We start from the raw sequence: 85,712 nt of genomic DNA, 5'->3' as shown, positions 1-85,712 counted from the left end.
GCTCCCACAGGTACCGCAGCGACGTTGGACATTGTGGGAGCCGGCTTGCCGGCGATAGGGCCACTACAGGCACCACAAAAGACAAAAGGGCGCCGAGGCGCCCTTTGTTGGTGCAAATGGGTGTCAGAGGAACACGAACTTGGCAATGAAGATCGCGCACAGTACCCACAGGCTGGCCGAGATTTCCTTGTACTTGCCGGTACCCGCCTTCAATGCCACATAACTGATAAAGCCCAGGGCAATACCATCGGCCACCGAGAAGGTCAGCGGCATCATGATCACCGTGACGATCGCCGGAATGCTGTCGGTGGCTTCGTCCCAGTGGATGTGCGCCATGCTGCCCATCATCAGCATGGCCACGTAGATCAATGCACCCGCAGTGGCATAGGCCGGAATCATCCCGGCCAGCGGGGCGAAGAACATCGCTGCGACAAACAGCAAGCCGACCACTACTGCCGTAAGGCCGGTACGCCCGCCAGCGGCCACACCCGCGGCGCTCTCTACATAGCTGGTAACCGGCGGCACGCCAACCACTGCGCCGAATACGCTGGAAGCACTGTCAGCCTTCAACGCGCGCGACAAGCCTTCGATACGCCCATCCGGCGCCACCAGGTTGGCTCGCTGCGCCACACCCATCAGGGTGCCGGCGGTGTCGAACATGTGCACGAAGAGGAACGCCAACACCACACTGATCATGCTGACATTGAACACGCCTGCCACGTCCATCGCCATCCAGGTCGGCGCCAGGCTCGGCGGCATCGACATCACCCCGCCAAACTTCACCAGGCCCAGGCCCCAGCCCGCCAGAGTGACGCCGATGATGCTGATCAGGATCGCGCCAAACACGCGCTTGTAGCTGAGGATGGCGATCAGCAGGAAGCACACTGCCGCCAGCAACGGGCCGGGCTCATGCAGCGAGCCCAGCTTGATCAGCGTGGCCGGGCTGTCGACGATGATGCCAGCAGTCTTCAGGCCGATCAGCCCGAGAAACAATCCGACGCCAGCCCCCATTGCATGGCGCAGGCTGACTGGAATGCTGTTGAGCAGCCATTCGCGCACTTTCGACAAGGTCAGGAACATGAACAGCACGCCCGAGACGAACACCGCGCCCAGGGCTGTTTCCCAGTTGTAGCCCATGGTGCCGACCACGGTATAGGTGAAGAAGGCGTTCAGCCCCATGCCCGGCGCCAGGCCCACCGGCCAGTTGGCGTACAGGCCCATCAGCAGGCAGCCGAGCGCGGCGGCGATGCAGGTGGCGACGAACGCCGCACCGTGATCGATGCCGGCGTCGGCCATGATGTTGGGGTTGACGAAGATGATGTAGGCCATGGTGATGAAGGTGGTCACCCCGGCAATCAGTTCGGTTTTGACCGTGCTGCCGTGTTGCTTGAGTTTGAAAATCCGTTCCAGCCAACTCGTTTCGAGCGGTGGAGCGAGATCCAGCGTAGGTGCGTCGGATTTGCGGCTTTCCACAGCGATACTCCTCAAGTCTTTCTTGTTGTTCTTGGAGCCAGTGACCTGCGCAATGCACTTGGTGGCTCCGCGAGGGATGGCAGACGTCTGACGCGTTTGTTGACTCACGGGTCAAGATGTTGCCCGATGGATTATGCTTTTGTGTACAAAGAAAGCAAATAATGTTTTATCTTTTGTGCGCACAATCCGCCGCGCATCGGCTATATAGGTAAAAGCCCACCTGCAGAAACGGCTCAGCCTGTGTACAATGGCGCCATACTTTCCTTCGTGCTTCGAGAGCTCATGAACGAACAGCTGCAACCTCTGAAGAAACCTGCACGCGTCGGCAAGGCTGGCCGCAGTGGTACCCAGGACGACATCGTCTATGCGCATATCTTCGAGGCGATACTCGAGCAGCGCCTCGCGCCGGGCACCAAGTTGAGCGAGGAAGCGCTGGGCGAGATCTTTGGCGTCAGTCGCACCATCATTCGTCGTGCCTTGTCGCGCCTGGCCCATGAAAGCGTGGTGCTGCTGCGGCCCAATCGCGGTGCGGTGGTGGCAAGCCCAACGGTCGAAGAGGCGCGCCAGGTGTTCTTCTCGCGGCGTATGGTCGAGCGCGCCATTACCGAGCTGGCCGTGCAGCACGCCACCTTGGAGCAGCTCAACGAACTGCGGCAGATGGTGCGTGAAGAGCGCGACAGCTTCTCGCGTGGCGACCGCGGCGCTGGCATCCGGCTTTCCGGCGAGTTCCACCTGAAGCTCGCCGAGGCGGCTGGCAATGCACCGCTGGTCAGCTTCCAGCGCAGCCTGGTCTCGCAAACGTCACTGATCATTGCCCAGTACGAAAGCGGCAACCGCTCGCACTGCTCTTACGACGAGCACATGCAATTGATTGATGCCATCGAGGCGCGTGACGCCGAGCAGGCGGTGAGCCTGATGATGCACCACATGGACCACATCGACAGCAAGCTGAACCTGGACGAGGAGAGCGCCTCGGACGACCTGCATGCGGTGTTCTCGCACCTGCTGAAAAAGCCGAAGGTGTCGGCCAAGGGTTGATCGTTTGCCTGGCTGAACAAGGGGCCGCTTCGCGCCCCATCGCCGGCAAGCCGGCTCCCACAAGTACCGCGCCGCCCATGAGGCTGGCGCTGTCCCTGTGGAAGCCGGCTTGCCGGCGATGGGGCGCGAAGCGGCCCTTCTTTATTACTGGCCATTGTTCCCGGGTCTGCTAAATTCTTGTGGGCAAACCTTCATCAAGTAGTTGGGCTTGCGCAGTCCCCTGCGTTCAACTACATGAGGAAAGGTTCATGTCGACGTCTTTGGGTGTGCGCATGGGTGCCGAACTGGTCGGCACCTTCTGGTTGGTACTTGGCGGCTGTGGCAGTGCGGTAATCGCAGCCAGTTCTCCGCTCGGCATCGGCGTTCTCGGTGTCGCTTTCGCTTTCGGCCTCACTGTCCTGACCATGGCATTCGCCATCGGCCATATCTCCGGCTGCCATCTCAACCCTGCGGTTTCCTTCGGGTTGGTGGTGGGTGGGCGGTTCCCCGCCAAAGAACTACTCCCTTATGTCATCGCTCAACTGATCGGCGCGGTCATTGCCGCAGCGGTGATTTACTTCATCGCCAGCGGCAAGGCGGGTTTCGAGTTGTCGGCAGGGTTGGCGTCCAACGGCTATGCCGACCATTCCCCCGGGGGCTATTCGCTGGGCGCCGGCTTTGTCAGCGAAGTGGTGATGACGGCGATGTTCCTGGTAGTGATCATGGGCGCCACCGACGCCCGTGCCCCGGCAGGCTTCGCGCCAATCGCCATTGGCCTGGCGCTGACGCTGATCCACCTGATCTCGATCCCGGTGACCAACACCTCGGTCAACCCCGCGCGCAGCACGGGGCCGGCAGTGTTTGTCGGTGGCTGGGCGTTGCAGCAGCTGTGGCTATTCTGGCTGGCGCCGCTGATCGGGGCGGCGATCGGCGGCGCGCTGTACCGCGGTCTGGCGAAACAGCCTTAGCGCTGGTGCACGCAACGCCCGGCAGCGTAGGTTTCACGCACCGTGCGGTCGTCGCCCAGGGTGGTCAGCACGAACAGGGTCTCTTCGATGCTACTGGACTGCTGGATGCGGTAGTCCAGCAGCGGCGTCGCCTTGTAGTCGAGGACCACGAAGTCGGCATCGTTACCAGGGCGCAGGCTGCCGATGCGGTCGTCCAGGCGCAGCGCACGGGCGCCACCGAGGGTGGCCAGGTACAGTGACTTGTACGGATGCAGGCGTGCGCCCTGCAATTGCATCACCTTGTACGCTTCGTTCAGGGTGTTGAGCAGCGAGAAGCTGGTGCCGGCCCCCACGTCGGTGCCAAGACCCACGTTGACCTTGAATTTCTCGGCTTGCGGCAGGTTGAACAGGCCGCTGCCGAGGAACAGGTTGGAGGTAGGGCAGAAGGCAATGGCCGAGCCGGTTTCCGACAGGCGCTGGCATTCGTCGTCACACAGGTGCACGCCGTGGGCGAACACCGAGCGCTCACCGAGCAGCTCGAAGTGGTCGTACACGTCCAGGTAACCCTTCTGCTCGGGGAACAGCTCCTTGACCCAGTCGATCTCCTTGAGGTTCTCGGACAGGTGGGTGTGCATGTACACGCCCGGGTGCTCTTTGAGCAGTTGGCCGGCCAGTGCCAGCTGCTCCGGGGTGCTGGTCGGCGCGAAGCGTGGGGTTACCGCATAGTGCAACCGGCCCTTGCCGTGCCAGCGCTCGATCAACGCCTTGCTCTCGGTGTAGGAGGTTTCGGCGGTATCGGTCAGGTAGTCCGGTGCGTTGCGGTCCATCATCACCTTGCCGGCGATCAGGCGCAGGTCCAGGCGCTCGGCCTCTTCGAACAAGGCATTGACCGACTGCGGGTGCACGCTGCCGAACACCAGCGCAGTGGTGGTGCCGTTGCGCAGCAGTTCCTGCAGGAAGATTTTCGCCACCTTGTCGGCGTGATCCTTGTCGGCGAACTGCTTTTCGCAGGGGAAGGTGTAGGTATTGAGCCAATCCAGCAGCTGTTCGCCGTAGGAACCGATCATGCCGGTTTGCGGGAAGTGGATGTGGGTGTCGATGAAGCCCGGGGTGATCAGGGCGTCCTGATAATGCACCACGTCAATGTCGGCATCGAGGGTCGGCAGCAGCTCGCTGGCGTGGCCAAGGGCGCTGATGCGGCCATTGTCGATCACCAGCAGGCCGTCCTCGTAGTACTCATGGGAAGCGTCCAGGCCCACCTCGGCCGGGTCGGCGATGCTGTGCAGGATGGCGGCACGGTAGGCTTTGCGGGTAACAGTCATAACTCACTCGTCAAATGGCTTGGCTGCGCCGGGAAGGCGGCAGCAATTGGGCAATGGGGCCGGCATTGACGCCAGCGTCGTGCTGGCCGAAGCAGGCGTTGTAGGTGGCGATGATTTCGGCGGCGATGGACACGGCGATCTCGATCGGCAGCTTGCCCTTGACCTCGGCGAGGCCCATCGGGCAGCGCATGCGCGCCATCACGGCGTCATCGAAACCGCGCTCGCGCAGGCGGTGCTCGAACTTGACCCGTTTGGTCTTCGAGCCGATCAGGCCGAACCAGGTGAAATCGTTGCGCTTGAGAATGGCGGCGGTCAGCTCCAGGTCGAGCTGGTGGTTGTGGGTCATGACGATGCAGTAGCAACCGGCAGGCAGCTCGGCCACTTCGTCGACCGGCTCCTCGCTGACCACCTTGGTCACCCCGTTGGGGATGAGCTCGGGGAATTCCTGTTCACGCGAATCGATCCAGCGCACCCGGCAGGGCAGCGCGGCGAGCAAGGGTACCAGAGCCCGGCCGACATGGCCCGCACCGAACACTGCGATCTGTGCCTGCACGGCAGTCATCGGCTCGAACAGCAGCACGGTTACGCCGCCACAGCACTGGCCCAGGCTGGCCCCGAGGCTGAAGCGCTCCAGGTGTGGGGTGGTGCGGTGTTCTTCCAGCATTTGCCTGGCGATGTGCAGCGCCTTGAACTCCAGGTGGCCACCGCCGATGGTGTCGTACAGGCCGCTGGTGCTGACGACCATTTTCGAGCCGGCGTTACGCGGCGTCGAGCCGCGTTCCTCGATGATGGTCACCAGCACGCAGGGTTCGCCGCGGGCCTGGTGGTCGGCGAGGGCGTTGATCCATTGGTGCATGATTCAACCTCTCTTGAAGGCTGACTCCGTCTCCTGTGGGAGCGGGCTTGTCCCGCGAATGCGGCAGTGGCCGCAACATCGTATTCGCGGGGCAAGCCCGCTCCCACAGGGTAATACAGTGTCAGTGAGTGACGGTTTCCAGTTCCTGTGCCGGCTGCGCCGCAGCCACGTCCTTGCGCATCTGCTCACACCCCCACAACACCCGCTCCGGCGTCGCCGGGGCATCGATGTTCGGCTGCACGCGGTAGTCGGCAATGCTGGCCACGGCGTCCTTGATTGCACACCAGGCAGCGATGCCGAGCATGAACGGCGGCTCGCCGACGGCCTTGGAGTGGAACACGGTGTCTTCCGGGTTCTTGCGGTTTTCCACCAGCTTCACCCGCAGGTCCAGCGGCATGTCGGCCACGGCCGGGATCTTGTAGCTGGCCGGGCCGTTGGTCATCAGCTTGCCCTTGGCGTTCCACACCAGCTCTTCGGTGGTCAGCCAACCCATGCCCTGAATGAAGCCGCCTTCCACCTGGCCGATGTCGATGGCTGGGTTCAGCGAGTCGCCAACGTCATGCAGGATATCGGCGCGCAGCATCTTGTACTCGCCGGTCAGGGTGTCGACGATCACTTCCACGCAGGCGGCGCCGAATGCGTAGTAGTAGAACGGCCGGCCACGTGCCTGGCTACGGTCGTAGAAGATCTTCGGCGTGCGGTAGAAGCCGGTGGTCGACAGCGACACCTGGGCAAAATACGCCTGCTGCACCAACTGCTCGAAGCTGACGATCTGGTCGCGCACGCGCACATGGCCGTTGCGGAATTCGACGTCTTCTTCAGTCACCTGATAGTGCCGCGCGGCGAACTCGGTGAGGCGCTTCTTGAGAATCTCGGCAGCATTTTGCGCGGCCTTGCCGTTCAGGTCGGCACCGCTGGACGCCGCCGTTGGCGAGGTGTTGGGCACCTTGTCAGTATTGGTGGCGGTAATCTGGATGCGGTTGAAGTCGACCTGGAATACCTGCGCCACCACCTGCGCGACCTTGGTGTTCAGGCCTTGGCCCATTTCGGTGCCGCCATGGTTCAGGTGAATGCTGCCGTCGGTGTAGATATGGATCAGCGCACCGGCCTGGTTGAGGAAGGTGGCGGTGAACGAAATGCCGAACTTGACCGGGGTCAGCGCCAGGCCCTTCTTGAGCACCGGGCTGTTGGCGTTGAAGCGGCGGATCGACTCACGGCGCTCGGCGTAGTCGCTGCTGGCTTCCAGGTCTGCGGTCATTTCGTCGAGCATGTTGTGCTCGACGGTCTGGTAGTAGTGGGTGACGTTGCGCTCGGTCTTGCCGTAGTAGTTGGCCTTGCGCACAGCCAGCGGGTCACGGCCCAGGTGGCGGGCGATGTGGTCCATGACCTGCTCGATGGCGACCATGCCCTGCGGGCCGCCAAAGCCACGGTAGGCGGTGTTGGAAGCGGTATTGGTCTTGCAGCGGTGGCCATGCACGGTGGCATCGCCCAGGTAGTAGGCGTTGTCGGAGTGGAACATGGCGCGGTCGACGATCGAACCCGACAGGTCGGGCGAGTAGCCGCAGTTGCCGGCCAGGTCGAAGTTGATGCCGTGCAGGCGGCCCGTGTCATCGAAGCCAACGTCGTACTCGACATAGAACGGGTGACGTTTGCCGGTCATCATCATGTCTTCGACACGCGGCAGGCGCATCTTGGTCGGCTGGCCGGTCAGGCGGGCAACCACCGCGCACAGGCAGGCAGGGCTTGCGGCCTGGGTTTCCTTGCCACCAAAACCGCCGCCCATGCGGCGCATGTCCAGCACCACCTTGTTCATCGGCACGTCGAGCACTTCGGCGACCAGCTTCTGCACTTCAGTGGGGTTTTGCGTGGAACAGAAGACGATCATGCCGCCATCTTCAGTGGGCATCACCGAGGAGATCTGCGTCTCCAGGTAGAAGTGCTCCTGGCCACCGATGTGCAAGGTGCCTTGCAGCCGGTGCGGGGCGCTGGCCAGCGCTGCAGCGGAATCACCCCGCTGGTGGGTGTGGCTGTCGAGCACGAAGTGCTTCTTGCGCAACGCCTCGACCACGTCCAGTACCGGCTCCAGGTCTTCGTATTCGACGATTGCGGCCATCGCCGCACGGCGTGCGGTGTCGAGGTCGCGAGCGGCCACGGCGAGCACTGGCTGGCCGAAGAACTCGACCTTGTCGATGGCCAGCAGCGGATCACCGGCGACCACCGGGCCGATGTCTTTCAGGCCTGGGATGTCTTCGTGGGTGATGGCGATACGCACACCTTCGAAGGCATAGCATGGCGTGGTGTCGATGCGCAGAATGCGCGCGTGGGCGCGGTCGGCGGTACGGGCGTAGACATGCAGCTGGTTGGGGAAATCCAGGCGGTCGTCGATGTACACGGCCTCACCGGCCACGTGCTTGTCGGCGCTGTCGTGCTTGACGCTGCGGCCGACCCCGGTGGTCAGGTCCTGGCTGAACAGTTCGGCCATCTCGGCCTGGCTCTTGACGGCGTGATGGTTAGACATAGTCGGTCACCCGGGTTTCGATGTGCGGCGTTTGCAGTTCGATGAAGTACTTGCGCAGCAGGTTCTGCGCGGTCAGCAGGCGGTATTCCTTGCTGGCGCGGAAGTCGCTGAGTGGGGTGAAATCTTCGGCCAAGGCCTGGCAGGCACGCTCGATGCTGGCCTGGTTCCACGGTTTGCCGCGCAGGGCCGCTTCACAGGCGCGGGCACGTTTGGGGATGGCGGCCATGCCGCCGAAGGCGATGCGCACGCCGCTGACCACGCCGTCTTCGATGCTCAGGTTGAAGGCTGCACATACCGCCGAAATGTCGTCATCCAGGCGTTTGGACACCTTGTAGGCGCGGAAGGCCCAGTCGTTGCTGGCACGTGGCACGATGATCTTCTCGATGAACTCGCTGTCCTGGCGGGCAGTGATGCGGTAGTCGATGAAGTAATCCTCCAGCGCCATGCTGCGCTGGCGGTCACCTTGGCGCAGGACAATCTGCGCATCCAGTGCGATCAGCAAGGGTGGCGAGTCGCCGATCGGCGAGGCGTTGCCGATGTTGCCGCCCAGGGTGCCCTGGTTGCGGATCTGCAGCGAGGCGAAGCGGTGCAGCAGGTCGCCGAAGTCGGGGTATTCCTCGTTCAGTGCGCCGTAGCAGTCGGTCAGCGGGGTGGCGGCGCCGATTTCCAGGTGGCTGGCGGTCTTGTCGATGCGCTTGAGTTCAGCCACATGCCCGACATAGATCATCACCGGCAAGGTCTTGTGGAACTGCGTGACTTCCAGCGCCAGGTCAGTGCCCCCGGCCAGCAGGCGTGCCTCGGGGTGCGAGCTGTACAGGTCGGCCAGGTCGGCGACGGTCAGCGGTACCAGGCAGCGCTTGTCACCGCTGTTGAGTTCGCCGGTCTGGGTCGGTGCGATAGCCTTCAGGCGGCTGATGGTCTGCGCCTGCTGGGCGTCGAACTGGTCGCGGCAGGGCAGGCGGCAGCTCTGTTCGGCGGCATCGAGGATCGGCCGGTAGCCGGTGCAGCGGCACAGGTTGCCAGCAAGGGCTTCCTGGGCTTGGTGCAGGTCGTGGCCCTGGCTGTTCTTCTGCAGGGCGAACAGCGACATGACGAACCCTGGCGTGCAGAACCCGCATTGGGAGCCGTGGCAGTCAGCCATGGCTTGTTGCACGCTGTGCAGTGCGCCCTGGTGCTTGAGGCCCTCGACGCTGATCAGTTGCTTGCCGTGCAGTGACGAGACGAAGGTCAGGCAGGAGTTGAGGCTGCGATAACGCAAGCTGTCCTGGCCGTCGTCATCCTGGGTCAGCTCGCCGACCACCACGGTGCAGGCGCCGCAGTCGCCGCTGGCGCAGCCTTCTTTGGTGCCGGGTTTGCCCAGGTGCTCGCGCAGGTACTGCAGCACCGTCATGTTCGGGTCCAGGGCGTGCTCGTTACGCAGCTCCTGGTTGACGAGAAACTGGATCACGGGGGATGGCCTCGCAATGGTTTTATTGTTGTTGGGCGGACAATAAGCAGAGCTGACACGCTGGTCAATAATTTTCTGACTTAAGGGTCAAGAAATTCTCCGCAGGAGAATCTGGCCGCTCAGGTTGCCCATATTCAAAGCATAGATCGGGCCGCGCACGCGGCTATCTGGCGAGTCAAATAAAGCCTGCTGCCCCTCTGCGCGTGGGCTGACCAAGTGCGCTACAATCGCCAACTTGTGCCCAGTTCAATGATTTTGAAGGAAAACCATGACGTTCAAGGCGCCGGACAGCCTCTCCGAGCAAATTGCCGACTACCTGGCCGAACGCATCATCCGCGGCGAGCTCGTGCCGGGTGAGCGCATCCAGGAGCAGAAGGTCACCCAGGCGCTGAACGTCAGCCGTGGCTCGGTGCGCGAGGCGCTGTTGATCCTCGAACGTCGCCATCTGGTCGCGATCTTGCCGCGCCGTGGCGCCCATGTGACCAAGCTGGACGAACGCAGCGTGCGCAGCCTGTGCACCCTGATGGGCGAGTTCTACATTCTATTGGGCAATGCCGTTGCGCAAAAATGGCGCACCGACAGCGACCTGCGCCCGTTCCTGGACATCCAGCAGCGCCTGCAGCAGGCCCGCGAGCTGGGCGACATCAAGGCGTTTGTCGGCGACAGTTTTGCGGTGATGCGCGCCGCCTATCCGTTCGCCGACAACCCCTACCTGCAGGAGACCGTCGAAAACCTGCAGCCGGCCATGAGCCGTGCCTACTACCTGGCCCTGGACCAGCGCCAGGCCAACATGCTCGATTACCTGGACCTGTTCGCCCGCCTGCTCGACGCCGTGGTCGCCCGTGACCTGCCGCGCATCCGCGAGGTACTCACCGCCTATTGCCAGCGCAGTTGCGAGCTGGTGCTGGCGGCGCTGGCCCGAGGCTGACCGATGCGCCTCAAGTGCATTCGCCTGGCTGGGTTCAAGTCGTTCGTCGACCCCACCACGGTCAACTTCCCCAGCAACATGGCGGCCGTGGTCGGCCCCAATGGCTGTGGCAAGTCCAACATCATCGATGCCGTGCGCTGGGTGATGGGCGAAAGCTCGGCCAAAAACCTGCGCGGCGAGTCGATGACCGACGTCATCTTCAACGGCTCCACAAGCCGCAAGCCAGTGAGCCAGGCCAGCATCGAGCTGGTCTTCGACAACAGTGAAACCACGCTGCTGGGCGAATACGCCGCCTACGCGGAAATTTCCATCCGGCGCAAGGTCACCCGCGACGGGCAGAACACCTATTACCTCAACGGCACCAAGTGCCGCCGGCGTGACATCACCGACATCTTCCTCGGCACCGGCCTGGGGCCGCGCAGCTACTCGATCATCGAACAGGGCATGATCTCCAAGCTGATCGAAGCCAAGCCCGAAGAGCTGCGCAACTTCATCGAAGAGGCGGCGGGTATCTCCAAGTACAAGGAGCGCCGCCGCGAGACCGAGAACCGCATCCGCCGTACCCAGGAGAACCTGGCACGCCTGACCGACCTGCGCGAAGAGCTGGAGCGCCAGCTCGAACGCCTGCACCGCCAGGCCCAGGCAGCCGAAAAATACCGTGAGTACAAGGCCCTGGAGCGCCAGCTGAAGGCGCGCTTGTCGGCCCTGCGCTGGCGCGACCTGGATGAGCGCGTGCGTCAACGCGAGTCGGTGATCGGCGACCAGGATGTCGCCCATGAGGCGCTGGTCGCCGAGCAACGCAATGCCGATGCCAGCATCGAGCGCCTGCGTGATGGCCATCACGAACTGTCCGAACGTTTCAACCAGGTTCAAGGCCGCTTCTATTCGGTGGCCGGTGATATCGCGCGCGTCGAGCAGAGCATCCAGCACGGCCAGCAGCGCCTGCGCCAGTTGCAGGATGACCTCAAAGAAGCCGAACGCACGCGCCTCGAGACCGAGTCGCACCTGGGGCACGACCGTACCCTGCTGGCCACCCTTGGCGAAGAGCTGGCCATGCTCGAGCCGGAGCAGGAAATGACCCTGGCCGCTGCCGAAGAGGCCGCTGCCACCCTCGAAGAAGCGGAACTGGGCATGCACGGCTGGCAAGAGCAATGGGACAGCTTCAACACCCGCTCCGCCGAGCCGCGCCGCCAGGCCGAAGTGCAGCAATCGCGCCTGCAGCAACTTGAAGCCAGCCTGGAGCGCATGGCCGAGCGCCAGCGCAAGCTTGGCGAGGAGCGCGACCAGCTCGGCGCCGACCCGCAGGGTGACGCGATGCTCGAGCTCTCCGAACAGCTGGCCGCCAGCGAGATGCAGCTGGAGGCGTTGCAGCTGTCGGAGGAACAGGTGGTCGAGGGCCTTGAAGGCCTGCGCGCGCAGCTGCAGCAGGCGGTCCACGCGCAACAGCAACAGCAGGGCGACCTGCAGCGCCTCGGTGGCCGCCTGGCCTCGCTGGAAGCACTGCAGCAAGCCGCGCTGGAGCCAGGCGCAGGGACCGCCGACTGGCTGCGCGGGCAAGGCCTGGAGCAACGGCCGCGGCTGGCCGAAGGGTTGCGGGTGGAGCCGGGTTGGGAGCTGGCAGTGGAAACGGTGCTGGGCGCCGACCTGCAGGCCGTGCTGCTGGATGAATTCAACAGTCTCGACTTTGCCGGCCTGGAACAGGGCGAATTGCGCTTGCTGCTGGCCGGCGGGGAAGGGCCGCGCCAGGCGGGCAGCCTGCTCGACAAGGTCGAGGGGCCTGTCGACCTGGCGCCGTGGCTGGCCCAGGTAAAACCGGTCGAAGACCTCGCCCAGGCGCTGGCCCTGCGCGCCGCCCTCGCCGATGGGCAGAGCCTGGTCAGCCGTGACGGCTATTGGGTGGGCCGGCATTTCCTGCGCGTTAGCCGTGGTGGCGACGCCCAGGGCGGCGTGCTGGCCCGCGGGCAGGAAATCGAGCGTCTTGGCCAGGAGCAGCTGGAGCTGGAGGCCGCGCTGGAGCAGCTGGAGCAACAGCTGCAGGTACTGCGCGAGCAGCAGTCGGGCCTTGAGGAGCAGCGCGAACAGCTGCGCCGGCGCACCCAGGACGAAAGCCGTCAGCATGGCGAACTCAAGGCCAGCCTCAGTGCCAGCCGTGCCCGCGCCGAGCAGGTCGAGCTGCGCCGCCGCCGCCTGCATGAAGAATTGAGCGAACTCCAGGAACAGCGCGCCCTGGAGCATGAACAGCTGGGCGAGGCGCGCCTGATATTGCAGGACGCCCTGGACCTGATGGCCCAGGACACCGAGCAGCGCGAGCAGTTGATGGCCCGGCGCGACACGTTGCGCGAAGGCCTCGACCGCATCCGCCAGGAAGCTCGCCAGCACAAAGATCACGCCCACCAGTTGGCGGTACGCCTGGGCTCGCTGCGCGCCCAGCACGACTCCACACGCCAGGCCCTGGAGCGCCTGGAGCAACAGGCCGCGCGCCTGAGCGAGCGTCAGGAGCAACTGAGCCTGAACCTGGAGGAGGGCGAGGCGCCGCAAGAAGAACTGCGCCTGAAGCTTGAAGAACTGCTGGAGCGGCGCATGAGCGTCGACGAGGAAATGCGCCTGGCCCGCCTGCACATGGACGAAGCCGACCGCGCGCTGCGCGAGGCCGAAAAGCGCCGCACCCAGGCCGAGCAACAGGCGCAACTGCTGCGCGGGCAACTGGAGCAGCTGCGCCTGGAAAACCAGGGGCTGGATGTGCGACGTAAAACCCTGCAGGAACAATTGCTGGCCGACGGCTACGATTTGCAAGGGGTACTCGCCACTGTCGAGCCCGATGCCAGCGAGCAGGGCACCGAGCAGGAACTGGAGCAGATCGATGCGCGCATCCAGCGCCTCGGTGCTATCAACCTGGCGGCGATCGAGGAATACGAACAGCAGTCCGAGCGCAAGCGCTACCTCGACGCTCAGGATGCCGATCTGGTGGAGGCGCTGGACACCCTTGAAAACGTCATCCGCAAGATCGACAAGGAAACCCGAAACCGCTTCAAGGATACCTTTGATCAGATAAATGCCGGATTACAGGCACTTTTCCCAAAAGTTTTCGGTGGTGGCAGCGCTTATCTGGAACTGACGGGCGAAGATCTACTCGATACAGGGGTGACGATCATGGCGCGCCCGCCGGGCAAGAAGAACAGCACCATCCATTTGCTGTCCGGCGGCGAAAAAGCACTGACCGCCCTGGCGCTGGTGTTTGCCATCTTCAAGCTGAACCCCGCACCGTTCTGCATGCTCGACGAGGTCGATGCTCCGCTGGACGATGCCAACGTCGGGCGTTACGCGCGGCTGGTGAAGGAAATGAGTGAAACGGTGCAGTTCATCTACATCACCCATAACAAGATCGCCATGGAGATGGCGGATCAGTTGATGGGGGTGACCATGCACGAGCCCGGTTGCTCACGTCTTGTTGCAGTTGATGTGGAGGAGGCCCTGGCCATGGTTGATGCCTGATGAAGGAAGATTGGGCGGATTCTGTAGGTAAATGCCCCCGTCATGTGCGACAGACGGTGTAAAGTTGTCTTTGGTCGTGCTAGCTTAATGTCACTCGTTTTTTGCGTGGGTAAAACGCCTGTCAGAACATAGAGTTGGCGCCACGTGTTAAAGGGCTTTGAAGCCTTTGTTTTCAAGCATATTTTTATAGAGGCACGGGATTACATGGAAATCGGTCTGCGCGAGTGGCTGATCCTCATCGGCATCATTGTCATTGCCGGTATTCTTTTCGACGGCTGGCGCCGCATGCGCGGCGGGAAAGGCAAGTTGAAATTCCGTCTGGACCGCAGCTACGCCAACGTGCCCGACGAAGAGGGCAGCGCTGAAGTGCTCGGCCCGTCGCGGGTGCTGGATAACCACAAAGAGCCAGAGCTGGACGAAAGCGATCTGCCGTCGCTCAGTGCACCGGCGCGTGAACGCGAGCGCGAGCGCGAGCAAAAGCCGGCCAAAGCCAGCAAGCGAGCCAAGCGCGCCGCCGAAGTGCAGCCGCAGGGCGACCTGGACCTGGTGGCCGAGCAGCGTGAGCCAGACCTGTTCGCTGACAGCGACGAAGACTTTGCCGCCGACAACAACCGCAACAACGGGTTCACGGCCAATGGCAATGCCGCCGCCAAAGAGCTGCCGCCGGTCGAGGAAGTGCTGGTGATCAGCGTCATTTCCCGCGACGAAGGTGGTTTCAAGGGCCCAGCGCTGCTGCAGAACATTCTTGAAAGCGGCTTGCGTTTCGGTGAGATGGACATCTTCCACCGTCACGAGAGCATGGCCGGCCACGGCGAAGTGCTGTTCTCCATGGCCAACGCGGTCAAGCCGGGCATCTTCGACCTGGACGACATCGACCATTTCAGCACCCGTGCGGTGAGCTTCTTCCTCGGCCTGCCAGGCCCGCGTCACCCGAAGCAGGCCTTCGACGTGATGGTGGCCTCGGCACGCAAACTGGCGCACGAGCTCAATGGCGAGCTCAAGGACGACCAGCGCAGCGTGCTGACCGCGCAGACCATCGAGCATTACCGCCAGCGCATCGTTGAGTTCGAGCGCCGTGCGCTGACCCAGAAACGCTGATGTCATTGAGCTAGCGGACCTTGCCCCGGTCCTGCTCGCTTCGTTTCAAGCGCAAGAGCAGCCTAGGGCTGCTCTTTTGCTTTGCAAGAGAACCTGAAGAATGAACGCCGAATCCCGAATCCACGCCTTGCGCGCTGAGCTCGACCAGCACAACTACCGCTACTACGTGCTCGACGAGCCGAGTGTGCCGGACGCCGAATACGACCGCCTGTTCAACGAGCTCAAGGCCCTCGAAGCCGAGCACCCGCACCTGGTGACGCCAGACTCGCCAACCCAGCGTGTCGGCGGCGCCGCCTTGGCCGCCTTCAGCCAGGTCCGTCACGAAGTGCCCATGCTCAGCCTCGGTAACGCCTTCGAGGAAGCCGACCTGCGCGAGTTCGGCCGCCGTGTGGTGGAGGGGCTCGACCAACCCGGTGCGGTGGACTACAGCTGTGAGCCCAAGCTCGACGGCCTGGCGGTAAGCCTGCTGTATCGCGATGGCCAGTTGGTGCAGGGCGCCACCCGTGGCGATGGCACCACCGGCGAAGACATCAGCGCCAACGTGCGCACCGTGCGCAATATTCCGCTCAAGCTGCAAGGCGAGGGCTGGCCTGCGGTGCTCGAAGTGCGCGGTGAAGTATTCATGAGCAAGGCCGGTTTCGACCGCCTCAACGCCTCCCAGGCCGCAGCCGGTGGCAAGACGTTCGCCAACCCGCGCAACGCCGCAGCTGGCAGCTTGCGCCAGCTGGACTCGAAGATTACCGCCAGCCGCCCGCTGGAATTCTGCTGCTACGGAGTAGGGCAGGTCTCGGCCAGCATCGGCGAAAGCCACATCGGTATTCTCGAGCAGCTCAAGGCGTGGGGCCTGCCAATCAGTCGCGAGCTCAGGCATGCCGCCGGTATCGAAGAGTGCCTGGAGTACTACCGTGACATCGGCGAGCGGCGTAACAGCCTGCCGTACGAAATCGATGGCGTGGTGTTCAAGGTCAACAGCCTGGCGGCCCAGCGCGAATTGGGTTTCCGCGCCCGCGAACCGCGCTGGGCCATCGCCCACAAGTTCCCGGCCATGGAAGAACTCACCGAGGTGCTGGACGTCGAGTTTCAGGTCGGCCGCACCGGTGCGGTAACGCCGGTGGCACGCCTCAAGCCGGTCAAGGTGGCGGGTGTGACCGTGTCCAACGCCACGTTGCACAACATGGACGAAATTGCCCGCCTGGGCCTGCGCATTGGCGATACGGTGATCATCCGTCGGGCCGGTGACGTGATCCCGCAGGTGATGCAGGTGGTGCTCGAGCGCCGCCCTGAGGCGGCCCGCCCGGTGCAGGTGCCAAGCGAATGCCCGGTGTGTGGCTCGCAGGTCGAGCGTACTCAGCTGGTCAAGCGCAGCAAGGGCAAGGAGACCACCAGCGAAGGCGCGGTGTACCGCTGTGTCGGCCGCCTGGCCTGTGGCGCCCAACTCAAGCAGGCGATCATCCACTATGTGTCGCGCCGGGCCATGGACATCGACGGCCTGGGCGAGAAGAGCGTCGAGCAACTGGTGGACGAAGGCCTGATCCGTTCGCCGGCGGACCTCTACAAGCTGGAATTCGATCAGATCGTCGGCCTGGAAGGCTTTGCCGAAGTCTCCAGCAAGAAGCTGCTGGATGCCATCGAAACCAGCAAGCGCCCGAGCCTGGCGCGTTTCATCTACGCCCTGGGTATCCCGGATGTAGGCGAGGAGACCGCCAAGGTTCTGGCCCGCTCGTTGGGCAGCCTGGCGCGGGTGCAGCAGGCATTGCCGCAAGTACTGACCTACCTGCCGGACATCGGCCTGGAAGTGGCGTACGAGATCCACAATTTCTTCGAAGACGAGCACAACCAGCAGGTGATCGAGCAGTTGTTGGCCAGCGGCATGCAGCTGCAGGACGAGGGGGAGCTGGCCGCCGAATTTGCCGCCAGTGCCACCTTGGCCGGGATGATCGCCAAGCTCGACATTGCCTCGGTGGGGCCTACCGGTGCGCAAAAGCTGGTGGCCAAGCTCGACAGCCTGGACAAGATCATCGCCGCCGACGGTATCGACTTGCGCCAGGCCCTGGCGGCCAAGCAGGCTGATGCGGTGCGTGAGTTCTTCAAGGACGAGGCCAACCAGCAGCTGGCCCGTAATATCGAGGCGCAGTTGCTGGCGTTCGGCATGCACTGGAACAGCGAGAAGAAGGTGGCTGAAGGTTTGCCGCTGGCTGGCCAGACCTGGGTGCTGACCGGCACCCTGGAGCGCATGAGCCGCGACATCGCCAAGGAGAAGCTGGAAGGCCTGGGTGCCAAGGTGGCCGGTTCGGTGTCCGGCAAGACCCACTGCGTAGTCGCTGGGCCCGGTGCCGGCTCCAAGTTGGCGAAGGCCAGCGAGCTGGGGGTGAAGGTGCTGGACGAGGATGCGTTTGTGGTGTTCCTGGGCGAGCAGGGCATCAGCGTCTGACAGTTCCGGCCTCATCGCCGGCAAGCCGGCTCCCACGGGTATTGCACTGCCCTCAGGCTCAGTGAGGTCCCTGTGGGAGCGGGCTTGCCCGCGAAGAGGCCGGCCCAGACACCCTCGATTTGGACAAGTCATTGAGAAATGATGACTTTTTCTCCCCCAGAGGTTGTATCTGCTCCCCAGACCGGTACAATGGCGCCACTCGCTGTTCAGCGAGCCGCGTAGTGGTGGCCCCACCGGTCCCCCCGCATTGATTACCCGTTAACCTGGTCAGGCCCGGAAGGGAGCAGCCATAGCGGGAACATCGAGTGCCGGGGTGTGGCTGGTGGGGCTGCCTCCATTACGCAAGTCCTTGAATTCTCAAGGATTTCTCGCTCTAAATTCTCGAAGTGGACCAGTACCGTAGTGCACCTGAGTGGTGCGCCATGAGCGGCATATTAGCGTTCCTACCTGCTGGACGCCACCGCGAGGTGGGGTGTTGGCATGAGCGCGATACTGGCCTCCCGTGTCAATGGTTTATGGTAGTGGCACGATGATGTCGGGTGCCATAGAATCAGCTGCCTGTTAAGGTCCACCAAGGAAGAATGTATGGCAGTTAACTCGTTCCGCCCGCGTAAATTCGAAGACCATGAAATTGTCGACTCTGAAGGTAAGGTTGTAGGCCATATTCGCGTCAAGCCGAGCGGTGTGCTTTGGTCGCCTAAGAATGGCAAGGGGTGGCTGGGAGTATCGCTTGCCGATTTCGCGGCATTCATGGAAGCTAAGGGCGATAAGCAGACTAAGTAGCGCTGGAACTCAGGCTCCGGGCTGCCTTTACCTGTTATCAGGGTCGGCACTGGACATGTGCCGTTCGAGATCTTGAAGGGTAGCGGTGCATGGTTACCCTCAAGAGATTGTGGGTCGTCCCAGCCTGCTCCTGTTCCGCTTAGTTGATTCTGTTAAATCGTTGTCTCACAAGACGCAGCTAGCAGTACTCAGCTGTTCTGGGTGCTTTACCTTCTGTGTCTGATTTGAAGGACGCTTATGGCTAGCGATAATGAGCGCGCAGATCAGCTTGGGATGATGCAAATCGACGCGTCTAACAAGCTCGATCAATTTATCCTCGGCGCCACACTTGCTATATGTGCGTACCTTGCACAGACTAACCCATACGCACCATTCGGGCTGAACGAGGAGACAATGTTACTCGTCAGCCTGCTCACATTTGCCAGTAGTGCAGCCTTTGGCTTCTGGAGAATTGAGGCCAAGATTGCGATCATGTTCGCTAATGCCCAAGCTTTGGATGCGGATGAGCCTGAGGGTATTGAGGCTCATCGATCGGTCGGCTTAAGCTTTATTCGTAAATCGGTGTTGCATTATCACTGGCGCAATATATTGCTTCTTGCTGGGCTCGCAAGCTATGTTGGTACTAAAATCTGGGCTAGCTATCAGTCGAGCGGCTGGATACCTGTGAATTAAATTAACCAGGGGCCAATCTCGGAATGGGTAGTGCTCAGGGTGATGTTTGAGATTTTATTTTAACGGAAGTTATAGTGTCATCGAATATGCTTCTGTTATCAGACCAAACGCACCGCTCTCCCGTGTGGCGGATTTAGTACTTCACGATGACAAAGGATGCGAGAATGACTGATGTAGAAGTTGCTCCAAAAGTATTTATATCCTATTCATGGGAGAGTGAAACTCATAAAGAGTGGGTGCGCGGGTTAGCTGAAAGGCTGGTCATGAATGGTGTGAATGTGAGGCTGGACCAATGGCATATATCACCTGGGCAAAGCCTGACTCAGTTTATGGAAGTAGAGGCGCAGAGTTGTGACTTCGCTTTAATTATTTGCACTAAGGATTATAGCAGGAAGTCTTTGCTGCGGGCTGGTGGAGTGGGGTATGAGCAGCAGATAATCACAGGGCGTATTGCCGCAGGTCTGGGGCGAGAGCGATTCATTCCTATTATTCGAGATGGTGAGTTTGCACCAGGTTCTGATTGCTCAGTCCCTCCTCAGTTTTCAGGAATCTACGCCATCGACATGCGAGATGACGGTGTGCAAGATCAGCGGATTGAAGATCTACTGCGTGCGATATTTAAAGAGCCGGCTTTAAAGCCGCCTCCAATCGGGCTTCGTCCATCGTTTGCAGCAGTTTCAAATATTAAAAGTAATAAGTTGCCTGTCCATCGGTTGGCCGTACTAGATATTGAGGGGTGGCATCTATTGAGTGGGGTCGCGAGCAATGAGCGCTCCCCTAAGACATTTATTATTCCGGAAGTATCGGATAGGTATAACTTAGAATTGGGCGATGTCGTCAAGCTTCAGTTTGAATTCTCTCTTCTCGATGAGAATGAAGATGATGAGCTATTCTGCGAGCGGATGTGGGTTGAGGTTACAGGTTACTCTGGCCCATATATATTAGGTAGGCTTGTAAATCAACCTGTTTGTTCGGATGAGCAGGATAACCTTCATCATGGGGGGCAAGTGGTATTCCTGCCGGAGCATGTCATAGACATAACGAGGGAATGACTGGTTCCTCTCTTCTCTCCGTAATGCTTGGTGCGGAAGCATAATGAAGAGGGCGAGTAATTAAGCTGATGCGCATGGTTTGTGTGAGCGGAGGAGTTAGCCCGTTATTGAGTCCTGCCTTGGCGTTATGCAGAGTCTTTGGTAATGCTCAGTAAACTTGCATGTGGGGCTTGACTTTAGTTTTAGTATAGCAGGTTGTTGCCGGGTTGGGGCGCTGTTGGTAATGGTCGGCACTTTGTGCTGCTAGAGTGGGATCTGAGCGAGGACGTAGAGATGGAATTCGTAATGCGAGTAATTGAAGGGAGTGGTTTATGTCAATGACTGCTGCGGAAGACGAAGTATTTACCGCCTTCTTGCGAGATAAGGCCGCAGAGGCTTATCAGGCTGTTAAGTACAAGCCTAATGACTTCTTGAAAATGCTCGGTTCGATAGGGGGCTATAGGACAGCAGTATCACTGCTCTCCAAAGGCGCGCTGTCTGAGGGTTTCAAAAGGCTGTGGAGTGAGGGTAGGCTTGATCTTTCAGTCGAGGCAGTTATTGTTGAGAGCCAATGGGCTAAATTCTTTGATCAGCAGTTGCTCTCTCTTGCAGAAGACCGGCTTATCAAGGCTGGGTACAAAGTCATTGGCCAAGACTTGGGAGTCGGTGTTTGCTCGGTGTCCGAGTCCGCTCTAGAAGTTGGTTCATTGAAGTTGTTGTTTAGTGTGGGGCAGAAGTATTCAAGATCGGACATCTTTACGGTGCTCGGATTTGATCCTCATCCATCAGGGGGTGACTGGTTCACTGGTTACGTTCAGCATGCCGGGAACTATTTTGTATTCTGTAACGTAGGTAGTGTTGGAAGGACTGGGCATGACTATGATAATCATTTCATTGGTGATCAGTTAGTATGGTATGGCAAGAATGGTTCAAAGTTAGAGCACCCCTCAATCAAGCGACTTCTGAGTCGACAAGGGCAGGTCTTCATATTCTACCGCTCAGATAATCAGGATCCATTTATATTTGCTGGTGTAGCAATGCCATCGGATGTAGTTAATTCCACTCCTGTAAAAGTGGTGTGGAGTTTCAGTTCTAATGTGTCTAGGAATGATGGGCAGGTTGCAGGTTGCGCTACTGTGGTAGAGGGGGCGGTTTCAACTAGGTTGGTAAAGATGTATGAAAGGGACCGAGGGGCTCGGTTAAGGTGTGTAAACTATTGGGGCTGGCGATGCTTTGTATGTAGCTTCGACTTTGAAAGGATTTATGGAGGGCTTGGGAAGGACTTCATACATGTTCATCATCTGAAACCCTTATCGGAGATCGGTGGAGAGTACCATCTGGATCCAGAGCAGGACCTACGCCCAGTTTGCCCTAATTGTCACGCGATGCTTCATCGCTCAGTGCCAGCGCTTACAATTGAGGAGCTACAGCGTCATATGCATCTGGCTTCTTTGTAGTGCAGATGCCTCATCTGGGGGCGGTGTCAAGAACCTTGTCTATGCGCTATCGCCGCTAGTGGCGCTAATTTCAAAATATGGCAGACGCGGTGATTCGCTAGGGTCGCAGCCGTTCTATTGCTGAAGCTATCGCTTCCGAATTAGTGTCCAGTGCTTCTAGTGCCGCCATCACGTTATGATGGACGTTCACGCTGCCCCGCTGTCGTATCCATGTACTTACTTCCTCCACTGAAGCTCTGAGTGCGATCTGATTAAGATGCAGCAGCTCCAGGGCGTCGGCTAGGGCGGCAGATTTATCATCATCCATAATGTCATCTCAACAATTGTAGTGGTTTGGATTAAGTGAAGTCAGGTACTAGCCTTCATCGCACGCTGGATGGTGCTCAGGCTTACACGCAATTGCTCAGCAGCCTGACGGAATGACAAGCCCTTGGTTACTCCGTCACCAGCGATAGCTGCTCGTATTGCTGCGTCATCCACTGTCTTAGTACGGCCTTTGTAGGCGCCTCTCTCCTTAGCCTTAGCGATACCTTCTCGCTGACGCTCCTTGATCATAGCTCGCTCAAACTGCGCTACAGCTCCCATCATCGAGAGCATCAGGTGCTGGGTCGGGTTGTCTTCGCCAGTGAACTCCAACTGCTCTCTATTAAAGCGGATATGGACTCCCCGCTTGGTCAGGTCTTCCACTAGCTTCAGTAGATCCGCCAGAGAGCGAGCAAGCCTGTCAATGCTGTGTACCAGAATGGTGTCGCCCTCACGCACGTATTCCAGCATGGCCTGAAGCTGGGGGCGGTCAGTGGTAGCGCCGCTGAGCTTCTCGGTGAAGACCTTATCTAAGGCAACACCGTCAAGCTGGCGGTCTACGTTCTGATCTGCCGAACTAACTCGGATGTACCCAACTCGTGCCATATCCCTGTCTCTGTATTCATTTGACTCTAGATGCTGGGAGTGTGGCTGTATTCATTGTCAAAAGCAAGCCTAATGAATACGGGTTGCAGGCGTTATGTGTATTCACCAGCTGTGGTCGGTTAAGTAGAGGTAAAAGAATACTCGGATCCTGTACATCATCAGCCCCTCCAGCTTGTACGTCACATGTCTATCATTCTCCGATAATGGGCGCAGGCAGATCCCTGCTCCTTGCGGATCAGGTTCAGGACTGCCCGAATGCTTAACAAGCCAGGTCGTAACGCCCCATGCCCTTGCGGAAGTGGGTTTAAGTTCAAGCGCTGCCATGGCACTGATGATGGCCTAGGCCGGGAGCATCAGGTAGAGGGGTCACATATGCGGGACGCGTTAGAAGCAGCGATCTCGCGTCATCAGGCACAAGAGTTTCAGCGACGCGAGCAGCAGGGGCTTGGCAAGCCGATCATATCCTCAACATTCCATGATCACAGGCTCGTCGCCGTTGGTAGGAAGATTCATTATTCAGCCAAATGGCGGACATTCCATGACTTCCTATATGACTACCCCAAGGTGGTTCTAGGTCTTGAATGGTGGCATGCCGAGATTGATAAGCCAGTGGAGCAGCGGCATAAAATCCTCCACTGGGCGACCCGTAGCTATGACCAATCCAGAGCACACGTTGAAGCCGTAGGGCCGGGCAGTGCTCAGCCGATGACAGGGGCCATCGAGTCATATATGCGATTGGCTTACGATCTCTATAGCTTGGAGCACGCCGTGGAGGTTCAGCAATTACTGATCGACCGTATCAAGTGCTCTGACAATTTCCCAGGAGCGCTCTATGAGGTGCGAGTGGCCGCAGCTCTTCTTCGAGCGGGCTTTAGCTTGGACCACCAAGATGAAACTGACAGGCGTAGTACCCACGTTGAGTTCATTGCCACTCATACATCATCAGGGGCGATTTACGCTGTTGAAGCAAAGCGGCGAGAAGGCAAGCGGATGAATATCAATAGGCAGATGAGTCGAGCCTTGAGCAAGCATTCGGATCATCCCCGCATAGTCTTCATCGACACGAATGACGCGCGCTTAGAGGAGGGGAGGAAGCGGCCCACTCCTGTGGTTCTGGTAGAGGCTGAAGGTATGCTCAAGAGGTTTGAGTTGGACCCCTTAGCGAAGGCGCTCCCTGAGGCTTACATCATCGTAACGTATGACCCGCACGAGCATCATCTTGATGCTGTTGACCTACCTTCTGGTCTGCTCCTATGGGGATTTCATATTGCGGACCTGCACCCTGGGGCTAAAACCCTTCTTCAGCAGGTTGAGATTCAGCGGCGACACGCCCCAGTCTTCGACTTGTTAGAGTCGATGCAGAAGCACAGACGCATTCCCGTGACGTTCGATGGAGAGCCCGATGCATTCATTGGCGGTCCGCCCGCAGCTAGGCTTAAGGTTGGTCAGCTGCTACAGGTTCCAGGCTCAGATGGAGCATTGGTGAAGGTGAGGCTGGAGAGTGGCGTCGTCATGGCCGAGCAGAGAGAAGCTTGGTGTGTTGTGTGCAGCAATGAACAGCGTTTTATTACCAGGATTCCGCTGTCCGATGAAGAGTTACATGCCTACGCTCAGCATCCTGCAACCTTCTTCGGTGTCATTGACAGGAATGCAGCTCGCTCGGCTCCGAGAACTGAATTGCACTGGTTCAACTTCCTATGGGAATCCTATTCGAACACCGCTAAAGATACCTTGATTGAGTTCATGGGGCAGGCACCTGATATCGAGTACTTAAAAGCGCTGACTCAGGTGGAGTTGGCCACTGAGTACTGTGCCCGCATGGCGTGCGTGATGCTAAAGCAGATGGATGATAGAGCAGGCGGGGACCTGGCTTAGTCTCTTCGCCTTCAATCCCAGCAATCCCGTGGAGTGTGGTGCGAGTAATCCACTCCACCGAGGCGTTCAAGGCGGCCCGTTAAATAGCTATCAATTAGCTTCAGGTATGGTTCTTAAGTGAGGTGTGCTGCTCACATGTCTTCGAAGAGGTCCGCGATGCTGACGCCCAAGGCGTCGGCCAGCACCTTGATGGCGTTGATGGAAGGGTTGGCACCCCCTGTCTCGATGCGAGACATGTAGGTCCTGGCGAAGCCGCACCGATCAGCAAATGCTTCCTGACTCATACCCATAGCCACACGCAGCTCCCTGACGCGGGTGCCGAACTGGTGCTGAAGCGCTGGAGACGGAGGGGGGGCGGGCATTCCCCAATGGTCCAGAGATGTGATCTAATCGGACACACACTAATCGTGACATTCGGGGGTTAGGTTGTCTCTGCCTCTGGAGATTGGTGTGACGGCTAAACCTACGTCCCTCTACCAACCCGGTACGAGTGTGCATGGTAGGCCAGCTTCACTCAGCAGCTCACGTGAGGCGTGAGCAGTAAGTCCTCAAGTAAGTCAAATCAGTAAGAAACCCAGTAAGACCGTAAGACGTAAGGCCATATACCAAACCTACCTCTCACTGGAGACATACTGATGATTGAACAACAAGCTTCAAGCAATGGCGCAACCGATAATGGTCAGGCCACCCTGTACATGAAGCGAGCCCTCTTCGGGGATGTAGCTGACGTGATCCGGACCAATCCCAAGGCCGCCACGGTCATGCTGAACCTTTTGGCAAAGGTGTATAGCGACGGTCATGTGGAGACTACCTTGGCCGTTGTGGCTGATCAGTGCGATATGACGCTGAAGGACGTAGGAATGGCGATTGCTCACCTTTCAAACGTGGGCTTGATCTGCTCGGTAGAGGCTTCCCTTGAGCCAGGAGGCCCACTCATCTGTGTAGTGAGCCCTGGCTTGGCTACGGCAGACAAGCCTGAAGTGTGCGTGTAACCCCTTAATCACCCTATTGACGGTCTGCCTTGGCTGATCCTCGCTTTTGAAGCAAGGCAGGCAAGGCGGGCCTTAGCCCATTATCAACTGATCACCCAGTTAATCAGCATCAGCACCCGGTGTCCTGATCTTCAGGCTTACTGCCGTCTAGGCAAGTGATAAAGAAGCTGATGCGTTGCAGCGATGACTTCCTATGCCCATCTAGGGCAATTACCTATCGAACCTAAAGTATATTGTTATGGCAAGGACCTTCCGCAATCCAGCGAATGGGCACGTAGAGGAAGTGGCCGGAGAAGCCGCTGGGCTGGTAGTACTACTTGGTCCCATCTACCTTGCATTTAAGGGCCTCTGGGGGCACTTCTTCTTATGGCTGCTTCTGGTGGGAGGCTTCTCGTTAGCAACTGGAGGGTATGGAATCGTCTTTGCTCTACCTATCGCAACCATCGCTTATGCAGCAACCATAAACAAGATGATTGTCAACTCTTACCTCCGCAGGGGTTGGCAAGAAGTAAATGTAGCACCAGATCAGGTTACAGGCCAAGCAGTTGTAACTATCAGCGGCCAGAGAGACTGCCCCTATTGTGCAGAGCTGATCAAAGCTCAAGCTAAGAAGTGTAAGCATTGTGGCTCAGAAGTGGAGTCGCTGGCTCAAGTGGATTCAAATACTGTTAGTAAAGAGCAATGGTTTGTGACTTTGCCCTTCGCCTCTAACAAGGAGTACAGAGAGATAACAGATAAGGTTCGAGGGAGTGGTTATGACGTGCCCTCGGAGACGTCTAAGTTTATACGGGTAGGTCCCTATATTAGTGAGGCTCAGGCTTCTAATGCTCTTCAGGCGCTTGCAGCAGATCATGGCCTTCAAGGTGGCGCCTTAGAGAGTGCTTCAGCTCTGTAAGCTGCTAGGCAGTGGGGCGGAGCGCAAGCCCCACAAAGCTAAGTGGGAGTGCTGGTGATTTATATGTGGTGACGTAGCCGTCACGGCGGATTACTTTGAGTGAAAGCCAGAAGAAGAGCAGGGTGGTGCTGCCCCACTCCACCCCTAGTTGAAGAGTTAACCTGCGCCTGTCGGCTTGGTTCCTGTAGTGGGCAGGAGAGCAACAGCCCACTATATTGTTGGTTTGGGTCTCTTATAACCTGTGACGCGCCGTCACGCGATAATATATCTATGCCGCTCGGCATGATTGAGATCAAGGCTTAGAGAGGGAGGGCAGTACAGCCCTTATCTCCCTCTGCTGATAGAATTGTTATCTTGCCTCACGGCATGTTTGCAGCAGGGGGCAGGGCGGAAAGCCCCCAAAGCTTTTGATCTCAGCCTTGTAGATATACCGTGACGTTCGTCACGTAGCTATAGATTCAAAGGGTCCCGTTAAGGTTAAAGCAAGATCAAGAGCGGGGGCTTTATTGCCCCTTCTCCGCTGCTTAGAGATATTGTTCGTGCCTTGGGCACAAGTGATCCTGCTGTGGCGAAGCCGCCACGATAGTGAATTCATAGAGGTAATTAATCTCAAAGCTTCGCTTTGGTACTCACCTTACATATATGCGGCCGTATTACTCCCCCCCCCCCCCTCCCTGCTCCTGAACCATTGCGGGCGACTATGCTGCCTGTGGGGTCTTATGCTCTGCTGCCTCGGCTCGCCATTTTCTGATTGTCTTCGGATCGACCTTTGTATCTCTTGAGATGGGCTTGACCTGAGCACCTTCCCTCAGCATCTGCATCACTTTAGACTTCATTGGGTGCTCCTGGCGTCCGGGGAATTTGATGGTGGTCTCCTGATGTTGGGTGTTATTCAACTCTGCTTCGTGTTCTTCAATGCTATTGAATTGGGTCAGTGTGCGTAGGTCATAGTGAAGCTTCTCCAGTACCTCAGAGCTTGGGATGTTAGCGTCATCGCAGTCTTGCCAGTCATGAGTGGTTGCTATAGAACGGCTGAGCACTTTGATGGGAGTGCCATTCATCTCTTGGGAAAGCAAGCTGGGGCGGCTCTTCATCATCCATGGGATTATTAGTTGGACTGCTTTTAAGTATCGTCTCGCATGTCGTTCCCTTAGCTGTAGCAAGTCCTCGATGGCTTCGTTCGAGAAGATGGGTAGGTTTTCCAGAATTAATGTTAATTTGCGCACTGACAGCGGCATGGATTTACCGTTCGTACCTATTGGCTGGTCATGCCAATCAAGTCTGGCTATACCCTCTATTATGTCCATCGCAAACTTGGGATAGCGCCCCCACTGCGTTTCGCGTCCGATGAATCCATAGAATGGGTTGGTGATAGTCTTGGGCTTTGGTCCTCGCGTGCTCTTCGGCTTTCTATTCTGGGAGGTCGGTGTATTGGTATTCAGCAATCGCTGTGTGTTGGCAGTTATTCGTGCGTTTAGTGCTGCAAGTTTCAGGGGGGGAAGGAGATTTGTGGTGCGAGGTTTCAATTGGTAACTTCCTTGTGGTTGCTCGTCGGTGCGCACATGCATACACCTGTAATTATTGCTAGGCTTGTCTGTGAGTGTCGCAGGCAACACGAGCCCTGCTCTGATCAGTAGTCCAACGGCTTGAGTAAGCGAACTCGTGGGCTGATTGTGCTTGTTTAGGTATTAGTTGCTTGGTTGGGTTGTGTTTCAGTTGCGCGCTACTAAGCTTCAAGCGGACAGTTTGATTCTGTTTGCTCTGGGAGCGTCGTCGGGTAATGCGGTAGTTATCAGGCGACCGTTGCTTTATTATCCATTGAGCAAGAGTAGCTATCGATTAATGCGTCTGGATCTAACCTGAGATCAGTTGGTTCTTCCGGAAACTATGGCGACAGAAGAAGTTGCGATGATGATGTCATGCTTGGTGTGGAGTACGTTTGCGCCTGGGACGGTTTTGAAACTTGGGGCTAGAGCGTCTAGAGGAACATCTGGTAAGACTTGAATTTCGTTGGGATGGATGCTATCAAGAAGCTGTCCCGAGTCAACTGCACGAGTGCAGTTAGGGTGTGAAGACAGTGGCTAAACGGTAATGTGATTCTCCTTGAGTACTACTTGTGCGTCTTCTGGGGGCAGTCAGGGGAGGGCTAACCTGCTTCCCCTGATCCGTAGTCGTCGGCGCTATTGTCCTGTTGCTTCCAGTCTGATCTGGCTAAGTGCTTCTGCCATTGCCCTCAGAGGGCTACGGCTGCCGTAGATACTGAAGGTCACTGCTCCGTCTTCATGGCCAGCTATCCGCTTGATCAACGAGTCTTGCACCCCAGCATCGCGCAGGTCATCAATGAGCGTGTGGCGGAAGCTGTGGAAGGTCTTGCGAGTATCAGTGATGCCCAGCTTCGTCTTGTAACGACCGAACCACTTTGACGGAGCATGGCCGAGCTTGCCCCGCACTGCTTCCAGCTCAGGGAATACCCGATCAGCGCCAGTAGCTTTGACTGATTCAACATGTTTAAGCAGGCCCAGGTCCAGCAGGGCAGGGTGTAGGGGGATCATCCGACGACTGCTAGCGTTCTTCAGGTTTTGCCCATCACGACTGTCATCAACACGGATGCAGTGAATCCCTTGTTGCTCGATGAAGTTATCAACCCGTAACTGGCACAGTTCTTCCAGCCGGCAACCCGTAGCTCGCCCCATTAAAGGTAGCCAGTAACGCCAGGGGTGCTTGCGTGCTTCCTTCCGCAGTGCCTCAAGGCTCAGCAATGCAGTCAGATCATGGTGGTCAAATGACAGGCGTGCTTCCTTTGCTGATCCTGTCATAACCTTCATCCCAGCCAGAGGGTTCTCCGCGACATACCCGTTCGCCTTGCACCAGTTCATAAAGGCCGTGAGCTTGCGTAGTCGGTTGTTGACCGTGACTGCGGTGATGGCCTTGTAGGTGCTACCCGACTCGACCACTTGCCTCAGGGTCTTCCCCTTGAATTCTGGCCGTAAGCCGAAGTACTGAGGGCAGCGGCTAAGCCGTTCTTTGAGTAGGCGAGCTTGTTGAGCATCGAAGGCTAACGCAGGCATATCACCCATCAGCTCGAATAGATCCGTAAGTGCGCGTTCAACGTCATCGGTGCTGCCTTGCCGCCATGTGCCACCGCGTTTGCCCTCTTCTATATAAAGCTTAGAAAGGGTTGCCAGGGTGGGACCGCCACTTGCTGGCTTCGGTGTGGGTGCCATAGCTTGCTGTAGTGCAGCGCGAGAGGTGGGCATGGGAGATGAGTCACGCCACTGTATGCACAGCACACTCAAAGCTTCAGAGGGTGTCAGGGGGTGCTCGCTCAGGTGGCAGCTCACCCGCTGAGCCAATGAGGTGGCAAGGTACAAGGCCGCTTGCCGCTCACGTACCCGGAGGGATATGCGAAGGGTGTGGCGGTTGGGGAATAAGTGCTTGGGTAGTCGAAGGTTGAGGTAGTAAACGGACTGGCGGCGAACGATGTAGGCCATGGGTGAGCACCAGAGTGGACCAGTAAAGTGGACCAATTGAGTGGAACAATTCTGGTCACACCCCGAGTCTTGTGCGTCCATGTTGAGTGTCTACATGGGTAGATGGTGAGCTACCCCATCAGCTTCAAACCCTTGCCCCATAAGGCCTGCATTGATTCCCGAGCATGCTTGCATGCGACCTGGTCAGGCCCGGAAGGGAGCAGCCATAGCGGGAACATCGAGTGCCGGGGTGTGGCTGGTGGGGCCGCCTCCATTTCTGGGGTCGGAAAACCATGTGCATACGCGCTTGGCTCTCGGTCTCATCTCCCCAGTGCCAATGCTAACCTAGCAGCAGAATGCCGCCGACCAGCAAGGCAATGGTGAATCCTGCTCCAAGGCTAAATAGTAGAAACTCTTCCCACAGAGAGGAGCTATTTGTTCGACGCAGATCTTCGTCAAGTGCCTCTATTATGTCCCGCTGTATTCGCTTGATGTTTTGTTGGTGTGGAGCGGACATGATTTCCCCTCTAGTCTGGATGGCGGGAGAGCGCTCATAGCTTGATGATCAGGCCTAAGATGCCTCCGGCGGCTGTAGCAATAGCTGACCCTGCCACTATGGGATACCAGCGCGTTTCTCGTGCCAATTTGCGGGCCTCCGCGCTCAGTTTATTAGCTTCTGCCACGAGCTTGCGATTTTCCAGGTGCAGCTTGTCCAGTTCCAGGTTTTCTCGATCATCTTGAAGCATAAGCCACCTTACCGGGTGACGGCACAGGCCTTGGTGCAGGTATTCTGGGCCTTGTGTACTCTTATGGAAATCATTCACTTCAGTTGGAGTTGTAGTCCGAGCCTGTTCATCAAGTGGTCCATCTTGGCTTTGAAGGGGTGTATGGGAGCCCCTTACATAAAAACAGGATCATTCCTACAACCTTGCATTTGCTGACGAATTATCCTACGCACTCTGTCGACACCCGTCTGATTGTCCCTGGAAACCTCGCCCTATAGCCTTTTGCGGTCGCTGTCGGTTCAGCGATCGGGTGTGGAAGCCTGGAAGCGGTCACGTCGGGCAGTTGTCGTTTATGGCAGCTGTGCGCGGGAGGTATTCGTACCTGCTGGGTTTCCCACGTGCCTGGTCTTCCACCCCGTGTACAGCTGCCACCCCTCATGCGTGGAAGCAGGCGGGCGCAGCTCAGATAACGTGGAGCTGTTATGAAAAAAATTGTCCCTGATCCACCACACGTTTTCGAACTTCCTCCCGGCAAATCCCTCTCCCGCGCCATCAGCGACGGCATCGTGCCGATTGAGTTCGTGATGATGAATGTCACCCATTACCTGATGTTCGCCTACAGCGACAGCCGGCGGGCGCTTGAGCGGATCGAGGATGAAGAGACGCGGCAGCAGCTGGAGCATGGGTTGCGGGCGATGCAGATTACCTGGGGGCAGGCGGATGCTTTGGCCCTGGCGGTTGAGCGGCAGCGGTAGATGCTGAAGAAATACCGGAGAGATATCTGTCGGGCGCTCCAACTACGTCCCAACTTCTCTCCGGTGTTCGCTGGTTTATGCAGAGCGCTTCAACGTATGCGCTGATTTGTTCTGTTTTTTCCCATGCCCCGCCGCCGAAAGCTTCATCAGCCGCTGGAATTTCGGGCAGGCCAGATGATCCTCCTCAGGGCACTGCGCCGCATGTCGCAGCCCCTTGCTCATCGCCTGCAGCTGCCTGATCCGCGCATCTAGTTCATCCGCCTTGGCTATCAGCATCTGCCGGTCAACCTGCAGGTTGACCAGCATCGCTCCCACTTCATCCAGAGAAAACCCAGCCGCCTGGCCCAATGCGATCAGCGCAAGCCGGTCTTCAACGTCAGCTGCAAACTGTCGGCGTTGCCCCTGCCTGGCGAGTGATTCGAGCAAGCCTATCTTCTCGTAATAACGCAGCGTTGATGCAGGTACACCTGTGCATTTTGCTGCGGGATGTGGCGATCTAGAAGCTACTGGGGCAGGGGGGGGACTGTGCTTACGCCGGCTTCATGCTTTAAACACTGATGTTTACAGCGAGCGGATTTTATCGGACCGAGCCCACGGGGCGTGGAGGTCGCGTCCTGCATCTTTGCGCAGCAAGCATCATTACAGTGATGCAAGCCGCAATAAAAGGAGCGCAGGTATGAAAATGAGCAAGCGGGATCTGGTCGCCGGTGTGTTGGTGACCGTGCTGTGGGGTTGTAACTTCTCGGTCATCGAGCTGGGTTTGAGAAGCCTCGACCCCTATCTAATGACACTGTTGCGCTTCTCTTTCTGCGTGATTCCTCTAGTTTTCTTTATTCGCCGTCCATCCGGCATATCGTTCGGCGTACTGGCACTTTACGGCGTGCTTTTCGGCGCCGGGTTGTGGTGGTTGGTCAACTTCTCGATGTACCAGGGTTTGTCTCCAGGCATGTCCTCCGTATTCTTGCAATTCAGTGCCTTCTTCACAATTTTGCTGAGCAGTGCGGTGCTGGGCGAGCGTATCAACGTGGCTCATCTTTGCGGCATGGCCTTCGCAGCCTGCGGTTTGATGATCTTGCTGTCGAACGCTGAGTCATCGACATTGATGGGCGTGATTCTGGTATTGGTCGCGGCGTTGGCCTGGGCGTTATGCAACCTGCTGGTAAAGCTGAAGCGTCCATCCGAAATGATGGCTTTCATCATATGGTCGAGCCTGTTCTCGGTGCCGGCCATCTTCGTTCTGACCTTGGCAGTCAAGGGTTGGGCACCATTCAGGACCCTGACTAAGGGGGTGGCACCGGAGGCGGCGTTCTCGATTCTCTTCCAGAGCTATATCACGACCATCCTGGGGTATTGGGTGTGGAACAACCTCATGAAGAAGTATCCCGCTGCCCAGGTTGCGCCTTTGTCGCTACTTGTCCCAGTGTCGGGGGTGGTTGCCTCGTATGTCTTCTTTGGTGAGCAAATGAATGCATTCAAGACAATAGCCATTGTTTTTGTTCTCCTGGGTCTTTTGATTTTTGTCAACGCCCAGAGCCTGGCGGGTTTCCTGCGTACAGGCCGCCGAAATTGCTAATTTACAACGTGGATATAAAGCGCATGGATGCCCTTTGTCAGAGGTTCGGCGTATCCGAATCCTGTGACTTCTCGTGTGTCTTGAACAATGTGTAACCGTCGAAATCGAGCGCAGCGCGGGCGGCGCTCGATCTCAAATGAGCCACATTAATCTAGGCGGACCCTCAGCCGCCTGTTCAGGGACGGGCCGCCGAAACCCCCTCCCTATACCCAGTAACCCCATACCGCCGCGTAATCCGCTCGATTTCCCCCGACTCCTTCATCCGCACCAGTGCCCTCAACACCCCCTGCGTCGGCAGCGTCGGGTCGTTGCGCACCATGCACCCCAGCGCCTGCTCCTCCAGCACCGCCAGCACCTGCAGGCGCTGCTCGGCCGGCAGCCGCTGGTTGAACCACTGCAACGACAGCTCATTGCTGACCGCATGCCGATAACGCCCTATTTGCAGCTTCTGCAGCGCCAACTCCTGGCTACGGCTGTCCTCGCGGCGCAACTGCCCCTGCTCGAATAAAGGCTCCAGCGTCGGGTAGGTGTACCCCAGCACCGTGCCAATGGGCTGCCGCGGCAGTTGCTCCGGCCGGGTCGGGGCGTTGTCACCTGGCTGCCCGACCAGCACATCGCGCTGATGGAACAACGGTATGCTCCAGACAAAATGCCCTGGCCGGTCATTGAACCACTGCGTGCTCACATAGCAGCGCACGTCGATGTCGCCATCATCCATCGCCTGTTGCAGGCGCAGGCGGGCCAGCACGTGGTATTCGGGGCGGGCGCCGACTTCGCGGGCAATCCATTGCATCAGGTCGAACAGCAGCCCTTCGACCGGCTGCTCGCCCTCGACGCGCATCAGCGGCATGCTCCAGCTTTCGGCGACGGAAAAGCGCAGCACCGGTGGATCGGCCAGGCTGCAAGTGGTCCAGAGCAATAACAGGGCCAGCAGTCTTCGCAAAGCACATCCTCCATGAACAACGTGCGCCAGTTACTTAGCGTAGACGAACCATGCAGGGTGCAATTTCGGCCCCGCTCCGCTAGCATTAGCGATCTTCCGCTCGATCAGGCTGCGATGGTTTTTCGATGAGTTATCAGGTTCTTGCACGTAAATGGCGTCCGCGCTCGTTCCGCGAAATGGTCGGCCAGACCCATGTGCTCAAGGCCTTGATCAATGCCTTGGACAACCAGCGCCTGCACCATGCCTACCTGTTCACCGGTACGCGTGGCGTGGGCAAGACCACCATTGCGCGGATCATCGCCAAATGTCTCAACTGCGAGACCGGTATCACCTCTACACCGTGCGGCACCTGCTCGGTGTGCCGGGAGATCGACGAAGGCCGCTTCGTCGACCTGATCGAGATCGACGCCGCCAGCCGCACCAAGGTCGAGGACACCCGCGAACTGCTCGATAACGTGCAGTACGCGCCGAGCCGTGGGCGCTTCAAGGTCTACCTGATCGACGAAGTGCACATGCTCTCCACCCACTCGTTCAACGCCTTGCTCAAGACGTTGGAAGAGCCACCGCCCTACGTCAAGTTCATCCTCGCCACCACCGACCCGCAGAAGCTGCCTGCCACCATCCTGTCGCGCTGCCTGCAGTTCTCGCTGAAGAACATGAGCCCGGAGCGGGTGGTTGAACATTTGAGCCACGTGCTGGCCGCCGAAAACGTGCCGTTCGAGCCGGATGCCCTGTGGCTGCTCGGCCGCGCTGCCGATGGTTCCATGCGCGATGCCATGAGCCTCACCGACCAGGCCATCGCCTTTGGCGAAGGCAAGGTGCTGGCCGCCGATGTGCGCGCCATGCTCGGCAGCCTCGATCACGGTCAGGTCTACGGTGTGCTGCAGGCGCTGCTGGAAGGGGATGCGCGGGCGCTGCTGGAGGCGGTGCGCAACCTCGCCGAGCAGGGGCCGGACTGGAGTGGCGTGCTGGCCGAAATGCTCAACGTGCTGCACCGGGTGGCCATCGCCCAGGCCCTGCCGGAAGCCGTGGACAACGGCCAGGGCGACCGCGACCGGGTGCTGGCGCTGGCGTCGGCCTTGCCGGCCGAAGATGTGCAGTTCTACTACCAGATGGGCTTGATCGGCCGTCGCGACCTGCCATTGGCGCCGGACCCGCGAGGCGGTTTCGAAATGGTCCTGTTGCGCATGCTGGCGTTCCGCCCAGCCGATACCGACGATGCGCCGAAGCCGGTACTAAAGCCGGTGGGGATCAGCCAGGCCACAGCTGATCCTGCAACACCGGTGGCAGCGCCAGCGGTGGTTGCGCCCCCGCCAGCCGAGGTGGCTGCCGTCGTCGAGGCAGCGCCTGCGCCACAGCCACAAGCCGAGCCTGAGGCCAGCGTCGCTGACCCAGAGCCAGAACCGGCCCCGGTAGAGGAGGTCATCGACCTGCCCTGGGAAGAGCCGGCAGCCAAGCCTGAGCCTGTTCCCGCGGCCGTCGAGCCAGAGCCGGCCCCGGTTGCCGAGCCCAAGCCTTCGGTAGCCGAACCGCCCGTTGCTCAGCCCATCCATGACGAGCCGCCATTCGACCCTTCTGCCTACGCCCCGGCGGGCATGGACCGTGATGACGAGCCGCCGATGGATGAGGATTACTACGGCGGCGAAAGTGACCCGGTTGGCTTCAGCTACCTGGACGAACTGGTCGAACACGTCCAGGAAGAGGCCCCCATCGCTGCGCCCGAGCCGCTGCCGGCCGCCAAGCCTGCCACTGGCCTGGCCCTGCAATGGCTGGAATTATTCCCGCAGTTGCCTGTCTCCGGTATGACAGGCAACATCGCCGCAAACTGTACGTTGATCGCTGCAGACGGTGACGATTGGCTGCTGCACCTGGATCCGGGCCAGGGCGCGCTGTTCAACGCCACCCAGCAACGCCGCCTGAACGAGGCGCTCAACCAGCACCTGGGGCGCACCCTGAACCTGCGGATCGAGCTGATCCTCCCGGAGCAGGAAACCCCGGCCCAGGCAGGGTCGCGCAAGCGCGCCGAGCGCCAGCAGGATGCGGTGACGTCGATCGAGCAGGATCCGTTGATCCAGCAGATGATCAAGCAGTTCGGTGCCACCGTGCGGCAGGATACTATTGAGCCTGTAGAAGCCCTGGCCAGCCAGGGCCAGTAATCGATAACCATGCGGCCGGGCCTGCGCCGGGCCGCATCACACGAACCAATCGAGGTATACCCCCATGATGAAAGGTGGCATGGCCGGCCTGATGAAGCAGGCCCAGCAGATGCAGGAAAAAATGGCCAAGATGCAGGAAGAGCTGGCCAACGCCGAAGTGACTGGCCAATCCGGTGGCGGCCTGGTCAGCGTGGTGATGACCGGTCGCCATGACGTCAAGCGCGTCAGCATCGACCAGAGCCTGATGTCGACCGACGAAGACGACAAAGAAGTGCTCGAAGACCTGATCGCTGCCGCGCTGAACGACGCCGTGCGCAAGGTCGAGCAGAGCAGCCAGGAAAAAATGGGTGGCATGACCGCCGGCATGCAACTGCCGCCGGGCTTCAAGATGCCGTTCTAAGGCATTTGCACCGAAAACCGCCACTGGGAAACCGTGGCGGTTTTTTTATTGGGTTTGCTGATTGAATGCTTCGAACAATCAACCTCAGCCCTCACTCGCCTTTGGACAACTCCACTGATCGCCGATGTGCAGCAAAGGCAGCCGCACCCCCCAGTTCGCGAAGTTTGCCGTCCCCTTCAAATACTTCAATGGCAGCCGCCGTCGTGCCGTTCGGTGAAGTTACCGCTGCTCGAAGTTCGGTGAAATCGGCATGTAGCTGATGTTGCAAAGTGGCAGCACCCCACGCAGTTTGCGCTGCCAGCTTGCGCGCCAGTTCTGCTTCCAGGCCTAACTTCACACCGGCCTGTGCCAGCGCTTCGCTAAACAGGTGATAGTACGCCGGCCCGCTTCCACTGATGGCTGTGACTGCGTCAAGTTGCTCTTCTTCTGCAACCCAATGTGCCGTGCCGACTGCTTCGAATAGCTGACTGATGGCAGCCTTGCGCGCCATATCCAGCTCCCCGCTCGCATATAGCCCGGTGCAACCTGCCGCCACGAGTACCGGAGTATTAGGCATGGCCCTGACTACCGGGCAGCGCTGCTTCAGCGCACAGCTCAATGTGGCCTCGGTAACACCAGCGGCAACCGATATCACGATGGCCTGGCTGCACTGGTGGTCGCTCAGCCCCCGAAGTGCATCAGTGACATAGGCGGGTTTCACGGCCAGGACGATTAGCTGGAACGCCTGGTCGTAAGGGACCTCTTCAAGCCGTGCATAACAGCCAGCCCCGGCATCCTTAGCCAAACCCGGATCGACAATGGTCAAGCGCTCTATCAGCCCAGCTTTAAGCCAGGCATTACCCAGCGCGCCGCCCATGCGCCCATAGCCGATAAACAGCACATTCATTGGATGCTCTCCGTGTAGTTGTTGTTGTGTCATTTCTAGATTAAGAGCATTTCCGTGTTGGGTGCAACCCGGTGCAACTTTGAATGTTCATTCAATTAAAACCTTGCGGTGTGGTTTTTTTCTTCCCAGGCACCATTATGGTGAGCGCGCTGTTTTTTTCTGTGAAAACGAATCAAAACAGGGCATTTCCTTAAGTATTCAAAAAAAATTAAAGATTAAACGTTTAATCTTGGTTGCACCTTTTTCCACAGTTTGAATACCATCCGCTCGCAACGGTGCAACCTGGTTGCTCTTTGTCACACTTCACACAGTGCTCGCCGACATAACATCAAAAAAACGGAGACTCGAATGACGCCGTCCAGTGCAACTCCCCCAGCAACCCAGGGGCGTGGCCGAGCCTTGGTCGCCAGCCTTACCGGCAGCTCCATCGAATGGTTCGACTACTTCCTCTACGGCACCGCCGCCGCCCTGGTATTCAACAAGCTGTTCTTTCCGACCTTCGACCCGGTGGTCGGCCTGCTGCTGGCGTACCTGTCGTTTTCCCTGACCTTTTTCGTGCGGCCCATCGGCGGTGTGCTGTTCGCGCACATTGGCGACCGTATCGGGCGCAAGAAGACCCTGGTCATTACCCTGTCGCTGATGGGCGGCGCTACGGTGCTCATCGGCTGCTTGCCCACCTATGAGCATATCGGCGTCTGGGCACCCATCCTGCTCATCAGCCTGCGTGTGATCCAGGGCCTGGGCATCGGTGGCGAATGGGGCGGCGCGCTGCTGCTGGCCTACGAGTACGCACCGGCCAAACGCAAGGGCCTGTTCGGCAGCGTGCCGCAGGTGGGGGTGACGGTTGGCATGCTGCTGGCCACCATGGCCGTGAGCTTGATGGCGATGTTGCCGGAAGACCAGTTCATGAGCTGGGGCTGGCGTGTGCCGTTCGTACTGAGCGCGGGCCTAGTGTTCCTTGGCCTGTGGATTCGCCATGGCCTGGACGAAACCCCGGACTTCAAGAAAGCCAAGGAAACCGGCAACGTGGCCAAGATGCCCCTGGTCGAGACCCTGCGCGACCACTGGCGCGAAGTACTGATCGCTGCCGGCCTGAAAGTGGTGGAAACGGCGCCTTTCTATATCTTCTCTACGTTCGTGGTCAGCTATGCGGTGACGACCCTGGGTTACAGCAAGGTCACTACTCTGAATGCAGTGATGATCGGTGCGGCGGTCGCCTCGCTGATGATTCCGCTGATGGGCTGGCTGTCGGACAAGGTCGGGCGTAAGGCGGTCTACATTGCCGGTATTCTGCTGATCGCCGCGTTCATCGTGCCGTATTTCATGTTGCTTGATACCCGCACCACCTGGGGCCTGATGCTGGCCACGGTGATTGCCTTCGGCGTATTGTGGGCGCCGGTGACTGCCGTGCTGGGTACCATGAGTTCGGAGATCTTCTCCACCCGTGTGCGCTACACCGGCATCACCCTGGGCTATCAGCTGGGCGCCGCCCTGGCTGGTGGTACCGCACCACTGATCGCGACTTTCCTGCTCAGCCGTTACAACGGCAGCTGGCAACCGGTCGCCCTGTACTTGCTGGGCACGGTGCTGATCTCGCTGGTCGCAGTACTGGCCGTGCGCCCTGGCCGGCGCGACGACCAGCAGACGCCGCTGCGCGGGGCGGTCGAGTCCTGAGCCGCTGGCTATCGCTGCAAGCGAAGGCCTGCGGCGATAGCCGGATTCAGTGAGGCGCGGGTGAACGCGTGCTGGGCAGCCGGGGTCAACTGCAACGCTGGGTCAGTTGTTTTTACCCGTGACGTGGGAGATTTGACGCTGCCAGCCCGCGCCGGTATAAACCGCCTCTCATTGATTTATCAGGCCTTCCCCCATGAGCTTCAGCCCCCTCATCCGCCAACTGATCGACGCCCTGCGCACCCTGCCCGGTGTTGGCCAGAAAACCGCCCAGCGCATGGCGCTGCAGCTGCTCGAGCGTGACCGCAGTGGTGGTGTGCGCCTGGCCCAGGCGCTGAGCCAGGCCATGGAAGGGGTTGGCCATTGCCGCCAGTGCCGCACCCTGACCGAGCAGGAGTTGTGCCCGCAGTGCGCCGATACGCGCCGTGACGACACCCAGTTGTGCGTGGTGGAAGGGCCGATGGACGTGTATGCGGTGGAGCAGACCGGTTATCGCGGCCGCTACTTCGTGCTCAAGGGGCACCTGTCGCCGCTCGATGGCCTGGGGCCTGAGGCGATTGGTGTGCCGCAACTGATGGCGCGGATCGAAGAGCAGGGCAGCTTTACCGAAGTTATCCTGGCGACCAACCCGACCGTGGAAGGGGAGGCGACGGCGCATTACATCGCGCAGTTGCTGGCGGAGAAGGGCTTGGTGGCATCGCGGATTGCCCACGGCGTGCCGTTGGGTGGCGAGCTGGAGCTGGTCGATGGCGGCACCCTGGCGCATGCCTTTGCGGGGCGTCGGCCGATTTCCCTTTGATTTGAATTGTCGGGGGCCGCAGTGCGGCCCTTTCCGACCGGTCCGGCGCCCCGGCAAGGCCGCTCCCTGTAGGAGCCGGCTTGCCGGCGATTGGGGCCGCAACGCGGCCCACGAGGCTGACTCAGTACTCGCTCAGCGAAAACTCGGTCAGGCAGAAGGTAGGCACACCCGCCGCCTGCAACCGGCGGGAACCGTCCAGCTCCGGTAGGTCGATGATTGCCGCTGCCTCGAATACCTGAGCACCGGTTCTGCGCACCAGGTTGGCCGCAGCCAGCAGCGTGCCGCCGGTGGCGATCAGGTCATCGAAGATCAGTACCGAATCCCCTTCGCACAGGCTGTCGGCATGCACTTCGAGGAAGGCTTCGCCGTATTCGGTCTGGTAACCCTCCGACAATACATCGGCCGGCAGCTTGCCTTGCTTGCGGAACAGGATCAGCGGCTTGTTCAGCTGGTGGGCGATGATCGAGCCGATCAGGAAACCCCGCGCGTCCATGGCGCCGATGTGGCTGAACTCAGCCTCGACGTAACGCTCGATGAACTGGTCGGCGACATAGCGCAACCCGCGCGGCGACTGGAACAGCGGAGTGATGTCGCGGAAGATCACGCCCGGTTTGGGGAAGTCCACTACCGGGCGGATCAGGGCTTTGAGGTCGAAGGCTTCGCTGTGCATTGTTGCGGGTATCCTGGGAAAACGAATGCGCCAGTATACCTTTTTCAGCCAGGCTTTCAGGCCTCCATTGCTCCGCCGGCCAGCGCACACAGCTGGATCGGGTCGAGAATGTGCACTTCCTTGCCTTCGGCGCGGATCAGGCCGTTCTGCTGGAAGCGGGTGAACACCCGCGACACGGTTTCCACCGCCAGGCCAAGGTAGTTGCCGATTTCGTTGCGCGACATGCTCAGGCGGAACTGATTGGCCGAATAGCCGCGGGCGCGGAAGCGCGCGGACAGGTTGACCAGGAAGGTGGCAATGCGTTCGTCGGCGGTCTTTTTCGACAGCAGCAGCATCATTTGCTGGTCGTCGCGGATTTCGCGGCTCATTACCCGCATCAGTTGGCGGCGCAGCTGCGGCAGTTGCACCGAGAGCTCGTCCAGGCGCTCGAAGGGGATTTCGCACACCGAGGTGGTCTCCTGGGCCTGGGCCGACACCGGGTAGGCTTCGGTGTCCATGCCGGACAGGCCGACCAGTTCGCTGGGCAGGTGGAAGCCGGTGATCTGCTCTTCGCCGCTGTCGCTCAGGCTGAAGGTCTTGAGCGCGCCGGAACGTACTGCGTAGACCGAGCCGAAATTGTCACCCTGGCGGAACAGAAACTCGCCTTTTTTCAGCGGTCGCCCGCGTTTGACGATTTCGTCCAGTGCATCCATGTCTTCCAGGTTGAGGGAAAGAGGCAGGCACAGGGGGGCCAGGCTGCAATCCTTGCAATGGGCCTGGTTGTGGGCGCGCAGTTTGACTGGCTCGGACATTTGAATCGATCCTTGTGGGAAAGCACACATAAGTCGTAAGGGTAACCTACGGCATAGGGTGTAGGCCAGCGTGCGCTATTGTGGTGCGCCGTGGCCGAACCCCAGCTGCATGATGCCGGGGGTCCGTTGGTGCCCATAGTGTGCCTGGCCAGCAGGCTTGTCCATGCGGTGAATCGACTCGCTAATCTAGATAACGCGAGAGAAACGCTGGTGATTGTGCATCGCCAGGTAGGCATCGAACACCATGCACACCGAGCGGGCCAGCAGGCGCCCGGCTGGCAGAATGCGAATGCCTTTGTCGTCCAGGCGGATCAGGCCGTCGCGTTGCAGGGTGAGCAACTCCGGCCACAGCTCGTTGAAGTAGCCGCGAAAATCGATGGTGAAGGCTTCTTCCATCGGCTCGAAATCCAGCTCGAAGTGGCAGATCAGTTGCTGGATGACCGCCCGGCGCAGGCGATCATCATGGGTGCACACCAGCCCGCGCTGGGTGGGCAGCTGGGCATTGGCAAGCGTGTCCTGGTAGGTATTGAGGTCGCTGCTGTTCTGGCAGTACAGATCACCGATCTGGCTGATCGCCGAAACCCCGAGGCCGATCAGGTCGCAGTGGCCGTGGGTGGTGTAGCCCTGGAAATTGCGTTGCAGCGTACCTTCTTCCTGGGCCACGGCGAGTTCGTCGTCGGGCAGGGCAAAATGGTCCATGCCGATGTAGCGGTAATCGGCGTCGGTGAGCTGCTCGATGGTGGTGTGGAGCATCTCCAGCTTCGCTGCCGGGGCCGGCAGGTCGTTGTTGTCGATGCGCCGTTGCGGCATGAAGCGTTCCGGCAAGTGGGCGTAGTTGAACACCGACAGGCGGTCTGGCTGCAGGCGGATGACCTCTTCGACGGTGCGCGCGAAGCCTTCGGGTGTCTGCTTGGGCAGGCCGTAGATCAGGTCAAGGTTCACTGAGCGGAACTGCAGGGTGCGCGCCGCCTCGATCAGGGTGCGGGTCTGTTCCAGGCTCTGCAGGCGGTTGACCGCGCGCTGCACCGCTGGGTCCAGGTCCTGCACGCCGAGGCTGACACGGTTGAAGCCCAGTTCGCGGAGCAGGCCCATGGTCGACCAGTCGGCCTCGCGTGGGTCGAGTTCGATGCCGTAGTCACCGGAATCGTCGTCCAGCAGGTTGAAATGCTGGCGCAGGGTGGCCATCAGCTGGCGCAGTTCCACATGGCTGAGGAAGGTCGGCGTGCCGCCGCCAAAATGCAGCTGTTCAACACGTTGTTTAGGGTCCAGGTGGCAGGCGATCAACTGGATCTCCTGCTCCAGGCGCTGAAGATAGGGCGCGGCGCGGCCGCGGTCCTTGGTGATGACCTTGTTGCAGGCGCAGTAGTAGCAGATGTTGGCGCAGAACGGCACGTGCACGTACAGCGACAACGGGCGCACCGCCCGCCGGCTCTCGCGCAGGGCGTGAAGCAGGTCGAACGAGCCCACTTCGCTGTGCAGTTGCACGGCGGTGGGGTAGGAGGTGTAGCGCGGGCCGGCCAGATCGTAGCGGCGGATCAGGTCGGCATCCCAGCGTAGATCTTCGAGCATGTGGGCGGTCCCCGGAAAGAGCAGCAGTGCCCCGGAGTCTATGGTCGTCTGTAGGAATCTGTGTTGATTTGTATCAAGAGCTAACGGGGCACAATCGCTGCGGTCCACCGCCACGGCAAGCCGGGCCTCACAGTTACTTTGGCGCTACATAACTCTGTGGGCGCCGGCTTGCCGGGGATTGGGCTGCGCAGCAGCCCCGGTCAGTGCCCCATCAACCAGTGCTGGTGCGGCCCAGGCAAGGTCCACACGCCGAACAGGATCACCAGCAGGCCGCCCGCCATCCGCACGCTGCGCCGCCGCAACAGGCTGTTCACCTGCTCTGCCGCCAACCCGGTCGCTAACAATACCGGCCAGGTCCCCAGCCCGAACGCCAGCATCAGCGCCGCGCTATACCCCGCATTGCCCTGGCTGGCCGCCCACAGCAAGGTGCTGTACACCAGCCCGCACGGCAGCCAGCCCCACAGGGCGCCGAGCAGCAGGGCGCGAGGCAGGCTGGAGACTGGCAGCAAGCGTGAGGCCATGGGCTGGATATGCCGCCACAGCCCTCTGCCCAGCGCTTCGATCCGCGTCAGCCCGCTCCACCAGCCGGCCAGGTACAGCCCCATGGCGATCAGCAGCAGCGCGGCGACCACCCGTAGCGCCAGGGCCGCCGGGCTACTGGCCACGGCCCAGCCGGCCAGGCCGAGCAGCAGGCCAGCGCAGGTGTAACTGAGGATGCGCCCCAGGTTGTACGCCAGCAGCAGGCGCGCGCGCCGGCCGCGTTGCTCTGGCGGGATGGCCAGGGTCAGGGCGCCCATCAGGCCGCCGCACATGCCCAGGCAGTGGCCACCGCCCAGCAAACCGAGGACCAGCGCCGAGCCGAGCAGGGGGAGCAGGTCAGGCACGGGGCGTTGGGTCCTTGTCTTGCGGCTGGTCGGCTTCGGGCTTTACGGCGGCTTGGTGACGCGGGTCCTGGTCGTCGAACAGGATGCTGTGGGCAGGGCCTTCAAGGTCGTCATACTGGCCGCTGTCCACCGCCCAGAAGAAGATGTACACCGCCACGCCGACGAGCAGCAGGGCGGCCGGGATCATGACATAGAGGGCTGGCATGGGCGGCTCCTGATCAGGCAATGGCAGGTTGTGCGGGGCTGCTGACGGCCGCCGTGCGCGGCAGCCGGGTCAGGCGCAGGGCGTTGAGGACGACGATCAGCGAGCTGACCGACATGCCGACGGCGGCCCACACCGGGGTGATCCAGCCGAGCGCGGCAAACGGCAACATGAGGCCATTATACAGGGTTGCCCAGAGCAGGTTCTCGAGGATATTGCGGCGGGTACGGCGGGCCAGGTCGAACGCCTGTACCAGCGCCTGCAGGCGGTTGCTCAACAGCACTGCATCGGCGCTGGTTTTCGCAAGGTCGGTGGCGCTGCCCATGGCGATGCTGATGTCGGCGGCGGCCAGCACCGGCACATCGTTGACCCCGTCGCCGAGCATCAATACCTTGCGCCCGGCGGTCTGCAGCGCTTTCAGCCGGTCCAGCTTGTCATCCGGGCGCAGGCCGCCGATGGCCTGGTCGATGCCCAGTTGTGCGGCCACTTCAGCGACCATCGGCGAGCTGTCGCCCGACAACAGCAGCGTGCGCCAGCCACGTGCCTTGCAGGCTGCCAGCAGGGCAGGGGCGTCATCGCGCAGGCGGTCATCCAGGCCGAACCAGGCCAACGGGCCTTCGCGGTCCCCCAGCAACAGCCACTGGCCGCGAGGTTCTGGCACAGGGGGTATTTCGGCGCCGCTGAGGGCGCACACGAAAGTGGCCTGGCCGATACGCAGCGGCTGGCCGTCTACCCGCCCTTCCAGGCCCAGGCCTGGCACCGTTTGTACATCGTCTGCAGCTGCAGCGTTGCGCCCGAAGGCTCGGGCGATGGGGTGTTCGGAGCGGTTTTCCAGTGCGGCAGCCAGGGCCAGGCAACGGTCGGGGGGGACTGAACCCAGCGGGCGGATGCTACGCAGGGTCAGGCGGCCTTCGGTGAGCGTGCCGGTCTTGTCGAAAATGACCGTGTCGATCTGGTTGAGGCCTTCCAGCACATGCCCCCGGGTGATCAGCAGGCCGAGTTTGTGCAGGGTGCCGGTGGCGGCTGTGAGCGCCGTTGGCGTGGCCAGGGACAGCGCGCACGGGCAGGTCGCCACGAGCATGGCCAGGACGATCCAGAAGGCCCGGGCCGGGTCCAGCTGCCACCACCACAAGCCGATCACCACGGCGGCCACCAGGCTGAACAGCAAAAACCACTGCGCGGCCCGGTCAGCGATCTCGGCCAGGCGCGGCTTTTCGGTTTGCGCGCGTTCAAGCAGGCGGACGATGGCAGACAGCCGTGATTGCTGGCCGAGGGCTTGGACTTCGATGTTCAGGGTGCTTTCGACATTCAGGGTGCCGCCGGTAACCCGTTCGCCCACCCGCCGAGGCTGCGGCAGGTACTCGCCGGTCAGCAGCGATTCGTCGACACTGGAGCGGCCCTCGACGATGCGCCCGTCAGCCGGGATCACTGCCCCGGGCAGCACTTGCACGGTGTCGCCGCGCTGCAGTTCGCTGAGCAGGATGCGCTCGGTGCCGCCGATGACGTCCAGGCGCAGGCACGAGGCAGGCAGCAGGTTGACCAGCTGTGCGGTGGCCGCGGCCGTGCGCTCGCGGGCGCGACGTTCGAGGTAGCGGCCGGTGAGCAGAAACAGCGCGAACATGCCCACGGTGTCGAAATACAGCTCGCCGCTGCCGGTGATCGCCGTCCAGATACCTGCACCGAAGGCCAGTGCGATAGCCAGCGATACCGACACATCCATGGTCAGGTGGCGCGTTCGCAGGTCGCGCGCGGCCCCTTTGAAGAACGGTGCGCAGCTGTAGAAGACGATGGGGATGGTCAGAAACAGCGCCACCCAGCGCAGGATGGTGTGCAGCTCGGGCGACAGGTCGATGTTGAATTCCGGCCAGGTCGCCATGGTTGCCATCATCGCCTGGAACCACAGCAGCCCGGCCACGCCGAGCCGGCGCAGGGCGCTGCGGTTTTCGCCGGCCAGCTGTTCGGCGGCCTGGTCGGGCTGGTACGGGTGCGCGGCATAGCCGATCTGGCGCAGCTCGGCCAGCAGCCGGGACAGCGGCAGCTGATGGTCCTCCCAGCTGATCAACAGCCGGTGGTTGGACAAATTGAGCCGTGCCTCGGCAACGCCCGGCACATTACGCAGGTGTTTTTCGATCAGCCAGCCGCAGGCGGCGCAACTGATGCCCTCGACCAGCAAGGTGGCTTCGGCCAGGTCACCGGCGTGGTGGACGAAGGCCTGCTGCACGTCACTGCGGTCATACAGTGCCAGCTCATCCTGCACCTGCCTGGGCAGGGCTTCGGGGTTGGCGCTGCTGTCGCTGCGGTGCTGGTAATAGTGTTCCAGGCCGCCAGCGACGATGGCTTCGGCCACCGCCTGGCAGCCAGGGCAGCAGAATTGTCGTGGCTCACCGAGCACCACGGCAGTGAAGCGGCTACCGGCAGGGACGGGCAGGGCGCAGTGGTAGCAGGGGGTGGGCTGGGTCATAAGGCGAGTACGTATCGACAGTAAGGAACGGATCCTGTGGGAGCAGGCTTGGCCCGCGAATGGGCCAGACCTGCACATGATATTGCCTGAACCGGCCCCTTCGCGGGACAAGCCCGCTCCCACAGGAAATGAATGTGATGCGGCTATTGGTGCTCGGCACCCTGCAACGCTTCATCGCCCAGCTGCAACGTCACGCCATGCTCCACCTTCTCCTCCTCAAACAACCGCCACACATGTTCACCCTGGCTGCCCAGCAGCTCGACGAAGCGCCGGCCATCGACCTTGTCATCCAGCTGCCCGACATAGCGCCCGGGTTCCGCAAGGCTCAGCAACACCTTGCGGTCCTTGCCCGGCTGGGTCGGTGAAATCAGGTTCAGTTCCAGGCTCTGTGGGTCGCTGTTGCCGGTCAGGCGCACGTCCACTTCACCGGTCAGCTCGTCCAGGTGCACGCTGGCCTTGAGGTTCAGGGTTTGCGCCAGCAGTTCGCGGTCCAGCGAGCGGTTGATGCCCTTGCCGGCCTCGTAGTAATTGTCGTTGACCAGGTTGTCCGGGTTGCGCACGGCGATGCTGACCATCGTCAGGCTCAGGCACACCGAAGTGGTGAGGATGCCGATGATGATCCAGGGCCAGAGGTGCTTGTACCAGGGGCTGGTGGCGGTGGCGGCAGGCATTGGGCGAATTCTCTCTCAGCGGATCTGTGGGCCGATGAAGCGGCTCTTGGCTTCGACCTCGGCGGCGCTGTCGTCGGCGCTCTTGAGGATGAAGGTGATTTCGTTGGTGGTCGAAGGCAGTTTCTCGGGGGCGACCGACAACTGCACCGGCAGGCTGACGATGTCGCCGGCGGCCACGCGGATTTCGCGCTGGCCTTCCAGGCGCAGGTCGGGCAGGCCGGCTGCGTCAAGCACGTACACGTGGTCGCGCTGGTCCTTGTTCATGACCTTGAGGCTGTACACGTTCTCGATCCGGCCCTGGGCGTTTTCGCGGTACAGCACGCGGTCCTTGCTGACGTCGAAACCGACCAGCGAGCGGGTGGCGAAGGCGGTGGCCAGGGCGCCAATCATCACCAGCAGCACCAAGGCATAGCCGATCAGCCGTGGGCGCAGCATGTGGGTCTTCTGCCCCGACAGGTTGTGCTCGGTGGTATAGCTGATCAGGCCTTTGGGGTAGTTCATCTTCTCCATGATGCTGTCACAGGCATCGATGCACGCGGCGCAGCCGATGCACTCGATCTGCAGGCCGTCGCGGATGTCGATACCGGTGGGGCACACCTGCACGCACAGGGTGCAGTCGATGCAGTCGCCCAGGCCCTGGGCCTTGTAGTCGGTGTCCTTTTTACGCGGGCCGCGGGTTTCGCCGCGACGCGGGTCGTAGGAAACGATCAGTGTGTCCTTGTCGAACATCACGCTCTGGAAGCGCGCATAGGGGCACATGTACACACACACCTGCTCGCGCAGCCAGCCGGCGTTGCCGTAGGTGGCGAGGGTGAAGAAACCGACCCAGAAGTACGCCCAGCCATCGGCTTGGCCGGTGAAGAATTCGATGACCAGCTCACGGATCGGCGAGAAATAGCCGACGAAGGTCATGCCGGTGACGAACCCGATCAGCAGCCACAGGCTGTGCTTGACGAACTTGCGCAGGAACTTGTTGCCGCTCATGGGGGCTCTGTCGAGCTTCATGCGTTGGTTGCGGTCACCCTCGGTGACTTTTTCGCACCACATGAAAATCCACGTCCACACGCTTTGCGGGCAGGTGTAGCCGCACCAGACGCGGCCGGCGTACACCGTGACGAAGAACAGGCCGAAAGCGGCAACGATGAGGATGCCCGAGAGCAGGATGAAGTCTTGTGGCCAGATGGTGGCGCCGAAGATATAGAACTTGCGCTCGGGCAGGTTCCACCACACGGCCTGGTGGCCGCCCCAGTTCAGCCACACGGTGCCGAAGTAGAGCAGAAACAGTACCGCCCCGCCGACCATCCGCAGCCTGCGGAAGATGCCGGTGAAGGCGCGGGTGTAGATTTTCTCGCGGGAGGCGTAGAGGTCGACGGAGTCCTTCCCTTTGCTGGCAGGCGGGGTGACATCATGTACCGGAATTTGCTTGCTCATCATCAAGTCCCACGGCAGTGGAAAAACGCCGCAGCCAGTGCGTGCCGGCCACAGTCTCGCGCATTCTGCTAGCGCTCTGCGGCCCATGATACGCCGGTGATGGCACTTCGGGGACGCGCTGCGACCTTTAGCCGCATTGGGTTCGTGGTGTGAATCGTGATAGGGCGGGTGTCAATTGATCCAGGTCAGCTTGTGCTGAATCTACCGGCCTTATCGCCGGCAAGCCGGCTCCCACAGGTAATCCCTTGACTCAAATTCGGTGGGGTCCCTGTGGGAGCCGGCTTGCCGGCGATGGGGCCAGTGCAGGTATCACTCAGCCTTTTCAGGCTCCTGCTGCTGATGCGACAGGCTGTACACATACGCCGCCAGCAGGTGCACCTTGTCGTTACCCTGCAGCTGCTCCTGCGCTGGCATCTGCCCCTGGCGCCCGTAGCGGATGGTCTGCTGCAGCTGGGCGAAGCTCGACCCATAGATGAACGCCTGCGGATGGGTCAGGTTCGGCGCGCCCATTGCCGGCGTACCCTTGCCTTCCGGCCCGTGGCAGGCCACGCAGTTGGCAGCGAAGATCTTCTGGCCGTTCTCGGCATCGGCCTTGACGCCTTCAGGCAGGGTACGGCCATCGAGCTTACTCACCACGAACGCCGCGACATCGGCCACGCCTTGTTCACCGATCACTTCCGACCAGGCCGGCATCACGCCGTGACGACCGCCCATGATGGAGGTCTTGATGGTTTCCGGCTCGCCGCCCCAGCGCCAGTCGTTGTCGGTCAGGTTGGGGAAGCCATAGGCGCCCTTGGCGTCGGAGCCGTGGCACACCGAGCAGTTGGAGGCGAACAGCCGCGCGCCCATTTTCAGCGCTTGCGGCTGCTGGGCTACCTCTTCGATCGGCATGGCCGCGTACTTGGCGAAGATCGGCCCGAAGCGGGCATCGGCCTTGGCCATTTCCTTTTCCCACTCGTGCACGCCGGTCCAGCCTGGCTGGCCATTGGTGAACTCGGTCTGCTTGTCGTTATCCAGGTACGAATACCCCGGTAGCACACCTTTCCAGTTGCCCAGGCCCGGGTACAGCACCAGGTAGCCGAGTGCGAAGATGATGGTGCCGACGAACAGCCAGAACCACCACTTGGGCAGTGGGTTGTCATATTCCTCGATGCCATCGAAGGCATGCCCGACGGTTTCGTCGGTGGCCTCTTCGCGCTGGCCCTTGCGGGTGGACAGCAGCAGCCAGGTCAACGCGAAGATGGTGCCCAGGGTCAGGACGGTAACGTACAGACTCCAGAAGGTTGTCATTGTTGTTTGCTCCCAGAAGCTTTTGCTTGCGCTTGCTCGACGTGCGTTTTGGCCTCGGGGTCATCGGCGAACGGCAGTTGGGTGGCCTCGTCGAATTCCTGCTTGCGCCGTGGGTTGAACACCCACAACGCCAGGCCCACGAAGGCCACCATCACCACGACGGTGCCCAGGCCGCGAATCATCCCGATATCCATCAGCGTCACCGTTTGCTTTTGATGATGGTGCCAAGACCCTGCAGGTACGCCACCAGGGCGTCCATTTCGGTCTTGCCCTTGACCGCGTCAGCGGCACCGGCGATGTCCGCATCGGTGTACGGCGTGCCCAGGGTGCGCAGCACCTCGAGCTTCTTGGCGGTGTCCTTGCCGTCGAGCTTGTTCTCTACCAGCCACGGGTAGGACGGCATCTTCGACTCCGGCACCACGTTGCGCGGGTTGTACAGGTGCGCACGGTGCCAGTCATCGGAGTAGCGGCCACCGACGCGGGCCAGGTCCGGCCCGGTGCGCTTGGAGCCCCACAGGAACGGATGGTCCCACACGCTTTCACCGGCCACCGAATAGTGGCCGTAGCGCTCGGTTTCGGCGCGGAACGGGCGGATCATCTGCGAGTGGCAGCCTACGCAGCCTTCGCGGATGTAGATGTCGCGGCCTTCGACTTCCAGCGCGGTGCGCGGCTTCATGCCTTCGACGGGCTTGTTGGTGACGTCCTGGAAAAACAGCGGGACGATCTGGGTGAGGCCACCGACGCTCACGGCGATGACCATGAAGAAGGCCAGCAGGCCTATGTTCTTCTCGACAGCTTCATGCTTCATCAGTGCGCTCCCACGACGACGATCTTGGCCGCTTCATCCGCTTCTACCGGGTTGGCCGCGCGTACGGTACGCAACACGTTGTAGGCCATCAGCAGCATGCCGGAGGCGAAGAACGCACCGCCCAGTGCCCGCACGATGTAACCCGGGTGGCTGGCCTGCAGGGCTTCGACGAAGGAGTAGGTGAGCGTGCCGTCATCGTTGATGGCGCGCCACATCAGGCCCTGGGTGATGCCGTTGACCCACATCGAGGCGATGTACAGCACGGTGCCGATGGTCGCCAGCCAGAAGTGCGCGTTGATCAGGCCAACGCTGTGCATCTGTGCCCGCCCATACAACCGGGGAATCATGTGGTACACCGCGCCGATCGAGATCATCGCCACCCAGCCGAGCGCGCCGGCGTGGACGTGGCCGATGGTCCAGTCGGTGTAGTGCGACAGCGAGTTGACCGTCTTGATGGCCATCATCGGGCCTTCGAAGGTGGACATGCCGTAGAACGCCAGGGACACCACCAAAAAGCGCAGGATCGGGTCGGTGCGCAGTTTGTGCCAGGCACCGGACAGCGTCATCATGCCGTTGATCATGCCGCCCCAGCTTGGCGCCAGCAGGATGATCGACATCACCATGCCCAGCGACTGCGCCCAGTCGGGCAGCGCGGTGTAGTGCAGGTGGTGCGGGCCGGCCCAGATGTACAGGGTGATCAGCGCCCAGAAGTGAACGATCGACAGGCGATACGAGTAGATCGGCCGCTCGGCTTGCTTGGGTACGAAGTAGTACATCATCCCCAGGAAGCCGGTGGTGAGGAAGAAGCCTACGGCGTTGTGCCCGTACCACCACTGGATCATCGCGTCGGTGGCGCCGGCATAGGCCGAGTACGACTTGAACAGGCTCACCGGCAGCGAAATGTGGTTGACGATGTGCAGCATCGCGGTGACCACGATGAAGGCGCCGTAGAACCAGTTGCCGACGTAGATGTGCTTGGTCTTGCGCTTGACGATGGTGCCGAAGAACACCAGCCCGTAGGTGACCCAGACGATGGCCAGCAGGATCGCCAGCGGCCATTCGAGCTCGGCGTATTCCTTGGTGGTGGTGTAGCCCATCGGCAAGGTGATCAGCGCACCGACGATGACTGCCTGCCAACCCCAGAAGGTGAAGGCGGCCATGCTGTCGGAGATCAGCCGGGTCTGGCAGGTTCGCTGCACCACGTAGTAGCTGGTGCCGAACAACGCACAGCCGCCGAAGGCGAAGATGACCAGGTTGGTGTGCAGCGGGCGCAGGCGGCCGAAACTGGTCCAGGGCAGGTCCAGGTTCAGTTGCGGCCACACCAGCTGCGAGGCGATGAAGACGCCGAGGCCCATGCCAAGGATCCCCCAGACCACCGTCATGATGGCGAACTGGCGGACGACCTTATAGTTATAAGCAGTCGGACTGAGTGCTGTGCTCATTCTAAGGTTCCACGGTTTTGGTGTTCTTGTTGGTTGAAAAATCGGCGCCAGTATCGATAACCACCAGGGTTATGGCAACGCAAGGAGACTTGCGCCGACCCGTGTCCGGGCCCTTTTGCCGGTGTCCCGAGGCACTAGGGTCTGGGCGATTGTACACAAATAAATATTTGTAATGTGTACCGTTTTTCACCTTTTTCTGATCGTTCGGTCAAGCTTTTTTTTGAGGGCGGCGTCAGGCGTTGCGCCGCGTCTGCTCCGCTGGATTGGCAGCGAAGCCCACTGTGGCAACAAGCTTAGTTCTGTTCAGAGGGGGTGCAAGGGGAGGGGCGAGGCGGGGAAGTGCAGGGGCTGCTTTGCAGCCCAATCGCCGGCAAGCCGGCTCCCGCAGGATTTTGCAACGCTGCGATAACGGTGGGAGCCGGCTTGCCGGCGATTGGGCCGCAGAGCGGCCCCGGGGTATTACTTGGCGGTCACGGTTTCGGCAACATCACCCTGCGACAGGCTGTACACATAAGCCGCCAGCAGGTGCACCTTGTCATTGCCCTGGATTTCCACCTGGGCCGGCATCTGCCCCTGGCGGCCATAGCGAATGGTCTGTTGCAACTGGGCGAAGCTCGACCCGTAGATGAACGCCTGCGGGTGGTTCAGATTAGGTGCACCCATGGCCGGCGTACCGTTGCCCTCAGGGCCGTGGCAGGCCACGCAGTTGCCGGCGAAGATTTCCTTGCCCTTGGCCACGTCAGCCTTGGTGCCTTCCGGCAGGCTGCGGCCATCGAGGTTGGTCAGCACGTAGGCGGCCACATCCGCCACGCCCTGCTCGCCGATCACTTCAGCCCAGGCCGGCATCACGCCGTGGCGGCCATTCATGATCGACGCCTTGATGGTCTCCGGCTCGCCACCCCAGCGCCAGTCGTTGTCGGTCAGGTTGGGGAAGCCATAGGCGCCCTTGGCGTCGGAGCCGTGGCACACCGAACAGTTGGAGGCAAACAGACGGCCGCCCATCTTCAGCGCCTGTGGGTCCTTGGCCACTTCCTCGACGGGCATGGCGGCGTACTTGGCGAAGATCGGGCCGAACCTGGCGTCGGCCTTGTCCATTTCCTTCTGCCATTCGTTAACGCCTGTCCAGCCATTCTCGTAGCCGGGCAGGATGCCTTTCCAGTTGCCCAGGCCCGGGTAGAGGATCAGGTAGCCCACCGCAAACACCAAAGTGCCGACGAACAGCCAGAACCACCACTTGGGCAGCGGGTTGTCATACTCCTCGATGCCATCGAAGCTGTGGCCCATGGTCTGGTCGGTGGTGTCGCTGCTCTGGCCCTTGCGGGTCGACAGCAACAGCCAGGTCAGGCCAATCAGACTGCCGATGGTCAGTACGCTGATGTACGTACTCCAGAAGGTGGTCATTGCCCGGAACTCCTCTTGGCAGCAGGTTCCTGCCCGGCAGGGGGCAGGCGGTCGTCGACGAAGGGCAGCAGGCGCGCTTCGGCGAAATCATGGTCGCGGCGGCGGTTGAAAACCCACAGCGAAAGGCCGATGAAGGCGACCATCACCACCAGGGTGCCCAGGCCGCGGATCATGCCGATGTCCATTTCCATCGCACTCACCTCTTGTTCTTGATGGCGGTGCCGAGCACCTGCAGGTAGGCGACCAGGGCGTCCATCTCGGTCTTGCCCTTGACCGCGTCGCGGGCGCCGGCGATGTCTTCGTCGCTGTACGGCACGCCCAGGGTGCGTAGGGTGCGCATCTTGGTGTCGGTATGGCTGTTGTCCACTTGCGCTGCGACCAGCCACGGGTAGGACGGCATCTTCGACTCCGGCACCACGTTGCGCGGGTTGTACAGGTGCGCACGGTGCCAGTCATCGGAGTAGCGGCCACCGACACGCGCCAGGTCTGGCCCGGTGCGCTTGGAGCCCCACAGGAACGGGTGGTCCCACACGCTTTCACCGGCCACCGAATAGTGGCCGTAGCGCTCGGTTTCGGCGCGGAACGGGCGGATCATCTGCGAGTGGCAGCCTACGCAGCCTTCGCGGATGTAGATATCGCGGCCTTCCAGCTGCAGCGCGGTGTAGGGCTTCATGCCTTCGACCGGCTTGTTGGTGACGTCCTGGAAGAACAGCGGGACGATCTGGGTCAGGCCACCGATGCTGACGGCGAACACCATCAGCAGCGCCATCAGGCCGACGTTTTTCTCGATCACTTCATGTTTCATCAGGCAGGTCTCCTCAGGCCAGCTGGGCGTTGGCAGGGGCGGCTTCGGTGGCCGGTGCACGCACGGTGCGCCAGGTGTTCCAGGCCATCAGGAACATGCCACTGAGGAAGATCGCGCCACCGACGAAGCGCACCACGAAGCCCGGGTGGCTGGCCACCAGGGTTTCCACGAACGAGTAAGTGAGCGTGCCGTCGCTGTTGACCGCGCGCCACATCAGGCCCTGGGCGATGCCGTTGACCCACATCGAGGCGATGTACAGCACGGTGCCAATGGTCGCCAGCCAGAAGTGCGCGTTGATCAGCCCAAGGCTGTACATGCGCGCTTTGCCGAACACTTTCGGGATGGTGTGGTACAGCGCGCCGATGGAGATCATCGCCACCCAGCCGAGAGCACCGGCGTGCACGTGGCCGATGGTCCAGTCGGTGTAATGCGACAGGGCGTTGACGGTCTTGATGGCCATCATCGGGCCTTCGAAGGTGGACATGCCGTAGAACGCCAGGGACACCACGAGGAAGCGCAGGATCGGGTCGCTGCGCAGTTTGTGCCAGGCGCCGGACAAGGTCATCATGCCGTTGATCATGCCGCCCCAGCTCGGTGCCAGCAGGATCAGCGACATCACCATGCCCAGCGACTGCGCCCAGTCAGGCAGCGCGGTGTAGTGCAGGTGGTGCGGGCCGGCCCAGATGTACAGGGTGATCAGTGCCCAGAAGTGGACGATCGACAGGCGATAGGAATACACCGGGCGCTCGGCCTGCTTGGGCACGTAGTAGTACATCATGCCCAGGAAGCCTGCGGTGAGGAAGAAGCCCACGGCGTTGTGGCCATACCACCACTGCACCATGGCATCGGTGGCGCCGGCATACACCGAGTACGACTTGGTCAGGCTGACCGGCAGTTCCAGGTTGTTGACGATGTGCAGCAGCGCCACGGTCAGGATGAAAGCGCCGAAGAACCAGTTACCCACATAGATGTGCTTGGTATTGCGTTTCATCAGCGTGCCGAAGAACACGATGGCGTAGCAGACCCAGACGATGGTGATCAGGATGTCGATCGGCCATTCCAGCTCGGCGTATTCCTTGGAGCTGGTGTAACCCAGCGGCAGGGTGATGGCCGCCAGCAGGATCACCAGTTGCCAGCCCCAGAAGGTGAACGCGGCCAGGCCCGGTGCGAACAGGGTGGTCTGGCAGGTGCGTTGCACCGAATAATAGGAGGTGGCGAACAGTGCACAGCCGCCGAACGCAAAGATCACCGCATTGGTATGCAGTGGGCGCAGGCGGCCGAAGCTGGTCCAGGGGAGGTCGAAGTTGAGGGAAGGCCAGGCGAGCTGGGCGGCGATGAAGACGCCGAGCCCCATCCCGACGATTCCCCACACCACCGTCATGATGGCGAATTGGCGGACCACCTTGTAGTTATAGGCGGTACTGCTGGTTGTGTTCATGTATGGGTTCCCATCCACGGTTATTGGCAGGCTTTACAGCGAGGCAAGCATGAGTAATGGGCTAAGTGCCGGTATTGACGGGGATCAATGGGCGAAGGTCGCAAATGTCCCAGGCTTGCGCTGCGATCCTCCGCAAAATCAGGGAGATAGCAGCCCGTCCGCGTGCCTGATCCTGGCTCACGGCGCGGGTGCGCCGATGGACAGCGGGTTCATGGACGAGATGGCGCAAAGGCTGGCGGCGCGTGGGGTGGGCGTGGTCCGCTTCGAGTTCCCGTACATGGCCGAGCGCAGGGTCGGGGGCGGCAAGCGGCCACCCAACCCGCAAAAGGTATTGCTGGAATGCTGGCGCGAGGTGTACCGGCAGGTGCGACCTTTGGTCACGGGCAGGCTGGCGATTGGTGGCAAGTCGATGGGCGGGCGTATGGCCAGCCTGCTGGCTGACGAACTCGGCGCGGACGCGCTGGTGTGCCTGGGCTATCCGTTCTATGCCGTGGGCAAGCCGGAAAAACCACGGGTCGAGCACCTGGCCGGGTTGCAGACGCCGACATTGATCGTGCAGGGCGAACGGGATGCGCTGGGTAATCGCGAGGCCGTGCAGGGCTATGCGCTGTCACCGTCGATCGAGGTGAGCTGGTTGGTGGCGGGGGATCATGACCTGAAGCCGCTGAAGGCTTCGGGGTTCAGCCATGAGCAGCACTTGCAGGCGGCGGCTGAGAAGGTGGCGGGGTTTCTTGTGAAATAGTGTTGCCTTCATCGCCGGCAAGCCGGCTCCCACAGGAGTACCACAGCGTCGAGCACTGCGGGGTTCCTGTAGGCGCCGGCTTGCCGGCGATGAGGCCGGAGCAGGCTACCGCTTAGTCGCGGTACTCGCACAGGTAAGCGGTATCCACCGCCACCTTCAGCTGGAACTTGCTGTCAGCGGCCACGTTGAACTTGTCGCCAGCGTTGAAGGTTTCCCAGTTGTCGCTACCCGGCAGCTTCACGGTCAGCGCACCGGAAACCACGTGCATGATTTCGCGCTTGGCGGTGCCGAACTCGTATTCGCCCGGTGCCATGACGCCGACGGTGGCCGGGCCTTCAGTGCCTTCGAAGGCGATCGACTTGACGGTACCATCGAAGTATTCATTGACCTTGAACATGGGGCGACTCCTGAAAAGGGGGATGAAAAAGGGCTGGCCAGTATGCCCAAGCCCATCCGCCCCGTCATCTGCTTTCAGGGGCCCTGGCTTCAAACGCTCGGCAGGCTCAAGGGCAGCAACCGGGCGGTGTTGCGCGCATCTTCCAGCGCCCGGTGTTGCTGCCCGCAAAAGTGCATGCCGGCCAGTTGCAGCGCGCCGTTGAGCCCGGCCGGGCGCTGCAGGTGGCGGGCCTTGGCGAAGCGCTGCTTGAGGTTGATGTGCGGCAGGTTGCGCAACAGGCTGTCGAGGTGATGCTGCCGCCATTCCTGCAGCAGTTGCTGGCGGTCGTAATCGCCCCAGCTCACCCACGCCTGCAACTGCCCGCGATGGTGGCCCAGCCAGCGTTCGAAGCACCCCCACACCTCGGGCAGCGCCGCAGCGCTGTCGACGTTGGCCTGGCTGATATGGGTGAGCTCGCGGCAGAACGGCGTCAATTGCGGCCGCCGCCGTGGCCGCACGAAGCGCTGGAAGTGGTCCACTTCCCGGCCGTCACGGGTCACCAGGCTGGCGCCGATTTCTATGATTTCCATCTCTGTGACCGGCCAGCCACCTTCATCGGTGGTGGCTTCCAGGTCGATCACCAACCAGTGGCCCATACCAGGCTCCCTCGCCATACATGCTAGAGCAGCGTAGCCAATGTCTGGCCACACGGCATCCCCTGGCAAAATGCCGTTGTTTTGGCATAACCAGCGGTTGTGCGCTGCCGGGAAAACGCCTAGCTTAAGGCGCATCCAGGTATGAACCGTGATGAGTGTCCGTGTTGACCCCAGCGCCCGGCCGGAAGGCTTTGTCCACCCTGTTGATGCTGGCCGCGGTATGGCTGGCGGTGCCGGTCTGGGCTGCCGACGCCATTGATGTGAAGATCGGCGCCGCGCATTTCCCGCCTTACACAGTGCGCCCGGAGCAGGGCGCCGATACGGGCCTGCTGCCGCAACTGGTCGAAGCGTTGAACCGCCAGCAGCAGGACTACCGCTTCGTGCTGGTGCCCACGTCCATCCAGCGGCGTTTCGGCGATTTTCAGCAAGGCCGCACCGACATGGCCATCTTCGAAAACCCGGCGTGGGGCTGGCAGCAGATTCCGCATCATGCCGTGGACATGGGCCTGGAAGACGCCGAGGTGTTCGTCGCCAGGCAGGTCGACAACCGCGACCAGCACTACTTCGATGACCTCGCCGGCAAGCGCTTGGCGCTGTTCAATGGCTACCACTATGCTTTCGCCGGTTTCAACTCCGACCCCAACTACCTGCGCAAGACCTACAGCGCGACCCTGACCTATTCGCACGACAGCAACCTGCTGATGGTTCAGGCCGGGCGTGCCGACATTGCGCTGGTAACCCGCTCGTACCTCAGCGATTTCCTGGTGCGCAACCCCGCCAGCGGCAGCCAGTTGATGGCCTCCACGCGCGTTGATCAGGTGTATCACCACTACGCGTTGCTGCGCCCGGGTGCCCCCATCAGCGACCAGCAACTCGCTGCGCTGTTGCGCCAAATGCGCGACAACGGCGAGCTGGCCCGGATCTTCCAGCCCTATCGAATCGCCGTTGACGCCCCACGCGACTAAATTCCCAGGTTGCAGCGACGTTTTCAGGGGTGAGCCTTTCTTTCATTTTCAGTGAGCCCTGCCCATGCCGTTCGATGCCGCTTCGCAGCCCCTGTCACCGCCACGCTGGCGCAGCCTGAGTGCCGACGAAGGTGACTGCTGGTTGAGCCTGACCCTCGAGGGCAGGCCGTTGATCAAGGTGCGCCTGGAGACCGCCGATACGTTGGCCATCCACCTTGAAAGCCTTTGCCCAGAGCGCCCGCAGCAAGCACTGTGGGCTGCCTGCTATTGGCTGCTGTCCCGTGACCAGGGCCGCCAGCGCCTGGCCTGGCACCTGCCAGAGGCGCTACCGCAGGCACTCGCCAGCGGCTTGTTGCTGGCTACCGAACAGCCTGGCGTCTACCTGTGCGAGCGCACGATGTTCTGGCAGTTGCCACAGCCTTGGCTCGGTCAGCCCGTGGGCGACGCTTACCCGCAACAGATGCAGATCAGCAACGGCAAGCGCCACCCGCGCCGCGCGCCCAAGCCCCGTGGTGAGGTCTACCGGCGCTTCGATGCGCGCCTGGGTAGCTGGGTGTCACTGCGCACCCTGGAGATCGACCAGGACCTGGAGCGCTTCAATCGCTGGCAGAACAACCCGCGGGTGGAGCAGTTCTGGCAAGAGGGCGGGTCGCTGGAGCAGCACCGCGACTACCTGGCCAAGCTGGAGGCCGACCCGCATACCGTGACCCTGATCGGCTGTTTTGACGATCAGCCGTTCGCCTACTTCGAGGCGTACTGGGCCAAGGAAGACCGCATCGCCCCGTTCTACCAGGCCGACGACTACGATCGCGGCATCCACATGCTGGTGGGGGAGGAGGCGCATCGCGGCCCGCACAAGGTCGCCAGCTGGTTGTCGGCGCTGGTCCACTACCTGTTCCTGGATGACCCGCGCACCCAGCGGGTGGTGGCTGAGCCGCGTGCCGACAATGGCAAGATGATCGGCTACATGCACGACCAGTGCTTCCATTGCGACAAGGAATTCGACTTCCCGCACAAGCGCGCGGCGCTGATGATTCTGGGGCGGGAGCGGTTTTTCGAGCGTTGCAGGCTCGCCTAGAGGTGACAGCTTCAAGTTCCAAGCTGCAAGAGAAGGGCGCGTCGGCGCTGCTCCATCTTGCGGCTTGCAGCTGCTTCAAACCTGCCGACTGGCCGTCTTGCGGCAATGCACCAGGGCATCGCGAATCATGAAGTTGACCAGCGTCGGCGACACGCCAAGCTCCTTGGCGATGTCCTTCTGCGGCACACCGTGCAGGCGGTACATCTCGAACGCATAGCGGGTGCGTTGCGGCAGTTCGTTGAGCGCATCGGCGATGTGCTCGAGTGCCGCCAGGTTGATGTGCGTGGCTTCGGGCGAGGCGTTGGGGATGACCACGTTCATGCCTTCCTCTTCGCTGCCCGAATACCTCAGTTCCATGGCCTGTTTGCGGTAATGGTCGATGGCCAGGTTGCGCACGATCTGGAACAGGTAGCTGAGCTGCGCCTTGAATGACGAGGTGATCTGCGGGGCGGCGCTGAGCCGGAAGAAGGCATCTTGCACCACGTCTTCGGCCCGCGATCGGCAGCCGGTAATGCGCGCCGCGATCTTGACCAGGATGCTGCGGTTGTCGACGAATGCCTGGAGTAATGGTGAATCGCACTTACTTGTGGATAGTTGTTCCGCCATGGAAATCACCTTGTCTCAGAAGGGAATAGGAGCACCCAAGACAGGGAAGCTTCCTACGACGTGCGACAAACTATTCAGAATGATAATGATTGTCAAATACGAAAGGTAATTAGTAACCAGTGATTTCGGTTCTAAGCAGGTGAGCGTGACGCGCTTCACCTTTTGCCGGTTTCATGGCTGCGTCCTCGCGGTAATTTCTTCCGCTGCCCATCCGTTCCCCTCTGTACATCCGGCCGCCGAACGCTGCCCGCCATCCCGTGCGGGGCAACCGGCCCGACTTACCCAGACACTGGCAGGAACACCCCATGACGGACGCCTTCGAACTCCCGCTCTCGCTGGTCCAGGCCCTGGCGCAACGCGCTGCGCAAACCCCGGACCGCATCGCCTTGCGCTTTCTGGCCGATGCCCCCGCCGAGCAGGCCGTGCTCAGCTATCGGGACCTGGACCTGCGCGCGCGCACCATCGCCGCCGCCTTGCAGGCGCGCGCCGGGTTCGGTGAGCGTGCCGTGCTGCTGTTCCCCAGCGGCCCGGACTATGTGGCGGCGTTCTTCGGCTGCCTGTATGCGGGTGTGATTGCCGTGCCGGCCTATCCGCCGGAGTCGTCGCGTCAGCATCACCAGGAGCGCCTGCTGTCGATCATTCACGACGCCGAGCCGCGCCTGCTGCTGACCGTGACGGCGCTGCGCGACAGCCTTCAGGGCCTGGAAGCCCTGGCCGCCGACAATGCCCCTGAACTGCTGGCGGTGGATGGCCTGGACCCGGCGCTGGCCAGCGTCTGGCGCGAACCGGCGTTGGCCGGCGACGACATCGCCTTCCTGCAGTACACCTCAGGTTCCACCGCGTTGCCCAAAGGCGTGCAGGTCAGCCATGGCAACCTGGTGGCCAACGAACAACTGATCCGTCATGGCTTCGGTATCGACCTCAACCCCGATGACGTGATCGTCAGCTGGCTGCCGCTGTACCATGACATGGGCCTGATTGGCGGGCTGCTGCAGCCGATTTTCAGCGGCGTGCCGTGCGTGCTGATGTCGCCAGGTTACTTCCTCGCCCGGCCGCAGCGTTGGCTGCAGGCGATCAGCGAGTACGGCGGCACCATCAGTGGTGGCCCGGACTTCGCCTACCGCCTGTGCAGCGAACGGGTCAGCGCGGCGGCCTTGGCCGGCCTCGACCTGAGCCGCTGGCGCGTGGCCTACTCCGGCTCCGAGCCCATCCGCCAGGACAGCCTGGCCACCTTCGCCGAAAAGTTCGCCGCCTGCGGCTTCACACCCGACAGCTTCTTTGCCAGCTACGGCCTGGCCGAGGCGACCTTGTTCGTCAGCGGCAGCCGGCGTGGCCAGGGCATCGGCGCGCTGGAACTGGATGCCGAGGCGTTCGCTGCCAACCGCGCCGAAGCCGGCCAGGGCAGTGTGCTGATGAGCTGCGGCTACCCGCAGCCAGGCCATGCGGTGCGCATTGTCGAGCCGCAGCGCCAGGAGGTGCTGGGTGACAACCGGGTCGGCGAGATCTGGGCCGGCGGCCCGAGCATCGCCCTGGGCTACTGGCGCAACCCCGAGGCCAGTGCGCGCACCTTCGTCGAAATGGACGGCCAGACCTGGCTGCGCACCGGGGACCTGGGCTTCATGCGCGAGGGCGAAGTGTTCGTCACCGGGCGCCTGAAGGACATGCTGATCGTGCGGGGCCAGAACCTCTACCCGCAGGACCTGGAAAAAACCCTGGAGCGTGAAGTCGATGTGCTGCGCAAGGGCCGGGTGGCGGTGTTTGCCGTCGACGACCAAGGCGAAGAGGGCGTTGGCGTGGCGGTGGAAATCAGCCGCAACGTGCAGAAGACGGTCACGCCCGAAGCGCTGATCAAGACGCTGCGCCAGGTCATCGCCGATGCCTGCCGCCAGGCGCCTGCCGTGGTCCTGCTGCTGAACCCGGGTGCGCTGCCCAAGACGTCCAGCGGCAAGCTGCAGCGTACTGCATGCCGCTTGCGCATGAACGACGGCAGCCTCGATTGCTATGCGCGTTTCCCGGCCGCTACCGAGCCGGCCGCGGCCGCCGCCGCCCGCGATGGCCTGCAGGCACGCATTGCCGGCATCTGGCGCGAGGTTCTGAAGGCCGAGTCGGTCGCCGCCGATGACCACTTCCTGCTGCTGGGCGGCAACTCCATCGCCGCCACCCAGGCTACCGCGCGCCTGTCCGATGAGCTCGGTATCCAGCTGGGCCTGCGCGTGTTGTTCGAAGCGCCGGTGCTGAGCGATTACTGCGCCGCAGTGGCGGCAGCCCTCGCCGGAGGCGGCCGAGAAACGGCAGCCATCGCCACCTTGAACCGTGGCAAGGCCCTGCCGCAGTCGCTGGCGCAAAACCGCCTGTGGCTGCTGTGGCAGTTGGAGCCGCACTCGGCGGCCTACAACATTCCTGCCGGCCTGCACCTGCGCGGCGAGCTGGACCCTGCCGCGCTGGAAGCCGCGTTCCAGGCGCTGGTGGCGCGCCACGAAGCGCTGCGCACGGTGTTCAGCGAAGCAGACGGCCAGGCCCTGCAGCGTATCCAGCCCGAGCAGCCATTCACCTTGCACCGCCTCGACCTGCAAGGGCTGGCTGATGCGCAAGTAGCCGAGCGCCGCGAAGCAGAAGCGCAGCAACCGTTCGACCTGACCCAAGGCCCCCTGCTGCGCGTGACCCTGGCGCAGCTGGACGATGAAGACCATCAGCTGTGGGTGACCTTGCACCACATCGTCGCCGACGGCTGGTCGCTGAACATTCTGCTCGACGAGTTCGGCAAACTCTACGCCGCCCGCTGCCAGGGCCTGGAAGCCTCGCTGGCGCCGCTGCCACTGGGCTATGCCGACTACGGCAACTGGCAGCGCCAGTGGCTGGCCGAGGGCGAAAGTTCGCGCCAACTGGCCTACTGGAAGGCCCGGCTCGGCGATACGTCGCCCGTGCTCGACCTGCACCCTGACCAGCCACGCACCAGCCAGCAGCACAACCGTGCTTCACGCCTGAACCTGAAAGTGCCAGCCCGGCTCACCGACGCCCTCAAAGGCCTGGCCCGCGAACAGCAGGCCAGCCTGTTCATGGTCCTGCTGGCGGCCTGGCAAGGCCTGCTGCACCGCTACACCGGCCAGGGCGACATCCGCGTCGGCGTGCCCAACGCCAACCGCCCGCGCCAGGAAACCCAAGGCATGGTCGGCTTCTTCATCAACACCCAAGTGCTGCGTGCGCAACTGGACGGTCGCCTGCCGTTCAGCGAACTGCTGGCTCAGGTGCGCCAGGCCACCCTCGATGCCCAGGCCCATCAGGACCTGCCCTTCGAGCAACTGCTCGAAGCGCTGCCTGACGCCCGTGAGCAAGGCCTGTTCCAGGTCATGTTCAACCACCAGCAACGCGACCTCTCGGCGTTGCGCCGCCTGCCGGGGCTGCTGGCCGAAGAGCTGCCGTGGCACAGCCGCGAAGCCAAGTTCGACCTGCAACTGCACAGCGAAGAAGACCACCTGGGCCGCCTGAGCCTGGCCTTCGACTACGCCGCCGAGCTGTTCGCCGAAAGCACCGTCAAACGCCTGGCCCAGCACCTGCTGGCACTGCTCGAGCAGGTGTGCGCCCAGCCGCAATTGGCCGTGGGCGATGTCGACTTGCTGGATGAGCCAAGCCGCCAGCAATTGCTCGCCTGGGGCCAGGCACCGGCGCCGGCGCCGCAGCGTCTGGTGGTCGAGCAACTCAACGAACAGGCGCGCCAGACCCCGGAACGCACCGCACTGGCCTGGCAAGGTGGCAGCCTGGATTACGCCGAACTGCACCAGCAAGCCAACCGCCTGGCCCATTACCTGCGCGACAAAGGCGTGGGCCCCGACACCTGCGTGGCCATCGCCATCGAGCGCTCGCCGCAGCTGCTGGTGGGCCTGCTGGCCATCCTCAAGGCGGGCGGCGCCTACGTGCCGCTGGACGTCGACTACCCGGCCGAACGCCTGGCCTACATGCTGCGCGACTGCCAGGCCAGCCTGCTGCTGAGCAACAGCGGCACGCTCGCCAGCTTGCCGCAGGTCGACGGCGTCAGCGCCATCGCCCTCGACCAGTTGCACCTGGACAGCTGGCCAAGCCAGGCGCCAGGCCTGCACCTGCACGGTGACAACCTGGCCTACGTGATCTACACCTCCGGCTCCACCGGCCAGCCCAAAGGCGTGGGCAATACCCATGCCGCCTTGGCCGAGCGCCTGCAGTGGATGCAGGCTACTTATGCGCTGGATGACAGCGACGTGCTGATGCAGAAGGCACCGATCAGCTTTGACGTGTCGGTGTGGGAGTGTTTCTGGCCGCTGATCACCGGCTGCAAGCTGGTGCTGGCCGGCCCCGGCGAACACCGTGACCCGCAGCGCATCGCCGCGCTGGTGCAGCAGCATCAGGTAACCACGCTGCACTTCGTGCCGCCGCTGTTGCAGGTGTTCGTGCAAGAGCCGTTGGCTGCGGGCTGCAGCAGCTTGCGCCGGCTGTTCTCGGGCGGTGAGGCGTTGCCTGCGAGCCTGCGTGACCGCGTGCTGCAACTGCTGCCACAGGTACAGCTGCACAACCGCTATGGGCCGACCGAAACCGCCATCAACGTCACCCACTGGCACTGCCAGGCTGCTGATGCCGAGCGCTCGCCCATCGGCCGCCCGCTGGGCAACGTGATCTGCCGTGTGCTCGATGCCGACCTGCAACTGGCCGCTCCAGGCGTGCCGGGTGAGCTATACCTGGGTGGCGCCGGCCTTGCCCGTGGCTACCTGGGCCGCCCAGGCCTGACCGCCGAGCGCTTCGTGCCCCAGGCCGATGGCAACGGCCAGCGCTTGTACCGCAGCGGCGACCGTGCCCGCTGGCAGGTGCAGGCCGAAGCCCTGGAGTACCTTGGCCGCCTGGACCAACAGGTGAAGGTGCGGGGCTTCCGTGTCGAACCTGAAGAAGTGCAGGCTTGCCTGCTCGGCCAGCCGGGCGTCGAACAGGCACTGGTGTTGATCCACCAGGACGCCGTCGGCGCCCAGTTGGTCGGCTACTACAGCGGCGCCGCACCGGCGGATAAGCTGCTGGCCAACCTGGCAGAGCGCCTGCCGGCCTACATGGTGCCGGCGCAGCTGATTGCGCTCGACTGCATGCCACTGGGCCCCAGCGGCAAGGTCGATCGCAAGGCGCTGCCGGCACCGGTCTGGCAGCAGCGCGAGCACGTCGAGCCGCACACCGCGCTGCAACAGCAGGTCGCCGCGATCTGGCGCGAAGTACTCAACCTGCCGCGCATCGGCCTGCACGACGACTTCTTCGCCCTCGGCGGTCACTCGCTGCTGGCGACCCAGATCGTTTCGCGCACCCGCCAGGCGTGTGACGTCGAACTGCCGCTCAAGGTGCTGTTCGAGGCCAGTGAGCTGGCTGCCTTCTGCAGCGAGATCGCGCGCATCCGCGATGCCGGCGAGCGGAACCTGCACGGCGATATCTCCCGTGTCGACCGCCGCCAGGCCGTGCCGCTGTCGTACGCACAGCAGCGCATGTGGTTCCTCTGGCAAATGGAGCCGGACAGCCCGGCGTACAACGTCGGCGGCATGGCGCGGCTGCGTGGCACGCTGCATGTAGATGCTTTCGAGCGTGCGCTGCAGGCGCTGATCGTGCGCCACGAAACCCTGCGCACCACGTTCCCCGCCATCGATGGCGTAGCCTACCAGTGCGTGGCGGATGACAGCGCCGTGAAGCTGGACTGGCAAGACCTCAGCGCCTTGCCTGCCCCAACCCGCCAGCAGCGCCTGCAGCAACTGGCCGACGAGCAGGCGCACCAGCCCTTCAACCTTGAGCGCGGCCCGCTGCTGCGCGCCTGCCTGGTGAAGGCCGAGGAGCGTGAGCATTACTTCGTGCTGACCCTGCACCACATCGTCACCGAAGGCTGGGCCATGGACATCTTTGCCCGCGAATTGGGCGAACTGTACGAAGCGTTCGTCGACGAGCGCGAGTCGCCGCTCGAACCACTGCCGGTGCAGTACCTGGACTACAGCGTATGGCAGCGCCAGTGGCTGGAAGGCGGCGAGGGCGCACGCCAGCTGGCCTACTGGAAAGCCCGCCTGGGCGATGAGCACCCGGTGTTGGCACTACCCGCCGACCGCCCACGCCCGGCGGTACAGAGCCACCGTGGCGAGCTGTACCGCTTCGACTTGGACCCGGCGCTGGTCGCCCGGGTGCATGCTTTCAACAGCCAGCGCGGGCTGACCCTGTTCATGACCATGACCGCCACCCTGGCCGCATTGCTGCACCGCTACAGCGGCCAGCGCGACCTGCGCATCGGCGCGCCGGTGGCCAACCGCATTCGCCCGGAAAGCGAAGGGCTGATTGGCGCCTTCCTCAACACCCAGGTGCTGCGCTGCGAGCTGGACGGGCAAATGACTGCCGCCGCACTGCTTGACCAGGTGCGCCAGGCCGCCATCGAAGGCCAGTCGCACCAGGACCTGCCCTTCGATCAACTGGTCGAAGCCTTGCAGCCGCCACGCAGCAGTGCATACAACCCGCTGTTCCAGGTCATGTGCAACGTGCAGCGCTGGGCGTTCCAGCAAAGCCGCGACCTGGCCGGCATGCGCGTGGATTATCTGGTCAATGACGCCAGCGCCACCAAGTTCGACCTGTACCTGGAAGTAACCGACCTCGATGGCCGTCTGGGCTGCTGCCTGACCTACAGCCGCGACCTGTTCGACGCGCCGCGTATCGCGCGCATGGCCGAGCACTGGCAGCAATTGCTGGTCGGCCTGCTGGATGACCCGCAGCAGCGCCTGTGCGAGCTGCCGATGCTGGCCGAGGCCGAGCAGCAGGTAATGATCGGCCAGTTGCAGGGCCACCATCACTACGCCCTCGACCAGACGCTTCATGGCCTGTTCGCCGCCCAGGCTGCGCGCACGCCGCAAGCCGGCGCGCTGACCTTCGCCGGCCAGCACCTGAGCTATGCCGAGCTCGACCAGCAGGCCAACCGCCTGGCCCGTGCCCTGCGCGAACGCGGTGTCGGCCCGCAGGTGCGCGTGGGCCTGGCGCTGGAGCGTTCGCTGGAAATGGTCGTCGGCCTGCTGGCCATTCTCAAGGCGGGCGGCGCCTACGTGCCGCTCGACCCGGAATACCCGCTCGACCGCCTGCGCTACATGATCGAGGACAGCCGCATCGGCCTGCTGCTGAGCCAGCGCGCGCTGCTCGAAACCCTTGGCGAGTTGCCCGAAGGCGTGGCGCGCTGGAGCCTGGAGGACGACGCCCCGAGTTTGTGCGCTTACAGTGACGCGGCGTTGGACAACCTCAACCTGCCGCAACACCAGGCCTACCTGATCTACACCTCCGGCTCCACCGGCAAGCCCAAGGGGGTGGTGGTCAGCCACGGGGAAATCGCCATGCACTGCCAGGCCGTGATCGACGCCTTCCGCATGCGCAGCGACGATTGCGAGCTGCACTTCTATTCGATCAACTTCGACGCGGCCAGCGAACGCCTGCTGGTGCCGCTGCTGTGCGGCGCCCGTGTGGTGCTGCGCGCCCAGGGCCAATGGGGCGCCGAAGAGATCTGCCAACTGGTGCGCGAGCAACGGGTGAGTATCCTCGGTTTTACCCCAAGCTATGGCAGCCAGCTGGCCCAGTACCTCGCCGGGCAAGGCGAGCAACTGCCGGTGCGCCTGGTCATCACCGGCGGCGAAGCGCTGACGGGCGAGCACCTGACACGCATCCGCCAGGCGTTCACCCCGCAACAGTTCTTCAACGCCTACGGCCCGACCGAAACCGTGGTCATGCCGCTGGCCTGTCTGGCGCCAGACACGTTGCCCGCTGACGCCGGCAGTGTGCCGATCGGCCAGGTGCTGGGTGCGCGCAGCGCCTACATCCTCGATGACGACCTGGCGTTGCTGCCACAAGGTGGCATCGGCGAGCTGTACGTCGGCGGTGCCGGCCTGGCCCAGGGTTACCACGACCGCCCGGGCCTCAGCGCCGAGCGCTTCGTCGCCGACCCGTTCAGCCATGACGGTGGCCGCCTGTACCGCACCGGCGACCTGGTGCGCTTGCGCGCCGACGGCTTGGTGGAGTACGTCGGGCGTGCCGACCAGCAGGTGAAGATCCGCGGTTTCCGCATCGAGCTCGGCGAAATCGAAAGCCGCCTGCAGGACCATGCCGACGTCGATGAGGCCGTGGTCCTGGCCCTCGACTTGCCAGGTGGCAAGCAACTGGTGGGCTACCTGGTGTGCAAGCAGGCCGGCGCCGACAGCGAGGCCCAGGCCCTGCTGCGCGAAGCGGTCAAGGCCAATGCCCGCCAGCACCTGCCGGACTACATGGTGCCGGCGCACCTGGTGCTGCTGGGCAGCCTGCCGCTGATGGGCAACGGCAAGCTCGACCGCCGTGCCCTGCCGATGCCCGATCTTGAACTGGCGCGCCAGCACTATCAGGCGCCAGCCAATGAGCTTGAAGAGCAACTGGCGCAGATCTGGCGCGATGTGCTCAACGTTCCCCGGGTGGGCGTGCAGGACAACTTCTTCGAACTGGGCGGCGACTCGATCCTGTCCATCCAGGTGGTCAGCCGTGCCCGCCAGCTGGGCCTGCAGTTCACCCCGCGCGACCTGTTCCAGCACCAGACCATCCAGACCCTCGCCGCCGTGGTCAGCCGCAGCGCGGCACCGAGCAGCATCGAGCAGGGCCCGCGCCAGGGCCGCAGCGGCCTGACGCCGATCCAGCACTGGTTCTTCGACAGCGACGTGGCCCAGCCGCAGCACTGGAACCAGGCGGTATTGCTGGAGGCCCGGCAGCCGCTGGACAGCACCACCCTTGAACAGGCCCTGGCCGCGCTGGTGGCGCACCATGACAGCCTGCGCTTGCGCTTCACCCAGGGCAGTGGCCGCTGGCAGGGCGAATTCGCCGCCGCCACCGGCGAGCAGCTGCTGTGGACCGCCACAGTGGCCGACTTCAATGACTGTCAGGCCCTGTACACCGACGTGCAACGCAGCCTGGACCTGGCGCAAGGCCCGTTGCTGCGGGCCTTGTTGGTCAGCGACGGGCAGGGCGCCCAGCGCCTGCTGCTGGCGGTCCATCACCTGGTGGTTGACGGTGTGTCCTGGCGCGTGCTGCTCGAAGACCTGCAGGCGCTATACCGTGGCCAGCCGCTGCCGGCCAAGACCCACGCCATGGCCGACTGGGCCGCGCGCCTGGCCAGCTATGCCGGCAGCGATTCGCTGCGCGACGAACTTGGCTGGTGGCAAGCCCAGTTGGGCGATGTACGCCATGAGCTGCCGTGCGATCACCCGCAGGGCGGCAACCTGCATCGGCATGCCGACACCCTGGCCATCGGCCTGGACGTGGAGCAGACCCGTCAGCTGCTGCAACAGGCCCCGGCGGCCTATCACACGCAGGTCAACGACCTGCTGCTGACCGCCCTGGCGCGCACCCTGTGCCGCTGGACCGGTGACGACGAAGTGCTGGTGCAGCTCGAAGGCCACGGGCGCGACGGCCTGTTCGAAGACATGGACCTGACCCGCAGCGTCGGCTGGTTCACCAATGCCTACCCGCTGCGCCTGAACCCGCAGGCCGGTGACGGCGACAGTGCCCGCGCCACCTCGATCAAACGGATCAAGGAACAGCTGCGCCAGGTGCCGCACAAAGGCCAAGGCTACGGGGTGCTGCGCTACCTGGCTGACGACGCCGGGCGCGAAAGCATGGCCGCACTGCCGCAGGCACGCATCACCTTCAACTACCTGGGCCAGTTCGACCAGCAGTTCGATGCTGCAGCGTTGTTCCAGCCGCTGGATGCCCCGGCAGGCCTGGCCCATGACCTGGATGCGCCACTGCCAAACTGGCTCAGTGTTGACGGCCAGGTCTACGGCGGTGCCCTGCAACTGCGCTGGACCTACAGCCGCGAGCGCTTCGACGAACAGACCATCGCCCACCTGGCCGAGGCCTATCGCCAGGAGCTGCTGGCCCTGGTCGGCCACTGCCTGGCCGATGGCAACGGCAGCTTCACGCCGTCGGACTTCCCGCTGGCGCACCTGAGCCAGGAGCAGATCGACGCGCTGCCGATCCCGGCCGCGCAGATCGAAGACGTCTACCCACTGACCCCGATGCAGGAGGGCCTGCTGCTGCACACCCTGCTGGAGCCGGGCACCGGCATCTACTACATGCAGGACCGCTACCGCATCAACAGCGCGCTCGACCCCCAGCGCTTCACCCAGGCCTGGCAGGCCGTGGTGGCGCGCCATGAGGCCCTGCGTGCGTCGTTCAGCTGGAGCGCCGGCGAAGCGATGCTGCAGATCATTCACAAGCCGGGCAACACACCGGTGGACTACCAGGATTGGCGTGGCCTCGACGACGCCGCCCAGGAACAGCGCCTGCAGGCCCTGCACAAGCAGGAGCGTGAGGCCGGCTTCGAGCTGCTGCACGAGGCGCCGTTCCACCTGCGCCTGGTGCGCGTGGCGGACGAGCGCTACTGGTTCATGATGAGCAACCACCACATCCTCATCGATGCCTGGTGCCGTTCGCTGCTGATGAACGACTTCTTCGAGCTCTACCAGGCCCTTGGCGAAGGCCGTCAGGCCCAGCTGCCGGTGCCGCCGCGCTACCGCGACTACATCGGCTGGCTGCAACGCCAGAACCTCGACGAAGCGCGTGGCTGGTGGCAGGCCAACCTGGCCGGCTTCGAACGCGCCACGGCGCTCCCCAGCGACCGCCCGCTGCGCAACGATCACGCCGGCGACGGCATGGTCGTCGGCGACTGCTACACCCGCCTGGCGGTCAGTGATGGTGTGCGTCTGCGGGAACTGGCCCAAGCCCATCAGCTGACTATCAACACGTTCGCACAGGCGGCTTGGGCCCTGGTGCTGGCCCGTTACAGCGGCGAGCGCGACGTGGCCTTTGGCGTGACCGTGGCTGGGCGCCCGGTGAGCATGCCGCAGATGCAGCGCACCGTCGGCCTGTTCATCAACAGTGTCGCCCTGCGTGTGCAACTGCCCGAGCCTGGCCAACGCCGCAGTGTGCGCCAGTGGCTGCAAGGCCTGCTGGAACGCAACATGGAGCTGCGCGAGTACGAGTACCTGCCATTGGTGACGATCCAGGAATGCAGCGAACTGCCCAAGGGCCAGCCGCTGTTCAACAGCCTGTTCGTGTTCGAGAACGCCCCGGTGGAAACTGCGGTGCTCGACCATGCCCAGCACCTGAACGCCAGCTCCGACTCGGGCCGTACCCACACCAACTTCCCGTTGACGGCGGTGTGCTACCCGGGCGACGACCTGGGCCTGCACCTGTCGTATGACCAGCGTTACTTCGACCATGCCACCGTCGAGCGCCTGCTGGCCGAGTTCAAACGCCTGCTGCTGGCGTTGGTGCAGGGCTTTGAAGGGGAGGTCAGCGATTTGCCGTTGCTGGGTGAGGACGAGCAGCGCTTCCTGCTCGACGACTGCAACCGCACCGCGCGTGCCTACGCCCTGGAGCAGAGCTACGTGGCGCAGTTCGAAGCGCAGGTCGCCGCGCACCCCGAGCGCACCGTGGCCCGTTGCCTGGAGGCAAGCTACGACTATGCCGGGCTGAACCTGGCGGCCAACCGCCTCGGCCACGCCCTGGTGGCTGCGGGCTTTACCCTTGACCAGCCGGTGGCGCTGCTGGCCGAGCGCGGCTTGCCGCTGTTGGGCATGATCGTCGGCAGCTTCAAGGCCGGCGCCGGTTACCTGCCGCTGGACCCAGGCCTGCCGTCGGCGCGCCTGCAGCGCATCGTCGAGCTCAGCCGTACGCCAGTGTTGGTGTGTAGCGCGGCCTGTGCCGGGCAGGCGCGGCAGTTGCTGGACGAGTTGGCGGGGGTGGCACGCCCGCAGTTGTTGGTATGGGAAGAGGTGCAGGCGAGCAGCATCGCCAGCCACAACCCAGGCATCCACAGCGGGCCGGACAACCTCGCCTACGTGATCTACACCTCCGGTTCGACCGGTTTGCCGAAGGGCGTGATGGTCGAGCAGCGCGGCATGCTCAACAACCAGCTGAGCAAGGTGCCGTACCTGGCGCTGAGCGAGCACGACGTGATCGCCCAGACGGCTTCGCAGAGCTTCGACATCTCGGTCTGGCAGTTCCTCGCCGCGCCGCTGTTCGGCGCCAAGGTCGAGATCGTGCCGAACGCTATCGCCCATGATCCACAAGGCCTGCTGGCGCATGTGCAGGCCACTGGCATCACCGTGCTGGAAAGCGTGCCGTCGCTGATCCAGGGCATGCTGGCCAACGATCACCAGGCCCTGGACGGCTTGCGCTGGATGCTGCCCACTGGCGAGGCCATGCCGCCGGAGCTGGCCGCGCAATGGCTGCAACGTTACCCGGGCATCGGCCTGGTCAATGCCTACGGGCCGGCTGAATGTTCGGACGACGTGGCGTTCTTCCGCGTAGACCCGGCCTCAACCCGCGGCAGCTACCTGCCGATCGGCACGCCGACCGACAATAACCGCCTGTACCTGTACGGCGAGGATCAGGCCCTGGTGCCGCTGGGCGCGGTCGGCGAGCTGTGCGTCGCCGGCACTGGCGTGGGCCGCGGTTATGTGGGTGACCCGGTGCGCACTGCCCTGGCATTCATTCCGCACCCGCAGGGTTCGCCGGGCGAGCGCCTGTACCGCACCGGTGACCTGGCGCGGCAGCGCCCGGATGGCGTGCTCGAATATGTCGGGCGCATCGACCACCAGGTGAAGATCCGCGGCTACCGCATCGAGCTGGGCGAGATCGAAGCCCGCCTGCACGAGCAGGTGGAGATCCGCGATGCCGCCGTAGGCGTGCAGGATGGCGTCAATGGCAAGCACCTGGTCGGCTACCTGGTGGCTCACCAAGGTATTTCGGCCGACGCCGCCCTGCTGGAGCAGATAAAGCTACGCCTGCGCGCCGAGCTGCCGGAGTACATGGTGCCGCTGCACTGGGGCTGGTTCGACAGCCTGCCGCACAACGCCAACGGCAAGCTCGACCGCAAGGCCCTGCCAGCCATCGACATCGGCGGCCAGCACAGCCAGGCCTACCTGGCCCCGCGTGACGAGCTGGAAACGGTGCTCGCCGGCATCTGGGCCGACGTGCTCAAGGCCGAGCGGGTAGGGGTGCACGACAACTTCTTCGAGCTGGGCGGGCATTCGCTTCTGGCCACGCAGATCGCTTCGCGGGTGCAGAAACAGCTGCAGCTCAACGTGCCCCTGCGGGCGATGTTCGAGTGCAGCACGGTGGAGGAGTTGGCTGAGTACGTGCGCGGGCTGCAGGGCAGTGCGCTGGATGAGGGCAAGGTGGATCGGTTGAGTGACCTGATGGCCGAGCTTGAAGGGCTCTAGAAAAGCGGGGGGCGCTTTGCGCCCCTTTTTGTGGCTGAGATTGTCACAGCGAGGCATTGATGAACGCTTCATCAAGCGATTTGGCGCGATGGCGGGCCATGAACTCTTCGCCGCTATTGAAGGCCTCCAGGCGCCTGTTAGCAAGCATGTAAAAGCGGTGGCAATTTGCCGTGATCTCCTCTGTGTAATGCGAAGAAACGAGCACGCAAGCACCTTCTCGGCATGCGTTATGGATGCCAACCCATATGAAATGGCGAAATTCAGGGTCCACGCCAGCCGTGGGTTCATCGAGGATGATCAAGTCAGTGTCCTGCAGCAGCAGGGTTAAAGTAAAAAAACTGCGAATTTCTCCATAACTGCAAGTGGAGGCTTTTTTTTGGGAGATATCAGTGTATCGCTTGGACAGTGACGGCGACCATTGAGTTAATCTTGATAGAATTTCAGCGTGACTGGGTGGGGTGTTGGCGTTCAGGCTGCTGATCAGTCTGCCGATTTCATGCATTCGTAGTAAGGGTGGTGGCGTGATAATTTGGGTGAGATAAGCCGTTCTTTGGGAGGCGTTGAAGATTGTCCCGTTCGTGGGTTTCTTTATTCCGCAAATGAGGTCGAAGAGCGTTGTTTTTCCTGCGCCATTGCAGCCTAGTATGCCTATTGATTCGCCCTGTTTGGCGTGCAGTGCCAGGCTGTCAATCAAGGTGTTACTGTCATGGCCAAAGCTTAAATTTTGTGTTTCTAGGATGATCATTTAATAGCGGCTCCAAATGGGCTGTATTCTGAAATATCGTCCCGTGAAGTAGAGTGCGCTCAGTGCAGCGGCCAGTGTTGCCACAAAACTGCTGAGCAAGGGGAGTTCGTTGTTAAATAGCCGCGTGCTCAAGTATAGGGGGTTGAGCAGGATCAGCGAGTGCGAGGTCATGAGGCTTTGCGTTGCCCCTGAGTATCCCGATATCAGCATAAGAAATGACATCAGCGAAAACAGCGTGCTGGCCGTACTGAATTTGATAGGCAGTGCCGCTATGCCGAGTCCGATGCAGGTGAATAGCAGGTAGCTGGTATAAAAGCATGCCAGTAAATGCAGCAGTTCAACGACCGAGTAATTTCCGTAAAAAGGTTTGGTTATAAGGTAGAAGAGTGATGCATAGGCAGTGCTTATTATTGAATAGCTGAAAGAGTGCGCTAGCAAAAAGCGCAGGATTGAATTGTGCTCATAAATGAAGGATCGAACAAAGCCGCTTTCTCTTCTGCCGATCAAGTAAAAGCTGAATCCAAAAAAAGCGACGCTGGCGGAAATGTACGAATAAAACCATGCGGCCGATGCGGCATACGACTGCGTAGTCACGTCGGGGGTTGGGTGTTGCAGGGTGGTTATCACGAACAGTAGACAGGGTGCGATGGCTGACCATAAAAGTGCAGTGGGTTCTCGGGTGTGCTCGGTGATCAATATTGTCGTGATAGTGATGATTTTGTTGGTGTTTAAAAATAAGGTGGCTGAACGTCGTTTCATGGGAAGGCACTGTATTGAAATTTTGGGCGTCGTTCGGGTGTAATGCGTTGGGCGAAAATTATTGAAGAGGTGCAGGTAAAAAATTCCGCTTCCATTCGCAATTGTTATCGGAAGGCAATGCCATGGCGTTGGTGCGAAGCTCGGTATTCATGATTTCTCCTTGTTTTTGTTGTTTTTCGAAATGTGCGAGTGGCTGTAGGTGTAAAGGTATGACTTCTATGTGTCAACGAAAGTTTGTGGTTGAGTGGGGTGCTTGTGGATTTTTGTTGTTTGGTTAAGTGTGTTGTTGTAGGAGCGTTCTTCGGACTTTTCCTGTCTCTAAACTGATTTTGATTTGCTGGCATCGTCGATGCTTTTATGTATGTAAGAACCTTCCGTTTTTAGGGTGGGCCAGCACTCTATTCATCGTGATGGGGTGGAAGTGGTGTTTAATTGCGGGGGCGCCAGAGGAGTGTTGCGAGATGTGTAATTTAGCAAATCACTTTTTTGGATTCGCTTATAGCGAGGCTGGCGTTTCTAACGTAAGCGGGCAAGCCGCTGCTGAGCACGCAGATGGCCTCGAGGGTGCAGAAACAGCTGCAGCTCAACGTGCCGCTGCGGGCGATGTTCGAGTGCAGCACGGTGGAGGAGTTGGCTGAGTACGTGCGCGGGCTGCAGGGCAGTGTGCTGGATGAGGGCAAGGTGGATCGGTTGAGTGACCTGATGGCCGAGCTTGAAGGGCTCTAGAAAAGCTGGGGGCGCTTTGCGCCCCATTCGCCGGCAAGCCGGCTCCCACAGGTACAGCACAGTCCATGAGTTGTGTGGGGTATTTGTGGGAGCCGGCTTGCCGGCGATGAGGCCGGTGCGACCGCCTGATAATTCAGCGTTTGCCGAGGATCTTCCCCAGCATCTCCGGCCGCGGTGCCCCTTGCTGGCTCTGCAGGTTGCCCTGTTCATCCTGATAGAAGATAGCCGGGGTTGCCTGCAAGCCCATTTCTTCCATCAAGGCCATGTTCCCCGCCAGCTTCTGCTGTACCGCGTCCGGCACCGTGGCGAGCGCCTTCAGCGTGCTCGCCTTGCCGGCCTTTTCATGCTGCTCCAGCGCTTTGGCCGGGTCTTTGGCGGCCAGCAATGCCGCTGACTTGCCTGGGCTGTCCTCGCGGATGATGCCGACCATGATATGGCGCAGCTGCACCTTGCCCGATTCCACCCAGGGCCGCGCCTGTTGCCAGAACATGTTGCAGTATGGGCAATTCGGGTCGCTGAACAGGTACACCTTGCGCGGCGCATCGGCCTTGCCGTCGGCGATCCAGCTGGTCTTTTCCAGCTTGGCCCAGATGGCCTTGGACATCGGCCCGTACACCAGTTTTTCCAGCGGTTCGGCACTCAGGTCCTGGCCCTGTTCGTCGAACAGGCTGCCGACCAGCACGTGCTTGCCGTCGGGCGTGAGGTACAGGGCAATGCCGTTGTTGTGGTACTCGGCGGCATAGCCGCGCAAACCGTTGGGGGCGTCGAAGCTGCCCTTGATCACGGCGCCCTTGGCTTGCAGTTGCTGGACCGCCTTGGGCAGGTCTTCAGCCTGTACCCATGGGGCGGCCAGCAGGGCCAGGGAGAGAGGCAGCAGTGCAGTCAATCGCATGTCAGTTTCCTTGTGCGGCAGGGGCGGGCGCGGCGGCCCGGTCGAAAGGTTCCAGCGCATGGCGCAGGCTGGCCCTGGACAGCTCGCCCAGGTGGCTGCCGACCAGCCGCCCGTTGGCGTCGTAGAACAGTGTGGTGGGCAAGGCCATCGAGCCGACCCGCTGGGCCAGTACGCCGGTGCCGTCGAACAGCACATGGGTCAGGCTCAGGCCGGTGGTGGCCAGGAAGGTGCTGACGGTTTCTGGCGTCTCACCCTGGTTGACGAACAGGAAGGTCACCTGGGGATACTCGCCCTGGGCCTGTTGCAGGACTGGCATTTCCCGCCGGCATGGCGGGCACCAGGTGGCCCAGATATTGATGACCAGCGGCTTGCCGCGGTAGCTGTGCAGCGCGACCGATTGCCCGCCAGCATTGCGCAGGCTCAACTCGGGCAGCTCGGTGCCCTTGCTGTACAGGTGGCTGCCCAGACTGGCGAGGCCCCAGAACAGCGCACCACTGAACAAGGCCCAGCCCAGGGGGCGGCGCAGGCCGGGGTGGCGCCAGCCCTGCCAGAGGGTAGCGAGCACGATGCCGATCAGCCCCGACCAGAGCAGAAAACCGCCGTCACGGATGTCGATGATCTGCAGCAGGTCGTCCCGGTACATCGGCCAGTAGGTCACCACAAAGCCGATACGGGCGCAAAGCAGGCCGATCAGGAACAGGTTGAACAGCGCCGATTCCGGGCTCTCGCCGCCGCGCCGCGCGACCCACCAGCCGACCAAGCTGGCAATGCCAAGGGCGGCCAGCATCAACAGATGATTGAGGGCCATGGTCAGTGGCCCCAGCGTTACCGTCAGCATCAACCTTGGCTCCTGGTCTGCGCCCAGTGTTGCAGGAACGCGGCCGCATCCACCTCACCGGTGATGCGCCGCGCGCGGCGTTCCTCGCCGTCCGGGCCGAGCCAGAGAATGCTGGGCGGGCCGGGTACCTGGTAGCGTTGCAGCAGTGCGCGGCTGGCCGGCGCGTCGGCGGTTACGTCCAGGCGCAGCAAGTGCACGCCGGCAAGGCTCGCCTGCACATCACCACGGGCGAACACCTGCTTTTCCATGACCTTGCACGACACGCACCAGTCGGCATAGTAGTCGATCATTACCCACTGGCCACGGGCCTTGGCCGCCTCCAGCTCACGTTGCAGGTCTTCCGGGCGGCTGACGGTGATAAACGCGTCTTCTGCATGTTGCTGCGGGGCCGCCGTTGCGCCGCCGCCGGCGAATGGGCGCAGCGGCTGCCACAGGTCATCGCCGCCGGCCGCAGCGCCGACCAGCAGCAGGCCACCCCACAGCGCCCCCAGCAGCGGCACTGCGCGCAAGGCAGGCAAGCGTTGCAGCGCCGGCCACATGGCCCAGCCCAGGGCAACCAGCCAGGCGCCACTCAAGGCCAGCAGCAGTGGCGCGGCGATCAGACTGCGCACGGTGTACAGCGCCATGGCCAGGAACACGAAGCCGAACACCCCCTTGACCCGGTTCATCCAGGCGCCCGGGCGCGGCAGGTAGCGGTTGCCGACGGTTACCAGCAACAGCAGCGGCAAGCCCATGCCCAGGCCAAGGCTGAACAGCACCAGTGCGCCTTGCAGCACATCGCCACTTTGCCCGATGTACAACAGCGCGCCGGCCAGCGGCGCGGTCATGCATGGGCCCAGCAGCAGCCCGGACAGCGCGCCCAGCAGCGCCGCACCGTACAGGTTGCCGCCCCGGGTCGCCTGCCCGGCGCGGTCCAGGCGATCACGCAGGGCGGCGGGCAGTTGCAATTCGAAGGCGCCAAACATGGGCAAGGCCAGCAACACGAACAGCGCCGCCAGGCTGCCCAGCAACCACGGCTGCTGCAGCCAGGCCTGCAGGCTGGCGCCCAGCAGCGCGGCGACTACGCCCAGCGCTGCATAAACCAGCGCCATGCTCAGCACGTAGACCCCGGCCAGCACCCACCCACGGCGCGCGCTGGCGCCATTGCCCAGCACCAGGCCGGCAAGGATCGGCAGCATCGGCAGCGAGCAGGGGGTGAAGGCCAGCAGCAAGCCAAGGCCGAAGAACGCCAGCAGGCTCCAGCCCAGGCTGGCGCTCTGCAGGCCACTGGCCAAGGCTTGGTCGCTGGCCTGGTCAGCCATCGGTGCGGTACTGCCACCGAGGTCGATCACGGTAGTTTGCGGCGGGTAGCACAGGCCGGCATCGGCGCAGCCCTGCCAACCCAGGCGCAGCTGGCCCTGAGCGTTGGCAGGCAGCAGCAGTTCCAGCTGATCACGGTACACCGCGCTGTCGCCGAAGAACTCGTCGTGGTGGTTCAGGGCAGGGGGCAGTTGCGGCTGCTGGTCGGCCGGCAGGCCATCGAACTTCAGGCGCTTCTGGTAGAGGTAGTAGCCCTGCTTGATCTGGAAGTACAGGCGCATCTGGCCGTCGGCCTGGCGGTCATGGGTGAGGACGAAGGCCTGGTTGACCGGCAGGAAGTCGGGTTTGGCCTGGAACGGGTTGGCTTGCAACGGGCCGGCCAGCAGTAATGTCAGGAAGAGCAGGAGGACGCGCATGTCTTCGCCTTGGCAGATGTGAACGCAGGCCATGCTGGCCTGAGACGATTAACCCAAGGTTAACCGTTGGTGCAGACAGTGCTGCCGGGCCAGGGCCGGCTTGGACACACCGCGACATACTGTCAGGTTGACTTTGCCAACACCTGGCAGATTGCTGTAAAGTTGACGTGAAAGTCAGTTTTTTGTGGGTGGCCCGCCAAGCCGCCCACTGCCCCCTCAGTTTCCCTGCACAAGAATCAAAAGATGGGCAGGCATCGTTCTGCCCAGAGGATCAAGCATGTCCAACCGTGATATTTCCCGGCGCTCCTTCCTGCAAGGTGGCCTGATCGCCGGTGTCGGCGTGACCATGGCGCCGCTCGGCAGCCAGGCGTTCGCCGCGCTGATGGAGGACCGTGTCACCACCTCGCCGCAGAAGTGGATGAACCATGACGGCAAGGCGCGTTTCCGTAACGACGCGTTGTCCAAGGTATGCGGCAACAAGGTCTTCGCCCGCGACATTCGCGCCAAAGACATGCCCGGCTGGCCCGCCCAGCAAGGCCACGCCATGCTGCTCAAGACCACCAAGGCCGACCGCATCTACGAAGGTTACGACCTGGGTTGGCTGGGCGCCGAGCTGCAGCCGGACCGCATCGTCACCGCCGCCGACCTGGAAAAGGACGGTATCGCCTGGCCTGAAGCCCATTCGCCCGACCCGCTGTTGCCGCCCGGCAAGGTGCCGATGTTCATCGGCCACCCGGTGGCGATCCTGATCTGGAGCGACTTCGAGCGCTTCCGCCAGGCCAAGCGCAAGCTGCAGTTCAACGATAAGGCGATCCGCTATGGCGCCCAGGCGCCGTTGTACCAGCGTGACCCTTACGGCAGCTTCCGTTTCGTGCGCGTTGGCGGTGCCACGCCGTTCGACGAGGACGCGTTCTCCAGCCTGAAGAACACCATGCTGTTCCCGACCATCCTCAACCGCAAGCCGGTGTGGTCCAAGGCGCCCAACCAGCATGGCGACCTCACCGAGCAAGGCCTGTTCCACGCCAAGCGCATCGATGAGCAACTGGGCAACCCGCCGCAAGACTGGCTGGTGTTCGACGAGCGCTACAAGACGCCGTCCATCGAGCCGGCCGCGCTGGAGCCCGACAACGGCAACGGTTGGTACGACGCGGCAACCGGCACGCTGCACTTCGTGGTCGCTACCCAGTGCCCGTTCGAAGTGGCGCAGGAATGCGTGCACATGATCAAGCCGTCGCGCTTCGGCCTGAAGCAGCTCAACGTGCACCCGGGCTACACCGTGGGGTACGGCTCCAAGGACAACAACATCTTCGTGTTCTATGCCGCAGTGGCCGCGTTGTATGGCGCCGGTGTGCCGATCCGCCTGGCCAACGACCGCTACGAGCAGTTCCAGAGTGGCATCAAGCGCCATGCCTTCGATATTCGCTATCAGCTGGCAGTGGACAAGAATGACAACAGCTTCAAGATCTTCCGCGCCGACATGACCTGCGACGGCGGTGGCCGCATCAACTACAGCCCGTCGGTGGCTGCGGTGGGCGCCACGGCGGCGCAGTCGATCTACTACATGCCGCAGAACGACCTGTCCGTCACCGCGTATCACTCGCGTGGTGTCGAGGCCGGTTCGATGCGTGGCTACGGCACCCTGCAGACCATGGCTGCCACCGAGATGATGGTCGACGAAGTGGCCGGGCGCCTGGGCGTCGATGCCATCGACCTGCGCCGCGCCAATGCGCTGAAGTCGGGCATGAAGAACACCCAGGGCGCAGTGCCCGCGGGTGCCCTGCGCCTGCACGAGATTCTCGACAAGGCCGCTGCCCATGAATGGTGGCGCAACCGTGACGCGCGCAAGCGCGAGATGGACGCCAAGGACCAGGACCACTGGTACGGTGTCGGTTTCGCCATCTGCCAGAAGGACTTCGGCACCGGTTCCGAAGCGCCGATGGCCAGCATCGAGTTCACTGCCGATGGCCGCATCAGCCTGCGCCACATCGGCACCGAGCTGGGCACTGGCATGTCGACCTCCCAGGCGCTGGTGGTGAGTGACTTCCTCGGCCGCTCGGCCGATGAGGTCAAGACCGCCGCCACCGAATGGCCGGAGTTGCAACTGACCACCAGCGGCAACCCGTACCTGATCAGCCAGGCCGAGCAGGACGCTGCGCTGCGCGACCCGCGCTGGGTTGGCAAGCTGGCATCGCCATCGTCGGCCACCAACTCGGCCTTCTACTTCAGCCACGCCACCCGTGAAGCGGCGCGTGTGCTGTTCAATCACGGCCTGTGGCCAGCCGCCATGGCCCTGTGGCGCCAAGGCCCGTTCGGTGGCCAGGCCAACCCGTTGGTGGTGCGCCGCGAGAACGCGGTGTGGGTCAACGGCGAGCTGACCGGCAACGGCCTGGCGCCGATTCCGTTCGCTGAACTGGCGAAGAAAGCCCACGAAATGGGCCTGGTCACCGGCGTCAGCGTGCACGGTTTCAACCGCTGGAGCTGGGCCGAGGCCGACTTCGTCATCGACGGCGTGCGCGAGCGCTTCCCGCTCGATGCCGTGGCCGTGAAGTACGGCGACGGTGCGCCGAATGCCAAGAAAGCACAGATGACCAGCAACGGCTTCCACCTGCTCGACCGGCAGAACGCGGCCTACCCGGCCACCCAGCTGAACAACGCCATGGTCACTTATTACAGCCCGGTGGCGACCATCGTCGAAGTGAAGGTCAACAAGGGCAGCGGTGAAGTCCAGGTGCTCAACCACCACAGCTGGGTCGAGTGCGGCCGCGTGCTGGTGCCAGAACTGGTCAAAGGCCAGCTCGAAGGCGGTATCGCCATGGGCATCGGCCATGCGCTGACCGAAGAGATGCCGTTGCATGAAGGCGGCCCGGGGGAGGGCGACTGGAACTTCAACCGCTATCGCCTGCCGCGTGCCAAAGACGTGGCGGTGTGGAAGCAGACGTCCGAGATCCTCCCGCCGCTGTCGCCAACCGACCCGTCCAAGGGCATCGCCGAAGTGGTGATGATCCCGGTGGTCGGTGCCATCGGCAACGCCGTGGCCCATGCCATTGGCAAACGCGTGCGCGACCTTCCGATTACTCCAGCCCGCATCAAGGAGGCCCTCCATGGCTAACCGTCCGCTTCAACTGACCCTCAACGGTCAACCTGTCGGTCCGGTCGAGGTCCCCGATGACCTGGCGATGATCGACTACCTGCACGAACACCAGAACCTCACCGGCTCGCGCCTGGGCTGCGGCCAGGGCATCTGCCACGCCTGCGTGGTGATCGTCGACAACCCCGATGGCACCAGCGAAGAAGTGCGCACCTGCATCACCGGCGCGCATTACTTTACCGGCAAGAAGGTCCGCACCATCGAGAGCCACGCCAAGCAGGACGAGGCCGGCAACTTCACGCTGAACCCGATCCAGCAGAAGTTCGTCGACCTGTTCGCCTTCCAGTGCAGCTACTGCGCACCAGGGTTCGTCAACGCCGCGACCGTGCTGGTGGAAAATGCCCAGCGCCAGCCTGTGAAGAAGAGTGAGCTGGAAGACCGCATCGAAGAGAGCCTGGGGCACCATATCTGCCGCTGCACCGGCTACGTGCGTTACTACGACGCTACCCGCACGGTCCTCAACGACCTCGGCCTGGTCAAGGAGGGTTGAGCATGGCGTTCGTTCGTTCCGGTCTGGCGCTGGCGCTTGGCCTTGTCGTATCGATGGCTGCCCAGGCGCAGGACCAGGCACAGGTCAAGCGCGGGGAATACCTCGCCCGCGCCGCCGACTGCATGGCCTGCCACACTGCCGAGGGCGGCGCGCCCTACGCCGGTGGCCTGCCGATCCACTCACCGTTCGGTACCATCTACGGCAGCAACATCACCCCGGACAAGCAGTACGGCATCGGCAACTACACGGCCGACGAGTTCTTCGCTGCTGTCACCGAAGGCAAGCGCAAGGACGGTGCCAACCTGTACCCGGCCATGCCTTACACCTCGTACCACCTGATCAGCCGGGAAGACTCGGATGCGATCCTGGCGTACCTCATGACCGTGCCGCCGATCAATCGCCCGGCGCCGGAGACCAAGCTCAGCTTCCCGTTCAACGTGCGCATGGGCCTGGCCGGCTGGAATATGTTGTACGGCAAGAGCGTGCAGCTGCAGCCCACGCAGGGCAAGAGCCCGGCCTGGCAGCGCGGCCAGTACATGGTCGAAGTCATGGGCCACTGCGGCGAGTGCCACACCCCGCGTAACCCGATTGGTGCCTTGCAGCAGGACCAGCGCCTGACCGGCGGCCTGCTCAACGGCTACCTGGCGCCGAGCCTGCTGGCCCAGGACCTGGCCGAGCGCGGCTGGACCCAGCCAGACCTCACCACCTTCCTCAAACACGGCATCAGTGCCCAGGGCAGCATGTTCAACGAGATGTACCCGGTGGTGCACCACAGCACCCAGCACCTGGAAGACGCAGACCTGGCCGCCATGGCCACCTACCTGCTGGGCGACCAGCCGCCGGCGGCCAAGGTAATCAAGGAAGTGCCACTGGAGCAGTTGACCGAAAGCGCCAAGCGCGGCCGCCAGCAGTACCTCAATGTCTGCGCCGGCTGCCACGGCGTCGATGGCGAGGGCAAGCCGCATATCGCCGTGGCCATGCAGGGCAACACGGTGCTGCGCCAGGGTGACTCGCGCAACCTGGTCAAGGCGATTGTCGACGGTATCCGCGAACAGCAGTTCACCGGCTTCGAGCGTATGCAGCCGATGCCAGGTTTCGCCGACAAGCTCAATGACCAGCAGATCACCGACATGGTCAACTACCTGCGTCAGGCCTGGGGTGGTTTACCCGGTGACCTGAACGTGCAGCAGCTCGCCGAGCTGAAGGCGGAGTGACGCGTGCAGCATCTTGATCTGCAGGTCGTGCACCAGGCGTTGCAGTGGTCGTGTAACGGCCAGCGGGTATGGTTGTGCACGGTGCTCGCCACCTACGGCTCGGCGCCGCGTGCGCCGGGCTCGTTGCTGGCGGTGAACGACGGCGGGCAGTGGGTGGGCTCGCTGTCGGGCGGTTGCGTCGAGGAAGATTTCCTCGAGCGCGTCGCCCTGGGCGAGTTCCCCGAGCCAGTGGCGCTCGTGCGGTATGGCGATGGCAGTGACCGGCGTTCGAGCATTCGCCTGCCCTGTGGCGGCGTGCTCGAGGTGCTGGTGGAAAACCTGCCGGCCGATTGCGAGGTGCAGGGGCACCTGCGTGAGCTGCACAGTGCGCTGCAGGGTCAGCGCCGCCTGCTGCGCGAGGTGAGCCTGCCGGATGGGGCTCGCCAGCTCAGCAATGACACTGCCCAGGGCCCGCGCGTCGAACGTGAAAGCAGCCGCGTTCGGCTGCGGGTCGGCGCTGCCCAGCGCCTGCTGTTGGCGGGCTATTCCAGCGTGGCGCAGTATTGCGCCGAGTTCGGCAAGGGCATGGGCTTTGAGGTCATCCTTTGCGACCCGCGTGATGAAGTGCTCGAAGGGGTGGCGCTGGAGGGCATTGAAGTGCGCCGTGAACTGCCGTCGGAATTCATCGCCAACGGGGGTTGCCATGCCGACACCGCAGTGGTTGCATTGACCCATGATCCTAAAATCGATGACCTGGCCATGCTCGAAGCGGTGCGTACAGAGGCGTTCTACATTGGCGTGATGGGCTCGAAGGCCACTTCCGACAAGCGCCGCGCACGCCTGCAGCGGATCGGTGGCCTGGGTGACGACGAGCTGGCGCGCATCCACGCGCCAATCGGCCTGAACCTGGGCAGCAAGACCCCGGCGGAGATCGCATTGGCCGTGTTGGCCGATATCCTGCGGATGCGCAACGGCATCACCCGGGCGGCGCTGTGAAGGTCGTCGCGCTGGTGCTGGCGGCAGGTCGCAGCGTGCGCTTCGGGGGTGACAAGCGCCGCGCCACCCTGGCCGATGGGCGCAGCTTGCTGGTGCACAGCGTCGAGCGGGCTTGCTCGGTGTTCGGTGATGTACGGGTGGTGTTGCGCGAAGGTGAGCGGGCAGAGGACCTTGGGTTGCCTGCTGGTTGCCGGGTCATTGCCAGCCCGCAGGCTGCTTTGGGCATGGGCCACAGCTTGGCAGCTGGCACTGCATCGCTGATCGACAGTGATGCACAGGCGGTGGCGATTCTGTTGGGCGACATGCCTTGGATCGCTCGGGCAACTTTTGGCCAGCTCATATCGGCTGCTGGGGCCTCGACCATTGTGTTGCCACAGCATGACGGGCGGCAGGGGCATCCCGTGTTGTTCGGGCGCGATTTCTGGGCGGCGCTTTCACGCCTGACGGGTGATGAAGGGGCGCGTTCCGTAGTAAGGGCCCACCCGGCGAATTGCATCAGGCTTGATGTTGAGGACCCCGGAGTGTTGCAGGACGTGGATCGGCCTGATGCGGTTTACCAGTAAGCAGGGTGGTTTCGCCTAATCATTTTCTTCTTGCTCTTCGTCGAGTTCATACGGCTGAAGGTCCGCCATCTGCGAAAGCAGAATCAAATGCACTTCGGCGTCGAGTCGCTGCAGACCAGGTGGTTAGCATTTATGCAGTTTCACATTTAATGGTACTGATCCCGCGCCTGATCTTGACGCCTTTTCGGCAGCATTCTTTAGGTGCTGAATTCTGCTTCTCCATTGCGGCCCTATGCTCGAATCATTTCTGAGAAGGTTGTAGGAAAAGTCTCTATCGGCGCTAATTGGCGGGGATTGGGGTGCGTTCTGGGGGCTTGACGCGATTGCTTTGGCGTCCTTGAGATCGAGCGCCGCCCGCGCGGCGCATCGCGGGCAAGCCCGCTCCTACATTTGTTGCAACGTGCCATTCCAGTCAGGCCATAGTTGTCCGCCTTGGCGCATGACTGAAGACAGGTGAGGCGGCAGCCGTGCCAGCCGAAAAATCTCGTCGAGCCACCAAGGCTAACAACTATGGCCTATCAGGCCATGGCACGTTGCAACAAATGTAGGAGCGGGCTTGCCCGCGATGCGCCGCGCGGGCG

65 protein-coding genes, 1 other RNA gene and 2 pseudogenes are annotated in these 85,712 nt (G+C 62.0%); 30 read left to right on the top strand and 38 right to left on the bottom strand.

What is annotated here, in order from left to right; translation table 11 throughout:
• Positions 1-123: 123 nt before the first annotated feature.
• A complete protein-coding gene (locus tag ACNQPL_RS20390) occupies positions 124-1,473 on the bottom strand; it encodes an NCS2 family permease (protein ID WP_387527806.1) in 1,350 nt (449 codons plus the stop codon).
• 282 nt (positions 1,474-1,755) lie between these two features.
• Here ACNQPL_RS20390 and ACNQPL_RS20385 point away from each other — a divergent pair, with 282 nt between their 5' ends.
• A complete protein-coding gene (locus ACNQPL_RS20385) occupies positions 1,756-2,511 on the top strand; it encodes a GntR family transcriptional regulator (RefSeq protein WP_054899986.1) in 756 nt (251 codons plus the stop codon).
• Between the two features lie 248 nt (positions 2,512-2,759).
• Positions 2,760-3,458: an aquaporin Z gene (aqpZ, locus tag ACNQPL_RS20380; RefSeq protein WP_346614051.1), complete on the top strand. Its 699-nt coding sequence runs from the start codon at positions 2,760-2,762 to the stop codon at positions 3,456-3,458.
• Here aqpZ and guaD read toward each other — a convergent pair.
• The 4 genes from guaD to xdhA form a co-directional block, all read right to left on the bottom strand.
• Entirely contained in the window at positions 3,455-4,759 is a 1,305-nt protein-coding gene (guaD, locus tag ACNQPL_RS20375) for a guanine deaminase (RefSeq protein WP_387527811.1), read from the bottom strand. The genes aqpZ and guaD overlap by 4 nt on opposite strands.
• Positions 4,760-4,769: 10 nt before the next feature.
• Positions 4,770-5,615: a xanthine dehydrogenase accessory protein XdhC gene (gene xdhC, locus ACNQPL_RS20370; protein WP_416467719.1), complete on the bottom strand. Its 846-nt coding sequence runs from the start codon at positions 5,613-5,615 to the stop codon at positions 4,770-4,772.
• 121 nt (positions 5,616-5,736) lie between these two features.
• Positions 5,737-8,133, bottom strand: a complete 2,397-nt coding sequence (gene xdhB / locus ACNQPL_RS20365; RefSeq protein ID WP_416467718.1) for a xanthine dehydrogenase molybdopterin binding subunit — start codon at positions 8,131-8,133, stop codon at positions 5,737-5,739.
• Positions 8,126-9,580, bottom strand: a complete 1,455-nt coding sequence (gene xdhA, locus ACNQPL_RS20360; protein WP_387527820.1) for a xanthine dehydrogenase small subunit — start codon at positions 9,578-9,580, stop codon at positions 8,126-8,128. The genes xdhB and xdhA overlap by 8 nt, the downstream gene beginning before the upstream one ends.
• A gap of 268 nt (positions 9,581-9,848) precedes the next feature.
• Here xdhA and ACNQPL_RS20355 point away from each other — a divergent pair, with 268 nt between their 5' ends.
• The 9 genes from ACNQPL_RS20355 to ACNQPL_RS20315 all read left to right on the top strand — a co-directional run bounded on the left by ACNQPL_RS20355 (position 9,849) and on the right by ACNQPL_RS20315 (position 21,472).
• On the top strand, positions 9,849-10,508 hold the full coding sequence (locus tag ACNQPL_RS20355) for a GntR family transcriptional regulator (protein ID WP_416467716.1): 660 nt from the start codon (positions 9,849-9,851) through the stop codon (positions 10,506-10,508).
• Positions 10,509-10,511: 3 nt separating this feature from the next.
• On the top strand, positions 10,512-14,000 hold the full coding sequence (gene smc, locus ACNQPL_RS20350; protein ID WP_416467715.1) for a chromosome segregation protein SMC: 3,489 nt from the start codon (positions 10,512-10,514) through the stop codon (positions 13,998-14,000).
• A 204-nt stretch (positions 14,001-14,204) separates the two neighbouring features.
• Positions 14,205-15,098 (top strand): cell division protein ZipA, encoded by an 894-nt coding sequence (zipA, locus tag ACNQPL_RS20345; protein WP_346614058.1) that lies wholly within the window; start codon positions 14,205-14,207, stop codon positions 15,096-15,098.
• 100 nt (positions 15,099-15,198) lie between these two features.
• Entirely contained in the window at positions 15,199-17,529 is a 2,331-nt protein-coding gene (gene ligA, locus ACNQPL_RS20340) for an NAD-dependent DNA ligase LigA (protein ID WP_416467714.1), read from the top strand.
• A 231-nt stretch (positions 17,530-17,760) separates the two neighbouring features.
• An RNA gene (gene ffs, locus ACNQPL_RS20335) (signal recognition particle sRNA small type) lies at positions 17,761-17,857 on the top strand.
• 257 nt (positions 17,858-18,114) lie between these two features.
• A complete protein-coding gene (locus ACNQPL_RS20330; RefSeq protein WP_302088503.1) occupies positions 18,115-18,312 on the top strand; it encodes a hypothetical protein in 198 nt (65 codons plus the stop codon).
• Positions 18,313-18,549: 237 nt separating this feature from the next.
• Positions 18,550-18,984, top strand: coding sequence for a hypothetical protein (locus ACNQPL_RS20325; RefSeq protein ID WP_416467713.1), 435 nt, complete (start codon positions 18,550-18,552; stop codon positions 18,982-18,984).
• 164 nt (positions 18,985-19,148) lie between these two features.
• Positions 19,149-20,036 carry a TIR domain-containing protein gene (locus ACNQPL_RS20320; protein ID WP_416467712.1) on the top strand — a complete coding sequence of 296 codons (888 nt, stop codon included), beginning with the start codon at positions 19,149-19,151 and terminating at the stop codon, positions 20,034-20,036.
• Positions 20,037-20,347: 311 nt separating this feature from the next.
• Positions 20,348-21,472, top strand: a complete 1,125-nt coding sequence (locus ACNQPL_RS20315; RefSeq protein WP_416467711.1) for an HNH endonuclease — start codon at positions 20,348-20,350, stop codon at positions 21,470-21,472.
• Positions 21,473-21,820: 348 nt separating this feature from the next.
• On the opposite strand, the gene ACNQPL_RS20310 is transcribed toward ACNQPL_RS20315, so the two are convergent.
• Complete coding sequence (locus ACNQPL_RS20310; protein ID WP_416467710.1) at positions 21,821-22,381, bottom strand: recombinase family protein; 561 nt, start codon at positions 22,379-22,381, stop codon at positions 21,821-21,823.
• A 255-nt stretch (positions 22,382-22,636) separates the two neighbouring features.
• On the opposite strand from ACNQPL_RS20310, the gene ACNQPL_RS20305 reads away from it, so the two are divergent.
• Positions 22,637-24,256 (top strand): YecA family protein, encoded by a 1,620-nt coding sequence (locus ACNQPL_RS20305; protein WP_416467709.1) that lies wholly within the window; start codon positions 22,637-22,639, stop codon positions 24,254-24,256.
• A 131-nt stretch (positions 24,257-24,387) separates the two neighbouring features.
• On the opposite strand, the gene ACNQPL_RS20300 is transcribed toward ACNQPL_RS20305, so the two are convergent.
• Positions 24,388-24,618: a helix-turn-helix domain-containing protein gene (locus tag ACNQPL_RS20300; protein ID WP_416467708.1), complete on the bottom strand. Its 231-nt coding sequence runs from the start codon at positions 24,616-24,618 to the stop codon at positions 24,388-24,390.
• Positions 24,619-24,891: 273 nt separating this feature from the next.
• Between ACNQPL_RS20300 and ACNQPL_RS20295 the strand changes: the two genes are divergently transcribed.
• On the top strand, positions 24,892-25,248 hold the full coding sequence (locus tag ACNQPL_RS20295; RefSeq protein WP_416467707.1) for a hypothetical protein: 357 nt from the start codon (positions 24,892-24,894) through the stop codon (positions 25,246-25,248).
• 238 nt (positions 25,249-25,486) lie between these two features.
• The gene (locus tag ACNQPL_RS20290) at positions 25,487-26,143 is read left to right on the top strand and encodes a hypothetical protein (protein WP_416467706.1); all 657 of its coding nucleotides are present in this window, start codon (positions 25,487-25,489) and stop codon (positions 26,141-26,143) included.
• 698 nt (positions 26,144-26,841) lie between these two features.
• On the opposite strand, the gene ACNQPL_RS20285 is transcribed toward ACNQPL_RS20290, so the two are convergent.
• The 3 genes from ACNQPL_RS20285 to ACNQPL_RS20275 form a co-directional block, all read right to left on the bottom strand.
• Positions 26,842-27,705, bottom strand: coding sequence for a helix-turn-helix domain-containing protein (locus ACNQPL_RS20285; RefSeq protein ID WP_416467705.1), 864 nt, complete (start codon positions 27,703-27,705; stop codon positions 26,842-26,844).
• A gap of 618 nt (positions 27,706-28,323) precedes the next feature.
• Positions 28,324-29,634, bottom strand: coding sequence for a tyrosine-type recombinase/integrase (locus ACNQPL_RS20280; RefSeq protein ID WP_416467704.1), 1,311 nt, complete (start codon positions 29,632-29,634; stop codon positions 28,324-28,326).
• A 530-nt stretch (positions 29,635-30,164) separates the two neighbouring features.
• Positions 30,165-30,359 (bottom strand): hypothetical protein, encoded by a 195-nt coding sequence (locus tag ACNQPL_RS20275; protein WP_346614060.1) that lies wholly within the window; start codon positions 30,357-30,359, stop codon positions 30,165-30,167.
• A 461-nt stretch (positions 30,360-30,820) separates the two neighbouring features.
• Between ACNQPL_RS20275 and ACNQPL_RS20270 the strand changes: the two genes are divergently transcribed.
• On the top strand, positions 30,821-31,093 hold the full coding sequence (locus ACNQPL_RS20270; RefSeq protein ID WP_416467703.1) for a hypothetical protein: 273 nt from the start codon (positions 30,821-30,823) through the stop codon (positions 31,091-31,093).
• A gap of 75 nt (positions 31,094-31,168) precedes the next feature.
• Here the strand turns inward: ACNQPL_RS20270 and ACNQPL_RS20265 are convergent.
• Positions 31,169-31,573, bottom strand: a pseudogene (locus tag ACNQPL_RS20265) (helix-turn-helix domain-containing protein); the annotation flags it as partial.
• A gap of 196 nt (positions 31,574-31,769) precedes the next feature.
• Between ACNQPL_RS20265 and ACNQPL_RS20260 the strand changes: the two are divergent.
• Entirely contained in the window at positions 31,770-32,666 is an 897-nt protein-coding gene (locus tag ACNQPL_RS20260; RefSeq protein WP_416467702.1) for an EamA family transporter, read from the top strand.
• Positions 32,667-32,841: 175 nt separating this feature from the next.
• On the opposite strand, the gene ACNQPL_RS20255 is transcribed toward ACNQPL_RS20260, so the two are convergent.
• Entirely contained in the window at positions 32,842-33,609 is a 768-nt protein-coding gene (locus tag ACNQPL_RS20255; RefSeq protein ID WP_416467701.1) for a substrate-binding periplasmic protein, read from the bottom strand.
• A gap of 125 nt (positions 33,610-33,734) precedes the next feature.
• Here ACNQPL_RS20255 and dnaX point away from each other — a divergent pair, with 125 nt between their 5' ends.
• Both dnaX and ACNQPL_RS20245 read left to right on the top strand, forming a co-directional pair.
• Entirely contained in the window at positions 33,735-35,765 is a 2,031-nt protein-coding gene (gene dnaX, locus ACNQPL_RS20250) for a DNA polymerase III subunit gamma/tau (RefSeq protein ID WP_416467700.1), read from the top strand.
• 64 nt (positions 35,766-35,829) lie between these two features.
• Entirely contained in the window at positions 35,830-36,165 is a 336-nt protein-coding gene (locus ACNQPL_RS20245; RefSeq protein WP_008093501.1) for a YbaB/EbfC family nucleoid-associated protein, read from the top strand.
• A gap of 91 nt (positions 36,166-36,256) precedes the next feature.
• Here ACNQPL_RS20245 and proC read toward each other — a convergent pair whose 3' ends face one another.
• Positions 36,257-37,051, bottom strand: a complete 795-nt coding sequence (gene proC / locus ACNQPL_RS20240) for a pyrroline-5-carboxylate reductase (RefSeq protein WP_416467698.1) — start codon at positions 37,049-37,051, stop codon at positions 36,257-36,259.
• Between the two features lie 348 nt (positions 37,052-37,399).
• On the opposite strand from proC, the gene ACNQPL_RS20235 reads away from it, so the two are divergent.
• Together ACNQPL_RS20235 and recR are read left to right on the top strand one after the other, a co-directional pair.
• Positions 37,400-38,725, top strand: a complete 1,326-nt coding sequence (locus ACNQPL_RS20235) for an MFS transporter (protein ID WP_416467696.1) — start codon at positions 37,400-37,402, stop codon at positions 38,723-38,725.
• Between the two features lie 193 nt (positions 38,726-38,918).
• The gene (recR, locus tag ACNQPL_RS20230) at positions 38,919-39,521 is read left to right on the top strand and encodes a recombination mediator RecR (RefSeq protein ID WP_346615961.1); all 603 of its coding nucleotides are present in this window, start codon (positions 38,919-38,921) and stop codon (positions 39,519-39,521) included.
• Positions 39,522-39,642: 121 nt separating this feature from the next.
• Here recR and ACNQPL_RS20225 read toward each other — a convergent pair whose 3' ends face one another.
• From ACNQPL_RS20225 to ccoN (ACNQPL_RS20150), 16 genes are all read right to left on the bottom strand, one after another.
• Positions 39,643-40,191: an adenine phosphoribosyltransferase gene (locus tag ACNQPL_RS20225; protein WP_003254303.1), complete on the bottom strand. Its 549-nt coding sequence runs from the start codon at positions 40,189-40,191 to the stop codon at positions 39,643-39,645.
• 56 nt (positions 40,192-40,247) lie between these two features.
• On the bottom strand, positions 40,248-40,982 hold the full coding sequence (gene fnrA / locus ACNQPL_RS20220) for a Crp/Fnr family transcriptional regulator FnrA (protein ID WP_054884113.1): 735 nt from the start codon (positions 40,980-40,982) through the stop codon (positions 40,248-40,250).
• Positions 40,983-41,168: 186 nt separating this feature from the next.
• Positions 41,169-42,551: an oxygen-independent coproporphyrinogen III oxidase gene (gene hemN, locus ACNQPL_RS20215; protein ID WP_416467695.1), complete on the bottom strand. Its 1,383-nt coding sequence runs from the start codon at positions 42,549-42,551 to the stop codon at positions 41,169-41,171.
• 200 nt (positions 42,552-42,751) lie between these two features.
• Positions 42,752-43,435 carry a sulfite exporter TauE/SafE family protein gene (locus ACNQPL_RS20210; RefSeq protein WP_416467694.1) on the bottom strand — a complete coding sequence of 228 codons (684 nt, stop codon included), beginning with the start codon at positions 43,433-43,435 and terminating at the stop codon, positions 42,752-42,754.
• Complete coding sequence (ccoS, locus tag ACNQPL_RS20205; RefSeq protein WP_387527903.1) at positions 43,428-43,640, bottom strand: cbb3-type cytochrome oxidase assembly protein CcoS; 213 nt, start codon at positions 43,638-43,640, stop codon at positions 43,428-43,430. Before ccoS ends, ACNQPL_RS20210 begins: the two co-directional genes overlap by 8 nt.
• Positions 43,641-43,653: 13 nt before the next feature.
• Positions 43,654-46,098 (bottom strand): heavy metal translocating P-type ATPase, encoded by a 2,445-nt coding sequence (locus tag ACNQPL_RS20200; RefSeq protein WP_416467693.1) that lies wholly within the window; start codon positions 46,096-46,098, stop codon positions 43,654-43,656.
• Positions 46,099-46,241: 143 nt separating this feature from the next.
• Positions 46,242-46,769, bottom strand: coding sequence for a FixH family protein (locus ACNQPL_RS20195; RefSeq protein ID WP_346615966.1), 528 nt, complete (start codon positions 46,767-46,769; stop codon positions 46,242-46,244).
• Positions 46,770-46,784: 15 nt separating this feature from the next.
• Positions 46,785-48,200 (bottom strand): cytochrome c oxidase accessory protein CcoG, encoded by a 1,416-nt coding sequence (gene ccoG / locus ACNQPL_RS20190; protein WP_416467692.1) that lies wholly within the window; start codon positions 48,198-48,200, stop codon positions 46,785-46,787.
• A 309-nt stretch (positions 48,201-48,509) separates the two neighbouring features.
• Positions 48,510-49,490, bottom strand: coding sequence for a cytochrome-c oxidase, cbb3-type subunit III (ccoP, locus tag ACNQPL_RS20185; protein ID WP_387527915.1), 981 nt, complete (start codon positions 49,488-49,490; stop codon positions 48,510-48,512).
• Positions 49,487-49,684, bottom strand: a complete 198-nt coding sequence (locus tag ACNQPL_RS20180; protein WP_012315408.1) for a CcoQ/FixQ family Cbb3-type cytochrome c oxidase assembly chaperone — start codon at positions 49,682-49,684, stop codon at positions 49,487-49,489. The genes ccoP (ACNQPL_RS20185) and ACNQPL_RS20180 overlap by 4 nt, the downstream gene beginning before the upstream one ends.
• Before the next feature lie 5 nt (positions 49,685-49,689).
• A complete protein-coding gene (ccoO, locus tag ACNQPL_RS20175) occupies positions 49,690-50,298 on the bottom strand; it encodes a cytochrome-c oxidase, cbb3-type subunit II (RefSeq protein ID WP_346615969.1) in 609 nt (202 codons plus the stop codon).
• Complete coding sequence (gene ccoN, locus ACNQPL_RS20170) at positions 50,298-51,740, bottom strand: cytochrome-c oxidase, cbb3-type subunit I (protein WP_346615970.1); 1,443 nt, start codon at positions 51,738-51,740, stop codon at positions 50,298-50,300. Before ccoN (ACNQPL_RS20170) ends, ccoO (ACNQPL_RS20175) begins: the two co-directional genes overlap by 1 nt.
• A 459-nt stretch (positions 51,741-52,199) precedes the next feature.
• Positions 52,200-53,141, bottom strand: a complete 942-nt coding sequence (gene ccoP / locus ACNQPL_RS20165) for a cytochrome-c oxidase, cbb3-type subunit III (protein ID WP_416467691.1) — start codon at positions 53,139-53,141, stop codon at positions 52,200-52,202.
• Positions 53,138-53,332 (bottom strand): cbb3-type cytochrome oxidase subunit 3, encoded by a 195-nt coding sequence (locus tag ACNQPL_RS20160; RefSeq protein ID WP_346615984.1) that lies wholly within the window; start codon positions 53,330-53,332, stop codon positions 53,138-53,140. Before ACNQPL_RS20160 ends, ccoP (ACNQPL_RS20165) begins: the two co-directional genes overlap by 4 nt.
• Before the next feature lie 5 nt (positions 53,333-53,337).
• The gene (ccoO, locus tag ACNQPL_RS20155) at positions 53,338-53,946 is read right to left on the bottom strand and encodes a cytochrome-c oxidase, cbb3-type subunit II (RefSeq protein WP_346615972.1); all 609 of its coding nucleotides are present in this window, start codon (positions 53,944-53,946) and stop codon (positions 53,338-53,340) included.
• Between the two features lie 13 nt (positions 53,947-53,959).
• Positions 53,960-55,384, bottom strand: a complete 1,425-nt coding sequence (ccoN, locus tag ACNQPL_RS20150; protein WP_346615973.1) for a cytochrome-c oxidase, cbb3-type subunit I — start codon at positions 55,382-55,384, stop codon at positions 53,960-53,962.
• 49 nt (positions 55,385-55,433) lie between these two features.
• Here ccoN (ACNQPL_RS20150) and ACNQPL_RS20145 point away from each other — a divergent pair, with 49 nt between their 5' ends.
• Complete coding sequence (locus tag ACNQPL_RS20145) at positions 55,434-56,126, top strand: alpha/beta family hydrolase (RefSeq protein ID WP_416467690.1); 693 nt, start codon at positions 55,434-55,436, stop codon at positions 56,124-56,126.
• A gap of 112 nt (positions 56,127-56,238) precedes the next feature.
• Here the strand turns inward: ACNQPL_RS20145 and ACNQPL_RS20140 are convergent, their stop codons facing one another.
• Together ACNQPL_RS20140 and ACNQPL_RS20135 are read right to left on the bottom strand one after the other, a co-directional pair.
• A complete protein-coding gene (locus ACNQPL_RS20140) occupies positions 56,239-56,523 on the bottom strand; it encodes a pyrimidine/purine nucleoside phosphorylase (protein ID WP_012315400.1) in 285 nt (94 codons plus the stop codon).
• Positions 56,524-56,612: 89 nt separating this feature from the next.
• On the bottom strand, positions 56,613-57,158 hold the full coding sequence (locus tag ACNQPL_RS20135) for an exonuclease domain-containing protein (protein ID WP_346615975.1): 546 nt from the start codon (positions 57,156-57,158) through the stop codon (positions 56,613-56,615).
• A 164-nt stretch (positions 57,159-57,322) separates the two neighbouring features.
• Between ACNQPL_RS20135 and ACNQPL_RS20130 the strand changes: the two genes are divergently transcribed.
• Both ACNQPL_RS20130 and ACNQPL_RS20125 read left to right on the top strand, forming a co-directional pair.
• The gene (locus ACNQPL_RS20130) at positions 57,323-58,123 is read left to right on the top strand and encodes a substrate-binding periplasmic protein (RefSeq protein WP_416467721.1); all 801 of its coding nucleotides are present in this window, start codon (positions 57,323-57,325) and stop codon (positions 58,121-58,123) included.
• Between the two features lie 64 nt (positions 58,124-58,187).
• Positions 58,188-59,201, top strand: a complete 1,014-nt coding sequence (locus ACNQPL_RS20125) for a GNAT family N-acetyltransferase (RefSeq protein WP_416467689.1) — start codon at positions 58,188-58,190, stop codon at positions 59,199-59,201.
• Between the two features lie 75 nt (positions 59,202-59,276).
• Here ACNQPL_RS20125 and ACNQPL_RS20120 read toward each other — a convergent pair whose 3' ends face one another.
• Entirely contained in the window at positions 59,277-59,807 is a 531-nt protein-coding gene (locus ACNQPL_RS20120) for an RNA polymerase factor sigma-70 (protein WP_346615977.1), read from the bottom strand.
• Between the two features lie 305 nt (positions 59,808-60,112).
• On the opposite strand from ACNQPL_RS20120, the gene ACNQPL_RS20115 reads away from it, so the two are divergent.
• The gene (locus ACNQPL_RS20115; RefSeq protein WP_416467688.1) at positions 60,113-73,066 is read left to right on the top strand and encodes a non-ribosomal peptide synthetase; all 12,954 of its coding nucleotides are present in this window, start codon (positions 60,113-60,115) and stop codon (positions 73,064-73,066) included.
• A 43-nt stretch (positions 73,067-73,109) separates the two neighbouring features.
• Here ACNQPL_RS20115 and ACNQPL_RS20110 read toward each other — a convergent pair whose 3' ends face one another.
• Entirely contained in the window at positions 73,110-73,811 is a 702-nt protein-coding gene (locus tag ACNQPL_RS20110; RefSeq protein WP_416467687.1) for an ATP-binding cassette domain-containing protein, read from the bottom strand.
• Positions 73,812-74,570, bottom strand: a complete 759-nt coding sequence (locus tag ACNQPL_RS20105) for a hypothetical protein (protein ID WP_416467686.1) — start codon at positions 74,568-74,570, stop codon at positions 73,812-73,814.
• A 528-nt stretch (positions 74,571-75,098) separates the two neighbouring features.
• Here ACNQPL_RS20105 and ACNQPL_RS20100 point away from each other — a divergent pair.
• Positions 75,099-75,296: pseudogene (locus tag ACNQPL_RS20100) on the top strand (phosphopantetheine-binding protein); the annotation flags it as partial.
• A 133-nt stretch (positions 75,297-75,429) separates the two neighbouring features.
• On the opposite strand, the gene dsbG reads toward ACNQPL_RS20100, so the two are convergent.
• Genes dsbG through dsbD form a run of 3 tightly spaced genes read right to left on the bottom strand, consistent with a single transcriptional unit; the run spans position 75,430 to position 78,741 of the window.
• Positions 75,430-76,188 (bottom strand): thiol:disulfide interchange protein DsbG, encoded by a 759-nt coding sequence (dsbG, locus tag ACNQPL_RS20095; RefSeq protein ID WP_346616214.1) that lies wholly within the window; start codon positions 76,186-76,188, stop codon positions 75,430-75,432.
• A 1-nt stretch (position 76,189) separates the two neighbouring features.
• On the bottom strand, positions 76,190-77,026 hold the full coding sequence (locus ACNQPL_RS20090) for a prolipoprotein diacylglyceryl transferase family protein (RefSeq protein WP_416467685.1): 837 nt from the start codon (positions 77,024-77,026) through the stop codon (positions 76,190-76,192).
• Positions 77,026-78,741: a protein-disulfide reductase DsbD gene (dsbD, locus tag ACNQPL_RS20085; RefSeq protein ID WP_416467684.1), complete on the bottom strand. Its 1,716-nt coding sequence runs from the start codon at positions 78,739-78,741 to the stop codon at positions 77,026-77,028. Before dsbD ends, ACNQPL_RS20090 begins: the two co-directional genes overlap by 1 nt.
• Before the next feature lie 277 nt (positions 78,742-79,018).
• On the opposite strand from dsbD, the gene ACNQPL_RS20080 reads away from it, so the two are divergent.
• Genes ACNQPL_RS20080 through ACNQPL_RS20060 form a run of 5 tightly spaced genes read left to right on the top strand, consistent with a single transcriptional unit; the run spans position 79,019 to position 85,131 of the window.
• A complete protein-coding gene (locus ACNQPL_RS20080; RefSeq protein ID WP_416467683.1) occupies positions 79,019-81,850 on the top strand; it encodes a xanthine dehydrogenase family protein molybdopterin-binding subunit in 2,832 nt (943 codons plus the stop codon).
• Complete coding sequence (locus ACNQPL_RS20075; protein WP_241804480.1) at positions 81,843-82,379, top strand: (2Fe-2S)-binding protein; 537 nt, start codon at positions 81,843-81,845, stop codon at positions 82,377-82,379. Before ACNQPL_RS20080 ends, ACNQPL_RS20075 begins: the two co-directional genes overlap by 8 nt.
• A gap of 2 nt (positions 82,380-82,381) precedes the next feature.
• The gene (locus ACNQPL_RS20070; RefSeq protein WP_416467682.1) at positions 82,382-83,593 is read left to right on the top strand and encodes a cytochrome c; all 1,212 of its coding nucleotides are present in this window, start codon (positions 82,382-82,384) and stop codon (positions 83,591-83,593) included.
• Positions 83,594-83,596: 3 nt separating this feature from the next.
• The gene (locus tag ACNQPL_RS20065; protein ID WP_416467681.1) at positions 83,597-84,568 is read left to right on the top strand and encodes an XdhC family protein; all 972 of its coding nucleotides are present in this window, start codon (positions 83,597-83,599) and stop codon (positions 84,566-84,568) included.
• Entirely contained in the window at positions 84,565-85,131 is a 567-nt protein-coding gene (locus ACNQPL_RS20060; protein WP_416467680.1) for a nucleotidyltransferase family protein, read from the top strand. The genes ACNQPL_RS20065 and ACNQPL_RS20060 overlap by 4 nt, the downstream gene beginning before the upstream one ends.
• Positions 85,132-85,254: 123 nt before the next feature.
• Here the strand turns inward: ACNQPL_RS20060 and ACNQPL_RS20055 are convergent, their stop codons facing one another.
• The gene (locus tag ACNQPL_RS20055) at positions 85,255-85,416 is read right to left on the bottom strand and encodes a polymorphic toxin type 15 domain-containing protein (RefSeq protein ID WP_416467720.1); all 162 of its coding nucleotides are present in this window, start codon (positions 85,414-85,416) and stop codon (positions 85,255-85,257) included.
• Between the last annotated feature and the right edge of the window lie 296 nt (positions 85,417-85,712).

Origin of the sequence: Pseudomonas sp. LFS044 (assembly GCF_047978245.1) — a bacterium.
Classification (GTDB): Bacteria; Pseudomonadota; Gammaproteobacteria; order Pseudomonadales; family Pseudomonadaceae; genus Aquipseudomonas.
Note: the sequence above shows the minus strand (reverse complement) of the source record. Positions and strands in the feature narration are given on the sequence as shown.

Excerpts from the sequence above, each read along its gene's own strand:
- ccoN (WP_346615970.1), bottom strand. The coding sequence starts at position 51,740 with ATGAGCACAGCACTCAGTCCGACTGCTTATAACTATAAGGTCGTCCGC.
- ACNQPL_RS20300 (WP_416467708.1), bottom strand. The coding sequence starts at position 24,618 with ATGCCCGCCCCCCCTCCGTCTCCAGCGCTTCAGCACCAGTTCGGCACC.
- ACNQPL_RS20330 (WP_302088503.1), top strand. The coding sequence starts at position 18,115 with ATGGCAGTTAACTCGTTCCGCCCGCGTAAATTCGAAGACCATGAAATT.
- ACNQPL_RS20200 (WP_416467693.1), bottom strand. The coding sequence starts at position 46,098 with ATGACCCAGCCCACCCCCTGCTACCACTGCGCCCTGCCCGTCCCTGCC.
- ACNQPL_RS20385 (WP_054899986.1), top strand. The coding sequence starts at position 1,756 with ATGAACGAACAGCTGCAACCTCTGAAGAAACCTGCACGCGTCGGCAAG.
- hemN (WP_416467695.1), bottom strand. The coding sequence starts at position 42,551 with ATGCTCGAAGATCTACGCTGGGATGCCGACCTGATCCGCCGCTACGAT.
- ccoG (WP_416467692.1), bottom strand. The coding sequence starts at position 48,200 with ATGAGCAAGCAAATTCCGGTACATGATGTCACCCCGCCTGCCAGCAAA.
- dsbD (WP_416467684.1), bottom strand. The coding sequence starts at position 78,741 with ATGCGCGTCCTCCTGCTCTTCCTGACATTACTGCTGGCCGGCCCGTTG.
- guaD (WP_387527811.1), bottom strand. The coding sequence starts at position 4,759 with ATGACTGTTACCCGCAAAGCCTACCGTGCCGCCATCCTGCACAGCATC.
- ACNQPL_RS20315 (WP_416467711.1), top strand. The coding sequence starts at position 20,348 with ATGTCAATGACTGCTGCGGAAGACGAAGTATTTACCGCCTTCTTGCGA.
- ACNQPL_RS20290 (WP_416467706.1), top strand. The coding sequence starts at position 25,487 with ATGGCAAGGACCTTCCGCAATCCAGCGAATGGGCACGTAGAGGAAGTG.
- ACNQPL_RS20115 (WP_416467688.1), top strand. The coding sequence starts at position 60,113 with ATGACGGACGCCTTCGAACTCCCGCTCTCGCTGGTCCAGGCCCTGGCG.
- ACNQPL_RS20080 (WP_416467683.1), top strand. The coding sequence starts at position 79,019 with ATGTCCAACCGTGATATTTCCCGGCGCTCCTTCCTGCAAGGTGGCCTG.
- xdhC (WP_416467719.1), bottom strand. The coding sequence starts at position 5,615 with ATGCACCAATGGATCAACGCCCTCGCCGACCACCAGGCCCGCGGCGAA.
- ACNQPL_RS20075 (WP_241804480.1), top strand. The coding sequence starts at position 81,843 with ATGGCTAACCGTCCGCTTCAACTGACCCTCAACGGTCAACCTGTCGGT.
- ACNQPL_RS20105 (WP_416467686.1), bottom strand. The coding sequence starts at position 74,570 with ATGAAACGACGTTCAGCCACCTTATTTTTAAACACCAACAAAATCATC.
- ccoP (WP_416467691.1), bottom strand. The coding sequence starts at position 53,141 with ATGACCACCTTCTGGAGTACGTACATCAGCGTACTGACCATCGGCAGT.
- ACNQPL_RS20160 (WP_346615984.1), bottom strand. The coding sequence starts at position 53,332 with ATGGAAATGGACATCGGCATGATCCGCGGCCTGGGCACCCTGGTGGTG.
- ACNQPL_RS20125 (WP_416467689.1), top strand. The coding sequence starts at position 58,188 with ATGCCGTTCGATGCCGCTTCGCAGCCCCTGTCACCGCCACGCTGGCGC.
- ACNQPL_RS20140 (WP_012315400.1), bottom strand. The coding sequence starts at position 56,523 with ATGTTCAAGGTCAATGAATACTTCGATGGTACCGTCAAGTCGATCGCC.
- ccoS (WP_387527903.1), bottom strand. The coding sequence starts at position 43,640 with ATGCCAGCCCTCTATGTCATGATCCCGGCCGCCCTGCTGCTCGTCGGC.
- ACNQPL_RS20320 (WP_416467712.1), top strand. The coding sequence starts at position 19,149 with ATGACTGATGTAGAAGTTGCTCCAAAAGTATTTATATCCTATTCATGG.
- fnrA (WP_054884113.1), bottom strand. The coding sequence starts at position 40,982 with ATGTCCGAGCCAGTCAAACTGCGCGCCCACAACCAGGCCCATTGCAAG.
- ACNQPL_RS20225 (WP_003254303.1), bottom strand. The coding sequence starts at position 40,191 with ATGCACAGCGAAGCCTTCGACCTCAAAGCCCTGATCCGCCCGGTAGTG.
- ACNQPL_RS20245 (WP_008093501.1), top strand. The coding sequence starts at position 35,830 with ATGATGAAAGGTGGCATGGCCGGCCTGATGAAGCAGGCCCAGCAGATG.
- zipA (WP_346614058.1), top strand. The coding sequence starts at position 14,205 with ATGGAAATCGGTCTGCGCGAGTGGCTGATCCTCATCGGCATCATTGTC.
- dnaX (WP_416467700.1), top strand. The coding sequence starts at position 33,735 with ATGAGTTATCAGGTTCTTGCACGTAAATGGCGTCCGCGCTCGTTCCGC.
- recR (WP_346615961.1), top strand. The coding sequence starts at position 38,919 with ATGAGCTTCAGCCCCCTCATCCGCCAACTGATCGACGCCCTGCGCACC.
- xdhB (WP_416467718.1), bottom strand. The coding sequence starts at position 8,133 with ATGTCTAACCATCACGCCGTCAAGAGCCAGGCCGAGATGGCCGAACTG.
- ACNQPL_RS20305 (WP_416467709.1), top strand. The coding sequence starts at position 22,637 with ATGCTTAACAAGCCAGGTCGTAACGCCCCATGCCCTTGCGGAAGTGGG.
- ACNQPL_RS20235 (WP_416467696.1), top strand. The coding sequence starts at position 37,400 with ATGACGCCGTCCAGTGCAACTCCCCCAGCAACCCAGGGGCGTGGCCGA.
- ACNQPL_RS20260 (WP_416467702.1), top strand. The coding sequence starts at position 31,770 with ATGAAAATGAGCAAGCGGGATCTGGTCGCCGGTGTGTTGGTGACCGTG.
- ACNQPL_RS20280 (WP_416467704.1), bottom strand. The coding sequence starts at position 29,634 with ATGGCCTACATCGTTCGCCGCCAGTCCGTTTACTACCTCAACCTTCGA.
- ccoN (WP_346615973.1), bottom strand. The coding sequence starts at position 55,384 with ATGAACACAACCAGCAGTACCGCCTATAACTACAAGGTGGTCCGCCAA.
- ACNQPL_RS20180 (WP_012315408.1), bottom strand. The coding sequence starts at position 49,684 with ATGGATATCGGGATGATTCGCGGCCTGGGCACCGTCGTGGTGATGGTG.
- ACNQPL_RS20310 (WP_416467710.1), bottom strand. The coding sequence starts at position 22,381 with ATGGCACGAGTTGGGTACATCCGAGTTAGTTCGGCAGATCAGAACGTA.
- ACNQPL_RS20270 (WP_416467703.1), top strand. The coding sequence starts at position 30,821 with ATGAAAAAAATTGTCCCTGATCCACCACACGTTTTCGAACTTCCTCCC.
- ACNQPL_RS20135 (WP_346615975.1), bottom strand. The coding sequence starts at position 57,158 with ATGGGCCACTGGTTGGTGATCGACCTGGAAGCCACCACCGATGAAGGT.
- ACNQPL_RS20355 (WP_416467716.1), top strand. The coding sequence starts at position 9,849 with ATGACGTTCAAGGCGCCGGACAGCCTCTCCGAGCAAATTGCCGACTAC.
- ACNQPL_RS20120 (WP_346615977.1), bottom strand. The coding sequence starts at position 59,807 with ATGGCGGAACAACTATCCACAAGTAAGTGCGATTCACCATTACTCCAG.
- ACNQPL_RS20325 (WP_416467713.1), top strand. The coding sequence starts at position 18,550 with ATGGCTAGCGATAATGAGCGCGCAGATCAGCTTGGGATGATGCAAATC.
- ligA (WP_416467714.1), top strand. The coding sequence starts at position 15,199 with ATGAACGCCGAATCCCGAATCCACGCCTTGCGCGCTGAGCTCGACCAG.
- ccoO (WP_346615969.1), bottom strand. The coding sequence starts at position 50,298 with ATGAAGCATGAAGCTGTCGAGAAGAACATAGGCCTGCTGGCCTTCTTC.
- ccoO (WP_346615972.1), bottom strand. The coding sequence starts at position 53,946 with ATGAAACATGAAGTGATCGAGAAAAACGTCGGCCTGATGGCGCTGCTG.
- ACNQPL_RS20070 (WP_416467682.1), top strand. The coding sequence starts at position 82,382 with ATGGCGTTCGTTCGTTCCGGTCTGGCGCTGGCGCTTGGCCTTGTCGTA.
- smc (WP_416467715.1), top strand. The coding sequence starts at position 10,512 with ATGCGCCTCAAGTGCATTCGCCTGGCTGGGTTCAAGTCGTTCGTCGAC.
- proC (WP_416467698.1), bottom strand. The coding sequence starts at position 37,051 with ATGAATGTGCTGTTTATCGGCTATGGGCGCATGGGCGGCGCGCTGGGT.
- aqpZ (WP_346614051.1), top strand. The coding sequence starts at position 2,760 with ATGTCGACGTCTTTGGGTGTGCGCATGGGTGCCGAACTGGTCGGCACC.
- ACNQPL_RS20295 (WP_416467707.1), top strand. The coding sequence starts at position 24,892 with ATGATTGAACAACAAGCTTCAAGCAATGGCGCAACCGATAATGGTCAG.
- ACNQPL_RS20195 (WP_346615966.1), bottom strand. The coding sequence starts at position 46,769 with ATGCCTGCCGCCACCGCCACCAGCCCCTGGTACAAGCACCTCTGGCCC.
- ACNQPL_RS20145 (WP_416467690.1), top strand. The coding sequence starts at position 55,434 with ATGAGTAATGGGCTAAGTGCCGGTATTGACGGGGATCAATGGGCGAAG.
- ACNQPL_RS20110 (WP_416467687.1), bottom strand. The coding sequence starts at position 73,811 with ATGATCATCCTAGAAACACAAAATTTAAGCTTTGGCCATGACAGTAAC.
- ACNQPL_RS20090 (WP_416467685.1), bottom strand. The coding sequence starts at position 77,026 with ATGCTGACGGTAACGCTGGGGCCACTGACCATGGCCCTCAATCATCTG.
- ccoP (WP_387527915.1), bottom strand. The coding sequence starts at position 49,490 with ATGACAACCTTCTGGAGTCTGTACGTTACCGTCCTGACCCTGGGCACC.
- dsbG (WP_346616214.1), bottom strand. The coding sequence starts at position 76,188 with ATGCGATTGACTGCACTGCTGCCTCTCTCCCTGGCCCTGCTGGCCGCC.
- ACNQPL_RS20275 (WP_346614060.1), bottom strand. The coding sequence starts at position 30,359 with ATGCTTCAAGATGATCGAGAAAACCTGGAACTGGACAAGCTGCACCTG.